Genomic DNA, 114,479 nt, shown 5'->3' on the forward strand with positions numbered 1-114,479 from the left:
TTAAAACGAATATGGGGCTACCTGGCTCGCCGCAAAGGGATGCTGAGCCTTGTGCTGTTCATGGTGCTGATCAGCTCAGGCTTGTCGCTGCTCGGCCCCTATATGATCGGCGTGGCCATCGACCGCTACTTGGAAGGAAGCGGCGGAACTCCGTGGCTGCTGTTCCTTGCGGCGCTTGCCGCGGTATATATCCTCGGCTCCGTCGCCGGGTGGCTTCAGAACGTGTGGATGATCGCGATCGCTCAGGAAACGGTGTATCGGATGCGGCTGGATCTGTTCAAGCATCTGCATCGGCTGCCGATTCCGTTCTTCGCCAAGCGGCAGCGCGGAGAGCTGATGAGCCGGATGACCAACGACATGGACAACGTCAGTTCGACGCTGAACAGCTCGGCGATCCAGATTTTTTCCAGCGCGCTCATTCTCGTCGGAACCGTCGTCGTGATGCTTATTCTGAGTCCTTTGCTTACGCTGCTTACCTTTCTCGTCGTGCCGTTGATGTCGGCAGGCATGAAATGGATCACGAACAGAACGGGTGTCCTGTTCAAAGAACGGCAGCGTAATCTGGGAGATCTGAACGGTTACATCGAAGAGACGCTGTCCGGTCAGCGCATCGTCAAAGCCTTTTCCCAGGAAGGGACGGTTATCGAGGAATTCGGGCGGCGGAACGACCGGATCAAGCAGTCCGGCTTCTGGGCGCAGACGATTTCCGGGTTCATTCCGAAGCTGATGAACGGCTTGAACAACTTGAGCTATGCCGTTATCGTCGGAGTGGGAGGATTGCTGGCGATCCGCGGAGCGATTACGATCGGCGTGATCGTCGTGTTCGTCGAGTACGCCCGGCAATTCACCCGTCCGCTTAACGATCTGGCCAACCAGTGGAATACGCTGCTCTCGGCGATCGCGGGAGCGGAGCGCGTATTCGAGGTTTTGGACGAGGAAGAGGAGGCGAAGGACGAGGGGGATGCCCGTCCGATTGAAGCGGTGCGCGGCGCGGTAGCGTTCGCCGACGTCTGTTTCTCTTACGATCCCGGGGAGCCGACGCTGAAGGGAATCAGCTTCGAGGCAAAGCCGGGAGAGACGATCGCGATCATCGGACCGACCGGCGCGGGCAAAACGTCGCTTATCCAACTGCTCTCTCGGTTCTACGAAGCCGATTCGGGAACGATAACGGTGGACGGCCGCGATATTCGATCGATTCGGCGGGAGAGCCTCCGGTCTCATATGGCCTTCGTGCTGCAGGATTCGTTTCTGTTCGAAGGAACGATCCGCGACAATATCCGCTACGGCAAGCCCGAAGCGACCGACGAGGAGGTGGAACGGGCTGCCAAGCTGGCGAACGCCCATTCCTTCATCGCGCGTCTGCCCGGCGGCTACGGGAAAGTGCTGCACGGCGACGGCGGCGGGATCAGCCAAGGCCAGAAGCAGCTGCTTGCGATCGCCAGGGCGATTCTGGCCGACCCCGCCATTCTCGTGCTGGACGAGGCGACGAGCAGCATCGACACGGTCACGGAGATTAAAATTCAGGAAGGCTTGCAGCGGTTGATGGAAGGCAGGACGAGCTTCGTCATCGCCCACCGGCTGAACACGATCCGCCGCGCGGATCAGATTCTCGTGCTGAAGGACGGCAGGCTGCTGGAGCGGGGCTCTCACGAAGAACTGCTGGCCCAGCCGGGACTGTACAGCGAAATGATTCGCGGGCACGTACAACTTGCGTAAGAGGAGGGGAAGACGATGGAATTTTCCGCGGAAGACGTCGCGGCCTGGATGTTCGGCGAGCTCCGAAATGCCGGAGTGCTGTACCAGGCCGCGGCGATCGAGCATATTAAAGCCCATTTCGGGGAGCGGTTCGTCTACGTCAACGAGAACGGAAACGCTTCGATCGACAAGGAGGTCAAGAAGGTGTTCAAGAAGCTTCACGGCGGCAAGGCCGCATGGGATAGGGATGCGTTCTACTGGGGCTGGACTTCGGCGATCAAAGCTTGAGTCAGGCGAGCTTCTTGACGATTAATACCGGCGTGGAAGTTTCGATCCGGTCGTACAGCCAGCGGACTTCCTTGTTATGCATGCGGATGCAGCCGGCGGATACGTATTTGCCGATCGATTTCTCGTCGTTGTTGCCGTGAATTCCGTAAGCGTACGAGGTTTTGCCGTTAATGGTGACCTTCAGGCCGAGCCATCGGTCTCCAAGCGGGTTTTTGGGATCGCCTCCTTTAATATTCTCTTTGTAATAGGGACGGTTTTTGATTTTCTCGCGAATCGTGAACAAGCCTTCCGGCGTATAGGAAGGCTTCTTTCCCGTTGCGACGGAAAACGACTTGACCAGCTTGCCCTTCTCGAAGAAATGCAGTTTGTTCGTCGATTTGTCGATGAGGATGAATTGTTCGTATTTCGCGTATTTCTTCGCCAGTTGTACTGATTGCGCCTGGGCCGAAGCGACGGCCGGAACGAGCAGCAGGACGGACAGGAACAGCAGGACGCGCCACCACAAAGCAGTCTTCATGCGTATCGGCCTCCCGAGATGATCTGTCTACTCTATATATGCGGCAGCTCGGGAAAAATGGTTTTTTTCTCGGTTTTTAGGGCGTGTGTGCAACCTCCGAGGACAGCAGATATTGCCGAATTTTCGTTCCATGCAAGGAACTTTTGTGAAGGCGTACCGGAGGTGCGTCAAGCAAAAGTGACGAAGCAGGGGAGGTGATAGATGCCTCTGGGCGGGTTTGCATACACGCCCTAGGCGGGAATAGGACAATTTGCGGGGGCATACACATGGACTGTCGAGAGGAGGACGGCAGATGGCGTGCACGAATTTTGGAACGGCTAACGCTTATAACGTATTTCTGCTGGGAGATCACACGCAGAGGAATTCGCAGGCGGGAGGGCTTGTCGCCGTTGGAGGCAACGCCACCTACACGGATTATTCGGTCAGCGCCGGGCTTCCGGTATCGCCGACGTTGTCGGGGCTTGTCGTGGCCGGCAATGTCAATATCGTAAGGGGAACGAACACGGGCAATACGGTCATCGGTTTCTCTTCGGTCGTAACGGCTTATTCCATGAACAATCTGAACGGTGTCGGTGGTCAGCCGCTGCGGGACAATCCGCTGGACTTTGCAGCGATCGGAACGACGCTGCAATGCTCGTCCCAGGCATGGGCGACGCTGCCCGCGAACGGCACGGTGACCAATGACTTCGGGACGCTCCAATTCAGGGGCAGCGATCCGACGCTGAACGTATTCACCTTCGACGGCAGCAACGTGGCCGGGAGCGGCGTATCGTTGGCCAGCGCCAACGGGATCAACTTTGCGATTCCCGCCGGATCGTTCGTTCTCGCCAACATTTTGGGGAACAACGTCGGGTTCGGAAGCTATAGCATTACGTTCAGCAGCGATCCGGGACCGTCTCCGGGAAGCCGGATTCTGTGGAACGTTCCGCAAGCGACTGCGTTTTTCCACCGCAGCCTGAATATCGTCGGGTCGGTGCTGGCTCCGTTCGCTGCGATTACGGCTAACGGGTCGGGCCAGATCAACGGCCAGTTGATCGCTTTCTCATATGACGGCAACACGAACAGCTTTCAGGAAGTATTCGTTCCGTACGGGGGCTGTCTGCCGGAAGTGTGCAATGCGGCCAATCTGACGATTACGAAGACGGTTAACGGCGCAAGCACCTTCACCGGAGTGCCGGGGACGCCGATTACGTTCATCGTGACGGTGACGAATTCCGGAGGAGCGGCGTTGACGAACGTCGTCATTAACGACGAGCAGCTCGGAATCATGCAGACGGTGCCGACGATCGAACCGGGGCAGCAATATTCCTTCACCGTCGATTCCGTCGTGCGGGACGGCAAAGCGGGCACGAGCTACTCCAACGCGTCGACGGCCTCCAGCGACCAGACCGCAGTCGAAGAAGCTTCGAGCACGGTCGTGATCGGAGCGCTGCCGTTTAATGTAAGCCTGGTCAAGACGCCGGACAAAATGTCCGCGACGACCGGCGAAGAAGTCACTTATACGTTCACGCTCATTAACAACGGCAACACCGATCTGCAGGACGCCGTTCTGACCGACCCGGTCCTGGGCATACAAGTGCCGCTCGGCACGGTGTTCGACGGCGAGCTGTATACGGCGACGTTCCGTATTCCGAGGGAAGCCGCTCCGGGAACGGAGTTTACCAATGTCGCCCGGCTGGAAGCGGCCAACATTCCCGCTCCGGGGTTCGTCACCGCCACGGCGGTCGTATCCGTAGAGGCCGCTCCGGGAGTCACGCTGACCAAATCCGCAGAACCTGAGGAAGTGTTTCCCGGCGATACGATTCGCTATTCGATCGGCGTGACGAACGATTCGGCGCTTAGCTCCCGGATCGACTTGAGGGTGAGCGACGAGGTTCTCGGTCTGGATAAGACGATCGCGGTGCTTCCGCCAAGCTCGTTCGTCTCCTACAATCCCGAAGTCACCGTTCCTGCGAACGCTGCCGCCGGCTCGAAGATCGTCAACACGGCCGTCCTGTTCGGGGGCAACGGCACGCAGGAGGCGACGGCCGAAGTTATCGTCGCCGCTCGGCCGGGACTGCTTCTGCTGAAGGATTCCGACCGCGATTTCGCCAATCCGGGCGATATCGTCCAATACATTTTGACGCTGATCAACACGGGGAACACGATTCTCTCCGGCTTGCAGCTTACCGATTCTTTAACGGGATTGAACGAGACGGTGCCTCCGATCGCCATCGGCGGCCGTACGCAGATTGCGACTTCGTACACGATACCCGCGAGCACGCCGGGAGGAACGCAGATCGTAAATACCGTCGTCGCCCAAGGCGGAGGAATCGGACCGCAGATGGCTTCCTCCGTATTGATCGTCAGCCAGGTCCCGCTGCCGCCCATTCCGCCGGAGCCGCCCATTCCGCCGGAGCCGCCCATTCCGCCAGAACCGCCCATTCCGCCGGCCGTTCAACCCCGGCTCGAAGTGACGGGAACCGCCGACCGGCCGATCGTGTTCCCTGAGGAGTCGGTTTTGTTTACCGGCTTTGTCACGAATCCGACGGGCATCACGGTGAGGAACATCGTTCTGGAATCGCCGCTGTTTCAGTATATCGGTCTGGGAGAGCAGCTGCTTCCGGGCCAGACGATGGAGCTGCAGGCATCGTTTCCGGTTGCTCCACAGACGCCGCCGGGTACGATTATTACCGCTTCGCTCAGCGCGACCAGCGCGCGCACGTTCCCGGCGGAAGCCAGCGTCTCCGTCGTCGTCGGCGCGCTGCCCCGGGCGGAGATCGATCTGACCGTGGATAAGCCGGAAGTGCTGCAGAATGAAGTCGTCACTTTCCAGGGAATTGCAGCCAATACGGGCAACGTCGTTCTGACGAACGTGCGGATTTTCGACGCTCTCAGACTGCGCGACGTGACGGTGCAGAGGTTTCTCGTCGGCGCCACATTGACCGGCAGGGCGAGGCTGACGGTGCACAACCCGCCTGGCAGCATCGTGGAAGACACGGTCATCTTGACCGCGAATGAGCTGGCTTCTCCGTTGTCCGACACGGTTGCGCTTACGGTGTACGGGCTGCTTCTCCACTTGTCGGCGGTTCCGCTTGTCGTAGCGGTAGGCGACGAAGTCGCCGTTGCCTTAACCGTGTCCAATCCTTCCCCGTCTCTCGCGACGGAGATTCGGGTCGGGCAACTGGTTCCCGCCGGCACTGCGTCCGTTGCCGACAGCTTGCGCGTGAACGGCGAGCCGCGGCAGGAGGACCCGGCAGCGGGCGTTGGGCTGGGAAGCCTGGCAACCGGGCAATCGGCCGTCATCACCTATAAACTCACGGTAACGACGGAGCCGCAGGGCGGATCGTTCGACATTCAGGCGGCGGCCGCCTTTTTCTTCCCGGCGACGGCACGCCGGCTTCGCGGAGAATCCCGCTCCAACGCGGTGAAGATTGTCGTGGAGGAAGGGGAGGAATAAGCCGCTTCGGATGTTCTTGACGCATTCTCCGGCATTCGGCTCAGCGGGTGCGAAGCTCGAATATTTCGCAAGCCGCGCGGTCGTGGTAGGCGAGATCGCCGACGCCGGTCTGAATGACGACGGTGCGGGAGTCGAACCGGACGATGACGCCGCCGGAGTCGATAATATGATCGTCCTTGAACACCCGGATGCGGGCCTGTCTCTCCAACGCCTCTTGATAATCTTGATCGGTAATCAAACGAATGTTTAAGGCCACGAGGGACACCTCCTTCCCGAACATCGCGAAGGGGTCGTCCCTATCGCGATGTTCGTGGAATCTATTATACCTCGTATAGGGACTTGGCTACAGGTATCGGGTCTTTGTGGCGGAGATAACGTCCGATATTCTCTTCTCCAGAGCGTAAATCTTGTTCTGCTGGGAGACGATCGTCTTGACGCCCGCGACGAGCGAGGCCAGCGCTTGGCGGGCGCTGCCGGCGTCGTTCTTCTTCAGGGCGTACTTGAAGTTGGCCCATACGGGAGACAGGCCGCTGCGAGTCGAACTTAGACCGCTGCGCAGCGCCTTGATCTGAACCTTAAGCGGATCGATGGCCGCGAGGGAGTCGCGCGCGGCTTTGATTTTGGCGGATGCGGCGGTCTTGGCCGCCTTGTGCGCGGCGTCCTTCTTCTTGATGTCCTCCCGGGCGAGCTGAACGGACAGCTTCATCGCCTGGGCCTGGATGCCGAGGACGCTGCTTAACGTTTTGTTCTTCAAGGATTTGGCCAGCGCAACCTGCTTGTTGAGCGCCGTATAGCCGTCGAATAGCGGCTTGTATCGGGTCTTTGCCTGCTGGACCTCGGCGGCCAGCCGGCCTACTCGGGCGGCGTCGATGTCGCGGATCTGCTTGCGGAGAAGAATGGCGGCCTCCTCGTTGCGGTACTGCAGCGCCTTGATATTGGCTGCCGCGTCTTTATCCGCTTGGAGCTGGGAGCCAAACTCCGCGTATAGCTCCCTCAGCGCGGCTCCGGTCTTGGTGTCCGCGGCGACCGCGGTCTTGTCGAGGGAGGCTTTAAGAGACGACGTCAGTTCGATGGCTGCGGCGGAGGCGCTGAAGGGCAGGGCGACGATCGAGAAAACCAGGAAAGCAATGCATGTGACGCGGCGAAGCGAGCTTGTTGACGGCATGAAAGGTTCCTCCTTGGAATTAAAAAATAGACGCAAAAAGCACCCGCAAGAAGGCTGAACTCAGCCTTGCTTACGGGTGCTTCCGTCGTAAGTGGGGAAAAATATCGTATTGTTCGTCCAATATACCGGACTCCGGCAGGAGTGTCAAGCGCTCCTAAGCGGCCTAATAACGGGCTTTTTCACTCGTTCCGCGCAGCGGTCACCAAGCGTCCGGATCAAAGCCGTCTTCCGGTTCCGCGTGCACCGCCAAGAGCACAACCGCCGTTTCGTCGCCGACATTCGTCACGCGATGGGGCGTGCAGGCCTGCCAACCGAAAGAGTCTCCTTCCTCCAGCATGGCGGAATCTTCTCCTTGTTCGACCAGCACGCGCCCTTTGACGACCAGATGAACCTCTTCTCCCTGATGGGCATGGGGGACTTCGCCGGTCGAAGCGCCTGGAGGAATTTCGACGAGTCTGAGCTTCAGACCTCTCGCAGCGCAGAGGTGCTCCACCTTCAAGTTGTGGCTGCCGCTTGTCGTCGTCTTGCGTTCGTCCTTGCGAACAACGCTCATGCGCTCCTCCTTCTTCATCAGCAGATAAGTCAGAGGAACGCCGAGCGCGTTCGCGATATGGTCGAGAGTGGCGATGGAAGGAGAGGTTTTGTTGGTCTCGACTTGGCTCATAAAGCCTTGGGACAGGCCGGTTTCGGCGCATAGTCGGGCGATCGTGATTTGCTTGCGCTTGCGGATCGTTCGGATCGTGGTGCCAATTGACATTCCAGCCGGATCGATTAAAAATGAACTATAAAAAGGGAGAGTGAACGCGATGATGCCTGCTTATTTTGTTGCCCACGGAGCTCCTTCTCTTGTTTTGGAGGAGCATGATTATACCGATTTTCTGAAAAGTTTCCCGCGAACCCAGCCTAAGCCGAAGGCGATCGTGCTCTTTTCCGCCCATTGGGAGAGCCGGACGCAGACGATCAGCGCGGTTCCGGACGTCTACGAGACGATCTACGATTTCGGAGGCTTTCAGGACGAGCTGTACCGAATCACCTATCCCGCCCGGGGAGATGCCGGATTAAGCGAAGAGATCGGCAAGCTGCTCAAGGAGCGCGGAATCGAAAGCGCCGTCGACGTGGAAAGGGGACTGGACCACGGGGCATGGGCGGTCCTGAAGCTGATGTACCCCGATGCGGACATTCCCGTCGTGGCGCTGTCGGTTAACCGGCTGCTGTCGAACGAGGAGCAGTACCGGATCGGCCAAGCGCTGGCGGAGCTGAGGGAGAAGGACGTGATGATCGTCGGCAGCGGAGGCACCGTCCACAATTTGCGCAGAATCGATTGGAGAGCCGGGGAGCCGGCAGGCTGGGCGACGGAATTCGACGGCTGGCTGGAGGAGAAGCTGCTCGCATGGGATACGGAGTCGCTCTTCCAGTATCGGGCCGTCGCACCCTATGCGGTCGAAGCGGTGCCGACGACCGAGCATTTCATCCCGCTCCTGCTCGCCATGGGCTCCGGAGACCGAACCCGGAACGCCAGCTTGTTGCATCGCAGTTACCAATATGGCACTCTTAGCTTAAGCTGTTGGAAGTTCGAATAAACGCGGCAAGCGAAAGAGGAAGAAAGGGTGTAACGGAGCATGGATTTGATGCTGTCGGGGAAGTCGGTGTTCGTGGCGGCGGCGAGCAAAGGTTTGGGCAAAGCCGTGGCGCTGCAATACGCGAAGGAAGGCGCCAAGGTGACGATCGCGAGCCGGAGCCTGGAACGATTGGTCGAAGCGCGCAACGATATCCGGGAACAGACCGGGGTGGAGGTATCCATGATCGAGATGGACGCGTCCAAGGGCGAGGATATTAGCCACGCGATTCGCACCGCGGCCGCTGCGGCGGACGGCCTGGACGTGCTCGTCACGAACGCGGGCGGTCCGCGAGGAGGCTTCTTCGCGGACATGGAGGACGCCGATTGGGCGCAGGGCTTCGAGCTGAGCCTGCTGAGCACGATCCGCATGATTCGTGAGGCGCTGCCGTTCATGAAGTCGGCGGGCGGGGGACGGATCGTCAATCTGACGTCCATCTCCATCAAGCAGCCTATCGACGGCTTGATTCTGTCGAACGTGTTCCGCGCGGGCGTCAACGCTCTGACGAAGAGCTTGGCGACGGAGCTGGCGAAGGACGGCATTCTGGTCAACACCGTCGCTCCTGGCCGGATCGGCACCGACCGGATCGCCGAGCTCGACGCCAAGAAGGCGGCAAGTCAGGGGCGGACGGTCGAGGAGATTGCGGCAGAGGCCGCCAAGTCGATTCCGCTCGGCCGAACCGGGACTCCGGAAGAGTTCGCGCGGCATGCCGTTTTTTACGGCTCGTTCGCCAACACCTACGTCACCGGACAAGCTTTGCTCGTCGACGGCGGCATGGTCAGGGGACTGTAAGTCTGAATCAGAACAAGGCGGGCTGCTCCGCGATACATTCCTCGGTGTCGTTCTTCACGTTGCCGACAATCGGTGAAACCGGGTAAGCGCGCATCTTGTCCGCCGGATACGGCCGCAGCAGAGACAGGAGCGCGTTCACGTTGCCGTTGCCGCGGTCCAGCCAGAACGCTTCGTCCTCGGGATTCAAGATGACCGGCATTCGATCGTGAATGTCGGCCATCAGGCTGTTCGGGGCGGTCGTAATGATCGTGCAAGTGCTGATCTTGCGCCCGTCCGGAGCCTGCCACGTATCGTACAATCCCGCCATCGAGAACAGAGCGCCGTCCTTCATCGTAATGCGCATCGGCTGCTTGCGGCTGCCGTCGTTTCTCCACTCGTAGAAGCCGTCTGCCGGAATGATCGCCCTTTTTCTCCCCACGAGCGTCTTGAACGAAGCCTTCTCCAGCAGCGTCTCCGCCCTCGCGTTAATCATCTTGCTGCCGATCTTGTCGTCCGAAGCCCACGAAGGGACGAGACCCCAACGAAGCTCCCCGAGCCTGTTCTTCATGCCGTCGTGAATGACCGCCCACACGTCCTGCGCAGGAGCTACGTTATAGCGGGGCATATGGTATCTGGCCATCGGCTGCTCGATCAAATACCGCCGGATCAACTCGTCCATCGTAACCAAGATCGTAAATCGTCCGCACATCTCCGATCCCTCCTTGCAGCTAATCCTACCATAGAACGAATGTTGTTCATAAGATGCGTTTTGGCGAGGTGCGGGCTTGGGAGCGACAGACGTTCGGGTCCGCTTGCAGGAGACGATTCTTCACGCTATAATACTGTTTGAATGTTCATTCAATGGAGGCGTGCGAAAATGACGGATGCGGACAAGAGAGACAGAATCATTGCGGCCGCTTACCAGGTATTGTCCGAGAAAGGCTACGATAAAGCTTCGACCAAGGAGATCGCGTCTACGGCAGGCGTGGCGCAAGGTCTCATCAACTACTATTTTCCGAGCAAGGACTTGCTCTTCTCCGAAGTGTTCCGCCGGGAGACGCGGAAGTATTGCGATGCGTTCCTGCCGTTGATGCCCGCCGATCCGCCGTCGCCGTTGACGCGCGAATCGATTGGAGAGCTGCTCGAAATTCCGAAGAGCCGGGCGACGATGGAACCGGATTGGTTTCGGCTTCGCTACGAGCTGTTCGCCATCGGCCTGCGCAACGAGAACGCCGCGGACACGCTCAAGGAGACGTTGGAAATCAAGCGCCAGAGCATCGCCGACACCATTGAAAAGCTCAGCGGGTTCCCACGGGAACAGTCGGTGACGGTCGCTTCCGTGCTGTATGCCATGATTGAGGGATTGGGGCTGCAGAAAGTCGCGGACCCCGATTTCAAGTACGACGAAGCTTACGGACTGATGGCCGACATGCTGAGCGCGTACTATAACTCTTTAGTTATGAAGGATAGGCCGTAAAGCGGCCTATTCTTTTGAACTAACTTGTTTGCTTATTCAAACAAAATAGATAAGAAAGCGGTGGAGAGAGATGCACGGTTGGCTGGGGAGCTGGGGAAAAGCGCTGCACAGTATGAGATGGTGGGTTGTGACGGCGTGGATCGTATGCGCGCTGCTCGGAGGCATCGCGTTCGGCAAGCTGATGCCTCTGCTGAGCGGCGGAGGATGGGAGGTTCCGGGTTCGCATTCGTACGAGGCCGGCAAGCTGCTCTCCTCGCAATTCGAGGGCCGCTCGGAGAGCGCGCTGACGCTGGTGCTGAAAGATCCGAATCACGCGGTCGGAACTGCGGAATACAACGACAAGCTGCAACGGATCGTCGACGGATTGCTGAAGGAAGAAGGCGTGTCCGGAGTATTCAGCATCCTGAATGCGTCCGAGGGGATCGGGGCAGGATTGACGGGCAAGGACCCGTATCTGAGCATCGCTTTCGTGAACATGGATTTGCCGCTCGATTTTGCCATCAACCGGATTCCTGAGTATCAGAGGCATGTCGGCGAGCAGGCGGAAGCTCTCGGAGCGGAGGCCTATTTGGTCGGTTCCTCCGCGTTCTGGGGAGAAAGCAGCGTAGAAAGCCAGAAAGGGCTCGTGCAGGCGGAGATGATCGTCTTCCCGCTCATCATCCTGATTTTGCTGCTCGTCTTCCGCTCTGTTATGGCGACGATCACTCCGCTGATTGTGACGATCGCCTCGGTGCTCTCGGCGATGGGGATCGTCTATCTGGTCGCACGCGAAACGGAGCTGTCGGTGTTCGTCACCAATTCCGCGATGATGCTCGGCCTTGGCGTCGGCATCGACTATTCGCTGTTCATCGTCAGCCGCTTCAAAGCCGAGCTGGCGGGCGGAAGCGACAGCCGAACCGCCTTGTCGACAACGCTGCGCACGGCCGGACATACGGTGTTCTTCTCGGCGATTACGGTCATCGCCGCGCTGTCGGCGCTGTTCACGGTGCCGCTGTCGGCCATCCGGTCGATCGCTTTCGGCGGCATCGTCGTCGTGTTCGTCGCCGGGCTGGCCAGCTTGACGCTGCTGCCCGCCGTGCTTGCCATTCTCGGGGCGAGAATCAACAAAGGCATCATTCCGTTCCTGCGGCCCAAGGCAAGCGCGCGCGAAAGCGTATGGCGCAGATGGACGAAAGGGATCATGCGGCGTCCGGCGCTGTTCCTCGTTCTGACGTTGGCCGGCCTCGGCGTCCTGGCTTCCCCGGCGCTCGATATGAAGCTCGGCTCGCCGGACGTCCGCATTTTATCGGCGGACACCGCCGTTCGCCAAGGCTTCGAGCTGCTGGAACAGTCGTTCGGGGAGGGGGCTTCCAATCAGATCGGCATCGTGCTGCGTTCCGATCGGGGCGATCTGAGTTCTCCGGAATCGCTCGCCAAGCTCGTCGATCTTCAGAGCGAATTGGCGGCGGAGAAATACGTTACCGGCGTCTCCGCCGTCACTTCTTTCTTTCCGGGCATCGAACCGGCCGTTATGTCCGGTTTGCTGAACGGGGGAGCGCTGCCCGACGACCTCGCCTTCATGGCGAACAGGTACATGAGCGCGGACCGTCATACCGCGGTGCTGGAAGTCGGAATCGAGGGGAGCGGTTCGAGCGACGAAAGCAAGGAGGTCGTCAGACGGCTCCGCGACGTCGTGCTTCCCGGCTTCGAATTGCCGGCCGGAGCGTCCTTCCACATCGGCGGAGAAACAATGAACGGCATGGATACGTCCAAGGCGATCAACGATAGCCTCGTTCCGGCTCTGGGAGTCATGCTCGTGCTGATCTTCCTGATCTTGATCGGAACTTTCCGCAGCTTGCTGCTGCCGCTCAAGGCGATCGTCCTCAATCTGTTCTCGGTTGCCGCGACCTACGGCGTTCTCGTGTTCGTGTTCGCGCTGGGCTACGGGGCGGAGCTGTTCAACGCGGAATCGAGCGGGTACATCGTTCACTTCGTACCGCTGCTGCTGCTCGCCTTGCTGTTCGGGCTGAGCACCGACTACGAGGTGTTCCTGGTCAGCCGGATCAAGGAGGAATACGATCGAACCGGCGCTCACGAAGAGAGCGTCGCCGAAGGGATGGAGAAGACCGGCCCGCTCATTACCGGGGCCGCCGTGCTGATGGTCGCCGTCTTCGCGGGCTTCGCGTTCTCGGGCGTGCTGCCGATCCAGATGCTCGGCTTCGGCATGGCTGTGGCCATCGTCCTCGACGCCACGGTCGTCCGCATGCTGCTCGTGCCCGTCTCGATGAAGCTGCTGGGCCGGGCAAGCTGGTGGCTTCCGGGCATTCGCCGCAAGCCGGGAGACATCGGAACGTCCGCCGGCGGAACGGATAAGCCGGTTCCCGCGACGAACGAATGATGCGGTTTTGCGGAGAAGCTTGCCCTCCCGGCTGGCGGGGCATGAACGCCGTAAAGGAAGGCCGTCTCCATGTGGCGGACAGTTCGTGGAACTACGACGACCCGATCACGCGCGACAGACTGCTGCCCGCGCTGCCGGGTATTATGCGAATCCATTCTTCACGCAGGGACGAACGTTCCGTAACTGCCTGACGGAATTGCAAAAGCGATCGCAAATAAGTCTATGGACCTAATTTCTGAGGAAATTTTTGTCCAATTATGTTACAATATCCGAAATTGCGTTTTCATTTGCGCGCGGGAAGCATCCCGGCGCGGATGAGTTGACCGCCGGGGGATCGTCATGCCAGAGAAAGCGTTGCCGTCCATTCAGACTTACGAGGCCAGGGACGGAAGATCGTTATGTTATCGCCATTACGAGGCGCAATCGGACAGAGTCGTCATCCTGCTTCACGGCATTTCGGAGGATGGGCAGTATTTGCACCCGTTGGCCGATTTTATATCGGGAAAAGGGTTGGCGCAAGTCGTCGTGCCGGATTTAAGAGGATACGGATACCATCCGGTACGCAGGGGAGACGTGGAGTACGTCGGGCAGCACGATCATGATCTGGAGGATCTGGTTCGTTGGCTGAGAAGCCGGTCGGCTTCGCCGCTCGAGATCATTATGGCGGGCCATTCGGGAGGAGGCGGCAACGTCATCCGTCTGGCCCGGCATCGGCTCTCCGGGGAGATCGGCGGTTATCTGCTGCTTGCTCCCGCCGTGCATCCCGATGCTCCGATTAACCACAAGAAGGAACCGTGGAGCGACACGCAGGTGAATAAATTCCGCCTGAAGGTTCTGTCCGTGCTTAACGCGATCGGGCTGCGCTTCTGGAATGGCTGCACAGTGCTTCGCAGCGACAAGCCGACCGAGCGTCGGCACGGCCGCGAGACGCTCGAGCTCAGTTACAGATTGCTAAGATCGAGAACGCCGAAGGCCAAGTATCGCCAATGCTTGCAGGCGATGACACAGCCGACGCTCGTGTTGGTCGGAGAGAAGGACGAGGTGTTCCTGCCGGGACAGTACGCTCCAATGTTCGCGGAATGCGGCAAAGCGAAAGTCTCGCTCATCCAGGACAGCGATCATGACGGCATTTTGTCGGACAAGGCAGCTCTGAGAGAAGTGGAAAGCTGGCTTAAAGCGCTAGGGCGTGTCTGAATACTCCGAGTATGCATGCACGCCCTAGTAGAGCGCCCCCGAAGTAACGTAACCAAGATGTTGAAGAATCTAGGCTGACTCAGTCTTGCTGAGTCGGGTTGGAGCGACGAAAGGGCCGGTAGAGTAGCTGCAACCGTGCTGAGTCGGGTTGGAGCGGCGAATGAACTGGTAGAGTAGCTGCAACCGCGCTGAGTCGGGTTGGAGCATCGAATGGGACGTCAGAGTAGCTGCAACCGCGCTGAGTCGGGTTGGAGCGACAAAAGGGCCGGTAGAGTAGCTGCAACCGTGCTGAGTCGGGTTGGAGCGGCGAATGAGCTGGTAGAGTAGCTGCAACCGTGCTGAGTCGGGTTGGAGCATCGAATGGGACGTCAGAGTAGCTGCAGCCGCGCTGAGTCGGGTTGGAGCGGCGAAGGGGACGTCAGCGTAGCTGCAACCGCGCTGAGTCGGGTTGGAGCATCGAATGGAACGTCTGAGTCGCTGCAACCGTGCTGAGTCGGGTTGGAGCGGCGAAAGGGCCGGTAGAGTAGCTGCAACCGTGCTGAGTCGGGTTGGAGCGGCGAAAGGGCCGGTAGAGTAGCTGCAACCGTGCTGAGTCGGGTTGGAGCATCGAATGGGACGTCAGAGTAGCTGCAACCGCGCTGAGTCGGGTTGGAGCGACGAAAGGGCCGGTAGAGTAGCTGCAACCGTGCTGAGTCGGGTTGGAGCATCGAATGGGACGTCAGAGTAGCTGTAACCGCGCTGAGTCGGGTTGGAGAGTAAGATTGCATCGGCTTCGAGCGCAATCGCATTTTACTTCTGGAATGCTCTACTAGGGGAATGAGAGGGAAACGGGATGCCAAGAAAGAACGAAGAGAAAACAACGAAGGCGCCGGCCAAAAAGCCGGCCTCTTCCGGTTCATCGTCCTCTGCCGTAAGCGACGCCCTTCTGGAAATGCAGCAGACAGGGGGCAACCAGCAAGCGCTGAGCATGCTTAGCACGGTGCCGGCCACGGCGACGCCTTCCGCGAATACGTTCAGCGTCAGCTCGGAAGGCTTTCAGTATCAGCTGCCTCAAGCGCCGCTGATTCAGGAGTTCAATCGCGACCTGCTGTCCGGTTACTCGCATGCGCCCAGCGCGAGCGATCGTGAGCGGTTTCCTCATCTGAACCAGGAGGAGTCGGGAAGGCGTTCGGCAGAGCTGCGCGATCCTTCCGATCGGGCCGCTCTGGTGAAGGAAGCGAGGAACCAGGGCCGCGCGCACAGTTACGTTCGGCTTGACGCCGCCTCTCCCACGGTACCGGGGAGGAAGCACAGACTGGGCAGAATGCAGGGCAAAAGCCAGCGCGGGCAAGAGAAGGAGCAGCATTTCTACGACAACGGGGGCAAGTTCACTCCCTATCCGCGAGAGGCCGATCATCTTCAGAGCATGACGTCCTCAAGCACAAGCAGACAGGACGTATGGAAAGCGCTCGATGCCGTTAATCGCGGTGAACAGGTGCCGGAAGGCTTCGAGGGCCATGAGCGGGAGCTGATGTCAGTTCCGACCATTACCAATCTCTCCGAAGTGCAGCGTTCTCCGCTTATGGGAGCGGCCAGCAATATGGAAATCGCCAATCAAGCCCATACGTCAGGAACGCCTAGGCCGTTCGAGGAAGCCTTCGGGAACTCGGAGGAGCGGGAGGTCAAGAAGAAACGCAAGAGGAAAACGGAGGACGACGGTTCGGATTCCGAGGATTCGAAGACGAAAGCGTTCAACTTCCCCGGATCGATCAGCTCGACGGGAGCGGGAGCCGTTCATCAGTTCCAGGCGGTGGAGGACTCCATCATGAGGGGGGAGATGTCCGACGAATCGGTCAGCAAACGGGTCAAGAGAGCTCCCGAGGCCGGTACGGTCAAGGAAGCGCGCGACTTCGCGGTCAAGAAGAAGAAGGCGCTGTTAAATACGTTTCAAGACCGTCTGCAGATGACGGACATCTCCTACGCTCAGAGCGAGCCGACCGGCGAGGATCGCGAGCAGGCAACGCTGATGCGGCTGAGATCCGGCTTGCGCCGCAATGCGCTGCCGCAGATGGGGCTGCTGCGAGGCGGGCTCCGCACGCTGGAGAAGTCGTCTGCAAGCTCGTGCTCCTCGTCTTCGGAGGAGAAGACGCCTCTCGAGGCGTTCGATCCCGGAGAAGAGGTCGAATTCGAGGACGAGGAGTTTCTGCCCCCGGAGAACGAGTTGGAGGAAGATTCCGAAGACGAGAGCGAGCCGGTGGACGAAGAGGAAGAAATGGACGAAGAGGAGATTGAAGAGAAGAAATAGCCCCAATAACGTTCCGCCCTCGTACGCTTGCCGTGCGGGGGCGTTTTTTTCGTGATCTATAAAGCAAGGGGGGGCTTGGCCATTGTATATATGGAGCAGGCGGGAAAGCTGCTGAAAAGCGGATCGGTGCGCGTTCAGGACGCGGCGGCATGCGGGAGGGCTAGGGCGTGTAAGCAAACCCGCTCAGGGGCATCTATCACCGCCTTTTCGCCCCCTGCTTCGTCACTTTTGCTTGACGTACCCCCGGTACGCCTTCACAAAAGTTCCTTGCATGGAACGAAAATTCGGTAATATCTGCTGTCCTCGGAGTATGCATACACGCCCTAGGCGGCGATCTTCTACTTTCGCGCTCCGGCCGAGCTCCGTGTTCGGGAAGCCGGTTCATCTGTGCTATACTGGAGCCAATATTCGGAGAACCTGCGGCTGCCCAGGACAGAGGAGAGAACCGGCATGAGAATCCGCGTTTTGGCGGCGGACGACGACCCGTCGATTCGGGAACTGCTGAGGCTGACGTTAAGCAAGGAAGGCTACGTCGTGCTGGAAGCGGAGGACGGAGAGAAGGCATCGCGGATCTGCGAGACGGAGCAGGTTCATCTGGCGATCGTCGACGTGATGATGCCGGGCAAGGACGGGCTGGAGCTGTGCCGCGAGATTCGGGAGCATTACGATATTCCCGTTATTCTCCTGACGGCCAAAGACCAGTTGGAGGACAAGGAACAGGGGTATCTGGCGGGAACGGACGATTATGTAGCAAAGCCGTTCGAGCCGAAGGAGCTGCTGTTCCGGATCAAGGCGCTGCTGCGCAGATACCGCCTCGTCTCGTCGGAGACGATCCGGCTCGGCAGCGTCGACATCGACCGGAAGGGCTACGAGATTCGGATCGAAGGCGAGCCCGTCACGATCCCGCTGCGGGAATTCGAGCTGCTGGCGCAGCTCGCCAGTCAGCCCGGCCGCATCTATACCCGGGAGCAGCTGATTCGCCTCATCTGGGGAGCGGACTACGAAGGGGATGCCAGGACGGTGGACGTCCATGTGAAAAGATTAAGGGAACGATTCTCGGACCGGCAAGAGGATTTCGTCATCTCGACGATCCGGGGACTCGGCTATAAGCTCGAGGTGAAGGACGAGTGAGAACGTTATATGTGCGGATCGTGGCAACGTTCGTCGGCATCGCCTTCGTCAGCGGCATCGTCGGGCTGGCGCTGACAGGAGTTTATTACCAGGAGCGGATGAAGTCGGAGAGCGAGACGAAAGCCTGGGAGATGGCGCAGAGCATCCGGGAGCTATACGAGCAAGGGATGCAGTCGAGCCTGGACCAATACTTGGCGGCGGTCGCGAAGCTCGGCTTCCAGATTTACGCCGTCGACGAGCGCTTGGAAGGAAAGACGTTCGGGCGGGCTTTCAAGCATGGCACGCTCGACGACTCCGCGATCCGTCTCGTTCTGGACGGCGGCGTCTTTCACGGGATGGAGGAAGAGAACGGGAGGGTAAGGCTGTTCGCCCTGTTCGAGAACAGCGTGCGCAATACGGTCGGCATTCCGGTCCGAACGCCGGAGGGCGGCTATGCCGTATTCGTCCGCCCCGATCTGGAGGCGCAGATCGGAGAAGTGCGGATCGTCTCGGCCGTTCTGATCGGGTTGACCTTCCTCGCGAGTCTTGTCCTGATCGCGGTCTTGAGCCGCTACATCGTCAAGCCGCTCAACGTGCTTAAAGAAGCGACCAGGCGTATCGCCAGAGGCGACTTCAACGTCGAACTGGAGAAGTCCCGCAGCCGCAAGGACGAAATCGGGGATCTGGCCGAGCACTTCGCCCTGATGGCCGATTCGATCGGTCGGCTCGACCGGATGCGCCGGGATTTCGTGGCGAACGTATCGCACGAATTCCAGACGCCGCTTACGTCGATGCAGGGATTGGCCAAGGCGATGCGCGACCAGCAGACGACGCCGGAACAGACCGAGCAATATTTGGGAATCATCGAGCGGGAGAGCCGGCGGCTGTCTTCCCTTAGCCGCCAATTGCTGAAGCTGGCCTCGCTTGACCGGGACGATGTGCGGCTCCAGAAGGAGAGCTTCCGCTTGGACGAGCAGATCCGCGAAGCGCTGATTACGCTTGAATGGCAGTGGTCGGAAAAGGAGTTGAATCTGGAGCTTGAGCTTCCGGAGACTTTCGTAACCGCGGACGCTCACCTGCTGCACGAGGTATGGATGAACCTGCTCTCCAACGGCATCCGCTTCTGCGAGCCGGGAGACACGATAGCGGTCTCCATCCGGGAGGAACGGGGCAATCAAGTCGCGGTGGAAATCCGCGACACCGGCTGCGGAATTCCCGAAGAGGATCTTCCCTTGATCTTCGACCGGTTCCATAAGGCGGACAAATCCCGCAGCCGTTCCTCGGAGAACGGCGGAAGCGGGCTGGGCTTGTCCATCGCGGGGAAGATCGTCGCGCTTCATGGCGGGACGATCGCCGTCGAGAGCGAGCTCGGGCGCGGAACGACGTTTACCGTGCGCCTGCCGCAATTGTAATGCCCCGTTCACCGTCCGTTCATCTTCCGATTCGATAATCGGGGAGAACAACGGATGGGAGGATGGAGAGATGAATGTGCACGGATGGAACAAATGGTTTGTCTTATTCGGCAGCCGCCGCGGAGCGATAACGACGCTCTCCGCGTGGCTGCTTTTACTTGTCGCGCTTGCCGTTGCCTCGCCCGGAGCGAAGCAATACGCCGTCAGCGCCGGGGAAGGCGGCGCTGACGGCGCCAATCCGGCCGCCGTCGCCCAGCGCGTGCTCGAAGAGCGCTTCCCGCAAAGCGAAGGCTTGGCGGCTCTGCTCGTGTTTCACGGCGACGGAGCTCTGGACGGGGAGAAGCTGGGAATAATCGCGGAGTTCAGCAGATGGCTCGAATCGGAGGGCAAATCTTTGAGGGTCAAGAGCTCGATTCCGTACTATGCGCTTCCAGAGCAGGAACGAAGTCGCTTGGTATCGCAAGACGGTACGACGCTGCTGCTGAGCGCCGAACTGCAACCGGATCTGGATTCCGACCGTACGCTGGAGGCGATGGAGGCAATCCGGGACTATTGGGAGCGGCACGGGGCGGAAGGAGTCCGGCTGGAGACGACCGGTCCCGCCGCAATCTCCGCGGACACGCTGACGCTGTTCCGCAATGCGGATTTCGTGCTCATGATCGCGACGGTCGCGCTCATTCTCGTCCTGCTCGTGACGATCTACCGGTCTCCGCTGCTGGCGGTCATTCCGCTCGCGATCGCGGGCATCGTCTACTCGGTCGTGGACAAGCTGCTCGGAGTGGCGGGCCGAGCCGGTTGGTTCGTCATCGACAAGCAGTCTCTGTCGATCATGATGATCTTGCTGTTCGCCGTCGTTACGGATTATTGCTTGTTTGTCTTCTCCCGCTATCGGGAACGGCTGGCCGCGGGCGGTTCGAAATACGAAGCGATGGGAGAAGCGATGGCGCGCGTCGCGGAACCGATCCTGTTCAGCGGCGGAACGATTCTCGCGTCCATGCTGGCGCTGTTCGCGGCGATCTTCCAGCCGTATCGCGGCTTCGCTCCGATATTCGCGATCGCCGTGGCGGTCATTCTGCTGGCGGGATTAACGCTGATACCGGCCGTCTTCGCGATCGCCGGCCGCAAAGCATTCTGGCCGTTCGTCCCGAAGACGGCTCCGGGCGGGAAAGGTGCGAGTATCGGCGCTGAGCGGGCGAACGCCAAGAGAAGAATACCGCTGTGGGAGCGGACGGGCCGCTTCGTGACGAGGAAGCCGAAGACGATCGCGGCGACGCTGTTCGCGCTGCTGGCCTTGGCCTCGTTGAACATCGGGTCGCTGCAATACTCTTTTAACCTGATGAAGTCGTTTCCCGCGGATACGCCTTCCCGCGTCGGCTTCGAACTGCTGGAGTCGCGGTTCCCGCCGGGAGAGCTTGCCCCGGTATCGCTCATACTGGAAGGCGGAGAGAGCTTGGCGGGAGATGCCGAGGTTGAATCCAAACTTGCGGCGTTCGCGGAAGAACTGCAAAAGGGAGGCGGAGCGGTCGGGATTTCGGCGGGCGAATGGTCGGAGGATAAAGGAGCGGTTCGGTTGCGGGCCGTTATGAACTCGAACCCGTACGAAGCGGAAGCGTTGAACCGGATAGATCGCTGGCGGGAGGAAGGCCCAAGGCTGCTCGAGCGGAGCGGATTCGATTCGAAGAGCGTCAAGCTCCATATTGCCGGACAGACGGCGGAGCAGGCGGACGTTCGGACCATGAACGAACGGGATACGATCGTGCTGTTCGCGTCCGTCTCCCTGTTGATCGGGCTCATGCTGACCGTGCAGACGCGTTCCTGGAAAATGTCGCTCCTCATGCTGACAACGATCGTGCTGTCATTCGCGGCGACGCTCGGCCTGACCTGGACCGTCTTCCACGGCTTGCTCGGCTACGAGACGTTCAGCTACCGCATGCCGGTATACACGTTCGTGTTCATGGTCGCGCTGGGCGTCGACTACAACATCATGCTCGTGTCCCGAATCCGGGAGGAGGCCGAGCATTACCCATGGAAAGAAGCGGTAAGCCGGGGCGTCGCCTTCACGGGAGGAGTCATCTCGTCCGCGGGTCTGATTCTGGCGGCCACGTTCGGCGTTCTGATCACCCAACCGATGCAGGAGCTGTACCTGTTCGGATTCGCGATGACCGTCGGCATTCTGATCGATACGTTCCTCGTGAGGGGAATGCTGCTTCCTTCGATATTGACGGTCGTTTTCAGGAATGGGAAGAAGTCGTCGGCTTCCTCGCCAAATCGAAGTGATAAGCCGATCCCCATGGCGAATAAATAATATAGTAGCATCACCGTAAGCGCTCTGGCTCCGGTTGGTTGTCTGCATCAAGAAGACGGAAGCACGCGGAAGGAAGTGGACATCGATGATCGTCGCAGCGGTATTGGTGGGGCTTGTCGCTTTGGCGCACGTGATTTTGCTGCTGACGGAAACGCTGCTGTGGACGTCTCCGGGCAATCGCCAATCCCGGGGAATGACGTCCGGCTTCGCGCGGGATTCCAAGCCGCTTGCCGCGAGCAGCGGCCTGCACAACGGGTTTCTCGCCGCGGGGCTCGTCTGGGGACTGGTTTATCCTTCGGCTTCGGTCGGCTACCAGATTCAAACCTTTTTTCTCGTATGCGCTTTAATCGCCGCGATCTACGGAATATGGAACGGAAGGAGATCGTTCGACTACATCCGGGGCGCCGCGGCCGCGGCCGCTTGGATCGCCGTGCTCTCGGTGTGGTGACGGTACGCGCCCGATAGGGATTTGCATGGGAAGCTTGCCTTCGGGCGGGCTCTTTTTTTCGTTTCGAAGATTGGATAAGGATTCGAATATTGTACAGTAGAAGCGCGCCGGGAAGTGTGGGATGCTTGAAATCAAGCGGAAAAAACGATCCTACTACGGGAGTGATTCGGGTGCGGGTGCTGCAAGCCTACAAGTCGAAAAAGTATTTGTTGCGCATTCTCGTTTCCGTTACCCTGCTCATTGTCGCCATTCTCGTCTTCGCCGCGTCCGCGCTGCAATTCAACGCGGAGCGAAGCGCGGTGCGCATGCAGCAGGAAGCCGACCGCAAGGTCATGAACCAAATTCAGTTCAACGTATCCTACATGACCGACGTGTTGAAAAATCTGGCTCTGTCGCTCTATCTCGATCCGAATATCGCGCCGCTGTTCACCTTGCGGGACCCCGGCGAGATGGCGACGATTCGCTCGATGAACACGTTGAAGCAAGCGTACTTGTCGTCGTCGTTCCTGCATTCCATCGCCGTATACAACGGGTTCGAGGATCTTCTGTACCCGGTGGGCGAGCTCGCTCTGAACAGGCCCGATTACGAGAACGCCGAACGGCTGGCGGAGCTGCTCAAGAAGCCGGAGAAGCTTCCCCGCATGCAGCTCGTTCCGATGAGGTTCGGCGACGGCGGGCAAACGGTCGACTTCTTCTCGCTCATCGTCTACCAGAACTTCAATCCGACCGCGGGGCGCGGCGAAAGCGCCCTGATCGTCAACATCAAGCCGGAGTGGCTGTACGACAACCTGCGGGCGATGAACGGCTTCACCGCGCCCGAACGATCGGGCATTTTCCTCCTCGACGAAGAGGGAAGCGTCATTGTCGCCGATAACGCGGCTCTCGTTCCCGACGGGGAGGAGCTAAGGAAGCAGCTCGCCGTCGAAGCGCGGGAGGCGGAGTCCTTCGGTTCCTTCTCCGGCAAGCTGGGAGGCAAGGAAAAGCTTCTTGTCACCTACTTGGGGATGAAGGATACGGGATGGACCATCGTCGGCGTCCAGCCGTACTCCGCGGTCGTAGGCGGAATAGGGGAGATGAGAAGCACGTCCATTGCCGTATCGTCGGCGTTCGTGCTTATCGGGGTCATGCTGGCCTTCCTGATGTCGCACAAGCTGTACAGGCCCGTCCAGAGGCTGCTTAACCAGCTCGGAATCGGGCCTGAGAGCGGCGCGGAAGCCGGGGGCAAAGGCCGCGACGAGCTGACGGCGGTAGCCGGCGTATACAGCGCGATGATGCAGAAGCTGCATCGCACCTCGAACGAGCGGGATCAGCAGAGGCTCGTCGTTCGCAATTACTATTTGCGTACGCTGATCGGCAACAGCAAGGCGCTCGGCTCGGCCGAGCTGGCCGAGAAAGTCGAACAGACCGGCCTGCGAATCGACGCGAACGGGCCGTACCGGCTCGTGATCGCCAAGGTGGACGATTGCTCTGGATTTTTGCGCTTAACGTCGGCCGAAGAACGGTCGCTGTACGGCTTCGCGGTGGAGAACATCGCGGAAGAGATCATCGGGCAGAGCCGGTTTCGCTGCGAGATCGCCGACATGCGCAGCGACCATTGGGCGATGCTGATCAGCCCGATCGGGGCGGCCGCTCCGGAAGAAGAGGAGCTGCTGCGGCTGCTGAGACTCGTTCAAGAGACCGTCTACGGATACTACAAGCTGTCTCTAACAATGACGGTCAGCGGCACCTGCATGAAGCACGATCGCATTTCCGAGCTGTACGCGGAGACGCTGCACGCTTCTTCGCATAAGCTGCTGTTCGGTCACCGCGCCATCATCACGCCGGAGATGATCGCCCGCCGCGTTCGCGACGACGAAGATTACGTCTTTCCCGAAGAAGCGGAGAAGAAGCTTGCGGAGAGCATTCGCGTCAATCACCTTGCCGGTATGGAGAACGCGGTGTCGGAGATTTTGCGGGAGCTGTCCGCGTATCATTACGATCGAATCGTCCACGGACTGCTCCATATCGTCGATCTGATCAAGTCGGTCGTCCGGGATCTGAACCGCAATCGCGTCGTTCCGCTTCGAATCGATCTCGGATCGCTCAGCCGCAAGGTGCTGGAGAAGGAGACGATGGCCGAGATCGAGGAACTGATCGTCGGCGTATGCCGGGACATCCACGGGCAGGCCGGCCGCCAGGACAACGAGAAGAACGCGGCGCTGGTCGACGCGATCAAGGAAATTATCGAGTTGAATTACAAGGACCGCAATTTGAACCTGCAAGGAATCGCCGCCATGCTCCACATGACGCCCGCCTACGTCGGAAGGATTTTCAAGACGAGCGAGCAGTCGTCGGTAGCGGAATATTTGAATGACGTGCGGCTGAAGCACGCGCAGCAGTATCTGGAGACGAGAAGCTTCAGCATCAAGGAGATCATGGAAGCGGTCGGCTACGTCAACGAGAGCACGTTCTTCAAGCTGTTCAAGAAGTCGTTCGGCGTGACGCCCAAGGAATACCGGCTGAAGCGGGCGCTGGGCTAGAAGAAAACCGACTTGCATGACCATAGTGCCGGCCTGAAAAGGAGCTTCGCCGCACGGACGCGATGTCCGCAGGCGAAGCTCCTCATTGTCTTATCGCTATCTTAACCCTTTCTCCTTCAGGAAGGCGTCCCATTGCGCGGCAACTTCCTGCTCGTATTTCTCGAGACCCGAAGCCTTCATCTTGTTGAGATACTCCGGAACGATCTTATCCGGATCGACGGCGCCGGTCTCGAGCGCGGTGGCGTATTCGTTGCGCACGGCGTTCAGGTTGGCCCCTTCGGCTTTGACGTTCTCCTCGCTGAAGCCGAAACCGTTGCTGACGGGAACGACTGCGTTGTCGTTCAATTGGATCGTCTTCTCCCATGTATCGGGAGCCATGCCCGGCTTCAGGTAGGCGTTGAACTGGTTGCCGAATACCCAGTCTCCGTTCGGAGCGTAGCCGGAATCCGCAATCGGTTCGATGAATTGGTCGTCGACCTTGTTGTAGTGCTTGCCCTCGATTCCGTTGCAGATCAGATTGTACAGATAACGATCCGTATTGAGCAGATTCAGGAACATGAGCGCTCTTTCCGGATTTTTGGAGCTCTTGTTAATGACGTGCATCGCGCTGGCGATGCCGGTAAAGTAGCTGTCGGAGATTGGCGCGTAGACGACATCGTTGCCGCCGTTGATCGCTTTCTCCCCGATCTCGCCGCCCGGCTTGGAGGTGAACTCCAGCGACACGGCCACTGTGCCCTTGCCCTTAAGGTCGTTAATGTTTTGCAGCACGGGAGCGTCTTTGTTGATGTAACCGGCTTTATACCAGGCGTGCATCGTCCGGTAAAAGTCCTGCTTCTTGTTCAGCGATTCTTCGGCCAAGATCAGCGAATAGGTCGGATCGTCCTTCTTGTAGCCGACAGCAGCTCCGTCCGGAGACACCGCGTCCGGATCGACGTACAGGCCGTTGGAGTTCTGGGCCAGGCCGAGCGGAACGATTCCTTTCTCATTTTCCTTCAGCGTTTTCAAGAATGGCTCGAGATCCTTGTAGCTCTGAATCGCGCTTAAGTCCAGGTTGTACTTGTCGACGAATCGCTTCTGAATGATCAGGCTCTTCTGCTTGGCCGCGATCTGATAGATCGGGAAGCCGTATACTTTGCCGTCGGCCGCCTTCATGTCCGGCCAGAATTTGTCCGGAATGTTGGCGCGGGCTTCAGGCGCGTATTGATTGATCATGTCGTCCGTCAATTCCAGGTAGGCGCCTTTGTCGATGTACGGCTGGTAGTTGCCCAGCCATCCTTTCGAACTCCAGCCGATGTCGAAGTCTTCCCCCGCCGCCAGCATCGCGTTCAGCTTCGGCTCGTATTCGTCGAAGGTAAGCGGCTTCAATTCGACGGTGGCGTTGATCTTTTCTTTAAGATATTTGTTGATCTCGTCGTTGACGAGCTTCTGATCGGGGCCCGGGTTGGCCGCGACCGGATAGATGAAGGTGAGCTTGACCTCGGGAAGTCCCGGATCCTCGGAGCTGGCGGACGGAGCCGGATCCGCGCTCGCCGGCGCGCTGGAGCCCGCCGCTTGCGAGGGACTGGAGACGGGGGCGTTATTGCCGTTGCTGCAGGCTGCGATAACGGCGAAGACGAGCAGAAGCATGCCAAGCTGAACGATCGTCTTATTCTTTGTTTTGTTCACTTCCGAACCCTCCATTTTAGGTGCGTATTGAAAAGAATACTGCATGCGACCGTACCGATCCTGCCGCGGAGACGGACTCACCTCCTTCAAGGCGCGATTGCGGGGCGATGCGGCGCGTTATCTCAGCCTTTCAAGGAGCCTACCGTGATGCCTTTGACGAAGTATTTCTGGAAGAACGGGAAGACGAGCAGCATCGGGCCGCTGGCCACGATGGCCATGGCCATGCGCACCGTGAGCGTCGGAAATTGCGCGAACCGCAGCTTGTCGGACACTTCCGCCATCGGCGAGTTGGCCAGAAATTCCGCTTGCGACAAAATGCGGACGAGCAGCAGTTGCAGCGGAATGTACTTGTCGTTGTCGATGAACAGCAGGGCGTTGAACCATTCGTTCCAGTAGCCGAAGGCGATGAACAGTCCCAGCGTCGCCAGCACGGGCGTCGACAGCGGCAGGATGATGCGGAAGAAGATACGGAATTCCCGCGCTCCGTCGATTTTGGCCGACTCGATGATCTCCATCGAGATTTTGTCCAGGAATCCTTTCATGATCATGATGTTGAACGGATTCATCACGGCCGGAATAATGAGCGCCGCCAGCGAGTTTTTCAGATGCAGGTACTGGGTCATCAGAATATAGAATGGGATAAGCCCTCCGTTGAACAGCATCGTGAAGAACACGTAGAACGTCACCGGACGGTTGTAGCGGAAGTCCCGGCGCGAGATCGGATAGGCCATCAGCGCGGTCATGAACAAGGAGACGGCCGTGCCTACTACCGTAATCAGAATCGTGACCCCGTATCCCTTGATCAGCGGGTCGGGCTTCTCGAATACGATGCGATAGGCTTCGAGACTCCATTCCTTCGGGATGAACTGGTAGCCGTATTCGTACAGACTTTCTTCCGAAGAGACGGAGATCGCGATGACCAGGAGAAAAGGAACGGCGATCAAAAAGCAGACGACGACGAAAAACGCGTTGATGAGTACTTGAACGTTTTTGGAACTCACAGTGGATTCGCCTCCGATTCAGAACAATGCGCTGTCCCGGTCGACCTTGCGCACGATATAGTTCGCGGTTACGACGGTGACAAGCCCGACGACCGATTGCAGGAAACCGACGGCGGCCCCGGAGTTGACGTCTCCCAGCTTGGTCAGCGCGCGGTACACGTAGGTATCGATAATGTCGGTCGTCGGAAAGTTGGGCCCTACGTTGTTCGGAATGAAGTAGTGCAGCCCGAAGTCCCCCCGGAAAATGTTGCCCAGCCCCAGAATGAACAGGATGATGATGAGCGGCTTCAGCAGCGGGAGCGTAATGCGCAGCATCATCTGCACGCGGTTCGCTCCGTCCAGCTTGGCGGCCTCGTAGTAGTCGGAGCTGATCCCCGTAATGCCGGCGTAGTAGACGAGCGTGGAGAAGCCGACGCCCTTCCACAGAGCCACGAGCGGCAAGATGAACAGCCACGGCTTCGTCTCCAAGTACCAGTTATGGGGCTCCAATCCGAAATAGCCGAGCACCTCGTTTAAATATCCGTTCTCGAAATCGAGGAAGGCGTTGCCGATATAGCCGACGAGCACCATCGACAGGAAGAAAGGAAGGAACATCGTCGTCTGGTAGATTTTCATCAGTTTGCCCGTCAGCTCGTTCAGCAGCAGGGCGAACAGGAGCGCCACGAGCGTGCCGGTAATAATGTAGGTGAAGTTGTACAAGAGCGTGTTGCGGATGATTCGGAAGGCGTCCTGAGCTTTGAACAGAAATTCGAAGTTGCGAAATCCGACCCATGCGCTGCCGAACAAGCCTTGATCGTATCGGAAGTTTTTGAAGGCGAGAATGAGTCCGACCATGGGCAAGTAGGCGATGACGAATTTGAACAATATTCCCGGCAGCGACAGAATGACCAGCTCTTTGTTTTTGCGGAACAGTCGGAATTCGTTGCGGATCCATTGGCTGACGCTTCTGCGGCCGCGGACGGGAGCGGCCTTCGGAACGGCGCGCGGGGCGGCGGGTTTGGCTTCGGCCATTGTGCGATTCCTCCTCTCTTCGGTATGCCCCCATCATGCCACGCTTCGGAAACGGAATATACGATTCAATCTTCGAAAAACTGTCCCGAACGACTGTAAAAAATGCGAATTCATGCGAATAACGAGACTGTGCAGGGTAGAGTGCGGTCAACAAAAAGAGGGGGCTGTCCCGTAAGCAAGGGCGTACAAGATTATCGATGCAAAAAAAGGCTGGGCATCTATCTCCCGGAGACTGCCTCATACGGTCCTGAAACCACCTTATCTCGGGTTTACCCAATCAGGTTTCAGGATCGTATAGCATCGGAGGGAGATAGATGCCCGTGGCCATCCATTCATCGATAATCGTTCGGTACGACTCTTTTACTTAGGGGACAGCCCCCGATAGCCGAAGCGCGCCGTCTAGGAAAGCGAGCGTTTCAGCCGATATTCTTTGGGCGTGCTGCCGAATTTTGCTTTGAACAAGCGGAAGAAGTGGCTCTGGTTGCCGTAGCCGCATTTGTCCATAATCTCGGCGATCGTATCGTCTGTCTGGAGCAGCAGCTTCCTGGCATGCTCCAGCCGGACTTCGTTGATGTATTCCGTGATCGTCACGCCCTCCCGCTCCTTGAACAGCTTGCCGGTATAGGCGGAGGTCAGCTTGACGTTCGCCGCGATCGACTGCTGGCTCAGGTTCGGATCGGCGAACTTGCGCTCGATCAGCTCCCGCACCGTCCCGACGATCAGCTCGGTACGCTCGACGCCGGACGCTTTGCTGCCTTCGCAGATCCGGGCGCATGAGGCGAGGAACGCCAGGTACATATCCTCCAGCGTCACATTGTCTTCGCCCGTCCGATGAATCCGGTCGGTATCCGCGGGAGCGGAGGCGATCCGGTTGCGCGCGATGTCCGCGGAGGTGTTCTCGATCGCCCAAGCCAGATCGGACACCGCCCTTCTCATATCCTCGTAAGTGAAGGTTTGCAGCAGGGAGAAGGCGCGTTCCAGCTCGTTGCCGGCTTCGTCGAGACGGCCTTTCTTCAGCGCCTCGGCCAATCTTCGTTCGATATCCGGCGGCAGCAGCTTCGGCGCTTCCGCCAGATGGCTGCGAATATCGTCCGGAGTGACGATCGACCGGTAGCCGAAGACGAACAGATATAAGCTCGCCTGGTAAGCTTGGCGATAGGCGGACGACAGTTGGGTGCAGCGGGCGACGGGACGGCTGATGCCGCAGGTCAGAGAGAGCCCGTAGAACCGCTCTATCGTATGCTGAAGGTCGCCGACGAGCCGTTTCGCGCGTGCAAGCCCTTCTTCTCCGTCCATTCCCGACACGACCAGAACGGCATGGTCGGCCTGCATCTCCGCGGCTTCGCAGGCGAAGGCGGAAGAGAGCAGTTCATGGGCGATGTTGACGATGGCGAAGCTGTGCAGCTTTTTCGCCGAACCCGGCGTCGACGAGTCGTAGGCCGTGTAACGGTCGATTCTCAGCACGATCGCCGTCAGCGATGCTTCGCTGGACAGGTTGAGGCCGTGCTTCCCGATCAATTGCTTCATATCGTGCTCGGCGAACATGCCGCTGTCGGTCAGAAACTTGCGAAGATAATATTTGCGCACGATCTGCTCGGAGCTGATCTCCTGCAGTCTCTCGGACATCCGCAGAACGTTGTCGCCCATCGCGTCCAGCTCGTTGCCGGCCGCGTCGTCGCGATCGCCGCGCCCCAGGTGGGGACGGATGCGCCGAAGCATCGTTTCGATCGGATGGTAGAGCCGGTAGGACAGCCAGACGGATACGCCGACGGAGAGGAGCAGGAATGCCCCCGCGACGAGCAGAGAGCTGGTCCGGGCCTTGTCGACGTCCTGCATCAGCGTCCGGTAGGACTGAACGTACAAAATTGTCCAATCCCCGATGCCTTCCATATAAGTGACGACGCTCTTGCCGTCTCCTGCGTCGCCGATGACGAATCCGGACGAGCCGTTCCCTTCGATCAGGGCCGCTATAGCCGCCTCGGAGGGAGCTTCCCGCAGCGCCCGCTCTCCTCCGGCGAGCAGCCGTCCGTCGGCGGTTCGGATGTAGACTTCCCCCTGAATCCCGCTGCCGGCGTCGTTCATGCGGCGAAGGCTGTCGAACACCCAGTCGGGTTTGATATACAAAATCAAGGCCGATTCCTCGCCGAGGAACGGCTTGTAGGCATCGGTCACGATGAAGGCGAACGCGTCGACGGGACCGCCCTCCTCCGTCAGGCCGATCGGAATCAGCCGGTAAGGAAGATGTGGGCGCCGCGCATCGATCAGCCACTCCATCATCCGTTGTTTGGTCTTGCCGTCGTCGAGCAGGAAGTTCGAGGAGGAGCCGTACAATTCGCCGGAGCGGGCATTGTATACGGCCATCGAATGGAGGAACGAAGCGCTCTCCATCAGCTTGTTCATCTCGTTGTAGCCGCGAATGTAGTCCATGGCCGGGATCGGATCGGAGAACAGAAGAGGCGTGAGGAAATTGTCCTTCAAGGCGAACGAAGCCAGATGGGTGATCATCTCGTTCATGTAGTTCAGATTATATTGAATTTGCGTCAGCACCTTCAGGTTGGAGTCCTCCTGCGCCTTCCGGACGGACCGCTCGAGCACGTACGTGTTGACGACCGATAGACAAGTCAGAATCAGCGCCATGGCGAGAGCGATCGAGAACATGACGCGTTGGAAATACTTCTTGGACTTGAAAAATTCGAAGGCTCTCACTCTATCGCTCCTTCCACATTCACGGGCCTGCAGCTAATTATAGTTGTAAACGGATTCACGGGCGCGCGCAAGGCTATTTCGGACAGAGGGGAGAGGAATCGCAGTTTTTCGCGTTTTTCATAGCCTTCGGCTTCAGCTTTTGATAGATTAAGCAGTTTATGTGCCGCTGAAGGCATGGCAGAATGGGCTTGTAGAGGAGGTGATCCGCAAAAGCGACTCCGCCGAAGAGGCGGCAAAAAGGAAGGAAAGTGGAGACGAGGTCAGACTGAATCCAATCTCCGACAAACGAAAGGATGGATGATGATGACAAAGCTGCGCGAGAAGCCGGCAAGCGCGAAGAGGCTGAGAAGGGCGGGCTTGTGGCTCGCCCTGTTGCTGCTGCTGCCGGCCTTTCCTGCTCCGACCGCCTTCGCGGCGACGATCGACGTCGTATCGTTCGGCGCGAACGGAAGCGATTCGAACGACGACGCGGCGGCGATCCAGAGCGCGATCGATGCCGCGTCGAGCGGGGATACGGTTTATTTTCCCCCGGGGACTTACTATCTCTCGGCCAATCTTCAAGCCAAATCCGGGATCAAGCTGATCGGCCAGAGCAGAGACGCTTCGATTTTGAAGTATACGGGCTCCTCGGGAGGAGCGATCCTCTCGTTGAACAACACGACGAACGTCGAGGTCGCGCACTTGACGATCGACGCGAACAACAGCGCGTCGCCGAGCGCGGGCATCTGGGGAGAGCCCGGAGGGGGACATTACATTCACCATAACCGGATCAAGGATCTCGCCAAGAGCGACGGGTTCGCTCCGTTCGGCATTCTGATGTCGGCTTCTTCCAACGTCGTTATTACCGACAACGAATTTTCCAACATCGGCGTCAACTCGATGTGGGGAGGAGCGATCCGCGTCGGCTGGGGCTCGGACGCTCCGGTCATCGAGCGGAACACGATCGCGGATACCGGGCGCGGCGGCATTTTCGTCAACGACGGAGTAGACGGGGCGATCGTTCGGAACAACGTGATCACGGGCTCCGGACATCACAGCGAAGGGCTCGGCATCGAGCTGCATACGGACGTGAATCACTCGCTCGTGGAAGACAACCAGGTCGACCATTGGCTGAGCGTCGTCCGTTCCGAATACAACGCGATTCGCCGCAATACGATCCATACGACGGCGAATACGGTCAAAGGAATCGGGCTCGAGATCATGTCCAACCATTCCGTCACTTCCGACAATCTGGTCGACGGCGGCCAGCAGGTCGGCATGCAGCAGTCGCCGGGAACCGGCTACCAGCTCTGGAACTACAATACGATCCGCAATATCGTCATGTGGGGCATGCAGCTTCAAGGCGAAGGAACGGGGGAAATCGAGCAGTTCCAGTATTTCTACAAAAATACGATAGAGGACGGCCCGATCGGCCATCCTGCCGCCGCCTATCCCGGTTATGACGGCAACGCGATCCGCATTCACGGCAATACGCGCAATATCGTGTTCGACGGCAACATCGTCCGCAATAACGGCCGCAAGGCGATTGAGATTACGGGCGCAGCCGGCACGGACCGAATCTCGTTCATCAACAATACGATCACGGGCAACGGCGGACCTTCGATCGATCAGTATCCGTCGTCGGCCGCCGATCTCGAATGGAGCAACAATACGGTGAGCGGCAACGGAACGGATACGCAGCTGACGAGCCGCGGATTCGCCGATCCGAAGCCGACGGCCAGCTTCTCGGCCCCGCTGAGCGTGCAGCTTGGCCAGCCCGTGACGTTCACGAACTCGTCTACCGATAACGGGACGATCGTCGAGAACTTGTGGGATTTCGGAGAAGGCGTTCCGGTGACAACTGTCAGTCCGACTTATACGTACGAGAAAGCGGGTACGTATCGGATAACGCTGGTCGTCTGGGACGATACGGGCCGTGCGAACATTCAGGAACGGTCGATTCTGGTGTACGAAGGGCCGCCCGATACGGAAGCGCCGACCGCGCCGACGAATCTGGCTTCTCCTTCCAAGTCGAACGTGACGGTCGATCTCTCCTGGACGGCCTCCACGGATAACGTAGGGGTAGCTGGTTACGACGTCTATCGCGGAGGAACGCTGATCGGATCGACGACGGGCGCCAATGCGACGACGTTCACGGCGACGGGACTGACTCCGAGCACGTCTTACAGCTTCACGGTCAAGGCGAAGGACGCGGCGGGCAACGAGTCGGCCGCCAGCAATACGCTGAACGTCACGACGGATGCCGGCGATACCCAGCCTCCGACCGCGCCGGCGAATCTGACGAATACGGCGAAGACCGATACGAGCGTCAGCCTGGCGTGGACGGCTTCGTCGGACAATGTCGGCGTGACGGGCTACGACGTCTATAACGGAGCTTCTATCGCGGGCTCTACTTCGGGCGCTGGCGCTACGACGATTACGCTGACGGGGCTGAGCCCGAATACGTCGTACACCTTCACGGTGAAAGCGAAGGATGCGGCGAACAACGTCTCGGCCGCGAGCGCTCCGCTGACGGTGACGACGAATCCGGCAGCCAACTGGGTGCACTGCGCCGGCGAGAACAATCCGTGCAACTTTACCGGCACGAAGGAAGTCCGGTACGGCGCTAACGGAATTTATGCCTACGGCACGTTCACGAACACGGTCATGTGCTCGAATCACGGCTTCGGCGGCGATCCGGTTCCGGGCTACTACAAAACGTGCGACGTGAATCTCGCCAGCGAAGGCGGGGGAGGCGGCGATACGCAAGCGCCAACCGCTCCGACGGGCTTGACGTCGACAGGAAAGACGTCGTCCAGCGCCAGCTTAAGCTGGACGGCCTCGACCGATAATGTCGGCGTAACGGGCTATGATGTCTATAACGGGGGCTCGTTGGCGGGTTCCACGGGAGGAGCGACCTCCATTACGATCGGAGGCCTGTCCGCGAACACCGCGTATACGTTCACGGTCAAGGCGAAGGACGCGGCGAACAACGTCTCGGCGGCCAGCAGCGCGGTCACGGTGACGACTGATCCTTCCGGAGGCGGCGGAGAGCCGTCCGAGACCGGCACGATCGTCCGCGAATACTGGACCGGCATCTCGGGACCGACGGTAGCGAGCATCCCGCTCGGCACGGCGCCGACAGGCACCTCCGTCCTGACGAGCTTCGAAGCGCCTTCGAATTGGGGCGACCATTATGGCACGCGCATTCGCGGCTACATCGTGCCGACGGTGACCGGGACGTACCAGTTCGCGATCGCGGGAGACAACAACACGCAATTATGGCTCAGCACGGACGACTCGCCCGCCAACAAGTCCAAAATCGGCGAGGTGGTCGATTGGACGAACGAACGGGAATGGAATCGCACCTCTTCCCAGCAGTCGGGCAGCATCGCATTAACGGCCAACCAGAGGTATTACGTCGAGATTCTGCACAAGGAAGAATCCGGCGGAGATCATCTGGCGGTCGGTTGGAAAGTGCCAGGCAGCTCATCGTTCAGCGTGATCGACGGCGCAAACTTGGCTCCTTATTGACGAAAAGGATGTAGAGTTTGACGAAGAGGCCGCCGGGCAAAGCAGGGAAGCCCGGCGGCCTCTTGCCGGGGAACGTGGTAAGTCGGATGCGAGGGCAGCAGCGCGATGAATGCGTGAAATCGGGAGAAAAATAACGCAAACGAGATAAGCGCGGGAGGACGAGACACGGACATGGAAGAGCTGAGACTGCATGTAAGCCCGAACGGTTCCGATGAGGGGGACGGCAGCGCGGAAAGGCCGTACTTAACGATCGCGGCGGCCCAGAATGCGGTGAGGGCCGCCATAACAAGCGGCTTCGAAGGGACAATCGAAGTGTGGATCGGAGGCGGAGTCTACGAGTTGGAAGAGCCGCTTCGGTTCGGCGCGGACGATGCGGCCGGCGAACGTTGCCGCGTCGCCTATCGCGGCGTGGAAGGAGATATGCCGGTGCTGCAAGGCGGCGTCGCCTTGAGCGGGTGGGAGCCGTGGCGCGACGGAATTTGGCGGACGGCCGTGCCTGGAGGGCGGCGGTTCGATACGCTGTACGCCGACGGACGGAGGGTGGCGAAGGCGAGATGGCCGGCGAGCGGCTATGCGGAGACGAGATCGGTCGACGGGAAGGAGCGCGACGGCATCGGCTGGCGGGACGGGGATCTGCCCGACGCCGCGAAGCTCGGAACGGGCGGGCTGCAGGTGTTCGTCTGGCCGGGCGAAGGAGAGTGGAACTGGTTCTCGGAGACGATTCCGGTTCGCGCGATCGATGCCGAGGCGAAGTTCCTCGAGTTCGCCAGGCCGAGCACCTGGGGAATCGGGAAAGGCTCGCGGTACTACGTGCAAGGTGCGCTTGCCCTGCTTCGCGAGCCGGGACAGTTTTACTTGGACGAAGAGGCGGGGATCGTCTATTATTGGCCCGAGCGGGGCAGCCCGCTCGAACAGCGCGTGGTCGCGCCGCTCGTACGGACGATTGTGCGCATCGAGGGCGAAGGCGCGGACGCTCCGGTATCGGGCTTGACGTTCGAGGGATTGGCGCTGACGTGCACCGATTTTACCGGCGATTACAAGATGATGTCCAGTCGGCCGGACATGGCCAATTCCGAGCCCGACGAGCATCGCAACGGTCTCGTCTATATCCGCAACGCCTCCGATGTGACGATCGCGTCCTGCCGTCTTGCGCTCTCCGGCTGCAACGGCATCTTCCTGGACCGCTGCGCGGAACGAATCAAGCTTTCCGGAAACCTGATCGAGCGCGTTGGACATACGGGAATATACGCTTCGGGGCATGCTCCGGGCGAGGGGGAATTCGCAGACGCTTCGTCCGCCGACCGCAATTGCGGCCATACGATCGAGGACAACGTTATCGTCGACGGGGGAGAACTGGTCGGGCACGGCTGCGGTATTATGCTGTATCAGTGCGGGGACTGCGACGTTGCCCACAACCGAATCGCAAATATGCCCCGCTACGGCATCTCGATGAAGGGGCTGCGCCAAGGAGCGATGCCGCCGTCGCTATGGGGCATCCCCGTTACGTGGGACAATCATTGGGACTTCCTCTTTTCACGCGGCAACCGGATCCGATATAACGACATTTCGAACGTCATGACCGACAGTCAGGACGGGGGAATGATCGAGTCGTGGGGTTGCGGCCGCGGGAACAGGATCGTCGGCAACCGGCTGCATCATAGCGGCATTCATTTCTCGTTCGGCTTCGGCATCTACCTCGATGACGCGACGGATGACACGGAGGTGTCGCACAATGTGCTCGACCACCTGTACAGCACGGGAACGGGCAAGCTGTGGATGGCGATTTTCGCCAAAGGGATCGGCAATCGGATCGTGAACAATCTGATCGCCGACAACCCGGACGCGATCAACGCGATCGGAACGCAAGAAATGGTCGGGGAAGCCAACCGCGAGCTGGTCGTGGAGCGGAATATCGTCTCGGATTCCGGGCACCTCTACTGCTTCGTGAATTGGAGTCCGGAGCGGCTGGAGCGGGCGGATCGCAACTTGTTCTGGAGGGGCGGTGTCCGGACCCGGGTTACGGGCGATCTGCCGCTGCCGGCGATCTGCGCCAGTCCGGCTTGGGGTTGGGAGTACGAATGGGAGGATTGGCAGGAGATGAGCGGCCGCGTTTACGACCAGAGCTCGGCGTTCGCCCCTCCCGAATTCGCGCATGATGCGGACCGGGAGGCGGGAGAATATCGGTTGCTGCCGTCCTCTCCCGCTTACGCGCTCGGTTGGGAAGAGATCGATTATGCGCAGTTCGGGCCGAGAAAGCGGGACTGGCGATAACATCCCGGAGAAGGGGGCATACGCGAGGCCGGCTCGGGGAGTCGGTCTTTTCGACTTGCGGATGAGCGTTCCAGCCAGACCTCGGCGTTGCAGACGAGAGATCGTCCGAGAGACAAGGCAACCATTGCCCGGAACGTCAGGATTCGTTACACTGATGAGGAGATGCGCGAGAGGGAGGTCGTTGTATAATGACCCGTAAAATGCCTGTAATCGCTCTGCTGCTATTTCCTATTATTCCAGTGCTGCTGTTTAAGTTCGAATTTATGCAGACCCTTCATCCCGAATTTCGATATTCGCTGATGGGGTTCGGCCTTCTTTTGTTTCTGTCCGGCATCGCGGCCATGTCGCTCAAGCGTTACGGATGGGCGCACGTGGTCAAGTGGGTATCCGTCTATTATCTGGTTTTCACCTGCGCGATATGGATTTTGTATCTGGTAAGCCGCATTATCGTGTTTACCGACGTGTACGGCATGGAAAAGCTGCTTCAAGAGCATCAGTCGGCGGCGCAGTGGATCTACATTGCGATTTGTTTCGCCCAGCCGATTCTGCTGCCGATTCCCGAGGCCGTTACGGTCGTGGCGGGAAGCACGATTCTCGGAGCCTCTCAGGCGTTCCTGCTCGGCTTCGCCGGAACGATGCTGGGCGTCGCGACGATGTTCTATCTGGCCCGGATCGGAGGAACGCGGCTCGTCAGCCGTCTCGTGAAAGCCGAGCAATTGGAGCGCTATCACCGTTTCGTCCGCAGAAACGAGAGCTTCATCATGGGGCTGCTGTTCGTCATTCCCGTGCTGCCCGATGAGATCGTGTGCGTCGGCGCCGGAGTCAGCGGAGTGACTCCGCGGAAGTTTCTGCTGATCGCCGGCATATCGAAGCTGGCGACTTCGTTCCTGCTCGCGTATTCCGTTCAGGTGGCGGAGTGGCTGTCGATGTCGCCGTCTCAGGTGACGATCGCCTTGTCGATCGCGATAGGCGTTATGCTGCTGGCCGTCTTCGTATTCAAGAAAAGAATGAACCGCCAACCCGCTCATAAGGATAGCAGCTTCTAGTCTTATACGAGCTCGTCGATGGCCGCGCATGCGGCTTCGTCGCTCCATACCGGATTGGCGTAGCCGGCCGGCGCATTAAGATAGGCGATCCACGACGCATCGTAGCCGCTTTTCTTTGCGGCGGCCGCGCATGCGCGTTCTTCAATCTCTCCCCGCGACAGAGCTTCGAGCCGTTCCTTCCGAAATCCCGCGAACCGCCGAACGACCTCCTCGAATTTCTTTTCCTCGTCCTCGAGCGTTCCTCCTTCGACCCATTCGCCGCCGAAGACGAAAGCATAATCCCGGTAGCTCTCGACTTTCAAGGAAGCTGCGGCTTTATAGTAGCCGATCGCCCTCTTCGCGTCGCCGTCCGCTTCCGCCCACAACCCGTCCAACAACAGATGATACGGAGTCTCAGCTTCGGCGAAAACGCGGCTTTCCCGGTTCAGAGCGCCGTCCGCGACCGTATATGTATCGGTATATTCTCTCTGCCAGGGTCCCGCACCGACGGAATTAATCAGCCCTCCGGAGATGCTTAATTTTCCGTTGCGAATAACGGCTTCGTTCACGCTCGGAACGATCGCGGCTCCTCGTAAATTGTCGAGGTTCCCGTTGTTCCAGCTCGATACCGTATAGGTGGAAGTGGAGGTGTGAGCCCCGATTCCCAGCGAGGCCCAGACGATCTCCTGCTTGCCGTCGCCGCTCAAATCGCCGATCCCCTCGATCTTCGCCCGGCCGTAGTCTTCCGCGGGGAAAACAAAGCTTTGCCATTCGTACTCGCCGTCGTTCAGGGCCGCGACGATTCCGTAGGCGTAGCGATACTCGACGTCTTCCGTGATCCGGCTCTCGTAGACGACGGCCGCCCATTCGCGTTCGAAGCCGTCCCGGTCGAGGTCGGTTCGGATGACGACAACCGGGTAATCGCCCGGATTGTCTTGTTCGGCGCGGGAGCGCAGCCATTCGGCGAACTGATCTTCTTCCGGATGCTCCAAGATCAGCTCCGACGGGAGCCGATCCAATAGAGGGAGCTTTACTTCTTCGGGTTTGGCCGGTTCGAAAGAAGCGGATTCCTGCAGCGCCGCATCGGGCGGGGCCGATTCCCGAACGTCTTCGGTTGGGGAGGCTGCGCTTCCCGTCTCCGCCGCCAAGACGGCTCGCGTGCTTCTCGAAGCGTCTTCCCGCGGGCTGCAAGCCGTCGTCATCATCAGAGCGGCGAGCAGAATCCCAGCTGCCACTCTGTTAAGTTTCAAGTCGACCATTGGAAAATCACGCCTTTTATATGGATACGTAACTGACGTCCGAGAAGGGCGGCAGGTTCATTTTCGCGAGGCGGTGCAAATCCTGTGATATAATCGAGCTATAATGATCGATTCGCGGAGCGGTTGCGCGGATTGTTAACGGAGAGGACGAAGCCGTGTTGAAGACGTTGGTCATCGCGGAGAAACCCGATATGGGCCGCAATATCGCGGCCGTGATCGAGCCGAAGGCGCAGAACAAACGCTCTTATCTGGAGGGCGAACATTATATTATTACCTGGGCGATCGGCCACCTGATCGGCTTGGCCGAACCCGATCTCTACGATGAAAAGTATAAAAAATGGCGATTCGGCGATCTCCCGATCATTCCGGACAATTTCAAGCTGCTGCCCAATCCTCGGACGAAGGACCAGCTCCAGGTGATCGCGGATTTGGCGGCGCGCAGCGGCGAACTCGTCAACGCGTGCGACGCCGGGCGCGAAGGTCAGCATATTTTCTCCCTCATCGTAAGACATCTGGGGTTGCAGCATCCGGTGAAAAGGCTGTGGATTTCCGATTTGACGGCGGAGACAATTCGCAAAGGGTTCGATCAGTTGAAGGACAATGCGGAATACGCGAACCTGACCCAGGCCGCCCGCGCGCGCAGCGAAGCGGACTGGCTGATCGGGATGAACGGCTCCCGCGCGTTCACGACCAAGCATAACGAGCTGCTGTCCGTCGGCCGGGTGCAGACGCCGGTTCTGGCGCTGATCTACGACAGGCAGAAGCAGATCGAAGCGTTCGATTCTCTGAAATTTTACGAGATTGCGGCGACGTTCGAGCAGAGCGGCAGCGCTCCGTATAGAGGGAATTGGCAGGGAGACAGGCTGACCGATCCCGAGAAGGCGAAGGCCATCGCCGACAAGGTGAGGGGCAAGACGGGAGCGATCGCGAGTTACGAGGTTAAGGATACGAAGGAGTATCCGTTCAAGCTGTACGACCTGACGCTGCTGCAGCGGGAGGCGAACGGCAAGTTCGGCTTCTCCGCCAAGAAGACGCTCGACGTTGCGCAGGCACTCTATGAGAAGCACAAGATCATCTCGTACCCGCGTACGAACTCGAACTACGTGAATGCGGAGAACATCCCGGAGATGCACAAGATTTTGGATGCGATGCGGAACTCTCCGGAATACGGGGATTTCGTGAACGGCGCGAACAAGCGGTTCGTCCACGCGAACAACAAGAACGTGTGCAATCCGGCCAAGGTCGAGGATCACCACGCGATTATGCCGACGATGAGAAAACCGCAGGGGCTGAGCCCGGACGAGCGCAAGCTGTACGATCTGGTCGTGAAAAGGTTTCTGTCCCACTTCTATCCGGCTGCGGAGTACAAAGTGCATACCGTGTTGACCGAGGTGGAGAAGGAGACGTTCAAGACGACGGTGAAGCAGCTGCTGTCTCTCGGTTGGAAGGTTATCTATGCGGGAGACGCTCCGGCGGCCAAAGGCGGCGGCAAGGAGAAAGGCAAGGAAAAGGACGACGGGGCGGCGGAGGAAGAGGAACAGGAGACGGACGCGCCGTTCGAGGTCGATCCGCAGAAGCCCGTCGTCTGCGCGGATGCCGAGGTCAAGGAGAAGGAGACTCAGCCTCCGAAGCCGTACACCGAAGGAACGCTGCTGAAGGCGATGGAAAGCGCGGGCAAGCAGATCGAGGACGAGGAGCTGCGCGACGCGATGAAGGATTCCGGTCTCGGCACTCCGGCGACGCGCGCGGCGACGATTGAACGGCTGAAGCAGGTCGGGTACATCGACATGCAGGGCAAGCGGATCGTCATTACGCCCAAAGGAAGAACAGCGGTCGAGCTCATCCGCGGAGCGGGCATCGAGCTGCTGACGTCGCCGGAGATGACCGGACACTGGGAGCGGCGGCTGACGGAGATTTCGCGCGGACAAGCTTCAGCCGAGGCGTTCATGGGCAACGTGAAAAAGTTTACGAGGTTGATTATCGACAAGGTTAACGTTCAGCGTCCTGCAGCCAGAAACGCGTTCGCCAGACCGGAGCCGGCGGCGAAAGGGGCGCGAGGCGGCAAGAAGGCGTCCGGCGGCGGAGAGACGGGCGGTTCGGTCGCCGTCGCCGCGAAGAAATCTCCGGCGAAGCGGGCATCGGCGCCCAAGACGTCGTCCGCGGAGCAGAGCGGGGAGCCGGTCGTGATCGGCGTCTGCCCGAGCCCCGGGTGCGGGGGCAACATTTTCATGGGGCGTAAAGGCTACGGGTGCAGTCACTACAAAACGGGCTGCAAGTTCGTCATCTGGAAAGAGAGCCTGGGTCGAACGTTAACGGACGCGATGGTCAAGGCGCTAATCGGCAAGGGCCGGACCGGCAAGCTCAAGTTCCCGGGCACGGGCGGCGGAGAAGCGTTCGAAGCCAGAATCGTGCTGAAGAACGACAAGACGGGGGAGCTGGCTTTGGAGCGGGAGTGAGCAGAGATGGCATGAGACGAACAACGCGGCGAGACGCCAGAGCGAACTCCGATATCGATCTGTCTTTAATAGGCGAGAATATCCCCCTATCCCTCCATACTAAGCTGCGAGAGAACGTAGGATTGTACTCGTTAGACATCGTGAGGATGAACGAACTGGACGATGAGCTTCTGCTCGAAAGCAAAAATATGGATGGCGTATTGCTATATAGCAGGGAAGAGTCGGCAGCGCTTTGCTCTTCTTAACAACTACAAGAGAAAGTAAAAACCCACTCCAAGGTTTCCGGCCAAAGGTGGGTTTCTGCGCTCTTCATTGCACTTGAAGGGACATCCCATCCAAGCCAATTGTATAGGCCGAGTGTTACTAGCACTCGGTCTTTCTGTATGTCATTTTAGCATAAGAAGTACGTTTTGAACAAGAGAGAGAAATGGGTGATTCCTCTTTACTATCGAAAATATACCTGGTATAATTTCGGTATTACAAGGAGGGTGATGAGATGTTCGTTCCGGGATTTACTGTATGGTATAACGTCAAAAGCATCGAACGTACGCTGGCATTCTATACCGAAAAGCTGGGCTTCGAGGTACTGTTCCACAATCCGGAGTGGGGGATGGCGATGGTGAAGACGAATACGGAGGGCTGCGTGATCGGCTTCTCCGAAGCGGAGACGGTCGAGCCCTCGACCTCTTCCACCGTGTTCGACGTGGAGAATATCGACGATGCCGTGAGTAAGCTCAAACGGCTTGACGTCAGCTTCTCCGGAGAGATCGAGGTCATCGACGATTTCGTCAAGCTGGCGACGTTCGCCGATCCGGACGGCCATTCGCTCATGCTTTCGGAGCAGTTGACGCAGCTTTGAGCAAAGAGCAGTTCGTGCTGCAGCTTGCGCAGCAGCTGTCCGGCCGCTGGACGATTCCGATCCTGCTCTCGCTCGAGAGCAGCGGCGGGCGATTCACACCGCTGCAGAGGCAGCTGGACATTGCGCCGGCCCGGCTCAGCGACAACCTTAAGCAGTTGAGCGACGCGGAACTCATCCATCACCTGACTCCTCTGGAGCGTCGCCATCCTCTGCTGCCGGAGTACAAGCTCACCGAGAAAGGCAAGCTCTACCGGGAGGCGGCCCAGGCGATCCGCAGCTCCGAGGCGCAGATCGGTCACGGGACGTTGTCCGCCAAAGCCTGGAATATGCCGGTGCTCGTCGCGCTGAACTACCAGCATGGCAGATTTCAGGAGATCCGGCGCGTATTGCAGCCCGTCACACCCCGCATTCTGTCCGCGCGTCTCGACGAGCTGCACGTCGAGGAACTGATCGTCAAGCAGATCGCCGACCAGCCGAGGCCGTCTTTCCTGTACGAGCTGTCCTCGCTCAGCGAGAGGCCGATCACGGTTCTGACGGCCGATTTGTCCTCTCTGGCCTAGACGGACGAAGCACAAAAGGCACATGCGTTTCCCGAATAAGGGGGCGTATGTGCCTTTTCAAATCCGAAATAAAGTCAACTTTTCCCGTAAAGAAGATAAGCATCGGACGCCCCAATTTTTTTATGATGGAGTCGTAACCGAAATCGTGTACGATAAGGGGAGGAAACGAATATGGCGGCAAATGGAAGGTTGACGGAGGAGCAGCAGCAAGAATACAAGGATCAGGGGTACACGTTGTATCGTAAGCCGTTGTTCGGACCGGAAAAAATGCAAAAGCTCACCGATATTTTCGAAGAGCAGTGGGCGGCGGTCGGACGCAAGCTGAACAGTGAGCTGGATACGCCGCATTTTCGCGACGAGAGATTGCTGGAATTTCTGCTGGCCGACGAGGTGCTCGATCTGGTAGAGCCGATCATCGGTCCGAATATCGGGCTGTGGTCCAGCCATTTCATTTGCAAGGAGCCGGTGACCGGGAAGCAGACGCCGTGGCACGAGGATTCGGCTTATTGGAAAGGACGGCTGACCCGCTTCGACAAGATCGTGACGGTCTGGCTGGCGATCGACAGAAGCAGCAAGGAAAACGGCTGCATGAGGGTTATTCCGGGCACTCACCGGAACGGCTTCTCGAAGTACGAGAACGTCGACGAGGGGCAAAATATTTTTTCGACAGAGATCAAAAGAAGCGAGATCGACGAATCGAAAGCGGTGTACTTCGAGCTTGAGCCGGGACAATGCTCGCTGCACGACTCGCGAATTATCCACGGAGCACCGCCGAACACGAGCCCGCATCGCCGGTGCGGCTACACGATGAGGTATTTCTCCACGGAGGCTGCGGTCATCCCGGAGGCCAATCCGGGCTTCAAGATTTGGCTGGCGCGCGGCCGGGATCTGGGAGGCAATACGTTTGTGAACGTTTAGCGGTTGCAGAGTCTGAAGAAGGCTGGCCGGAAGAAGGAGGGGGAGAGGGTTATGAAAATCCAACAGTTGCCCGAGAGGCTGCTGAACGATCAGTATATGGACTCGTTATCTTCCTTTCGGATGTATCGGCATACGCTGGAGCAGGAGATCGGCACGCATTGGCATCAATTTTACGAGTTGGGAGTCGTCGTCTCGGGAACGGGCGCCCATCACATCAACGGCGTTCCGTTTCGCATGGAGAGGGGTCATGCGTTTCTGATGACTCCTGCCGATTTTCACCGAATCGTTCCCGATCCCGGCCAGACGCTTCGGCTGTACAATCTGATTTTCACGGAACGAATGATCTCGGATGAGCTTGCGGAACAACTCTTCGAGCGCGGCAATGCGTATCATTGCGAGTATGGAGAAAAGGAATACGCGGATGCGGAGCATGAATTCGAACGGATTGTCCGCGAGTCGGGCGATTGGCGGGAGCTTAGCGGCGTTGTTGTGAAGGGGTGCATCGAGCGCTTGCTCGTAGATCTGTGCCGCGGCTGTCCGCCATCGAATACGGAAGCTTCCAAGGAGCCGAACCTGTCGATGCATCCGTCCATCCGCAAGGCGCTCGTCTACGTGCAGCATCATTTTCGCGAGCCGCTGCTGCTGGAGGAGGTCGCTAGATTCTCCGGACTGTCGGTCAATTATTTCAGCGAAAGCTTCCGCAAGCAGACCGGTCAAACCTTTCAGACGCATGTGCGCGATAGGAGGCTTGGTTTCGCCAAGTCGCTGATCGAAGCGACGGATCTTCCGATTACGGAAATCTGTCATGCGGCGGGCTTTAACACCTTGACGTATTTTGTGAGGGCGTTCAAAGCGAAGTATCGGATGTCTCCCCGCAAGCTTCGAGGCTCGGGGATGGCCGCGCCGGGCGGGGATGAGGGATGGGAAGCGAACGGTTGAACGGACCGGGAAAAGAGAGCGCAAGTCGAGGCGGATTCCGCCTGCGAACTTGCGCTTTTTCTTCGGAGTTTGCATACACGCCCTAGGAGAGAGCCTTCTCGAACTCTTCCGTCAGCAGCGGCACGACTTCGAACAGATCGCCGACGATGCCGTAATCGGCAATCTTGAAGATCGGCGCTTCCGGATCTTTGTTGATGGCGATGATGACGCGGGACTGGCTCATGCCGGCCAGATGCTGGATCGCGCCGCTGATGCCGCAGGCGATGTAGATTTCGGGGGTGACGACTTTGCCGGTCTGCCCGATCTGCAGCGCGTAGTCGCAGTAGCCGGCGTCGCATGCGCCGCGGGAAGCGCCGACGGCGGCGTTCAGCGCTTCGGCGAGCCGCTCCAGCGGCTTGAAGCCTTCGGCGCTCTTCACGCCGCGTCCGCCGGAGACGACGATCTTCGCTTCGGCCAAGTCGACTTTGCCGGATGTTTTGCGGACGACTTCCTTTACGGCCGAGCGAAGGCTCGGGAGCGGAGACGCGCTGGAGACGACGACCGGGCCAGAGGAGGGAAGCGGCTCTGCTGCCGGGAAGTTGTTGGGGCGGACGGTGACGATCTGAGCGCCGGCGTTCTCGACGAACCGTTTACGTTCGAAGGCTTTGCCGGCATACAGCGGTCTGACGTAGAGAGGACTGCCATCTTCGGCGCTTTCGATCGCGGTGACGTCGGAAATTTGTCCCGCTTCCAGGCGGGCAGCGATCATCGGCGCCAGATCGCGGCCGATCGCCGTGTGGCCGAGGAAGACGGCGCTGGGACTCAGCTCGTTCAGCGCTGCGCTCGCCGCCGCGAATGTCGCCTCGGCGTGATAGACCGCCAAGTCGGGGCGGTCGACGACATGCACCGGGCCGTCCACATAGCGCGCCAGTTCCTCCGCCAGCTCCGACACCTGATGCCCGATCAGCACGGCGGCGATCCGGTCGTTCTCCCCCTTGGCCTGCCTGGCCGCTTCGATCGCCTCGAACGTCACCTGCCTCAGCTTGCCTTCACGCGTCTCCGCGATAATCGCATAAGTCTGGCTCATCGTTCGTTCCTCCTTCTCTATTGGACTTGAATTGGTTACAGGACTTTCGCTTCCGTGCGCAGAAGCTTGACCAGCTCTGCCGCCTGCTGTGCCGGATCGCCCTTCAGCAGTTTTCCGGCTTGGCGGGCCGGAGGCAGGGCCAGCGACTCCCGCTTCGTCTTCGGCGCGATGTCCGCTTCCCTCAGGCCGATGTCTTCCAGGCTTAGCGTCTGCAGCGGCTTCTTCTTCGCTTTCATGATGCCGGGAAGCGAAGGGTAGCGGGGCTCGTTCAGCCCTTGCTGCGCCGTGATCAGCGCCGGCAGCGTCAGCTCGATCGTCTCGGCGTCCCCTTCGGCGTCGCGCAGAACCGTGGCTTGGCTGCCGTTAACGGTCAGCCTTGTAACTGACGCGGCATGCGGAATGTCCAGCAGCGCCGCAAGCCGGACGGCCACCTGCCCGCTTCCGTTGTCGATCGAGAAGTTGCCGCCCAGGATGAGGTCGTACGGCTGCGATGACTGAGTTTTCAAATAGGCGGCAAGCGCCCTGGAGACGGAGTATTCATCTTGGCCGATGCGTTCGTCGGAGATCAGCGCCGCTTCGTCGGCCCCCATCGCGAGCGCAGTCCGCAGCGCCTCCGCCGTGCGATCCGTGCCGACGGATACGGCCACGATCGTGCCGCCGTGCCGTTCCTTCAGTCGGATCGCCTCCTCCACGGCATACTCGTCGTATGGGTTAATCACAAACTTGACGCCGTCCTCCTCAATCTCTCCGTCCCGCAGCACGATTTTCTCCTCGGTGTCGAACGTTTGCTTCAAAATGACGTAAATGTTCATTCGCAATCTCTCCTTTCTTTTGTGGACGCCGAGTCCGCATCCCTGAACAGCTTCGTGATCAAAATCGGTTTTTTGAATTACCGCATTCCAATAAGATTCAAAAAGTCGGTTTTCAGCACCGAGAAGGTTGGATGAAGCTTAGGGAGTGAGGAGCGGAGCGTAGGAAGAGCCTACGTGAGCACCGGAAGGCCCGGCTGAATGCAAGATTCGACGCCGAGTCCGCATCCCTGAATAGCTTCGTGATCAAAATCGGCTTTTTGAATTACCGCTCCAACCCTCTTAGGAAGAAATCTACCGTTTTGTCCACCTGCCCCGCCAGCGAATATTTCCGTCCCGAGATCAACCACGAGGTGACGACCTGGTCCATCGCCCCGAACAGGAGCAGCCGGGTCAGCTTCGTGTCCAGATCGGCGCGGAACGTGTTCTCTTCGATCCCCTTTCTTACGATATTCTCGATCAGCACGATATAGGGCTTAACCGTAAGTCCGATGGCGCTTCGCAGCCGAGGGGAACTCTGCCGCAGCTCGATCTGGGTGACGTGGGCGAGATCCGGGTGCTTCTCCAGCATCGTGAAGTGGATGCCGCATACGATGCGCAGCGCTTCGCCGGCGGTGTGCGTCTCCCGTATGCTGTCGTGAAAACGCTGAACGAGTGAGCCGAGACGTTCCCGGAACAGGGACACGAGAAGGTCCTCCTTGTTTTTGAAATACAAGTAGACCGTGCCGTCCGCGACCCCGGCTTCCCTCGCAATGCGCGACACTTGAGCGCCGTGATAGCCGCTGCTGGCCATCACCTTCTCGGCGGCATCGAGAATGAGGCCGTACTTCTCCCTTTTTCTTCCCATCATCGCGAAACACCCCAGTGGAAAAAATCGACCGCTGAATGAAGCCTCATTCATTTTATTCGCCTTCCGGCCATATCATGAGAAAAAGCGGGAGGGGAGGGCGAGCGACGGTGTGGCTGACGATAAACGCGGCTTTGTTTCTGGCGGTAACCGGGTACGGCTGCTATTTGTTCGGAAAAGCCGTGTACCATCGGTATTTGTACGTAAGGCTGGGGCAGGCGGGGGAACTTCATCTCAGGGGAAAAGAAGGAGCGGGGACGTTCCTCTCGCAGGTGTTCGGCCAGAAAAAGCTGTTTAAGGACTTGCGCAGCGGCCTCATGCACTTCGTCGTGTTTTACGGGTTCATTATTTTGCAATTCGGGGCGATCGATCTGATCGTAAAAGGGTTAACCGCGGGCGGCCATCTGCCGCTTCCGGCTTACGAGCTGTTCGGTCTGCTGCAGGAAGTGACGGTGCTGCTCATTCTCGTCGCGATGGGATACGCCGCTTACCGGCGCTACGGGGAGAAGCTGAGCAGGCTGAAGCGCGGCTGGAAGCCAAGCATCGTGCTCTATTTTATTTTCTCGCTCATGCTGTCCGTGCTGCTGTCGCTTGGCTTCGAGCGCCTGTGGCTGGGCCTCGAGTATTCGGGCTACGCGCCGGTATCCTCCGCTATCGCGCTATTGTTCCAACACCTGTCCCCCGTCGCGGCGCAAGCGCTCTTCTACATCTTCTGGTGGCTGCATCTGCTCATTCTGCTCGCTTTTCTCGTCTATGTTCCGCAATCCAAGCATTTTCACCTGATTTCCGCTCCGATCAACCTCTGGCTCGGTCGCGCCGAGACGCCCGGCAAGCTGAAGAAGCTCGACCTGGAGGACGAAGAGGCGGAATCGTTCGGCGTCGGCCGGATCGAGGACTTCACGCGGAAGCAGATGATCGACTTCTACGCCTGCGTGGAATGCGGTCGCTGCACGAACGTATGCCCGGCCTCGAACACCGGCAAAACACTGTCGCCGATGCACCTCATCACGAAGCTAAGGGACCACCTGACGGAAAAAGGAGCCGCAGTGACGGGCAAGTCGCCCTGGGTGCCGGAGTTTGCGTTTGGAGGCGGCGCAGCGAAGGCGCATTCGCTGTCAGAGGCGGCGGACAACAAGGTTGCATGGGACGGAATGGGAGGCGCGATCACGGACATTCGCCCGACGCTCGCCTGGCAGCAAGCCTTTTGGACCGCGGAGCTCTCCGCGATCCCCCAGCAGACGGAACTGATCGGAGGTGTCATGACCGAAGACGAAATCTGGTCCTGCACGACATGCCGCAACTGCGAGGACCAATGTCCGGTCGGCAATAGCCACGTCGACAAGATTGTCGATCTCCGCCGCCACCTCGTGCTGATGCAGGGCAGCATTCCGCACGAAGGCCAGCGCGCGCTGCAGAACATCGAGCGCCAGGGCAATCCCTGGGGGCTGAGCCGCAGCGACCGCGACAAATGGACCGGAGAGATCGAAGGCGTACGCGTCCCTACGGTAAAAGACAATCCGGATTTCGACTATCTGTTTTTCGTCGGCTCGATGGGGGCTTACGACTTGCGGGCGCGCAAAGTATCGCGGGCGCTCGCCCGGCTGCTGAACGAGGCCGGAGTCCGCTTCGCCATTCTCGGCAACGAGGAGCGCAACTCGGGCGACACGCCGCGCCGGATGGGCAACGAAATGCTGTTCCAGCAGCTCGCGTCGGACAACATCGAGACGTTCCGCAAATACAGCGTGCGAAGGATCGTTACCGCCTGCCCTCATACTTTTAACACGTTCAAAAACGAATACCCCGACTTCGGCCTCGACGGCGTCGAGGTGCTGCACCATACGCAGCTGCTCGACAGGCTTATCCGGGAAGGCAAGCTCCATCCCCGTCACGAGGTCAGGGAACGCATCGCGTACCACGACTCCTGCTATCTCGGGCGTTACAACAACGTGTACGACGAGCCCCGCAACGTGCTGAAAGCGATTCCGGGAGTGGAACTGGCCGAGATGGCCAGAAACCGCGAGAACGGAATGTGCTGCGGCGCGGGAGGCGGCATGATGTGGATGGAGGAAACGGCGGGCAAGCGCGTCAACTTGGCCCGCACCGAGCAAGCGCTGGAAGTGAAGCCGACCGTCATCGGCAGCGCCTGCCCTTACTGCCTCACGATGATGGAGGACGGGACGAAAATGAAGGAAGCGGACGACGTTCGGGCCAAGGACATTGCGGAAATTTTGGAGCAGGCCGTGTTCGGCGATTCGCCGCTTCGCCAGAACCATTCGATCGGAGGTTAGACGAGATGAACAAACCGATTCGCAAAGCCGCCGTCATCGGCTCGGGCATTATGGGCTCCGGCATCGCCGCCCACCTGGCCAACGTCGGCATCCCGTGCATGCTGCTGGACGTGACGCCCGCCAAGCTCACTGAGGAAGAAGCCGCCAAAGGGCTGACGCTGGAGAACCTCTCCGTGCGCAACCGGCTGGCCGCGGCCGCCGTCGCCAAGCTGAAGAAGACGAACCCGCCCCCGCTCTACGACGAGGCGTTCGCGGAGCGCATTACGCCGGGCAATCTGGACGATCATCTGGCGTCGATCGGCGAGGCCGATTGGGTGATCGAGGTCGTCGTCGAAAACTTAGGGGTGAAAAGGGAGCTGCTGTCCCGGATCGAGCGTTACTGGAAGCCCGGCACGATCGTCTCGTCCAACACGTCGGGCATCTCCATCGACGCGATGTCGGCGCAATGCGGTGAGGATTTCCGACGGCACTTTATGGGTACGCACTTTTTTAACCCGCCCCGCTACATGAAGCTGCTGGAGATCGTGCCGGGTCGTGATACGAGTCCGGAACTGATTGCCCGCATGAAGTCGTTCTGCGAGAATACGCTCGGCAAAGGCGTCGTGCTGGCCAAGGATACGCCGAACTTCGTCGCCAACCGCATCGGCACTTACGGGATGCTGGCGACGCTTCGGGAGATGGAGACGGGCGGGTTTACGGTGGAGGAGATCGACGCGGTGACCGGTCCCGCCCTGGGTCGGCCGAAAAGCGCGACGTTCCGCACGCTGGACCTCGTCGGCATCGACACGTTCGTGCATGTGGCGGACAACGTATACGACAATGTTCCGGACGAAGCGGAGAAGGAGGCTTTCATCGCTCCGGAGGCATTAAAGCGTTTGGTAGAGAGAGGCTGGCTCGGCGAGAAGTCCGGGCAAGGCTTCTATCGCAAGACGAAAGGGCCGGACGGTCGAAGCGAGATCGCCTCGCTCGATCTGGCCGCGATGACCTATTCGCCTCAGAAGAAGGTGACTTCAGGTTCGCTGGAGGCCGCCAAGCTGGCCAAAGGCGCGAGGGAGAAGGTCAAGGCGCTGCTGGCCGGAGGCGACCGCTACTCCGAGTTGGCCTGGAGCCTGCTCAAGCAGGTGCTCGTCTATTCCGCGGAGAAAGTCGGCGAAATCGCGGACACGATCGAAGAAATCGACAATGCGATGAAATGGGGCTTTAACTGGGAGCTCGGACCGTTCGAGACTTGGGACGCGATCGGGCTCGCCAGTTCGGCGGAGCGGATGGAACGGGAAGGGACGTCGGTTCCGCAATGGGTGAAAGCTTGGATTTCTCAGGGGAACGAGACGTTTTATCGCAAGGAGAATAGCTCGCTGTTCTACGTTCATGAAGGGAAGTATCGGATGGCGGCAGAGCGGCCGGAAGTCGTGTCTCTGCGCAGGCTGAAGGAGCGCGGGCATACGATCCGGGGCAACGGTGGAGCCAGCCTGATCGACCTGGGCGACGGCGTGGCGTGCCTGGAGTTCCATTCCCCGAACAACGCGATCGGCGGCGACATTCTGGGTATGATCGCGCAGAGCGTCGAAGAGGTGCGGCGTAATTACGAGGGACTGGTCATCGCGAACCAGGGCCGCAACTTCTGCGTCGGGGCCAATCTGATGCTGCTGCTCATGGAAGCGCAGGAAGAGGAATGGGACGAAGTGGACAATATCATCCGCTTGTTCCAGAACGCCATGTACGCGGTGAAAAAACTGGAGAAACCGGTCGTGGCCGCGCCCCACCGGATGACGCTGGGCGGCGGCGTCGAGGCGTGTATGCCCGCGGATCAGGTCATTGCCTCCGCTGAGACGTATTACGGGCTTGTCGAGACCGGAGTGGGGTTGATTCCGGCGGGCGGCGGCTGCAAGGAGTTCGCGCTGCGGATCAGCAAGAGCGCCGGACTTCCGGAAGTTGACTTGCAGCCTTATCTGAACCGGGCGTTCGAGACGATCGGTATGGCCAAAGTATCTTCGAGCGGGCACGATGCCAAGCGTCTTGGCTACTTGCGCGAGACGGACCGCGTGCTGGCGAATCAGGACCATCTCATCTATGAAGCGAAGCAAGCCGTGCTGCGGATGGCGCGGGCGGGCTACGAGCCGATCGCGCCGGAACGGATTCGCGTCGCCGGCTCGGAAGGCAAGGCGGTGCTGCAGCTCGGAGCGATCGGCATGAGGGAGAGCGGGTATATCAGCGACCACGATTTGAAGATCGCCAAGAAGCTGGCGCATGTGCTGGCCGGCGGCGACGTTCCGGCGGGTACGCTCGTGACGGAACAGTACCTGCTGGATCTGGAGCGGGAGGCGTTCCTCAGCCTATGCGGCGAGCCGAAAACGCAGCAGCGGATGCAGTACATGCTGACCAAGGGCAAGCCGCTTCGCAACTAACTTTGCAGGGGAGTGAATTGGGCGATGAGAGAGGCTGTAATCGTGTCCGTCGCGCGCACCGCGGTGGGCAAGGCGAAGAAGGGCAGTCTGGCGCAGACGCGCGCCGACGACTTGGGCAAGGCGGTGCTGGAGGCGGTCGTGGACCGGGTTCCCGGCTTGCGGAAGGCAGACATCGAGGACGTCATCATCGGCTGCGCGATGCCGGAGGGCGAGCAGGGGCTGAACTTCGCGCGCATCATGTCGCTGTACGCGGGTTTTCCGAGCGAGGTACCCGCGCTGACGATCAACCGCTTCTGCTCCTCCGGCCTGCAGGCAATCGCGTTCGCCGCCGAACGGATCATGCTCAGCCACGCCGACGCGATCGTCGCCGGAGGAGTCGAAAGCATGAGCCATGTGCCGATGACCGGCTTCAAAATCTCTCCGAATCCTCGCATCGTCGAGGAAATGCCGCAGGTGTACATCGGCATGGGGCATACGGCGGAGAACGTCGCCGCGCGGTTCAGTGTGTCGCGGGAGGACCAGGACGCGTTCGCAGCGAGGTCGCATGCGAAGGCGGCGAAGGCGATCGCGGAGGGCAGGTTCAAGGATGAAATCGTGCCGGTGACGGTCGAGCGGAGAAGCTTGGACGACAAGGGTAAGCTGCGGACGGAGCGGCTGATATTCGATACGGACGAAGGAGTTCGCGCCGATACGAACGTGGAGACGCTGGGCAAGCTGAAGCCGTCGTTTAAGCTTGGCGGCACGGTGACGGCGGGCAATGCTTCGCAGATGAGCGACGGGGCGGCGGCAGCCGTCGTGATGAGCCGGGAGCGGGCGGATGCGCTCGGCTTGAAGCCGCTTGCGACGTTTCGCTCGTTCGCGCTGGCCGGCGTAGATCCCGACATTATGGGCGTCGGCCCGGTCAGGGCGATCCCGAAGGCGCTAAAGATGGCCGGCATCTCGCTGGACGACGTCAAGCTGTTCGAAATCAACGAAGCGTTCGCCTCCCAATGCGTGCACATTATTCGCGAACTGGGCATCGACGAGGAGAAGGTGAACGTGAACGGCGGCGCAATCGCGCTCGGTCATCCTCTAGGCTGCACGGGCACGAAGCTGACGGCGACGCTGCTCCATGAGCTGCGCCGACGGGGCGGCGGCTACGGCGTCGTCTCGATGTGCATCGGCGGAGGCATGGGCGCGGCGGGCGTGTTCGAGGTGTGTACCGATTAGGCGGTAGTTGGGCTGACGAGCGATAGCGGAAGGACTGCCCTCCTCTCGCGGACTCGGGCTCCTGACTTTGCGAAGGCCAAAAAAGTGCCTCCGCGCTATGGTCTCGGCATTGCGAAGGCCAAAAAGGTGCCTTGAAGGTGGGGAGACGGGAGCGAGAGTAGAGTGCGAAGGCCAAAAAGGTGCCTCGGAGCACCTTGGAGCAGCGGCCCCGACTACGCGAAGGCCAAAAAAGTGCCTCCGAGCTACCGAGCTCGCTGAACGAGGGAGCCCAGCCACGAGATACGCACGTTCAGAACATCTTCAAAAGGAGCGATAAAGCGATGGGCAAAGTGATAGGCGGGAGCTTCATCATCGAGGATATCGAAGCGGACCGCATTGTGACGCCGGAGGACTTCACCGAGGAGCATCGGATGATCGCGCAGACGACAGAGGATTTCGTCACGGCGGAGATTGCGCCCCATGATGAAGCGATCGAGAAGCTGAACTATGAGCTGACCGTCGCGAAGCTGCGGCAGGCGGGAGAGACCGGCCTGCTCGGCGCGGACGTGCCCGAAGCCTATGGCGGACTGGGCCTGGACAAAGTCGGCACGACGCTGATCGGCGAGCGCTTCGCCAAGGCCGCCTCCTTCGCGCTGTCCGCCGGAGCGCATGTCGGCATCGGTACGCTGCCGATCGTCTACTTCGGCACCGAGGCGCAGAAGCGCAAGTATTTGCCGGAGCTGGCCTCGGGCGAGAAGCTGGCCGCTTACTGCCTGACGGAGCCGTCCTCCGGCTCGGACGCGCAAGGCGCGAAGACGACGGCGACGCCGACGGAGGACGGCCAATTTTACGTGCTGAACGGCACGAAGCAGTTCATTACGAACGCGGGCTTCGCCGACATTTTCATCGTGTACGCCAAGGTGAACGGCACTGACTTCAGCACGTTTATCGTCGAGCGGACGATGCCGGGCGTCAGCATCGGTCCGGAGGAGAAGAAGATGGGCATCAAGGGTTCTTCCACCTGTCCGCTCATCCTGGAGGACGTCAAGGTGCCGGTCGAAAATCTGCTGTGGGAAGCCGGCAAAGGCCATCTGATCGCCTTCAACATTTTGAATATCGGCCGTTTCAAGCTGGCCGCGGGCGCGCTCGGCACCGCCAAGGAAGCGATTGGGCTGTCCGCCAAGTACGCCAACGAGCGCGTGCAGTTCGGCCGCCCGATCTCCTCATTCCCGCTGATCGGCAAGAAGCTGGCGGAGATGAACATTCGCTCTTATGCGCTGGAGAGCATGGTGTATCGCACGGCCGGGCTGTTCGACGAGGGGCTGGCCGAGGTCGATCACGGCGCGGACAATGTCGGGTTCCAGGCGGCCAAGGCGATCGCGGAATACCAGCTCGAATGCTCGATCAACAAAGTGTTCGGCTCGGAAGCGCTCGATTTCGTCGCCGACGAGGGCGTGCAGATTCATGGGGGCTACGGCTACATCCAGGAGTATCGCATTGAGCGAATTTACCGGGATTCGCGCATTAACCGCATTTTCGAAGGGACGAACGAGATCAATCGGCTGCTTATTCCCGGAGCGCTGATCAAACGAGCTATGAAAGGCGAGCTGCCGCTGATGCAGAAGGCGATGGCGCTCCAGGCCGAGCTGATGGCGCCGATGCCGAGTCGGGAATTCGAGGGAACGCTGGAGCAGGAGACGCATTTGCTGGCCATGGCCAAAAAGATATTTCTGATGGTCGGAGCTCAGGCGGTGCAGAAGTATCAGACGAAGCTGGACCGGGAGCAGGAGGTGCTCAGCCATCTGGGCGATATGCTGATCTCCGTGTTCGCGATGGAGAGCGCGCTGCTGCGCACCCGCAAGCTGCTCGGCCGAAGCGGCGAGGCGAAAGCGGCGAATGCGATCGACATGACGACCGTCTTCGTCCATGAGGAGTTCGGCAAAGTCGAGGAACGAGCGCGGGAGGCGCTGGCTGCGATGGAGTCGGGAGACATGCTGCGAACGCAGCTGTCCATTCTGAAGAAACTCGGACGCCGAGCCGCGGTCGATACGATCGGGCTGAAGCGGAGGATCGCGGCCAAAGTGATCGAAGCGGAAAAGTACGTCGTGTGAAAAAGAGAGATTTCCTGCAAAGCAGCGCTGCAACCAGAGCAACTCACAAAAGTGAGAGCGAGGTGTCGGTTGTGTCCAATGCACCCTGGTTAAAGGAATATCCTGCCGAAGTTCCGCATTCGCACGAGTATCCGAAAAAGAATTTGGCCTGCTTTCTGATCGATTCCGCTTCGGCCTATCCCGACAATGTCGCCCTGGAGTTTCTGGGGAAAAAGGTGACGTACGGCTCGCTTCTGGAGCAGTCCCGCCGCTTCGCGAACGCCTTGCTTCGTCAGGGCGTCCGCAAGGGCGACCGCGTCGCCGTCATGCTGCCGAACTGCCCGCAGGCCGTCATCGCTTACTTCGGCATTCTGATGATCGGCGGAGTCGTCGTCATGACCAATCCGCTCTATATGCCCCGCGAGCTAGAGCATCAGCTTGCCGATTCGGGCGCTCGTATCATCGTTACGCTCGACCTGCTCTTGAATCGCGTTCAGCAATCGACGGTTAAGCGTCCGCTGGAACGGATCGTCGTCACGTCGATCCAGGATTACTTGCCTTTTCCGAAGAACGCGCTGTACGTGCTGAAACAGAAAAAAGAAGGCAAGTTCGTCAAGGTGACGTACACCGAGCAGGTGCTGTCGTTCCGTGAGCTGATCAAGAGTTCCCCCGCCTATCCCGTCCTGGCGGACGTCGACGCGGAGGAGGATCTGGCGCTCGTCCAGTATACGGGAGGAACGACCGGACTGGCCAAGGGCGTCATGCTGACGCACTACAACCTGGTGGCGAACACGGTGCAGACCCGGCTGTGGTGTTACAAAACGGAGAACGCGAAGGAGCGGCTGCTCGCCGCGCTGCCTTTTTTCCACGTGTTCGGGCTGACCGTCCTGCTCAATCTGGGGGTGTATGCGGCGAATACGCTCGTGCTGCTGCCGCGCTTCGAGATCGATCAGGTGCTGAAGACGATTCACAAGAGGAAGCCGACGCAGTTTCCGGGCGCTCCGACGATGTACATCGCGATCGTTAACCATCCCAACGTGCGGAAGTACGACTTCTCCTCGATCAATTTCTGCATCAGCGGCGCCGCTTCTTTGCCCCTGCACGTGCAGGAACGTTTCGAGGAGATGACCGGCGGCAAGCTGATCGAAGGCTACGGGCTGACCGAGGCATCTCCGGTCACGCATGCGAACAACATTTGGGCGCGGCGGAAGAACGGCTCTATCGGTCTCCCTTTTCCGGATACCGAAGCTCGTTACGTCGATCCGGACACGTTCGAAGAGGTGCCGGTCGGGCAGATCGGGGAGCTGGCGATCCGCGGGCCGCAGGTAATGAAGGGGTACTGGAACCGGCCCGACGAGACGGCGAAGGTGCTGCAGGACGGCTGGCTGCTGACCGGAGATCTGGGCAGACAAGACGAGGAAGGCTACTGCTATATCGTCGACCGGCGCAAGGACGTCATTCTCGCGGGAGGCTACAACGTCTACCCTCGGGAAGTAGAGGAGGTTCTCTACGAGCACCCGGACGTGGAAGAGGCGAGCGTTGCGGGGGTGCCGGATCCCTACCGCGGAGAAACGGTGAAAGCTTTCGTCGTGCTTCGGCAGGGAGCGATGAGCGACAAGGAAGCGCTGGAACGGTGGTGCAGAGAGAAGCTGGCGGCATACAAAGCGCCGAAAATCATCGAGTTCCGCGAGACGCTGCCGAAGACGATGTCGGGCAAAGTGCTGCGGCGCAAGCTGCTTGAGGAGGAGCCGGACGACTCGGTCCGCAAGTAGCTTAGACAAGACGAAGAGACTAGGCGGGCCCGAACTGCTCGCATCCTGGTGCAGACTGGGGCCGGGAAGTTGGAAGAAAGGGAGGAGGAGACGAACGGATGGAGACGAACAAGGGAGTTGAGCTTCCTCCGCAGATGGAACAGTGGAAGGAGAAGGCGGAATCGACGTTCTGGGGCTGGGTCGGCTGCTCGTTCGAGCGGGTGGACGAACGGCGGATCGTAGTGTCGCTGGACGTGAAGCCGCATCATCTGAATTTGATCGGCATTCTGCACGGCGGGGTGCATGCGACGATGATCGATTCCGCGATGGGGCTTGCGGCGATGATTGCCCGCCCGAACGCCGGCGTCGTGACGACGCATCTGAACCTGAACTACGTCGCGCCCGTCGGAGCGGGCCGCGTCTACGTCGAAGCGGAGATCGCGCACATGACCCGCAAGACGGTGACGACGCAGGCGCGCGTCAGAACGGAGGACGGCGAGCTGCTGGCGTTCGGGACGGGAACGTTTCGCGTGCTCGATTAACGGACAACGGCCGCAGTCGAAGGGACTGCGGCCGTTGTCTGCGATCGGCAGCGATTATTGAAAGAGGCTCTTCAGAAACTTCAATCCGTTCACCGCCAGAGCGTCCTGGGATTCGGCGAGCGGGCGCCACAGGGAGACGGCTCGCGCGATCTCCGTAATGTCGGTCGTGAACGATTCGATTACGACCGCGCCGTCGTAACCGATGTCCTTGAGCGCCAGGGAGATGCCGGGCCAGTCGAGATGGTCTTCTCCGGGAGTGCCGCGGTCGTTGGCGCAGGCATGGAAGGAGAAGAGCTTGTCACCGGCGCTTCGGATCGCGGCGGGGATGTCCTTCTCCTCGATGTTCATATGGAACGTATCCAGCAGCAGACCGACATTGTCCGCCCCGACCTGGGAGAGGAAGAGCAGGGCTTGTTCCGTCGTATTCAGGAAGTCCGTCTCGAACCGGTTAAGCGGTTCGATGGCCAGACGTATTCCTTTGCCGGCGGCATACTCCGAGAGAGCTTGCATGTTGCGGACCGCCCAATCGGTTTGACGCCGCTTTTCTGCGGGAGTCGCGAGCCTGGTTTTGCCCACCGCAGAATACATTGGCCCTGATACGTAAGGGGAACCGATCGCTTCGGCCATATCGATCAGCGTTCGGACGTAGCTTATCCCGTTCTCCCGCACCTCTTCCTGTTCGGAGCTGATATCCCTGTCCGGTCCGAAAGCGCCGCAAATGGTGCATTGAATACCCGCCCGCGAAGCCGCTTGTTCGACGGCGCGGATGTCGACGAGACCGGGCTGCTCCACCGCCAATTCGTAGAGGTCGAAGCCGATGTCTTTGGCTTTCTGGAACTGGTCGAGCGTGTCGTTGCCGAATGGCGAAACCCAAATATAAGAGCTGGCTCCGAACTTCATGCGAATTGCTCCCCTCTATCTCGCAGCTTGTTTCTTCTGAAGCAGTACGGCAAGAATGACCAGAGTGCCCTTGATCGCGTTCACGAGGAATACGTCGACTCCGGCGATATTCAGAATATTGCTGATGATGCCCAGCAGCAGCACGCCAAGAACGGCTCCGACGATCGATCCTCTTCCCCCGGTCATCGCCACTCCGCCTATGACAACCGCCGCGATGGCATTCAGTTCGTACCCTTGCCCCGAAGAAGTCGCGTTGATGCTGTTCAGCCGGGAAGTTTCGATAATGACGGCGATCGCGACCATGATGCCCATCAGCATGAAGACAAGAATTTTAACCTTGTCGGTATTGATGCCGCTAAGGCGAGCGGCTTTCTCGTTGCTGCCTACGGCATAGACGTGGCGTCCGAAACGGGTATGCTTCGCAATATAGTAACATACCGCGGCAACCGCCGCAAAATAAACGATAGGGAGAGGAATGACGCCGAACAGCTCGGAATTCGAGATTTTCTGGAAGGCCGGGATGTCGCAGAAAAATCCGCCTCCCTTCATATAATACATGCTTACGGATCGATAGATGCTCATGAAGCCCAGCGTGACGATAAAGGAAGGCACTCTGCCTTTCGTCGTGATCCATCCGCACAAAACGCCGAAGAACGCGCTGCAAATCAAGGCGGTCAATATGCCGAGCGAGATGGCCAGCCAGCCCAGTTCCGGACCGAGCTGGACTCCGAAGAAATTGGTGACGGCAATGGCGATGGCGCCAACCGCCACCAGAGCGGAGCCGATGCTGAGATCGATATTCCCGGAAATGATCACGAAGGCCATTCCCAGCGCCAATATGCCCAGAATGGCATTGTTGCGAAGGATGTTGACGAAGTTCTGAGCGTCCAGAAACGTATCTCCCAGAAATAAAGAAGCGACGGCGATAATCCCGAGCATGACCCATATGATGCTGTATTGCCCCCATAGATCCCGTGCCTGAAGCTTCCGCCATACGCTCGCCGCATGGCTCTCGCCGACTTTAGGATTGACTTCCATTAAGCGCATCCACCTTTAGCTGAATTTAACGAACCGCCGGTCGACAGAATCATCAGAGACTCCTCGGAGCATTCGCCTCGCGTCAACTCTCCCTTGATCTCTCCGTGATACATGACGCATACTCTGTCGCATATATTTTGCACCTCGTGTGCTTCTCCCGACATGACGATCACGCCGACGCCGTTCTTGGCCAGCTCCATGATCTGGGCGTAGATTTCGTTTTTGGCCCCGACATCGACCCCTTGGGTAGGGTTGGCGAAAATCATAATTTCGGGCCGGGTATGGAGCCACTTGGCCAGCACCGCTTTCTGCTGGTTTCCTCCTGAAAGGCTGGTGATCGGAGAGTGGAGCGCGGGCGCCTTGATTTTCAAAGCGTCGACATATTCGGCCGCGACGGCCAGTTCCTTTTTCTTATCAAGTCCTGCAAGCTTCCGGAAGCTTCCCAGAGTGGAGAGCGTGATGTTTTCCGTAACGGTAAGATCTTGGACAATGCCGTTTTCCTTGCGATTGTCCGGCACGTAGCCGAACCTTCTCGTCTTGGCTTGCTCGGGACTTTTGTTGACGATCTTGTTCCCCTTTACCTTGATCGTGCCGGAATCGATGCCAAGATCGCCGAAGAGCGCTCTCGCCAGCTCCGTGCGCCCGTCTCCCAGAAGTCCGGTAAACCCCAGAATTTCTCCTCTGTTCAATTGGAACGATATATTTTTCAAGCTGCCGCGTACGGACAAATTGTCGACTTCCAGCAAGACGCCTCCGATCGGATGCGGCTCGTATACCTCCACGCTTAGCACATCCCGGCCGACCATATGCCGGGCGAGCATCTCCGGAGTGGCCGAGCCTTCGGGCTTGCGAATGTCGTCTTCCACGATCTTTTCGCCGTTTCTAAGCACCGTATACCGGTCGCAAATCTCGACCACCTCTCCCAGCTTGTGCGAGATGAAGATAATGGAGGCTCCCTTTTCCTTCAAGGTGCGCATGATGGCGAAGACATGCCCGATTTCCGCGCTGGTCAGCGATGTGGTCGGTTCGTCCATAATGATGAGGTTGGCATTCCGAAGCAGCGCTTTGGCGATCTCGATAATTTGCTTATAGGAAGCGTCCAATTCGCCGACCATCGCTTTCGGATCCAGATGAATGCCCATATAATCGAAGATTTCCCGGCACTTGCGGATCATTTCCTTGGCTTGGATACGACCGTATCCGTTCGTCAATTCGTATCCGAGAAACAGATTTTCGTAGACGCACAGATCGTTAACGACGTTTAATTCCTGGTGAATAAAAGCAATGCCCAGGCGCTGGGATTCGCCGGGAGAGTGGAGCGCGACTTCCTTGCCGCTTATTTCCACTTGGCCGCTGCTGGCAGGAAATACGCCGCCAAGAATGTTCATAAGGGTGGACTTCCCCGCGCCGTTCTCGCCCAGCAAAGCATGGATCTCCCCCCGGCGCACGTTCAAGCCTACATTCTTCAGCACGGGAACGGTATCGAAGGTTTTGTTGATCTCGATCATTCGCAGCGCATACTCGGACATTCTTGCACCTCCTGGAGGAAGATAAGCCGGAATCCGGATCGTTCCCGAACTCCGGCGCGATATTTTAGTAAGGAGAGCTTTCGTCCAGGTAATCCTTTACGTTGTCTCTGTCCACGATCTGGGAAGGCACGATCGTCTCAGCCGCCGGCGATTCTCCTTTGAGCACGGCGTCCGCGATTTTGACGCAGTCGACGATCATGTTCGGCGAGTACAGAGCGCTGGCCAGCCACAGGTCGTCCGGCACGATGGACATCAGCTTGAAGTACGACTGGGCGCCGCCGCCTCCGGTCATCACTTTAATGTCCGTTCTGTTCTGCTCTTTGATAGCTTGGTAGAGACCGACCGAGAGCTCGTCGTCGATCGAGAAGACGCCGTCGATCTTTTTGTTGGCCTGGAGCGCATCCGTCATCGTTTTTAATCCGGATTCCGGCGAGCCGTTCGGGCTGTCGTATTCTCCGATGATCTTAATGTCCGGCGCGATTTGAGCGATTGTGTCCTTGAAGCCCTTGATGCGCGATCCGTTGACCGCTTCCCCGTAGGCGGCGATGCCGGCGATAATGACGTCGCCTTTCTTGCCGAGCTTCTCGGCGATGTAGTTCGCCCCCGCGACGCCCATTCCGTAGTTGTCGCCTGCGAGGTAGTGGTCCGGCGAGGTCGGGTTGATGCTTCTGTCGAAGGTGATCAGCTTGATTCCCGCATCCTTGATTCTCTGGGCGGCAACCGCGACCTGGTCGTTATGCGGGAACAATACGATCGCTTGCGGCTTCAGGTTGATCAGATCGTCGATCTGGCTGGATTGCTCGTTGGGATCGGCCGAAGCGACCACCTTGTAGTTCAGGCCAAGCTCTTGAGCCGATTTGTTGGCGTAATACTGGACGGCGGCAACCCATCCGGTCGGAGCCAGGGGGACGCTGATGCCGACGAGCGGTTTGTCGGAACCTCCGGAATTCGACTTCCCCGACGAACAGGCCGCCAGTACGGCGACGAGCGTCACGGCCATAAGGAAAGCTAACGTTTTTTTCATGAGAACCCTTCCTTTTCGTTTTGTAGGATGACTCGGTAACATGACCCCATTATAAGGAACGCGATCGCCTCGGAATTCTCCCTTTCTTAACCCGTTTGGTGGATTTTTTCAACTTTGGAACGAGAGCCGCGGGGGAGCGTGCTATAATAATCGCAATAAGATGAAAGCGCATTATAAGGGAGTTCATAGACGAATCGATCCGAATGAAAAGTGGGGCCGGGGGAATCCATGAAGCCGAATTCTATTCAACGTTTCTTCCGCTCGGCGGCAGCTTATTTGCAGTTGATCAAATGGAAGCTGTTTATTTCGTATGTGATTTTGTCCGTTCTGCCGATCTCCGTCATCTCGGTCGTTCTCTATTCCCAAGCCACCAAAACGATCGAAAATAAAATCGCCGTCTATTCGCGGCAAATCATCTACCAAACGGTAGGCAAGCTGGACGGCAAGCTGGAAAGCGTCCAGGATTTAAGCTTGCAGATCGTAGCCGACGCCGGCTTCCAGGAGCGGCTGGAACGCGTGCGGAAGCAGACGGACTCGGAGCTGGCGACTCGGGAAATGAAAGATGTGGAGCGGGAGCTGGACCGAATTATCGGCTCGCGAAGCGACGTGGTCGGCGCGGAAATCGTCCTGAGCGGCTCGGACCGGGTCATGTCGTCCGGAGAATACTTGGTCAGCCCTCGGGAGCTCGGGAACGACCCGGCGTATTCGGAGCTGATGAGCCAGTCGGGCGCTTACGCTTGGAAGGGGGCCGTCAATTACGCGAGCTCTCAGGTGCTGTATCCGAACATCTCGATTCTGATGCGCAAAATCAAGTCGCTGCACAGCGGGGAAGACATCGGCGTGCTCGTCATGGGCATCAAGGAATTCGCGCTTGCCGATACGTACTCCTACATCGATCTGGGACCGACCGGATTCGTATTCGTCGTCGACTCCGACCGCCGGCTGGTATCGCACCTCGACAAGAGCGAGCTGAACCGGGTGTCCGATTACCCGTTCATCTCCCGGATCGTTCGGTCGTCGGTGGACGAGAGCCGGACGTTCCCCTCCTATCTCGACGATAGGAAGGTGCTCGTCTCTTACGGCGTCTCGGAGCTTGCCGATTGGTACATGGTCAGCGTCGTTCCGTACGACTACTTGACCGAGGACATCGGCCAGATCAGGACCGTCTCCGTCAGGCTCGGGCTCATCCTGCTGCTGATCTCCGTCTTCGTCTCGTTCTATATTTCCTCTACGATATCCCGGCCGGCGGAGGTTCTCGTCCGCGCCATGAGAAGGGTGGAGAGCGGGGACCTGAGCGTGAACGTGTCGCTGAGAACGGGCAACGAGATCGGCATGCTCGGCGGGCATTTCAATCATATGGTCAGGCGGATGAACGAATTGATCAAGCGCGTGTACGAGTCGGAGCTGGTCAAGAAGGAGGCGGAGGTGAAGGCGCTGCAATCGCAGATCAATCCGCATTTTCTCTACAACACGCTATCGATCATCGACAGCATGGCTTCCATTAAGAAGGAGAAGGAAATCAGCGAGCTCGCGCAGCGGCTCAGCGATATTTTCCGATACAGCATCAGCGGCAACGACGTATCGACGATTCGGGAAGAAATCAATCAAGTGGAGCGCTACCTGTATATTCAAAAAATCCGTTACAAGGACAAAATCTCGGAAACGATCGAGGTCGATCCGGAAACGGAAAAAGGTCTGATTACGAAGCTGCTGCTGCAGCCGATTGTCGAGAATGCCATCGTTCATGGCATCTGCAAGTCGCGGACGCCGGGCCATCTGACGATCAAGGTGTACTTGTCGAGCGAGGAGACGCTGAAGATCGAAGTCGCCGACGACGGAGCCGGGATGTCCCGGGAGCGGCTGAAGGAAGTTCAGAATCGTCTTCGCGAGGCGGACCGGCACTCGTTGTCTGTGGAGCCGCGGGACGGCAACATCGGCATTGCCAACGTCCACAGGCGGATTCGTCATACATTCGGCGAGGAGTACGGTTTGGAAATCGACAGCGAGCCCGGCAAGGGCACTCGGGTCGTCATGAAAATCCCGATGCTGACTTAACGGCGCAGGAACGGAGGCGAGCGGAACCGGTGACGGACAAAATGAAGGTGATGATCGTCGAGGACGAGGAGATTACCCGCAAAGGAATCCTGGCGAAAATCGACTGGGAAGCGTTGGAGCTGGATTTGGCGGACGAGGCGGAAGACGCGGAATCGGCGCTGGACATTCTGGAGAGCCGCAAGGTGGATCTCATTATTACGGATATTTGCTTGCCCCGGATGGACGGCTTCGAGTTGATTCGCGACGTGGTCGGGCAGGGCAAGCAGGCGAAGTTCATCGTCATCAGCGGGCACGACAAGTTCGAATATGCCCGCACTGCGATGAAGTACAAGGTGACCGAATATTTGCTTAAGCCGATCAAGGAAGCCGATCTGAACGAATCCCTGCGCAAAATGAAGCAAGAGCTGCTGGACCAGCGTTCGCTCGACAGCCGGATGAGAGACGCGGCCCATCTGACCGATCAACAAAGGCAGCAATGGAGAGACGAATGGCTGGGCAGGCTCCTCGGGGCTCATTCTCCTGGGCCAGGAGATCTCGAGCATTTTCGCGAGCATATCGGATGGCGGGGCTCGGACCATGCCGTCGTCTCGGTCATGTCCTTGGCCCCTTTGGCCGAGGGGAGACCGGGGCTGCCGGAAGATCTTCTATATTTCGGCTTGCGGAATATTTACCGCGAGGTCGCGGCGGAGGAGAAGACGGAGACGCTGTTGTTCCGCCATCCGCAAGTTCCCGGCGAGTACGTGTTCCTGAGCGGAGGTTCGGAAGCGCATCTGAAGACGAGGCTGTATTCGCTGTTCTATGCTTATATCGAGGCGATAAAACAGTATTTGCGAATGCAGGCGACGATAGGCGTCGGCACCGCTTGCCAGGGTCTCGGGCAGATCGGGCGTTCCTACGCGGACGCTTCGTTCGCCGTCAGGGAACGCATATTGCGGGGAGCCGGCTCGGTGATCGATTACGGCTCGCTGTCCCGGCCGCAGCAGCCGGCACGATTGCCGCAGATCGATCGCGAGCTGCTGCTGTGTCTGGAGGAACGCAAGAAGACGCAAGCCCTTGCCTGCGTTCGCGCGATGTTCGAACGAATGGAGGCGGAGCGCCATCGTCTTAATCATCTCGACGTTCAGGAGATGATTATCCGCGCGTACATGCTGGTCAAGAAGCATGCCGAAGACAACTGGCCTGGACAGGAGGGCGAGCGGACGCTGACGGACGACGTGCCCCGGCTGCTCACCAGCTGGCAGAGTCTCGACGAAGCGGAGCGCTGGTTCTCGAGGCTGATCGAACGCTATTTCGATAGGACCGCCCATGCGGCCGACCGAACGGGCAAAGATATCGTGGACATCGTTCGCAAGTATATCGATACCCATTTTCACCAAGACATCGGCCTTCAGTTCATCTCCGAGACGTATCATATTCACCCGATCTACTTCAGCCGGATCTTCAAGGAGCATGTCGGCCGGAGCTTCAACGGGTACTTGACCGGCAAACGGATGGAGAGAGCCAGGGAGCTGCTGCGCGATACGTCGCTGCGGCTGCAGGAAATCGCCGAGATCGTCGGGTACGAAGATCCGAAGTATTTCAGCAAAGTGTACAAGAAGTACTATGGAGCGAGTCCGAGTCTGCGAGGAGAAACCCTAGAACGGGAGAGGGACCGATGAGAATACGCGGCAACCGCAGACATTGGCTGTCGATGCTGCTTGCGCTGGCGGTGCTGGGAGGAATGGCGGCCGTCGGATTGCGGACCTGGAACGGGGCGGGAGAAACGGCCAGGCCGCTGATCGTAGGCGTCAGCAACGGCTTTATCGGCAGCAGCTGGAGAACGCAGATGATCGAGAACATCGAGAAGAAGGCGGAAGAATACAAGCGCAAAGGCTGGATTTCCGAGCTGTACGTGCAGAACGCGGGTCAGGACGTCAACAATCAGATTGCCCAAATCCGCAATATGATCGACAAGAAGGTCGATTTGCTGCTGATCGATCCGAATTCGGAAAGCGCCTTGAATCCGGTCATTGAGGAAGCCCATCGCAAAGGAATCCGCGTCATTACGTTCGACCAGTCGGTGACGAGCCCCTACGCGCTGAACGTCGTCATCGACCAGAAGGCTTGGGGAGCCCGGCAGGCGCAATGGCTGACCGAGCAATTGGGGGGAACCGGCCGCATCGTCATCATCGGAGGAGTGGCGACGAATCCGGCGAATGTCGACCGGCTGGAAGGGATGAAGGAAGTGCTTGCCGGGTTCCCCGGTATCGAGGTGCTGGCGGAAGAGAACGGAAGCTGGGATTATTTGATCGCGCGCCGGGTCATGGCGGATATGCTGGCCTCTTACGCGGAGATAGACGGCGTGCTCACGCAGGATTCCATGCCCCTTGGCGTACTTAACGCCTATCAGGTGGCGGGCAAGAAGCTGCCGGTCGTAACCGGGGAGACGTGGGCCGTGTTTCTGCGCAAGTGGAAGCAGCTGAAGGATGCGGAAGGCTTCGAAAGCTTCGGACAGAACAACCCGCCGGGCATCGGCGTCACCGCGCTGGGTATCGGCGTCCGGCTGGAACAAGGCAAGATTTGGCGTGAACCTCCGTCCGGAGGCGCGTTCCATTACGAAGTGAGAAGGTTCGTCACCAACGATAATCTGGAAGCCGAGCTGGACAAGATCAAGCATTTGCCGGACACGTACATTAGCGACGAATGGCTTTCGGAGCAGGAGTTGGACGAGTTGTTTCAGTAAGTTGCGGCCATGATCGGCTATAATGATCGTAAAACCGATAATCGCCTGGAGGATGAAGCAATGTCGAAAACGATCGTGGATAAGCTGGGCCTGCGTAAATACGAGAGAGCCGCGATTTTGAACCAGCCGGAAGATGCGGATTATTTCGCGGAATTAACCGGGTACGATACGTCGCTCAAGGACGGCGGGTATGATCTTGTGTTCGCCTTCGTGCTGGATATGGAATCGTTGAAGAACCTTGTCGGCCGCGTTATCGCCGAGGGGGCGCTGCGTCCGAGCGGCTATCTGTTCGTCGCCTATCCGAAGCTGGGCAATAAAAAGTACGCAACGTCCATTCACCGCGACGATCTGTTCCCTGGTCTCGGAGCGGACGAGGAAGGGTACATCTCGGGAAGCGCAGTTAAGTTCGCGAGGATGGTCGGACTGGACGACGTGTTTACCGTCGTCGGATTCAAGGAGGACTCCGCGGGCAAAGGGAAGATTTCGTCACGGGCGGCTCAGCCAAGCCAGCGGGTGGACGACTACGTCGAGCTGATCCCGAGCGTGGAGCAGGATTTGGCCGATTCCCCCGAGCTTCTGGCTTTCTACCGGTCGCTTACCCCGGGCTATCGCAAGGACTGGGCGCGATACGTCTACAGCGCCAAGCAAGAGGAGACGCGGGCGAATCGGCGGGAGGAGATGAAAGCGATCCTTAAGGCCGGCTACAAGAGCCGCGAGCTCTATCGGCAAGCCGAAAAATAGGAGGGTGAGTCTGTGGCGGACGGTAACGAGCGGTATCAATAGAGGATTATCGGGCAATATCGTATTGCCAAAACCGTGAGCATAAGATAAGTTATAGATAATTGAATCGCAAAGAAACGGGTGCTTGATGAAGTCAGGCTGAGATTGCGGCCGTATGCCGCTGACCGTCGATCTGATCTGGGTAATGCCAGCGTAGAGACAACTTTGGTCGCGTATCTTCGGATGCCGTGCGCTAGCCTGCCCTGCTCGTAAGGGGCGGGCTTTTTCGTTTGCGGTCAAGCCGCTTCGGGGCGTGCGGAGTACAAGGGCAGCCCGGAAGACTTCGTTGCTCGATTGCCCGTCTAAGCGTTCAAGAGGGAACACAATACGGGAGAGGAAGTGTTGAAGTTATGGCGCAAGCCGGACAAGGGACGAAGTCCCGGGGATTGAAATTGACCGATATTCTGGTCACGGTCGTGATCGCGGTCGTATTCGGCATCATCTACAAAATATGGGGCCCGATGTACGACGTCTTTAAGCCGCTCGGGCTGCATGCGGAGCAGTTGTCGTACGGTATGTGGTTCCTGGCGGGGACGTTCGCGTTCCTCGTCATCCGCAAGCCGGGCGTGGCGGTGCTGGCCGAGGTCGCGGCGGCCAGCGTAAGCGCGCTGCTCGGCAGCGAATGGGGCATCTCGACGCTGTGGTACGGGCTGCTGCAGGGGCTCGGAGCTGAGATCGTGTTCGCGATCTTCCTGTACCGCAACTTCTCGGTGTGGGTCGCATCTCTGGCGGCGATCGGTGCGGCGGCGGGGTCGCTGGTGCTGGATTTTGGCTACGGCTACATTGAGCAGCTCACGGCGTGGAACTACACGCTGTTCATCGGGCTGCGCCTGATCGGCAGCATCGTCATCGCGGGCATCTTCGCTTATTCGTTGGCCAAGGCGCTGGAGCTGACGGGCGTGACCAAGGTGCTGCGTCCCGCTTCGAAGCAGGACTTCGACGCGCTTCACCGGGCATGACGGGGGACGCGACAGCGACAGGCAGCGCTGCAGCGGCGCTTGCGGCGGATACTTCAACGCCGACTGCGTACGGAGCATCCGCGGCGGCAGCATCTCCGGCGGCGACTATGCCCCGGGCATCCGTGCCGACGCCGGGTGAGCTGCCCGATGCCGTCGCGGCGGCAGTATCCAATCTGAAGCTGAAGTTCGCGGGAGAGGACGCCTTGTTGTTTCAAGGCGTTTCTCTTTCTTTTCGCAAAGGGGAGCATACGCTGCTGCTCGGGCCGAGCGGCTGCGGCAAGTCGACGCTGCTTCAGGTGATGAGCGGACTGATCCCCGGCTCGATCGAGGTGCCGATGATCGCCGACGAGACGGTCGTGCCTGATCGGTGGGGATACGTGTTCCAGGACCCGGACACGCAGTTCTGTATGCCCTACGTAGGCGAGGAACTCGCCTTCGTGCTGGAAAACCTGCTGGTGCCGCGAGAGGAGATGCCCGCCCGCATCTCCCGGCATCTGCGGCAGGTGGGACTCGACCTGCCAGACCCCCACGTGCCGATTCAGACGCTCTCGCAAGGGATGAAGCAGCGGCTGGCGATCGCCGCAGCGCTGGCGACGGAGCCGGAGGTGCTGTTCCTGGACGAACCGACGGCGCTGCTCGACGAAGAGGGCACGGAGCAGGTGTGGCGGACGATCCGTTCGGTCGCAAGCGGCATGACGCTGATTGCCGTCGAGCACAAAATCGAGGGAGTGGCCGATCTGTTCGACCGGGTCGTCGTTCTCGGACCTGGCGGAGAGATCGTGGCGGACGGCGCGGCTGCCGATGTATTCACGCAATATCGATCCGAGCTGAACCGCTACGGAATCTGGTATCCGGGCATTTGGGAGGAGCGGGACCGGAAGCTGGGCAAGCGGCCGGGGAAAGCTAAACCGGAAGCTTCGGATCGACCGATCGCCGAGCTCCAAAACTATCGCGGACTAAGAGGAACGAAGCCGGTCATCGAAGTGGAGAGCGCGGAGATCAAGCCGGGGGACTGGATCGCCGTCATGGGCGACAATGGAGCGGGCAAAAGCTCTCTCCTGCTCGCGATGATGCGCCTGATCAAGACGGAAGGGCTATGCAGGGTAGCTGGAGGGGAGTTTAGCAAGACGGAGCAACTGGCCGAACATGCGGCTTTCGTGTTCCAGAACCCGGAATTTCAATTCGTGACCCATACGGTTCGGGACGAGATCGAGTATTCGCTGCTGGTCGACGGAGTGGAAGCGGGAGAGCGGCGCGAGAGAAGCGAGCGGCTGATGGAGGAGCTGCAGCTAACCGATTGCGCGAGCCGCCATCCCTATCAATTGTCGATGGGACAGAAGAGGCGGCTCAGCGTCGCTTCGGCAATCGTCCGCGGCCAGCGGCTGCTGCTGCTCGACGAGCCGACGTTCGGGCTGGATGCGCGCAACACGTTCGCCATGCTGGAACTGCTGGAGCGCCTGCGCTCGGAAGGCATGGCGATTCTGATGGTGACGCACGATCCCCGGATTGCGGAACGCTATTGCACGGCCGTCTGGCGCGTTCGGGAGGGGAGGCTGGCGAATGCAATTGACCTTTCCGCATCGGCGGACATGGCTGCATCGCGTTAATCCCGTCGTGAAGCTGGCGCTGTTTTCCCTCTGGTTTTTCGCGGTCATTCTCATTCACGACTTCAGCGTCATGGCGAACGTGGCGGCCGGTTCCGTGCTTCTGCTGCTCTGGTCGGGCCACCCGTGGCGCAGGCTGCTGCTGTACGCTTCTCCTTTCCTTCTCGTATTCGTCTCCTCGACGACGGGCATGATGTTTTTCGGCAAAGGGGAGACGCCGTGGTTTTCTTGGGGCATCGTGAACATTACCGAAGAAAGCTATTACCGCGGGCTTCATCTCGGCTTCAGGGCGCTGAGCATGGCCGCGGTAGGCCTGCTGTTCGGATTGACGACGCGGCCGGTCGACCTGTTCTACGCGCTGATGCAGAAGGCGAAGCTGCCGCCGAAATACGCGTACAGCTTTCTCGCAGCGATGCGGATGATCCCGATTCTCGTCGAGGAGTTCCAGACGCTGCGCCACGCGCTGAAGATCCGGGGGATGAAGAAGCAGGGCAGACTGAAGACGTTCTATCAGACATGGCACCGCTATGCGATTCCGCTGCTGGCGCAGAGTATTCGCAGGGCGCACCGGATCGCGGTCGCGATGGAGGCGAAGCGGTTTGCCGGCCAGGGGCGAAGAACCTATTATTATATTATCGGGTTCAGCTGCCGGGACATCGTCTTCGGAGCCGTGACGGCCGCCTTGTTCGGACTGTCGTTCGCGCTGGGAACCCAGTGGCCGTACGTCGGCATTACCGACGTGCGATGAGAAAAGAGGATGAAAGCCATGCTGATCATGAATGAGAAAATAAAAGCTTCCGAGGTGAGGCTGACGGGAGCGGACGGAGAGGAACTGGGCATTGTCTCCAGAGACGAAGCTCTGGCTCTGGCGCGCGAGCTGAAGGCGGATCTGGTGTGCACTTCGCTGTTGAGCAGCCCGCCGCCGTGCAAGCTGACGCCGCGGGGAACAGCCAAGCAGGCAGCCGCCAAGGAGAAGCAGCAGGAGCGCAAAGCCGCGCAACCCCCGAAGGTGAAGGAGATTCGCCTGACGCCCCACATTGAGGATCACGACTACGAGACGAAGCGCCGTCAGGCGGAGAAGCTGCTCGCCTCCGGCGACGCGGTGCAGTTCGTCGTGAAGATTCAAGGCAAGGAAGGGCAGAAGGCGAAGGAACTGCTGGAGCAATTGCTGAAGGATCTTGCGGAGGTCGGGCGCAAAGCGACCGGCATCCAGCTCAGCGGCAAACAAGCGGCCGTCCAGGTCAACCCCGTTCGATAGGGGCTGCCCGGCGGCCGCTTGGCATGCGGTGCGGATAGAGGAGAGCGGCTGCTTAGGCTTTCAAAGCAACGGCGATCTGAGCCGCGACTTTGGCGTTATGGTAGACGAGCGCGATGTTCGTCTCCAGGCTGCGTCCTTCGGTCAGTTCCTTGATGCGGGCGAGCAGGAACGGAGTGACCTTCTTGCCGGTAATGTTCTGTTCCTTGGCTTCGCTCAGCGCCTGTTGAATGACGCCTTCGATCTCGGCTTGCGGAAGGGCGGATTCGGCCGGCACCGGATTGGCGACGATGGCGCCGCCGTTCAGGCCAAGCTGCCATTTCTTCTTCAGCACGTCGGCGACTTGAGCAGGCTCGTCGAGGCGGAAGTCGACGCCGTAGCCGCTCTCCCGGGCGTAGAAGGACGGGAATTCGTCGGTCTTGTAGCCGATGACGGGCACGCCGTGCGTCTCCAAGTATTCGAGCGTGCGGCCGATGTCGAGAATCGACTTGGCCCCTGCGCATACGACGGCAACGTTCGTCTGCGCCAGCTCGGTCAGGTCGGCGGAGACGTCCATTGTCGTCTCGCCTTCGCGGTGCACGCCGCCGATGCCGCCGGTCGCGAACACCTCGATGCCGGCCAGCGCGGCGCCGATCATCGTGGCGGATACTGTCGTCGCGCCGATTTTGCCGGAGGACAGCAGGTAAGGGAAGTCGCGGCGGCTGACTTTCTCGACGGGATTGGAGGTCGCGAAGGCTTCCAGCTCTTGCTCGTTCAGGCCGATCTTAACGCGGCCTTCCATAATGCCGATCGTCGCCGGGACAGCTCCCTGCTCGCGAATGATCCGTTCGACGGTGCGGGCCATTTCGATGTTTTGCGGATAAGGCATGCCGTGGGAGATGATCGTCGTCTCGAGAGCGACGATCGGCTTGCCGGCGGAGAGCGCCTCGCGAACTTCGTCCGTATAGGTCAGGTACTGGCTGATTGCGTTGTTCATTTAGAATCTCTCCTCTAGAGTTTGTTGGAGCGTATGCTCGCTAAGCTGGGCCGAGACGGACTCGGCGGTCTGCAAGGTCAGATGAGAGGCGGCCAGTCCGAGCCGGCAAGCCTCGCGATAAGAGCGGTCGTGCAGTATGCCGTACGCGACTCCGGCGACGAAGGCGTCCCCGGCTCCCGTCACTTCGACGACTTCCGTCGGAATCGGGGGAATAAGCGCCCGATCGCCGTCCGCCGACGAGTGGAAGACGCCTTGCTCCCCGGAGGTAATGAAGACGTGGGCGACTCCGCGTTCATGAATGGCCCGGGCCAGCTCCGCATAGTCAGGCACGTCTGAGGGGATCGCTCCGGCCAGCTCGACCGCTTCCTCCAGATTGGGGAAGATCGCGGTTACGCCGGTCAGGTCGGCGGGCAGCTTCTTCGCCTTGCCGGAGGAGACCGGGTCGATCAGCAGCGGCAGCGAGCCGTCGCGGCACCGGCCGACCAGCTCGGCCAGCGTCTCGGCCGGCAAGTTCGCGTCGGCGACAACGAGCTTCGACGCGGCGATGTGCGGCCAGCGCTCCTGCACAATTTGCGGAGAGAAGCGGTCGTAAATGTCCATGTCGGCATAAGCGACGAACATCTCTCCGTCCGGATCGAGCAGAGCGGTGTACGTGCCTGTCTTCTCGCCGGGCAGCACCTGGGCAAGCGAAGTGTTCACGCCGGCTGCGGCGGTTTCCTTCAGCACCCATTGTCCGGCCTGGTCGTCTCCGACAACGGTGAGCAGGGAGACGGTGCAGCTCAGACGGGCCAGATTTTCAGCGATGTTGCGTGCAACGCCTCCGCAGGCTGTCGCTACGCTGGCCGGGTTGGAAGAGCCCGCCCGGATGAGCTGCTTGGCGGTGGCCTTGCTGTCCAGGTTGGCCCCGCCGATGCACAGCACGGTATTCTCCTCCGCGGTGATGTATGCCCGACCGCGGATGACGCCCCGCTTGGTCAGCGCGGCGATGTAGCCCGCGACCGCGGATCTGGAAATGCCGATGCTGGCGGCGATGTCGTTCTGCGATATAAAAGGATTGTGGCGGATCAGGTCCATAATTTGCCGCTCGCGGTCCATTGTCCGATCCTCCTTCGTTCATATTGAAACTGAAGCAAGTTCATCATACACCTTGTCTAAACATTTGTCTATAAAATAAACTTTTGTCCGGTTGAGGGCGAGAAGGAGAAAAGAGGAAACTACGGTGACGAGATCGGCAACAGGAACAGGAAATGTAGCAGGAACAGGCGCAGGCTCTGTAGCGGCAACAAGAACGACCACGGGGAGAATCCCTGAAGCTCTTGCGCAAGCAGCGCGGTATGCGGGCTTATCCGAAGGGACGACGCTGCCTGCGGACGTGCTGGCGGACATTTACGACGCCAAGCTGTTTAAACAGTTCGTGCCGGAGGAGCTGAACGGCCTGATGCTGCCGCTGCCCGAGGCGCTGCGCGTCTTCGCTGAGGCATCCGAGATCGACGGAAGCTTCGGCTGGCTCGTCACGATCGGGTCGGGCGGCGGCTTTTTCTCGGCGGCGCTGCCTCCCGAGCAGGCGCGGGAGCTGTTCGGTCCGGCGAACGCAGTCGTAGCCGGCAGCGGACACCCGAACGGAGTCGCCGTTCCGGTCGAGGGAGGCTACCGGGTCAGCGGCCAGTGGAAATATTGCAGCGGCTCGACGTTCGCCAGCCTGTATACGGCCAACTGCCGTATCGACAGAGGAGACGGAGCTGAGCCGGAAATTCGCTCGTTCGCGTTTCTGCCCGAGCAGGTTCGCGTCATCCGCGATTGGAACTCGTTCGGCCTGAAAGGCACGGACAGTCATTCGATGGCGGTGGACGAAGCGTTCGTGCCCTCGGAGCGTACATTCAGTATTATGAGCCCGCCCAACTATGACGATCCCATTTTCCGCTATCCGTTTCTGCCGTTCGCGCAGACGTCGTTCGCCGCCGTATGTCTGGGCATTTGCCGCCATTTTCTCGCGGAGGCCCGTTCGTTCGTCGCTTCCAAACGCGCCGAGTGGGATACGGCCAAACCGGGACGGGCTGAAGGAACGGAGCGCGCCATCTCCGAGCAGGAAGCGAAGCTGGAGACGGACGCAGTCCATTTCTACGAGACGGTCGAGCGGACATGGGACGCTTTCGTCGCGGCCGGGGAAATGTCGGAGGTCGATCAAGCCGAGGTCGGACAGGTTTGCCAGGCGCTGTCCAGAAGCGCATTAGCGCATGCGCATACGATTTTCCCGCTGCTCGGCATGGCCGTGCTGATGGAGGATCATCCGATCAACCGGATCTGGCGCGATCTTCATACGGTGACGCAGCACGCGGTTCTGGTGGCGAAACCCGAGCCAGCCTGACCGGCAAGAACACCGAACGCCGAACACCGAACGCCGGAAGAAGCCAATCGGTTCATCGTAAGGAAGGACGCAAAACCGGCAGGGAACGCTAATCTCGGGAGGGTAACCGCATGGAGGGTTTCAAAGCGCTGATCGTGGATCGTACGCAAGACGGGAATCACAGATGCGAGGTCGGAATGCTGAAGAAGGAGCAGCTGCCGCAAGGGGAGCTGCTCGTCAAGGTAACCTATTCCAGTCTGAACTACAAGGACGCGCTGGCCGCTGCGCCGGACGGCAACATCGTGACAACCTATCCGTTCGTCCCCGGCATCGATCTGGCAGGCACCGTCGTCTCCAGCGAGGACGCGCGCTTCCGGGAGGGGGACGCCATCGTGGCGACAGGCTACGGGCTCGGCGTCACCCATTTCGGCGGGTACGGCGAATACGCGAGCATCCCGGCCGACTGGGCAGTCCCGCTTCCGGACGGCTTAACGCTGAAGGAAGCGATGATCTGCGGGACGGCGGGCTTCACCGCCGCGCTGTCGGTTCAGGCTCTGCGGGACAACGGAGTCGTCCCGGAAGGCGGGCCGGTGCTGGTAACCGGAGCGACCGGAGGCGTAGGCAGCGTCGCGACGGCGATTCTGGCGAAGCTCGGCTACGAGGTGACGGCCAGCACGGGCAAGCCGGAGGCGAAGGAGGAACTGCTCGGACTCGGAGCCGCCAGCGTCATCGACCGCAGCGAACTCGCACCGGCGGCTCCCCGCGCTCTGGACAAACAGCGCTGGGCCGGCGTCGTCGATTGCGTCGGCGGCAAGACGCTCGCCGCCGTACTGGCCGGCGTGAAATACGGCGGAACCGTCGCCGCCAGCGGACTGACGGGAGGAACCGACCTGCCGGCGACGGTGTTCCCGTTCATACTTCGCGGCGTCCGTCTGATCGGCATCGATTCGGTGTTCGTCCCGATGCCAATCAGACGGAAGACATGGGAGCTGCTGGCGTCCGAATTCCGGCCGGACAAGCTGCACGAGCTGTCGTCGGAAATCCCGCTCGAAGACGTTCCGGCCGCGCTGGCCGCCATGCTCGCCGGCAAGTCCAGGGGACGAGTCGTCGTGAAGCTATAGCTTCACGACTTCGACCCGCGTGGAGAAGAACGTCGCCCCGCCGCCCATGTCGGCCAGCCGCTGCGAGGTCAACGAATTGACGGCCTGAACGCCGTCGTTGCCGTGCTCCCACCACAGGCCTTGCGTGACGAGCACGCCCGGCAGCACGTTGTCCGCTACTTTCGCTGTCAGACGAACTTCGCCGCGCCCGTTCCACATCCGCACCGAATCTCCGTGCGCGATGCCCCGGGCGGCGGCGTCTTCGGCGTTCATGTCGACGACGGGCCCCTTCTCCAGCTTCTTCAGCCGCTCTTGATTGCCGAACGTGGAGTTGATGAAGCTGTGGTTCGGCCCGGTGACGAGCAGGAACGGATATTCCTCCGGCTCCCGCAGCGGCGAATATTCCGGCACGGGCGGCAATCCCGCGCGCAGCATCCGCTCGGAGTAGAACTCGATTTTCCCTGAAGGGGTCGGAATCCGCTGCGGAACGAGCGACGGCCGATCCAGCTTCATTCTCACGGAACCTTCCCGCCGCAGCTCCTCGTAGGTCAGACCGTCCAGGAACGGGCTCTTGTAATCCAAAGCCTCGCGAATCATCTGCTCCTCGGTCACGTCGAATACTTCCGGCTCGAATCCCATGCGCAGCCCAAGCTCCTTGAACAGCGTGAAGTTGGACTTGCATTCGCCCATCGGCTCGAGAATCGGCTCGTGAAGCTGCAAGTACAGGTGCCAATAGGATGCGAACAAGTCGAGGTTTTCAAAATGGCTTGTCGCGGGCAGTACGATATCGGCGTACTTGCATGTGTCGGTCAGGAACAGGTCGTGCGTCACGGTGAACAGATCGTCCCGCATCAGCCCTTGGCGCACCCGATTCTGATCGGGCGCGACGACCGCGGGATTGCTGTTGTAGACGAACAGCACGTCGACGGACGGCTCCGACGCCAGCAGCGCTTCGCCGAGCCGGTTCATGCTGATCGAGCGGACGTTGCGGTCGGGCAGCAGGTCCGGCCGTTCCAACTGCAAAGCATTCACCGAAGAATAATGGCTGTTGCCCTTGATCGCGCCGCCGCCGGGAATGCCCCATTGGCCGACCAGGGCGGGCAGGCACGCGATCGTGCGGATCGCCATGCCTCCGTTATCGTGGTGCTGAAGGCCGTTGCCGATGCGGATGAACGACGGCGTCGTTCCCGCGTATTCGCGGGCCAGCCTGACGATCGTATCCGCCGGAACGCCGGTAATTTCCGCGACCCGCTCCGGCGGGTATTTCTCCGCTTGGACGGCAAGCTCCTCGAATCCCTTCGTATACTCCGCGATAAAACGCTCATCCGTCAGCTTTTCTTTGATCAGCACATGCATCATGCCGAGCGCCAGCGCCGTGTCGGTTCCCGGGAGAATGCCCACGAACTCGTCGGCCCAAGCCGAGGTGCGGTTGCGGTGCACGTCGATGTGGACGATTTTCGCTCCGCGCTTGCGGGCTTCGGTCAGATACATCACTTGATGCATGTTGGTCGATACGAGATTGCAGCCCCAGATCAGGGCATACTTCGTATGAACCGTCGTTTCGGGATCGGTGCCCGCCGAAGCGCCCATCGTATAGCCGTAGCCCGCCGATCCGGCCGCGTTGCAGATCGTCCTCTCCAGCTGGCTGGCGCCGATCCGGTGGAAGAAACGCCGGTCCATCCCTTCGGCGTTCAGAATGCCCATATTGCCATAGAAGCTGTAGGGAAGAATCGATTCCGCTCCTTTGGCGGCAATGGCGCTCTTCAGTCTGGAGACGATCTCGTCGTAGGCTTCGTCCCAGGCGATGCGTTCGAATTCCAGCGTTCCCTTGGGACCGATTCTGCGCAGCGGGTGCAGCACGCGGTCGGGGTGGTACACGCGCTCGCGCAGATGGCGGACTTTGTTGCAGATCGCGCCCTGAGTGACCGGGTGGTCGGGATTGCCGTCTATGGATACAATGGCGTTGTTCTCCAGGGTGACGTGCAAGCTGCACGTGTCGGGACAATCGAAAGGACAAACCGAGCGAACGACTTTGCTCTCTGTTACGGTCATGATTGTGCTCAACTCCGTTTCTATTGCCAGTATAGCTCAAACAAACGTTTGGCGGGAATGGGGCGGCGGAAGCGAACCTCTGTTTTTCGTTGACGATTCAGAAAGTATAAAATCCGCTATCCTTATCTGAATCGTCTCCGACAAAACGAATTCATCGTCCAGAGGACGCCGAAGGCGTTTTTGCTTAGGAAAAGCGGGGTAATTCAGGTTGAGGCTGGCAACAATACGAGCAAAGGAGGTGTAAAAAATGGCGGAGCTCGAGGGGAAGGTCGCAATCGTAACCGGCGGTGGCTCGGGCATCGGCAAGGGGGCGGCGTTGAAAATGGCGGCCCACGGGGCCAAAGTCGGCGTCGTCGACCGGGATTCGGAGCGGGCGGAACGAGTGCGCGAAGAAATCGAACGGGCTGGAGGAGAGGCGTTGGATTTGGAAGCGGACGTCGCGTCGGCGGATTCGATCCGCTCCGCGATTGAACGAGCGGCCTCGCGCTGGGGGCGATTGGACATTGTTTTCGCGAATGCCGGCATTAACGGAACGTGGACGCCGATCGAGCATCTGACCGAAGAGGATTGGGATCGGACGATGGACATCAATCTGAAGGGGACGTTCTTGACGCTGAAGCATGCCATTCCGCATCTGAAACGGCAAGGAGGCAGCGTGATTATCACCAGCTCGGTCAACGGCAACCGGATCTTCTCCAATATCGGGGCGAGCGCCTACAGCACGAGCAAGGCGGGACAGGTCGCGCTGATGCAGATGGCTGCGCTGGAGCTGGCGGAGCATCGTATCCGGGTCAATGCGATCTGTCCGGGAGCTATCCGCACGAATATCGGGGAGAATACGAACAAGACGCCCGAAGCCGAGGCGGCGCAAATCCCGGTGGAGTATCCGGAAGGCTCGAATCCGCTGGCGCATCGCCCGGGCACGCCGGAGCAGGTGGCCGAGCTGGTGCTGTTCCTGGCTTCCCCGCGCTCATCGCTGATCACGGGAACGAAAGTGTACATCGACGGGGCAGAATCTTTGCTCATCGGATGAATGAACGCATGAAGGTTGGACATACTAAGCTTTGACAGAAGAATAAGTTGCTTTTTGCATGGGAACCTGTTATAGTAAGGACTATCGAAATCGTGACCTGAATTCACAAAATGGAAAGGGTTATCATTTTGAAGTTAACCCTGCCGTTTTGTGGATTTTTTATTCGTATGAATAAAAAAGTTCATGAGGCAATTGTAATTTGGAGGTGAAATACATGCAAGAGGGTACAGTTAAATGGTTCAACGCTGACAAAGGCTTCGGATTCATCGAAGTTGAAGGCGGAAACGACGTATTCGTGCACTTCAGCGCGATCACGGGCGAAGGCTTCAAGACTTTGGATGAAGGCCAACGCGTTCAATTCAACGTGGTTCAAGGCAACCGCGGACCGCAAGCGGAAAACGTAGTTAAGCTGTAAGCTTAACGCGCCGCAAGAGAGATTCTCGACGATTTTCGTCGGGAGTCTCTCTTTTTTTGCGCCCGAAGGCACCCTGTTGCTCATGACCGACTTAGTGACCGCGGTAACTGGTCATATGACAGAGACCGGGGATACGATGGGGGGAGATCATTTCGGCCCTGATGGGGCGGAAGGACAGGGGAGATGACGATGAGTTTCGATGTGATCGTGGTGGGCGCCCGCGTGGCTGGGGCTTCTCTCGCGTATTATTTGGCCAAGGCAGGATACCAGGTACTGCTGCTGGATCGGGCGACCTTTCCGAGCGACACGTTGTCCACGCACAATATGTTCAGCAACTCGCTTGGAATACTGCAGGAGATGGGAGTGCTGGAGGCCGTGATGGCGACGGACACTCCGCTCTACCGCAGAGGGCGGATTCAATTCGACGGAGCGGTCATCGACGGACTGTTCCCCGAGACGAACGGGATTCAGGGCTGTCTGTGCGTGCGGCGGAAGTATTTGGACCGGATTTTGTTCGAGCATGCCAAGCAGCAACCGGGAGTAACGGCCGTTGAAGGCTTCAAGGTAACGTCGCTGATTCGGGTTGACGGGGTCGTCGCGGGAGTGGAAGGCAGGCGCAGGGACGGTCAGGGAGAGACGGAAAGATTCGAGGCCAAGCTTGTCGTAGGGGCGGACGGAAGATTGTCCAGAGTCAGGGAGTGGGTGGGAAGCGAACGCAAAATTTCCCTTCCGACGGATTTCGCTTCTTACGTAGCCTACTTGTCGGACTTCCGGCAAGAGGGGGAGACGCATGTGGAGTTCCACAAAAACGGGGATAAGCTGGCGATCGTTTTCCCGACGAGCGATGGCCAGTTTGTCGTCGGAGGGATGTTCCCGCTTAACGACATTGCCCGCTTGGAGCGCTTCAAAGCGAACCCGGAAGCGAGCTTCCGCGAGCTGATCGACGAGGGCTTCGGGCATACGACGCTTGCCGAGCGCTTCCGCGGCGCCCGGTTTGTCGAGCCGATCCGCGGCTTGCACGGCTATGACAACGATTGGTACGTCGGCATGGGAGAAGGCTGGGCCTTGCTCGGGGACGCGCTTACCTTCAAGGACCCTTGCGTCGGCCAAGGGATGCACGACGCGCTGTTCGGCGCGCGGCTGCTGGCGGACATTTTGTCGCGGCGCCCTTCGGACGAGTGGCAGGGGAACTGGGCGTCGATGGGAGAGGCGTATCAGTCGGCCATGGAGGAGAAGCTGATGTCCCGCTTCTGGCTCGGCTGTCAGTTCACGAAGAACGTGCCGGTCTCCGAAGAAATGACGGCGGCTTACAATTTGGTCGGCTCGGACCGGAGCGCGACCGGGACGTTCCTCGGCATGTACAACTACGCGAGCGAGCCGGAGGATTTGCAGGCCGAGATCGGACGGTTGCTTGCAAGCGTGCAAGGGGGAGCTCCGACGCAGGTCTGAAGGAGATAAGAGGCGTCAGGTTCTTAGGCGACGGAGAAGGGTATGCTTTTCGTCTGTCATCGTCTGTCGATGGGGACGGTATGCCCGGAATCGAGGAAAGCCAAGCCACCCCTGTCCGGGGCGGCTTGGCTTTCCTTATTGCGCGCTTTTCTTCGTGATGGAGAAGATGACCGTTTTGCCGGTCAGATCGACCAGTACGTCCACTTTATCGTCTCCGATTTCGAGCTGTTGGGAAGCGACCTTGGCGCCGGATTCGACTTTGACGCAAATGTCGTTGAATCGCTCGCGGAACGTCGCCGAGTTGTAGCCGAACAAATAGTTGGAGAACGACTCGACCGCCTCCTGATTGCGCGCCAGCGTCCCTTCGCGCAGCCGGATCGTTATGCCGTAGGTATTGTACTGGGGATCGAGCCACAGCGCCGTCTCCTCGAGCGTCTTGCCCGAATTCGCGGCGGACAGGACGGCGTCCTTCTCCTTCTGGTCCTTGAACAGTCTCAGCTTCGTATCCAGCAGATCGTGGTTGGAGCCCCGCAGCGCCCCCGCCTGTTTGAGAACTTCGTAAGCGTCGCGCATTCTCCTGTCGGGGAATACGACGATCCGCGTGCCTCCGCCGACGGTCGGAACGGCGAGCTGGAGGTCGTTCTTCTCCCCGGAAGTGACGGAGATGCGGTTTTTCTTCTCCGTTAAGCGATTCAGAAGAACGAGGGACTGCGCTCGCGTAACTTTGTCTCCGACGCCGAAATAGCCGTTCGGGTACCCCTGCATAATGCCTTTGACCAGCGCTTCCGCGATGAACTTCTGCTCCCGCTCCGAGGCGCTCATCAAGTCTCCGTAAGCCTGCGCCAGCTGGCGGCTGAACTGCGAATCCTCCAGAAACTCCGTCTCCTGAAGCGTATAGTAGATCACTTCCGCGACGTTCTCGCGCGTCATATCGTTCTGAAAATCGCTGTAGCGGCTTCGGTTCAGGAAGTGCAGATCGCTGGCGACGTCGATGTAGGGCTTGGCCCAATACCCGGTAGTCGCCGGCTTGAAGTCGAAATAGCGGTAATCCTGCTTCAGAATCGTCTGGTTCTCCGCGCTCAGGCTTTGCAGGAACGAGGAATTCCAGCTTCGCTCTCCGTTCTGGTGCAGGTCGGTATAGGACAATACGAGCATCTTGATGAATTGATCGACTTTCACGGGCGCGTCGGGCCGGAACGTTCCGTCCGGATAGCCGTCCAGTATGCCCTTGGACACCATGTCCACGATCGTTTGCTCGGCCCAATGTCCCCGAATGTCGGTAAAAGGGGTTTTGCTTGTTCCTTGCGCATAGGCCGAACTTCCCGTGCTTATAAGCGCGATAAGGATAGCGAAAAACGTAAAACGACGCATGAAAATCCTCCCGTTTCTGATTTGCCTGTCAGGCACCCTAATAAGCTAACCATAATCGGGATCGGGTTGGAAACCGCCGAGGAGACTAATGTGGCGGAGGGCGGTTGCGGTCTTAAGTTGCGTTTTTGCGTAGGTCTTGAGGTGCGCAATCCCGGTCGGAGCGATCGGCGCGGATAAAGCCGAAATTGCGTATGAGCTGATAGAACCAGTAAGGGGTCGTTCGAACCGCGTCTGCAGAACGAGTCGATCATGGGCCAAGCCATGCGGGAGTCAGGGGGACCCGGCCCGGACCTTCCTTCCGCGGCGGAAGAGAGAAACGAGATAGACGACGAGGAAAGGAAGCACGGAGCCGAGAATTCCCCACAGCGGATGAATGCCGGAGACGATGAAGTTCCAGTTGGCCTCCCCGCGCATGCCGACCGTGATGGAGATGACCGCGCAGAGCAGCGTAAGCGGGAAGATCAGCTGCCGGTTGTCCACGGGCAGTCCGAGCAGCCCGTTCAGCGTAGCGTTCGAGATGAACAGGACGATCGAAGCCTTCATGAACGAAGCGACGATCATGGAGTATCCCATCAGCGCTTCGATCCGCTGGAACAATTCCGTCATTTCGATCGTGCGCGACACTTCGAACATGGAATATTTGCGTTCTCCCGCGAGCGGCCCGAAAGTCAGTATGGTCGCCAGCGTCACCATAATCAGGGAGGCCATATTAAGCAGTACCGCCAGAGCCAGCTTGCGTCCGATCCGGTCGGACGGACGAAGGTGAACGAAAGGGAGGATCATCGTAAACAGAACGACTTCCCCGAACGGAAATCCGAATACGAAGTACGTGCCGTGCAGCAGAGGCTTAATGCCGTCTTCGGCGACCGGCAGGAGGAAATGCCAATCGTAGCGCACGGACGACAGGATCGTAATAAATACGATGAAAATCATGACGCTCAGCATCAGGAGTCCGAACATGCCGACGAACTTGCCTAACCCGATCCGGACCGTGCAGGCAGAGGCGAGGAAGGTGAACACGATGAAGACCGTATAGTAGGTCGCCCGCATCATGGAGCTCTTCAGGAACATGGCGATATCCATTACGATGGCGGCGACCATATGAATCTGATAGAGCAGGAAGACGAACAGAATCGCGAAGGCCAGAGGTTTGCCCAGCAGCTTGGAGACGTATTGAACGTAGCTCGTCTCGGGGTAGCGCCGGGCCAAGGAGACGAGGGGGATGAGAAGCAGAAGGCCGGCCGCTCCCGCGGCAAGGAGGCAGATCCATGAGCCGGTCCCGCTGGTCGCGATGAGCGGCGCGGGAATATTGATGATCGACGAGCCCGTCAGGAAGACGAAAAGCAGAATGGCAGCCTGGGTGGGGGTGATCGCGTTCTTCAAGCAGTTCACCCTTTCGAGTTGAAATATGCGAACAAGGAGTCGACCGCCGGGCCGAATACGAGAGTGACCGTATCGTAGAAGGAGTAGCTGCGCAGCCATCCTTTCACGATCAACATGTGGTAAGCGGCCAGCAGCAGGAGCGCGACGTACGTCGCCTTGACCTTGGCCGGGCTCGAAGCGAGGCGGCCCGGCCTGAGATCGTACATAAGCATGGCGGCAACGGCGGAGCCTATCAGCGCGTAGACCACGGATCTCACATCTCCGATCGAATGGGTTTGCCGGCATTGGTGCCTGTCGTTATGATCGCGATATCGGCATGAACCTCGTAGCTTGAACGGGCAAACCTGTTCGGCCAGTCTTCCTTCCAGCTTTTCCACAACCGCGGATTCGTTTCGTGAAGGCGATTCCCGGCGCCTACGAGATCAAGGCGCTTCTCCAGCATCCAATCCGCGCTTTCGCTCATCGCCTGTTCCAAAGAACGCTGCACTCTGTCCCGAAGCTTGACCTCGTCGTCCGGCGTCAGCGTTTTTCCACAGACCATCTCGGAAATGGCCACGTACCCTTTCGCCCGGAAGATAAGATGAAGACGATTGTCCTGCACCTTAACGGTCGTACGGCTATGAAGCTGCAGAACTTCGGCTGCGTCCTCCTGCAGCAGGCGAGGGGCGGAGGCTTTCCCTTCGCAAGGAACTTCGAGGATTCCGCTGCGATAGTCGTTCCTCAGCGTCAGCAGACCTTCGAGCAGCTGCGAGGGAACGATCGTGCGCACGCGTCCCTGTGCGAGCACGGCAGCTCCCGCGATGTTCGGATTCGTAAGGCGATCCTCGTTCTGGAGGTACAGGTAAGGAAGCAGCGCCGTTCCGGATTCGCTTCTGGCCTGCAAGGCCAGGTCAAGCAGATCGATTCGCGAAGTTTTCCCGGAGAGCTGGTGGGCAGCCTGTTCGCTCTGAAAATACTGCTGGCTGATCGTGTTCTCGATATAGGGAGGAACGTTCAGATAGTCGGCCGCCCGCCCTTTCGTAATCAGGATGTGGGAGGTGAGCCGCGGCTCATGGTCCCGGTAGAAAAACTCGAGCACGTCCAGCAGCGGCATCTGTCTCGCTAATTCTTCGCCGACGAGGATGACGCGCATATGGCTCCATTGGGCTTTGCGCCCCAGATGGATCGTAATGTCCCGAACCGCTTCGATGACCGATTGATCTTCGGTTCGAACGTTGATGTACGCTCTGCCCGATTTTCCTTTGCCCGTTACGCTCTGCGAAGGTTTGAAGAATTGGACGCTTAATTGGATGCTTCCCCGGTCCGTCGCATCCAAGGCGACTCCCATCACGAAGCCCTTGCGGGGAAGCTCCGCCCGATCGCCGCAAGCCGACAGGCCCAGAACGGAGATCAGGAACGGAAGGCAGGCGGCCAGGCCGTATACGATCCGGCGCAACGATCCGGTTGTCATGGGCGGAACTCTCCTTCTCGTCTAGTTCGCGCGCGGAGGTTTCGTCCGCCGGATCAGCACGGGCAGCCTCTCGCGTATGAGCGTGTCGCGGAACTGACGCGCATTCCACGGAGCAAGGGGCTTAAGATAGGGGACGTTCAAGGAGGTCAGAGTCGAGAGATGGATCCAGATGAACAAGTACCCCAGCAGGATGCCGAATCCGCCCAGTACCGCGGCCATGGCCATCAGCGGGAATTGGAGCAGCCGCATGGCGATGGACATGTTGTATTGGGGCAGGCTGAACGAAGCTATCCCCGTCAGCGAGACAACGACGACCATAATCGGGGAAGCGATGCCGGCGCTGATTGCCGCTTCCCCGATAACGAGCGCTCCGACGATGCTGACCGCCGCCCCTACCGTTCTCGGCAGCCGTATTCCGGCTTCCTTAAGCAGTTCGAAGAAGAATACCATGATGGCCGCTTCGATGAAGGCGCCGAACGGAATGCCTTCGCGCGAATCGATAATCGCCAGCAGAAGGACGGTGGGGATGAGCTCCGTATGGAAGGTCGACACCGCGATATACAGGCTGGGGAGGGAGATCGTGAGGATCAGGGCGATCATCCGAATCCATCGAATGAAGTTCGATACCAGCACCCTCTGGTAATAGTCTTCGCTCGACTGGAGAAGGTCGAAGAACAGCCCGGGACAGATAAGCACCGAGCCGCTTCCCTCCGTCAGCACGATGATCTTCCCGTTCAGCAAGGCGGCTGCGGCTGCATCGGTTCGCTCCGTATACCGGAACTGCGGAAACGGGGAGTAGGGAGCGTCCTCGATCAATTCCTCGACATAGGAGGTGTCCAGAATTTCCCCTTCGCCGATGCGGCCGATTCTTCGACGGAACTCCTCGAGCACGTCGGAGTTCACCACGCCTTCAAGATAACCGTAAGCAATCCGAGTGTTCGAATATCCGCCCGTATCGAGCAACTCGAATTTCAGCGCGGGGCTCTTGATGCGCATCCGGATCATCCCCAGGTTCCGGTGAAGATTCTCTACGGTGCCCTCCCGCGGGCCTTGAACGACCGGCTCGGTTTCCGGCTCCGTCACCTGGCGGGTTTCCAGTCCGATGGCCTCGTAACAGATCGCCTTGTCCCAGCCTTCGAGGAACAGCACGACGTAACCGCGAAGCAGGCGGGAATCGACCGTCGCCCAATCCGCGGCAAGAGTCGCCGTCTCCGCCGAAGCTCCGTGAGAATCGTAAAACCGGATCAGCATCTCAGGCGTAATCTCCTCGCCTGCGCCGACGGGATGCTCGGTCAAATCCTGAAGCGATCTTTTCATATAATTGACTTTCTTATCAGGAATCAAGGTGACGAAATAAGCCGATACCGCGGTGTGCTTCAACTCGGGACCGTACTGCCAACGGAAGATTTCCAGATCGCCGCAATTGTCGAAAGTCTGCTTCAATCGAAGCAGGTTCGCTTTTAACCGCGGGGATAATCGATTGTCGCTCATGACGGACACCTCCGGGTATGCAGGTTATGATGGCGTATGTAAAGTTTCCCAATTATGCCCCCCTTTTATGCGGCGCAACCGCAACAAAAGGAGGCTGTCCCATAAGCAAATAGAGCCGTACCAAATGATTATCGATGGATGCATGGTAATGGGCATCTATCTCCTTCCGATGCTATACGATCCTGAAATTTTGAATGGATAGACCCGTAACAGGGTCATTTCAGGACCGTATGAGGCAGTCTCCAGGAGATAGATGCCCTTCTCTTTTCATCGATAATCTTGTACGTCCCTACCTATGGGACAGCCTCGAACGCTTGTTATGACCAATCCGTCGCGTTTACGCGGATTGCTCCTTGGTTCGGGCTTCGATCAGCAGCTTCATTTCCGCCCTGTCCTGTTCCTTGAGAATCGGGCAAGTGTAACATTTCGTTCCGTTTTCTCGTTTATAGTACATACAGCAAGCGGAGCGGAGCATAATTTGGCCGCCCGGCTCGTACGGACTGTCGATATAGACCGGGGTATGGACGTACGGATTTTTGCGGCGATTAAACGTCTCGCCCGGCATGCCGGCCAGCAGGAGGCAGTCGTCCTCCATCGTTCGTCTCAGCGCCCCTTCCGGGATGAGCCCCCGGAGATACTCCATAACGTAAGCGATCCGCGCTCCATACTGGTTCCAGATAAGCGCGGGCTTTAACCCCGCCGCGCGCGCCGCCGCCTCGATCAGCGGATTCATCGTTTCCGCGAAGTAGCGGGTCCATTCGGCGCGAATGGCCTCGTCCCGTCCTTCGGCGGGCAGATCCGTCCATTTCAATTCGTTGTACTTGAAAATAACGTGCGCATGATCGTCGTGCGCTTCGAGCTGCACGGTCAAGTTGTCGAGCGAGAGATCGAGAATTTTGCCGTACTGGGACATGACGATCTGCTTGGTGGCCGCGAGGCCGAAGAAGGAGATGCCGATGAACGACACGGCCAGCTCCAGGCCGACGCCCTTAATTAAGGAGGAGCCCAGCTCCAACGCTTCGCGCATCCGCTTCTCGTCCAGCAATTCCGCGGCCGGAACGGACAGCAGCGGATGCTCGCAGCCGCTCGCGGAAATATGGAAGTGTTCCTCGAACAGCGAAAGATCCATTGTCATCCCATCCCGTCACGTATCTGATTCTGATTCTCATTTCAATTCATGATAGCTTTCGCTTCTTGTTGTTGTCAATCAAGGGGGAAGGAGTATAATAAGGGGGCTGATATGAAAGGGTGGAAAATTTTGTTTGCTTCCTTCAGAAAAATAAAACCGCTTAACGCGGTCGTATGGACTCAATTTCTAAGCGCATTCGCGGACAATTTGAATTTCTTCCTGATCGTAGGCCTCGTAAAGCGGGAAGGCGCCGCGGACCCGGATGGCATGGTCACTTACATACAAATGGCGTTTCTCGTCGCTTACGTCGTGCTCGCGCCGATCGTCGGAGCGTTCGCGGACAAGAAGGCGAAGTCTCACGTGCTGCTGCTCGGCAACGCGATGAAGGCGACCGGCATTACGTTGCTGCTCCTCGGAGTGCCTCCGGCGCTCTGCTACTTCTTCGTGGGCGTGGGAGCCGTCGTGTACTCGCCGGGCAAATACGGAATATTGTCGGAGCTGACGAAGTCGGAGGGAGAGCTGCTGAAGGCCAACGCCCAGGTGGAAGGCTCGACGATTCTCGCCATTCTGCTCGGAACGGTCGCAGGAGGTTTCCTGGCCGCCCGCTCCGATCTGCCGGCCATTCTCGTTTGTCTGTTCATTTATCTGCTGTCGCTGGCCATGACCTTTCTCGTTCCGGTCAAACCCGGCAATCCCGACATTCGATACCGGGCGGCTTCCGGACAGTTTTTCCGCGACGCGGTGAAGCTGTTCCGCAACCGCCGGAGCCGCTTCTCGCTGATCGGCACGGGAGCGTTCTGGCTGACGGCGTCCGTGCTGCGGATCGCTCTGATCGCCTGGCTGCCGCTTAACCTCGGCATCGTGGACACCGACCAGCAATCGATGATCATCGGCGTGACGGCGCTCGGAGTCGTAGCCAGCGCCTGGCTGACGCCGAGGCTGGTGCCCGAAGGAAGGCTGTACCGCGGATTCTTCTACGGCATCGCGATGGTCGGCGCGGTCATGGCCGCGAACTTCACGAACGAGCTGTGGCTGACGGTGTCGCTTCTGTTCGTGACCGGCGTCATGGGCGGCATTTTCCTCATCCCGTTGAACACGATGCTGCAGGAGGAGGGCAAAGCCCTCGTCGGCCCCGGAAGAACGATCGCGGTTCAGAACTTCGTGGAGAACGCGCTGACGGTCGTGGGCCTGTTCCTGTACTTGACGCTCAGGAAGATGGAAGTGCCCGTCAACTATTCGGTCGTCGGCATCGGCGCGGTATTGACGCTGTTCTTCATCTACCTGGCGTTCCAGTTCGGCAAGATCAGGGAAAGCTACGCCCTTATTCGCGCAAAGAGATGACGTGCACGAGCTGGGCGTCTGCCGTGATCTTGATGATCGCGTGGCCGGAGTCGTATTCCGCCGTACCGAGCCCGACTTCCGCCGAAGGCTCAGATCCGAGCAGATAGAACAGATCGTCGGCGAGCGTGCGGACGCACACTTCGCGCTCGTCCTTGCTCAGGTCTTGCCAATCGTTTTCTTCCATTTCGAACGCTTCGTAAAATTGCGGCACGGTCGTTAGCGCCCGGGACAAGTCGTCCAAAATATGATCATAGGATCTGGTATAGGAAATGGCCATGGGGAGTACCCCTTTCGAAGTTTATGCTTGCATTATACGCGAAGCGAATTTCTTTAGCCAACCTTTAGGTAATCTTCCTGCATGTAAGGCTTTAACGCTCAGTTAACATTTTGTATAATAAGTAGGGTTCGGGGGTGAACGGAAATGGAAGCTTCAAAATGGAGAGAGTGGCTGTCCAAGCCATTCGTGTTCTTCTCTCTCATTATGGTGCTCAAAATCCTTCTGGCTCGGCTCGTCGTATTCGACGGGGCTTCGATCTGGCTTCAACTGGCGACAGGCATTCCTTCCATTTGGATCCTGTTCTGTCTGATCGAGTGGTTCGCGCCGAAGCGAAAATTGGGCGTCTACTTGACGGTGAACATTGTTGTTACGTCGATCTACTTCGCCGTGATTATGTACTACAAATATTTCGGCGTTATCGTGACCTATCATGCGCTTAAACAAGTGAACCAGGTAACGGAAGTGAAGGGGAGCGTCTTCTCCCTGCTGCATCCTTATTTTCTGTTCATCTATACCGATATTGTCGTGCTTCTGCTGCTGTACGTCAGCCGCAGGTTCAGAGGCTGGGCGAAGTCGCTTGCCAAAAGGGAGTCCGGAGCGCTGGTCTCGGCGGTATTCGCCGTCTCGCTCGTCGGCAGCGTCGCTACGGTATGGACTCACAGCGACAGCATCAACGAGTTGAAGCAAGCCGAGAACATGGGAATTCTGAACTACGAAGCTTATGCGGTCATCGCCAGCGCCACGCAGGAGATCGAGGACCCGAGCAAGGTGACCGAAGAGGCGATCGCCGCCCTGAAAGGCACCGAAGAGCCCGCTGTCCCGCTCTACTGGGGAGCGGCGGAAGGGAAGAACGTGATCGTGCTCCAGCTCGAGGCGTTCCAGAACTTCCTGATCGACCGTCAAATCGACGGCAAGGAAGTGACGCCGGTCTTGAACGGACTGGCAAAGGATAACCTCTATTTCCCGCGCTTCTACCAGCAGGTCGGTCAAGGAAATACGTCGGATGCGGAATTCGTCGTCAACACCTCCTTCTATATTCCCCAGCATGGGGCGGCGGCGCAGGAATACGGCGGCTTGGATCTGCCGAGCATGCCGAAGAAATTAGCGGAGCGCGGCTACCAGACGGCAACGTTCCATACGAACGACGTCCAATTCTGGAACCGCAAGGAGCTGTACAAAGGACTCGGATTCGACCGCTATTACGACGCCGAATTTTTCGGAGACGACGATATGGTGTTCTTCGGTCCTTCGGATGAAATTTTGTACGAGAAGACGGCCGACGAGCTGCTGAAGATGAGCCAATCCGGCAAGCCGTTTTACGCGCAAGTCATCTCGATGTCTTCCCATCATCCGTTCAACATGCCGGAGCGCAAAATCCGCTTCGAGCTGCCCGACCGCTATAAGGACACGCTCGTCGGCGACTACATCCAGGCTCAGAACTATACGGATTACGCCGTCGGCCTGTTCATCGAGAAGTTGAAGCAGATCGGCCTGTGGGACAATACGGTTCTGGTCGTCTACGGGGATCATCTGGGGTTGCCGATTTACTCGCTTACCGATCACGAGAAAAAGCTGATGAAAGAAATATACGGACGCGAGTACGGTTTCTCCGAAATGCTGAACATCCCGCTTATTATTGCCGCTCCGGGAGCTGCGCAACCGCAAGTGTTCCCTCAAACCGGGGGCCAGGTGGACGTCTTCCCGACGCTGGCGAATCTTCTCGGGATCTCGCTGAAAGGGCATATTCACTTCGGACAGGATTTGCTCAATCATACCGACAATGTGCTGCCGCAAAGATACTATCTGCCTTCGGGCTCCTTCGTGAACGGCAAAGGCATCTTCGTTCCGGGACTGGGCTATGAGGACGGGGTCAGCTATCCGTTCGACGGGGAACAGCCGTCGGAGACCGATTCGACGGAAGACGAATATAATCGAGCGTTGGAGCTTTTGCGGCTTTCGAACAGCTACGTGAGCCACTTGCCTGAGCATGAATAGACGGTTGACGCAATAAATATAGATCAGGGGGTAAGTGCGTGAACCTTATAAAAAGAATCGATTGGAAAAAGTACTCTCCGTTGCTGCTGATGCTGATGTTTCCCGTGCTGGGATGGATGTACGCGTTAACCAACAACATTGAAAACCAAGAAGTATACAGCTTGGCGACTGCCGTGGACGAGACGATCCCGTTCGTCAAATGGTTCGCTCTGCCGTATTCGATCTGGATTTTCTACATCTACGTCTGCTTGTTCTACTTCTTCAAGAAGGACGTTAACGTGTATTACCGCAATCTGATGACTTACGCGCTCAGCGCGCTGCTCTGCTACTTGATCTACTCGGTATTCCAGACGACGGTCGCACGTCCTCCGGTCATCGGGGACGATCCGTTCTCGCTGTTGATGAAGTACATTTACAATCGGGATCAGCCCTACAACTGCTTTCCGAGCATTCACTGCTTCTCCAGCTACATGGTGATGAGGGCAATCTGGACGAGTTCGTTCCGCAACAAATGGAACGTAACGCTCATTACCGGAATGTCCAGCCTTATCATTATGTCCACCTTGTTCGTGAAACAACACGTCATCATGGACGTGCTGGGCGCCGTATTCCTCGTCGAAGTCGTGACGGCCGCGATCATCGTGGTCGAACGGAGAGCGAAGCTGGCGCGCGAGCGCCAGAAGAGCACCTTCGGGGCATAAAATGAAAAAGGCCGAACCCGGGCAGAGAGATCAGCCTCTGCCGGAGTTCGGCCTTTCGCGTGGGTGCGGCTTGCTAGGGCGTGTAAGCAAACCCGCTCAGGGGCATCTATCATCCCCTGCTGCGTCACTTTTGCTTGACGTACCCCCGGTACGCCTTCACAAAAGTTCCTTGCATGGAACGAAAATTCGGCAACATCTGCTATCTTCGGAGGTTGCATACACACCCTAAGCCTGGCGGCGTACGGACGACGCTCTCGCCGTCAGGACGAACATCCGGCGATAATGTTCTTTAATTTGCTCGCGGGTATAGCCCCGCTCCTTCTTGATCTGAAAGTAGCCTACCGGGGACATCGAGCAAATGATCGCATGGGCCGCAAAGTCGGGATCGAAATCGGGCGCCGGATCGTCCGCCGCGATCTCGGACAGCAGCCCCGCGATTTTGTCCCGGGAGAAACGGTACATCGGAGAATGAAAGAAGTTGCCCCGGTCGTCGGCGCAGTTCATCTTCGCTTCGGTCTCGAGAAGCAGCTCCGCTTTGTCTTCGATCGCGTCGATCCAATAATCCAGAACGCCCGACAGCCGTTCCCAGGCCGGCGCGCTGGTGTTGCTTGCCAAATATCGATCGATCTCGTTGATCAGCCTGTCGCCGTATTCGTGCAGCATATCCAGGCAGAGATCGCCTTTGTGGGCGTATTTGCGGTAAAGCGTCGCTTGTCCGATCCCGGCCGTCTTGGCGATCTGGTGCATGCTGACCGGCTGTACGCCATATTCGCTGAACAGTTCGTGAGCGGTCTGGAGAATAAGCTGACGATTCTCGACCGCGTCTCTGCGTTCCCGTCTGACGGACACGATGCGCCACCTCGCAATCGATAGAAGTTCGCTTTCCACATGTTGACAACCGGACAAATGTCCGGTAACATCGAAGTAAAGCGGACAATTGTCCGCTTTGAACGCGGGTTTTCGTTGCAGCGTCCGGATAACTCTATTGTACCGTCGCGTTCTCCGACGGTCAATGGAAGAGAGAGAACGCGCAAAGGAAGCCTCTCCCATTCGGATAGGAGGTTTTATATGTCATCCCCAAATGCGCAGGCATCGGAGGATAGCGCGGTCTCGATACGCGGCATTCTCGGACCGCTGGTCGCCATCATCATCGGCATTTTCATGGTTATTTTGGACGGAACGGCCGTTAACGTCGCGCTGCCCAAGCTTCAAGAAGAGTTTAATTTGCCTAACCTCACGCTCGTGCAGTGGACGGTCATCGGCTACGCGCTCGCACAGGCGGCTGTTATTCCGCTGGCGGGCTGGTTGTCGGACCGCTTCGGCGCGAAGCGGGTATTCCTGATCTCGATCGGACTGTTCACGATCGGCTCGCTGCTGTGCGCGCTGGCGACGAGCGTCGAGCAACTGATTGCGTTCCGGATCGTGCAAGGAATCGGCGGCGGCGTAGTCGTGCCGATCTCGATGGCGTTCATATACCGTCTCGCTCCTCCGAGCAAGGTCGGAGCGGTCATGGGGATGATGGGCGTTCCCATTCTGCTGGCTCCCGCGCTCGGCCCCGTGCTGGCGGGCTGGTTCGTCGAATACTACAGCTGGGATTGGATCTTCCTGATCAACCTTCCGATCGGCGTGATCGGAATTCTGCTCGGCATCCGCACGCTGCCGAATATCGGCCGCCAAGCGGTCGCTTCGCTCGACCGGCTCGGCATGATTCTCGGACCGCTCGCGTTCGCCGCGCTTGTCTACGGCGTATCCGAAGGCGGCATCGACCCGATGACCGGGAAGTCGACCTGGACCGAGCTTCCAACCGTTATCGGAGTCAGTATCGGGGTTGTCGCCCTCGTTCTGTTCATCATCGTCGAGCTGCGCAAGCAGAATCCGCTGCTCGAGCTGCGCGTCTTCCGTTCGGGCAACTTCACCAAGGGAATTATCGTGCAATGGGTGTCGCAGATCGCGCTGTTCGGAACGCTGTTCCTCGTGCCGCTGTTCCTGCAGCAGGCCAAGGGATATTCGCCGATGGAAGCCGGCTTGATGATGCTGCCGCAGGCGCTCGCCTCGGGTCTGTTCATGCCGATCGGCGGCAAGCTGTCCGACCGCTTCGGAGCGCGTCCGCTCGTCATCGTCGGGATGGCCATTACGACGGTCGCGGCCTTGCTGCTGTCCAACATCTCGGCGGATGACGGCAAGCTGGCGATCATGCTTCCGCTCGGATTGCTCGGAGCCGGGATGGGTCTGTTCATGATGCCGCTTAATACGCACCTGATTCAATCGGCTCCGCTGAACCTTGTCGGCCGGGTAACGTCCCTGACGAACGCGGCGCAGCAGGTCATGATGTCGTTCGCGGTCGCCGTGCTGACGACGATCTCGACGACGAGAATGCAGGATCTGATGACGAAGCAGCAGAAGCCGGCGCCGGATCTGCCGATCTTCGCCGAGGCTTTCGGGCATACGTTCTTTATCCTTATCTTCATTGCCGTGGCGGGGGCCGCTCTGGGCTTGCTGCTGCGCAAGCCGCAGAGACAGGAAGGCGAGTCCGCGCCTGGCGCCGAAGCTCCGATGATCGTAGGGCACTGATTTAAAATTGGACGGGGCCGTTCGCCAAGCCAGCGCTTGGGGAACGGCCCCTTTGTGTATTGAAGCGCAACCGCGCGATTCTTCCTGAATTCACTATCACGAAAACAACGATAGCCCTACCTCTCTATCATTCTTGCGGCTCCGTGGCCGCGCCAGTGAGAATTCGTGTTTCCTTCCAGCAGCCGATCGTTAGATGAAAATAAGGAATGTGTGGGGAAACGGAGGAATATTACCCGTACGAAGAAAAATCAGAGGGTTACATCTTCACATAAGAGTTAATTATACTCCGCATGTGTGGCGATGTCAATAATCGAGAAGCTGAGCAAACCTGATAGCCGCGACGCAAACAAGCGAATCCGAAGAATATCCGGACGAATATGTGGTAGAACGACAAAATTCCCCGTTTTTTCGGAGTTAACCTAGACCCCCTCCCCCCTAATTTAGTATAATTTTTAGGGAAGACGGTTTACATCATACTAAAATCTGTTCGACGGAGTGGATATTGACGAATTGGACAACACGGATTGTCGATAGCTGATTGCGTCAGACAGGCTCATGGGGAAGTGGGGAACTTATGGAGGAAGAAGTGTATCTAACGGAAATATTGATTGCGGTTTCAATCTTCCTGTCTACATACGCCATTATCATTTCCGAGAAAATCAACCGGGCGGTTATTGCGCTGACAGGCGCGTTGCTGATGGTGCTGCTGGGATTGGTTGATTTTCATGCCGCGTATACGCATCATATCGAATGGAAGACGCTGTTCCTTCTGATCGGCATGATGATTCTGGTAGGGATAACGAATCGCAGCGGAATTTTCCAGTACATCGCGATCAAGGCGGCGCAGCGGGCCAAGGGAGAGCCCGTCAAGATTTTGGTCACTTTGGCGCTGCTGACCGCGGTCGGCTCCGCGTTCATCGATAACGTAACGACCGTATTGCTCATCGTTCCGATTACCTTTTCCATCACACGGCTGCTCAAGCTGAACCCGATCCCGTTCCTTATAACGGAGATTATGATCTGCAACATCGGCGGGGCGGCGACGCTGGTGGGCGATCCGCCGAACATTATGATCGGCACGGCTGCGAATCTTTCCTTTAATCAATTCCTCGTGAATATGACTCCCGTGATTATCGTAATCATGATCGTTATTATGTTCTACTTAAAGCGGCTGTACGGAAAACAGATGAAAGTAAGCGACGAGGACAAGGAAAAGCTGATGAACATCGATGCCGCGAGTTATATTAAGGATGCGGCGTTGATGAAGAAATCCTTGTTCGTATTCGCCCTTACGATCATCGGGTTTCTGACGCATCGTTTCTTCCACATCGAACCGGCTGTCGTCGCTTTCGCCGGAGCTACGCTGCTCATGCTGATCGGCACCAAGGAGAAGGATCTGGAGGAAGTGTTCCACACGGTGGAATGGGTGACGATCTTCTTCTTCGCCGGGCTCTTCGTGCTCGTAGGCGGCTTGATCGAGGTTGGCGTCATCAAGCAGATGGCCACGGCTCTGCTGAACTTCACCGAGGGCGATCTGACGTCCACATCCATGATTATTCTGTGGGGGGCGGGCATCGCTTCCGCGTTGATCGACAACATTCCGCTCGTCGCGACGCTTATTCCTATGGTTATGGATATGGGCGCCCAGTTGGGATTGTCCGAAGAAGCGCTCCTCCCGATATGGTGGTCGCTTGCGCTCGGCGCGTGCTTGGGCGGGAACGGCACGTTGATCGCTTCGTCCGCCAATCTGATCGTGGCCGGCATTGCCGCCCGCGAAGGGAAGCGGATTTCCTTCATCGAGTTTATGAAGGTCGGCATTCCCGTGACGCTCATCTCCATGTCGATCGCGACGGTCTACGTCTACTTCGTGCTGCTGTAGCTTAAATAATGAACTAACGACAGGAGAATGGATCATCAATGATCGCTTACGCGCATGTTAAATGGTTCACCGACGTCACCCCGGTCAAGGAAACGTTGGACAATGTGCTGTCTCCCGTGTTCGCGGGCACGGCGCTGGCGGTCGCCCTGCTGCTCGCCGCGCTGACGCAGCTGCTGCCCTCGATTATGAAAATAAGCGCGCTCGGCAAGCTGGACGAAGGGGTCGAGAAGCTGAGGCCGTGGTCGTTCCTGATTTTGCAGTACGGCACGGCGGCCGCGTTGCTGTGGGCGCTTCTGGAGGGCGGGCTGTTCGCTCCCGAATTCGCTTCCCCGGAAGGGGCGCTGGAGCTGACCATCTGGGCGACGATTGTGCTCTTGCTCATCCCGCACCATCTCTCCGTCAAGCTCGCTTCCGTCGCGCTGTTCGGACTGTACGTCTATTATGTCGGCGAGTACGGCCTGTTCCACATGTTGGATTACGGCTTCTACCTGGCGATCGCAGCCGCGCTGGGATTCTACCGCACGCCGCTGCAGAAGTGGTCTTTTCCGCTGCTGTACCTGGGAACGGGCTTGTCCCTGTGCTGGGTGGCCGTCGAGAAATGGATTTACCCGGCGATGAGCCTGGATATCATCAAGCACCACAACGTGCCGACGTTTGGTTTCGATCCGGCGGTGTTCGTCGTGCTCGCCGCATTCATCGAATTCGTCGTCGGCTACTTGCTCGTCGTCGGCATTTTGAACCGGCTGCTGTCCATCGTGCTCACGCTGATCTTCATTATGACGACGATGCTGTTCGGCTACGTCGAGATCGTCGGCCATTTTATGATCCATATCGTGCTTGTGTTGTTTATTATCGAAGGGGTGAGCTTCTACAAACCTCCGGTGGAGATGCATAAGACGAAGCTCGAGCGTATCGTGTTCGTGGCGTTGAATTTCCTGCTTGTGCTGGCGACTTTCCTGCTGTTGTACTACAGGTTTGCATGAAGTGACGGGTTCGGAATAGCGGATAATACAGGAAGAGGTCGATCGGATTTTCCGATCGGCCTCTTTTTTTATCAAAATCGTGGCTAAGTATAAACAATCGGGGTTTTGTTATATCGTTTTAACTTTTGCCCGACGGTAGAATGTAAACGTAGCTGGCGACCGGAAGGAACTTGAACGATACAGGTTCGAAACAAGGTTGGAAGCAAGAGACAAACTGATCGAACTAGGAGGATATGCATGACGCAAGCCATGACGAAACAGCCTTACTCGGCAACGCCGCCGGACCCGGGCCTAGTCGGAAAGAAGAGCTGGTTATCCAGGCTCTTCAAGCAGTTGGACGTCCAGTTGATGGTCTGGCCCGCACTGCTGCTCATCTTCGTGTTTTCCTACATCCCGATGTACGGCGTAATTACCGCGTTCATGGACTACAACGTTTTCACGGGAGCGAGAGTTTTCGACAATCCGTGGGTCGGATTCAAACATTTCGAAGCTTTCTTTAATGCTCCCGATTTCGATACGCTTCTGCGCAATACGCTGATCGTCAGCGTCCTGAAATTCGCGATCGGGTTCCCGGCGCCCATCATACTGGCGCTGTTGCTGAACGAAGTGCGCCATATGGCGTTCAAGCGCGTCGTTCAGACGATTACGTACTTGCCTCACTTCATGTCGTGGGTTATCGTGGGCGGCTTGGTCATGTCGTTGCTTTCTACGGAAAATGGAAGCATTAATATCCTGCTCCAGAAGCTGAGGCTGATCGACGAACCGGTTCACTTCCTCTCGATGCACGAGTATTTCTGGAGCATTCTGATCACGACGAACGTGTGGAAGGAAATCGGCTTCAACTCCATCGTGTACCTTGCGGCGATCGCGGCGATCGACCCGCATCTATACGAGGCCGCGGACATCGACGGAGCAAGCAAGTTCAAGCAGATCTACCTGATTACGATTCCGACGATCATGCCGGTCATCATCATCTTCATGATTCTCGCGATGGGCAACTTCCTGAACGCCGGTTTCGAAGATATCCTGATTCTCGCTCAGGATCCGGGGCTCAGGCCCGTATCGGATGTAATAGATACCTATGTGTATAGGGTCGGTTTACAGAATCAGAAATACTCGTATGCGGTCGCGGTCGGTTTGTTCAAAGCTGTAGTCAGCATCGCTCTCCTGACGACGGCGAACTATTTGGCTCGCAGATCCGGAAACAGTCTGTGGTAAGAGACACAACATACGAGGAGGAGAACGAAGTTGAGAATGAAACGGCTCGGGTATAGCGATCGCATTATGCTCATCTGCATCTATACCTTTCTCGCATTATTATCGTTAACTTGCATCTACCCGTTCTGGAACGGTCTGGTCGTATCCTTCAACGAAGGATTGGATACGGCCAAAGGCGGAGTCACGATCTGGCCGAGAGCTTTCACGTTGGCCAACTACGAAGTCGTGTTCAGCGACAAGAACTTGCTCAACGCGTTCTTCATCTCCATCAGCCGTACGATCGTCGGTACGATATCCGCCGTGTTCGCGACCGCGCTGCTCGCTTACGGACTGACGAAGCCATATCTGATAGGGCGCAAGTTCTACATGCTGTTCTTCATCTTCACGATGTATTTCGGAGGCGGACTTGTTCCGACATTCCTCCTGATCAAATCGCTCGGATTGATGAACAACTTCCTGGTCTTCATCATTCCTGCCTTGATCAGCGTGTGGAACATGATCATCTTCCGCACCTTCTTCAAGAGCTTGCCGGCAGGGCTGGAGGAATCGGCGCAGATCGACGGCTGCGGCAACTGGGGAACGTTCTTCAAGATCGTGCTCCCGCTCTCCGGACCGATCATCGCGACGCTGGGCTTGTTCACGGCGGTCGCCCACTGGAACGACTGGTTCATGCCGACGATCTACATTTTCAGAGAAGATTTGATGCCGGTGCAAACCGTGCTCAGACGGCTCCTGAACGCCAATCTCGTCGCCGATCAGATGGCGGGGTTCGACGGCAAGACGGCGGAGCTGATGGCGAAGAAGGCGCTGACCTCGAAGGCGCTGATCAACGCGACGATCATGGTCGTTACGCTGCCGATCGTCCTGGTGTATCCCTTCGTTCAAAAATACTTCGTTAAAGGCGTTATGGTAGGTTCCTTGAAAGAGTAGTCCAAAGAACGGTTTCGGAGCGTCCTTGGCGCTTTGAACATAAATGATTTCCAAATGAGAGGGGTAAAATCAGTATGAAGAAGTTGAAAAAACCGGCGTTATTGATCCTCTCGTCGGTGCTGCTTCTTTCGGTGATTCTTGCCGGCTGCAGCAAGAAGGAAAACTCCAACAGCGGAGCAAGCTCGTCGCCCAGCAGCAGCGCCAGCACGCCTGCGGAGAGCAGCCCGAGCGCCAGCGAAGAGGCGCCTGCAGGATGGGTATTCGGCTCCGAACCACTCGCGTTTTCCGCATATGCGCACTATGGCTGGCTGGATTTCCCGGCGGACATGGAGCAAGTGCATTTCTGGAAATATCTTAAAGAACACAAGCAAACCAATATTACGGCGATCCAAGCCAAAGGCAACCACGCTCAGTTGATGACGACGATGATGGCTTCCGGCGATCTTCCCGACCTCATCTATACGGACCGGTACCACCCGGATCTTAACCGTCTGTACGAAGCAGGTCAGTTGGTCGCGTTCGACGACTACCTGGATAAGTATCCGAACCTGAAGAAGTACTTCGACAAGAAGTATCTGGACATTCTTCGCGCTCCGGACGGCAAGCTGTACAAGTTCCCGAACTGGTACACGGATCACCCGACGAGCACGGCGGGTTACGTCGTCAACAAGAAGATCTACGAGGAACTCGGTTCCCCGCCGCTTGTGACGATGGACGATCTGTACAACTACCTGGTAGCGGTTAAAGCCAAATACGGCGAAGACATCATTCCGTTCGAGCCGGACCGCACGCAAGACGCGCAAGGCATCGGTTTGATCTACGCAGGCTTTAAGGAAGGCGGGCTGTATCAATCCTTGGGAGCGAGTCTGCTGGCCGTTCCGGAAGGCGACAAGCTGACTTCCATCTTTACGGATCCGGCTTTCCGCGAATCGCAAAAGTTCGTATCCAAGCTGTACCGCGAAAAACTGATTTCCCAAGACATGTTCACGCAAGACAGAGGTAAAGTTCAAGAGAAAATTTTGACGGGTCGCGTTGCCATCTATGCGGGTTCCGGTGTTACGACTTGGGGCATGCAAGGCGACATGGAGCTCAAGAAAAAAGATCCGAACGCAGGCTACTTCATGGTCTGGCCGCTTGCCAAAGCGGGACTTGATCCGAAGAAAATCTATGCAGGCGGCTACGACGCTCTGGGCTGGAACGTCAGCGTTATTACGAAATCGGCTAAAGATCCGGAGAAAATCTTCGCATTCCTCGACTGGATCACCGGTCCGGAAGGCATGTCGGTTCAATTCTTCGGCGCTCCGGGGCCGGACGGCAACTGGGACGGATTGGACGAGAACGGATACCCGAACTTCACGGCGAACTACGATCCTGTCGAAGTTGCGGACATCCAAGCGAAGAACGATCCTGTCATGATCGCGGGCAACAGCTCGTACATCGACAAAGCGAAAGCGAAATACGAAGATACGCAACCGCTTGAGAACCAGAACTGGGCAGCTCGTTGGCAGCGCGATATTACGTGGCCTTCGTCCAACGACATTACCGGGTTCCGGAACAATCTGGAGCCGCCTGCGGACGGCGAGCTTGGAGATATCAGACAAAACACGCTCGACCTGTTCCTGCAAATTCTCTCCGAGACGGCTACGGCCAAGAGCGACGCGGATGTCGACAGAATTCTCGACGCTGCGGAAGAGAAAGCTCAAAAACTCAACTATCAGAAGTTGCTCGACTGGAGAACGGAAAGATGGCTTGAGAACAAGAAGATTCTTGGAGAATAATGCATAAGGATCAGAGTTAAACCATTGCAGTAGAGAAGAGGTACCCCCGAGGATAGAAATTCCCCCCTCGGGGATATCTCTGTTTCTGTTATTCTATATCATAGCAGGATATTTAGGGGGAAGAGACCTTCCCCGCACATGCGCCGCAATGGGGGGAAACGAGATGTGGAATGTCGGAAGGCAAATCGTTCGGAGAACCGGGGCGCTGCTCATTGCGCTATCGTTGGCGGCATGCGATACGCAGCTTGTATCCGATCCGCCGGATTCATTCCAACCTTCGGCAGAGAGAGTCGATCCGCCGGCGGCCGAAGGGCCATGGAGCGACGTATACGAGCTGGGGAAGGAACCGCTTAACGTATCCTTTTACGCGCATTACAGCTATTACAACATGCCGAAGTGGGGAGGAGATCCCTCTTCGAAATGGATTCAAGAAAACAAGAAAATTCATGTGCAGGGAATCAGCCCGGAAGGAAACGGCACTCAGAAGCTGCAGAAGATGATCGCGAGCAGGAAGCTGCCGGATCTGATCTGGGGACAGAGAGACGCCGACCTGGAGCGTCTTCGCCAAGCCGGGCTGCTCGTTCCTCTGGACGATTACATCGAGAAGTATCCGAATCTAAGAACGTGGGCGGGGACGAAAATATTGAACCTGCTGCGTTCGCCGGACGAGAAAATTTATTACTTTCCCAATTATTATACGGATCGTCCTTACGGCAACGCGGGGTACGTGGTCAATAAGAGAATCTACAGGGAGCTCGGCTCGCCGAAGCTGGAGACGACGGACGACCTGTATCTGTACTTGAGACGGGTGAAGGAGAATTACCCGAACGTCGTGCCGTTCGAGACGGGGCTTGCCAAAGAAGGGCAAGGCATCGATCAATTGTTTTCGGCGTTCAAGGAGGACAATTTCAGCTTCACTCGCTACTATGCGGTCGTGACCGGAGACAGAATGACTTCGATTTACAAGGACCAAGGGTTCCGCGATTCGGCCAAGTACGTCGCGAAGCTGATGCGGGAAGGCTTGATGACGCAGGACGCATTCACCCAGACGGAAGAACAGATCGCCGAGAAGCTGATGAGCGGGCATGTGGCCGTATATGCTGGAGCCGACCCGGTCAAGCTGGCTATGCCGGCCAACGCGGAGCTTTCCAGCAAAGATCCCGGCGACGGTTATTTTTTCATCGAACCGATCTATAAGAGCGGCTTGGACAAGAGCAAGATCTATCCGGGAACGTACAACTTGCTCGGCTGGAACGTCTCTGCGATTACGACGAGCGCAGCCAATCCGGAAGCGATCTTCGCGATGCTCGACTGGATGACGGGGCCCGAAGGATCTTCCGTGCAGATGTGGGGACCGCCGGGACCGGACGGCTACTGGAACGGCTTCAAGGAGGACGGCATCACGCCCGCTTTTACGGCCAAATACAGTGAGGACCCGGAAGGGCTCGCCAAAATCCAATCCGTATCCGGGGATATGATCTGGGCGGGCAACACGACTTTCCTCGATAAGACGAAGGGCGAGTTCGAAGAGACGCTGCCGGAGGAGAAGCAGAACTGGGCCACCTATTGGCAGAAAAAGATTACATGGAATTCCCAAGGGGACGCAACGCCGTTTATCAACCTTCATCCGATGCCCGATACGGACGTGGGTTCGATTCACCGCAGGGTCAAAGAGATCTGGCTGAAAGCCCGGGCGGACGCCGTATTCGGCACGTCGGACGGGGAGGTCGACAAGATTCTCGACAATGCGCACGAACAGTCGATGGAGATCGGGTTCCAGATCTATCTGGATTACATTACGGACAGATGGCACTGGAATTTGCAGAAGCTTGAAGAGGAGTAAGTCTGCGTAACCAGGCATAACCGGAGGATGGAAAAATAGGGGGGACGCGCATGTATCAGGTTCTGCTGGTGGACGACGAGGAGTTGGATCTCGAAGGGATGCAGAGGTTTATTCCTTGGGAGGAACTGGGCATGGAGGTGGCGGGAGCCGCCAACAACGCCCTGTCCGCCAAAGACATCATCGAGAGCCGTCCGATCGACATTCTCGTAAGCGATGTCAATATGCCGTATATGTCGGGACTGGAGTTGGCCAGATCGGCGTTGGAGCGGTCGCCGAATCTTCGCGTGATTTTCGTCAGCGGTTACCAGGAGTTCAGCTATGTGCAGCAGGCTCTATCGTTGAAGGCGTACAATTACGTGCTGAAGCCGATGGAAGACGCCGAGCTGGTCGCGACGCTGAAGAAGGTGAAGCACGATCTCGAAGAAGCCGGCAAGCAGCGAGAGGTCGAGGAGTCCTACCAGAGGATGATTCCAATCGCCAAGAGCAACCTGCTCGTGCGTCTGTTCGAAGGGGACACCGGAGAGGGCGGCGCGGATTGGCCGAAGCAATTGGCCGCATACGGACTTAATAAGCTGGCTTGGCCCGTTCGCGTGGCCGTGATGGAGATGGATAAGCTGGCCTGGGAGTATGCGGAGACTCCGAATGCGCAGCTGGAGATGTCGCGAATTTTCCTGGAGCAGGTCAACGCCGCGCTCGAAGGCGCGGGGAACGTGCCGTATTGCAAGCTGAGCACGACGAGAATCGCGCTCGTGCTGGAGGAGAACGGCTTCGACAAGGCGCTTCAGTCGGTGTACGATTCGATCAGAAGGCGGCTGCCGATCTCCGTCACGACCGGAGCGGGCGAGCCGGTACATGCGCTGGCCAGGCTCCATTCCTCGTACCAGCAAGCGATCGAAGCGGTGGAAGGGAAAATGTTTCTGGGCAAGGGGACGGTCATCAAGTACGAGGAGGTGCGGCGGGAGCCCGAGATGCTGGACGCGCGGACGCTGGACGCCCGCATGGAAGCGCTGTTCAAGGCGATGCAGGAGTATAATCTCGTGCGCATCTACGACGAATTCGAGAACCTGTTCCAATCGTTGTCAAGCCTGCGCTCCAAGTTCACGGTGCTGAATCTGTCCAATTATATCATTTGGAACCTGGAGCAGCGGCTGAGCCTTGCCAACGAGAATTTGTTCGAGCTGCTCGATATCGAGCTGCAAAATCTGGACGTGCTGCTGCAATTCGAAACCGTTAACGATATTCGCTCGTGGCTTGTTCACCGGATCTACGAAATATCGGAGAAGCTGCACGATAAGAACAACTCCGCCAACGGCAAGTTCATTCGCAGCGTTATTAATATGATTAAAGAGCGGATGAGCGAGAATATTACGCTGAAGGATTTCGCGAAGCATTTTCCGTTCTCGCCGAGCTATTTCGGATACCTGATCAAGGAGAAGTCCGGGCATACGTTCAACGAACTGCTCGTTCAATTGAGGATGGAGCGTGCGTGCGAGCTGCTCAAGGAACCGGGCATCAAAATCTACGAAGTGGCCGACCAGGTGGGCTATCGCTATCTGCCGTACTTCAGCAGGCAGTTCAAGGATAAGTTCGGCATGACGCCGCTCGAGTACCGCAAGCGGGAGCAATGATGGAGGTCGCCGGCGATGCGTATTCCGAAGAAAAGAAAGAGGCTCGGCTATATTCCGATCGGATACAAGCTGATGATCTCCTATATGATATTTATCGTGATTCTCGTATCGGTCAACGGATACGTCTCGCATTCCATGTACGATTCGTCGATGCGCAAGCAGACTCGGACGAACATTCAGGGAACGGTGCTGCAAATTCGGGACAACGTCGCGTACAGAACGGACGATATGACCCGTATTTCGTCCATGCTGTACGACGATTACAATCTCGTGCAAAATTTGCGCGCGATAGAGACCGGACGGGCGAACGATTACCGAATGAGGCAGATCATTATTCCGAAGCTGGAGAGCGCCTCCCGGTCGATCGGGTTCAATCAGCGGTTGAGCGTATACGTGCACAATCAGACCGTGAACGAGGTATATCCCGAGCAGACGTACAACATCTATCATATGAAACGGATCAAGGACAAACCCTGGTACGTGAACTTTCCTGAAGAGCTGTACGGCATGACGATGGTGTGGATGCAGGCGGAGGAAGACGCGGAAGAGAAGCGAATCTCGCTCATTCGGCGGCTGGTCGACACTTCGAATCCGCTTGAGCTCGAGGAGCTCGGCATGATGCGGTTCAGCGTAGACTTGAAGGAGCTGTTCGAGAGCGTCGACTTCGAGAAGCTCGGGGAAGGCAGCATGCTGCTCGTGAAAAACTCGTCCGGCAATGTGATGTATTCTTCGGGAGTTCCCGAGTCGATGGTCGACCAGCCCGAGGCGGAGGACAATCGCTATATTACGATCGAGGAGAAAATGCAGCGGCAAGGGTGGACGATCGTCGCGCGCGTTCCGGTGACGATTATCGCGCAGGAAGCGAAGAAGGTGACGACGTTCATCATCGGCATCTGCGTGCTCTGCTTCTTCCTGTTTACGTTCGCGGGCGTGTTCATCTCCCGGTACTTCTCCAAGCGGATCACGAAGTTCGTGTCGGTGCTTAACGCGTTCCGCGAAGGCGACCTGCACAAGCGCATCGCCTATAAAGGCAAGGACGAGTTTTCCCAGATCGCCACCGCCCTGAACGGAATGGGCGAGGACGTCGGGGCGTTGATCAACAAGGTGTATTTGACGCAGCTGCAGAAGAAGGAAGCGGAGCTGGAGATGCTGCAGCTGCAGATCAATCCCCATTTTCTGTACAATACGCTGTCCTCGATCAACCGTCTGGCCAAGTTCGGGGAGAACGAGAAGCTGCAGAAGATGGTCGTGCAGCTCGGGAAGTTTTACCGGCTGACGCTGAATTCGGGTCGCACACTCATTCCGATCTCGTCTGAGATCGAGCAGTCGAACGCGTATTTGGACATCCAGAAAGTCAAATATGGAAATCGGCTGGAAGTGCTGTTCGACGTCGACGTAGCCGTATGGCCCTACGAGACGATCAAGATCATTCTGCAGCCGTTCATCGAGAACGTGCTTAAGCATGCTTGGTCAGGGGATCGCATTCATATCCGCGTGGCCGTGCGCAAGGAGGGGGAGGAAATCCATTACCGGATTATCGACGACGGCCTGGGAATGCCGCCGTGGAAAATCAGGGACATTCTGAATCCCCCGAGCGAGACCGAGAGCGAGACCGGCTACGGAATCCGGAATATCGATCAGCGCATCAAGCTGCAATACGGGCCCGAGTACGGCGTCTCCATCTTCAGCAGGCGGGGCGTCGGCACGACCGTGCTGCTGCGGATTCCTGCCAAGAAGCGCAAAGTCCATACGGCGGGAAAAGAAGGTCTGAACGCGTCTTAGTTAACCGAATAATCGACGGAATCGAAAGGGCATGCTCCTTCTAAATTAGGGCGTGTATGCATACTCCGAGGAAAGCAGATATTGCCGAATTTTCGTTCCATGCAAGGAACTTTTGTGAAGGCGTACCGGGGGTACGTCAAGCAAAAGTGACGCAGCAGGGGGCGAAAAGGCGGTGATAGATGCCCCTGAGCGGGTTTGCATACACGCCCTAGGGGGGACATGCTCTTTTTTTATTTTTCAGCCACAATACCTTGTCCTCCCCACCTGAAAAAATGCAACCTTCAGCGAAATTTGAAGCCTTATGCTTTCGGCTGGAACTGTTTATACTCGGGAAAGAAAGTGTTTACAGGTACGAGTTCACAAAGGATGTGGCCGGTTATGGAAGCTAACGCGGAAGTTCAAGTCCCTGCGCGGAAGCCTGACAACAGAAGAAGGACGAGTCTGCTGCGGAAATTTTACGGCCAGCGGTATTTGCAGGTCATGGCGCTGCTCGGCGTCGCTTGGATGCTCCTGTTCCATTATGCGCCGATGTACGGCATCGTGATCGCCTTTAAGCAGTATATCGGCATCGGGGAAATCAAGAACGCGCCATGGGTCGGCTGGGAGCATTTCAAGGCGATTTTCGAGGACGATATGATGTTCCAGGTCATTCGGAATACGCTCGGAATCAGCTTGCTGAAGCTGCTCATCGGTTTCCCGATTCCGATCGTTTTCGCCCTATTTTTGAATGAGCTTCGCTCCTTGAGGTTTAACCGGATTGTGCAGACGATTACGTACTTGCCGCACTTCCTGTCGTGGGTTATTCTCGGAGGCATTCTGATCTCGTGGCTGGCGGATGTCGGCGTCGTCAACGATGTGTTGATGGGGCTTGGGCTGATTAAGGAGCCGATCTTCTATCTGAGCGAGCCGCAATATTTCTGGGCAATCGTGATCGCGTCGGATATATGGAAGGAGTTCGGCTGGTCGGCCATCATCTATATCGCCGCCATCGCGAGCATCTCGCCGGAGCTGTATGAAGCGGCTACGATCGACGGAGCCGGCAGGTTCCAAAGAATGCGGTACGTCACGCTTCCAAGCATTAAAGGTACGATTTCGATTTTGTTCATTTTGGCGGTCGGCAGCATCCTGAATTCGAACTTCGATCAAATTCTCGTGCTGAAAAACCAGGTGAACGAAAGCATGAGCAGCGTTATCGACATCTACGTCTATGAAATCGGTATCAAGCAAGGGCGGTTCTCGTATTCTGCCGCGGTAGGGTTGGTCAAAGGCCTCATTGCTCTCTTCCTGCTGCTTCTTGCGAATTCCTTCTCGAAGAGAATGAACCAATCTTCCTTATTCTAGCCAAGGCGGTGAGAAACATGTTTACGAGTGACCGTAGAACAAGCGGAGAATTGTGGTTCGACCGTCTTAACGTCGTCGGGATGCTGATCATCTGCTTCGTGACGCTGTACCCGATCTGGTACGTGCTCGTCAATTCGTTTAACGACGGCACGGATGCGATGACGGGGGGGCTGATCTACTGGATTCCGCGCCAGTTCAGTCTGGAAAATTACGAGATCGTCTTCTCCAACGCGGGCATAATGACCGCAATGGGCATTACCGTATCCAAGACGCTGATCGGAACGGTAATTCACGTTTTCTTTACCGCGATGGTCGCCTACGCTCTTTCCCGCAAGGAGCTAATGTTCCGCAAGCTTTACATGGTGATGGGGACGGTCACGCTGTTCTTCAGCGCCCCGCTCATTCCCAACTACTTGTGGCTGCGGGACCTTGGGCTTCTCGATACATTTGGGGTGTACATCTACCCGGCGATGTTCAGTTTCTTTGATCTCATTATTTTCCTGACGTTCTTCCGGGAAATTCCGGACGGGTTGGAGGAGGCGGCCAAGATCGACGGGGCCAACGACTTCTCGATCTTCGTGCGCATTGTGCTTCCGGTGTCGCTGCCCGTCGTTGCTACGATCGCCTTATTCCACGGCGTCTGGCAGTGGAACGACTACTTTGTCGGAGTTCTCTATACGAACAGCGATTATTTGCAGCCGATTCAGACGTTCCTGTACCGGGTCATCGCCCAGTCCAGCTCCAATCAGATTGTCGGAGCGACCGGGGGCGCGATCAACCGAACCGTCACCTCGCAGTCGATCAAGCTGGCGACCATGGTCATTACGACCGTTCCGATCATCGTCGCGTATCCGTTCCTGCAGCGCTATTTCGTCAAGGGACTGATGATTGGTTCCCTTAAAGGCTAAGTTTATGTTCGATCGCGAGTTAACAACCGGTTTTACTTTCCCGCAAGGGAATGCTCATACAACATTCACTCAAAATATGAATCAAAGGGGTATGACGATGAAAAAGTGGCTAAGTTTAACGATGGTCGCAGCGCTGATGAGTACGGTCGTCGCCTGTTCGGGCGGCAACAACAAACCGGAGGCGAGCAGCAGTCCAAGCGCTTCCGCCAGCCAACCCTCCGCTTCCAACGCGGAAAGCCCAAGCGCCAGCGCAGAGCAGCCGGCTGCAGATGAGGCGGGCTGGAAGTCCGATACGTCGCCGATTACGTTCGACTGGTATTTGAACTTTGCCTGGTTCCCGAACAAATGGGGCGTAGACCCGACGTCGCAGTACATTACGAAGAAAACGGGCGTCAGCCTGAACCTGGTCGTTCCGGCCGGTAACGAGAACGAGAAGCTGAACGCGATGATCGCGGCGAACCAACTGCCTGACTTCATTACGCTCGGCTGGTGGGAAGAAGGCGTGAAGAAGATGATCGAGGGCGGCCTTGTCGAATCGCTCACCGATCTCGCCGATCAATACGATCCGTACTTCTTCAAAGTCGCCGACGGCGCCAAACTGAGCTGGTACGCACAGCCAGACGGCAAAACGTATGTGTATCCGAACGCGTCCTCGTCCCCGGCGGATTTCAAAAATTTCGGCACGCAGTTTACGTCGAACCAAACGTTCGTCGTTCGCAAAGATATGTATGAAGCAATCGGCAGCCCGGACATGCGGACGCCGGAAGGCTTCCTTAACGCTCTTAAGATGGCCAAGGAGAAGTTCCCGGAAGTGAACGGCCAACCGCTCATTCCGATCGGCTTCCACGAATTCGGCGAAGACGGCAACTACTCGTTCTTCGACGTTGGGCAAGATTCGTCCTACCTGTCTCATTACCTGGCGTTGCCAAGGGAAAAAGAAGGCAAGCTGTACGACCGTCTGACCGATCCGGAATACGTTCGCTGGTTAAAGACGTTCCGTCAGGCCAACCAAGACGGTTTGATCTCCAAAGACGTATTTGTCGACAAACGCGCACAGATGGAAGAGAAAATCGCGCAAGGACGCTACTTCGCGATGCTGTACCAACGCACAGACTTCGCCGCGCAGCAGAACGTGCTGTACGCCAAAGACCCGAACTCCGTCTACATCGCGGTTGACGGTCCGGCGAATACGAATCTGGACGCGCCGACGCTGGCCGGTCCTGCGATCTCCGGCTGGACGGTAACGCTGATTTCCAAGAACGTTAAGGACAAGGAGCGCGCTATCAAGTTCCTGAGCTATCTGATCAGCGAGGAAGGCCAGAAGGATATGTATCTCGGCGAGAAAGGCGTATCCTACGACACAATCGACGGCAAAGACCAGTTCAAGCCGGAAGCGCTGAACCTGATGAACACGGACCGTTCCGCATTCGATAAGCAATACGGCGCTTCGCACACATTCTGGATGCTGATGGATACGAATATGCAGTTGCAATGGCAGCCGCCTGCGGTTGAGCCGTTTAAGCAACTGGAAGACTGGACGAAGGGCAAGACGGAAAGCTATTCGCAGTACGACCTGATCAACCCGCCTGCCACTTCCAAGGAAGGCATTAATGCCAAGAAAATTGCTACGGAGTGGGGCAAGGCGCTGCCGAAGCTGTTGCTGGCCAAGTCGGAAGCGGACTTCGACCAGACGTTTAACGACTTTATCGCCAAGCGCGACAAGACGGGCTTCGCCGAACTGATGGCTTACCGTCAGACGAAATACGAGGAAAACGTGAAGAAGCTTGCAGAATTTCTGAAATAAGCGATAGCGGCTCCGAAAAACCCAGTTGCGCTGGGTTTTTCGGACATTTCCGGATGCAAAAACGGCCGCTCGTGATAGAATAAGTGCACGATGCCGTGAAAGTGATGTGACGAAGATGCTGCGCTATTGGAAGCGAAAATGGGAAAGAATGACGTTTCGTCTGGAACAGCTAACTTTGCAGAAAAGGCTTCTTGTTGCCTACATTTTGATTATGCTGCTGCCGAGCTTGCTGATTTCGATGTATATTTTCAAAGGGCAGACGGGCAATGCGGTGGAGGAGCTTAAGAAAAATCACGAATATTCGCTGGAGATCGAGCAGATCAACCTGAAAAATAATATGGAGACGATGAAGCGGGCGGCGGAGAGGGCTTTGGTGGATCGGGAGATCAAAGACTACTTGCTGGACCCCAATGTGCTCAGCGCGTGGGAGCTTCTCGAACTGAATCGACAGAGCTTGCAAAATATTGTCGGGCTTCAATATAACAACCCGAGCATCGAACGCATTCGCATTTATGCAAGCAATCCGGCGACAAACGAGATGCTGCCCGTTCTGTATCACGAAAGTCGAATTCATCAGGATACATGGTACGAGACAGTAATGGAAGCGAACGAGCAGAATGTATGGATATTCAGCCACTCCACCCGGGAATTGATTCGCAGCCGGCCCGGGCTGGAGGAGGATTTTAACCCGAAATTGTCACTCTATCGGGAGATTCAGTATCCGCAGGGCACGCATGTCGGCATACTGCAGATCGATATGCTGCTTACGAACGCTTTTCCAAATACATTCAGCCCGCTTCAGGACGAACAATCCCAGATGATTATGGTCGATCGGAATTGGGACATTATTCGCAATCCGGCGAATCCGTTTTTGGAACGGAACGGGGTGGACGATGAAGCCTTGAGAAAGCAGTTTGCATTGCTAAAGTCGAGCGGGGAGGGGAAGGGCAGCTTTACGTTCACTGTGCGCGGAGTGCCGTACTTGGGCGTCTATTCTTATATTCAACCCTTGGAAGCCTATATGCTGAAGGTAGCGTCGCTCAAGCCCGTCTACGACGGCATTAACGACGCCCGCAACCGGATAATTTGGGCCAACGTCGTGCTGCTCGCCATCCTTGCGATTGCGACGTACTACTTGAATGCGATCATTCTCAAAAAGCTGCACGTGCTTACCGACTCGATGAAAAGAGTGCGTCAAGGCGACTTCGGCATCGACTTGGACATCCGGGGCGGAGGTGAAGTTGGCGATCTGGCCCACCACTTCCGCAAAATGCTGCGCAAGATCAACGAGCTGATCGCCGAAGCGGTCAACAAGCAGGCAGCCGCCAAGGAAGCGGAACTGGCTACGCTGAAAAACCAGATCGATTCGCATTTTTTGTACAACACGCTGGAGAACATCAAGATGATGGCGGAAATCAACGACCAAAGGGAGATTTCCAACGCGCTTACTTCTTTGGGCGGCATGATGCGCTACAATATGCGCTGGACGAGCGAATACGTCCGGCTCAGAGATGAACTCACGCATATCGGCAATTACGTGAGCATCGCGAACATTCGTTTCGACGATCGGATTCGTCTGGTGACGGATATTCCCGAGGCGTACTTGAACCTGGAACTTCTGAAAATGTCGCTGCAGCCCGTCGTTGAGAATTCGATCAAGCACGGACTTGGGGATACCGAGATGACGATCGAGATCCGCGCGAAGAAAGAGGAGGACGCGGTGCTGATCTCGATCGTTGACGACGGCGCGGGCATTTCCCCGGAACAGGTGAGGGAGCTGAACGCGCGCATCGAACGAGGAGTCGAGGGAGAGTCTCGGGACGCCTCGGGCAAGGGCAACGGCATCGGGCTGGCGAACGTGCACAGCCGGATTCAGATGCATTTCGGCAAGGAATACGGATTGCGGGTCGACAGCGAGTCAGGGAGCTGTACCAGGGTGACGCTTCGCATCCCATGCTTGATTTTGAACGGAGGATTGACGGCTAATGCGGAAGCTGCTGATCGCGGATGACGAGAAAAATATCAGGCTCGGGCTGAAGGCGATGATCGAACGGGAGTATCCGGGAGCGTATTCGATCCGCCTGGCGGCCGACGGACGGCAAGCGTTGGAGGAGCACGGGCGGGAGCCGGCGGAAATCTTGCTGACCGATATTCGAATGCCGCACATGGACGGAATTGAGTTGATCCGGAAGCTGGCGGAGTTTGGCAATCCGCCGGTGCTGCTGATCTTGAGCGGATACGACGATTTTCAGTACGCCAAGGAAGCGATTAAGCATAAAGTCAAAGAATATTTGCTGAAGCCGATCGTGCGCGACGACCTGTTCGCGGCGCTGGGCAAAGCCGATTCCGAGCTGCGGGAGCGGGATGCGCTTCGCGACCGACTCGGCGAGACGGACAAATATCGCAACGGGATGAGAATCAGTTCGCTGCGGCACATCTGGTCGGCGCCGGAGCTTGGTTCAGAAGAGGTTGAGAGGTTGGCGCGCGAGGCCGGTCTTCTGGACTTCGAGTTCGACTATTGGGTGGGCATTCTGGATACGGCAGGTCATGAACGAATCGTGATCAAGGGAACGGAGTATTTGGCCGCGGCCGGCAAAGACGAGGCGTATCTTTGCTTGGAGGACAAGGAAGGTCGGCTCGTTGTTCTCTCCGCCCGGGAGAAACTGTTGACGGGCATGGTCGAGGAGCTTTCCGCGGCATCGAGCGGATCAGGCACCTTTTCAGCCGGGCTCAGCGCGAAAGGCGAAGGGCTCGGCGAGCTGAAAATCAAATACGAGGAAGCGAGGCATGCGCTCAAATATCGGCTGCTGCTCGGCCGATCCGGCGACGCCCTGATCCGTTACGAGCAATTGGCGCGGCGGGAGCGGGAGTACCCGGTTCCGGTCGGAACGATCGGAAGGCTCGCGAACATGATGGGGACGGACCGCGTCAACGAAATGAAGGCGCTGCTTCAGGAGCTGTTCGCGGCGGACGCGCTTGCCCGGGCGGATATCGGCTATTTCGAAGAGGTAGGACGCCTGTTGAACGAGTCGATCTTCGATCAAGTGTTCCACACCTACGGAGAAGCGTCGGTGGAAATCATCAAAATGTATAAGCTGGCCGGCAGCTTGTACAATTTCGAGCACATTCAGGACTACATTCATTGCGTGCAAAATTTGCTGCTGGGGCTGAACGATTTTATTCGTCATCTCAGATCGATTCACGTGGATCGCAAAGATATGGATCGAGCGCTGGAATACATCCACGCCAATTATGCCAAAGATCTGAACATGACGATGGTGTCCAACTACGTATCGCTAAACTACACGTACTTCAGCCAGGCGTTTAAGGAATTCGTCGGCGTCAGTTTCGTGCAATACTTGAAAAACGTGCGCATCGAGAAAGCGAAGGAACTGCTGGCGACGACCGATCTGAAGGTGATGGACATCGGCGAACGGGCCGGGTTCGACAATACGAAACACTTCAACCGGGTATTCCGGGAGACGGTCGGCGTCACTCCGCTGGAATATCGCCAAAGCGTCTCCGGCTCGGCAGGAATAAGCACATAAGCTCGCTTGGCGCACTAGCGTTGCATAAATGCTCACATAGTGAACTGGATTGTATTCCTATTACTTTGATTTCATATATTTACAGTTCCATTCTAGCCACTCAAGCT

At 58.1% G+C, this 114,479-nt stretch carries 87 protein-coding genes (1 of these 87 cut by a window edge); 59 read left to right on the forward strand and 28 right to left on the reverse strand.

Features of this window, described 5'->3' with window-relative positions; all coding sequences use genetic code 11:
- Together B0G52_RS08540 and B0G52_RS08545 are read left to right on the forward strand one after the other, a co-directional pair.
- Positions 1-1,716: the 3' portion of an ABC transporter ATP-binding protein gene (locus tag B0G52_RS08540; protein ID WP_094043331.1), read on the forward strand. It extends 117 nt beyond the left edge of the window; the window shows 1,716 of its 1,833 coding nt (coding positions 118-1,833); its start codon lies beyond the left edge, outside the window; it ends in the stop codon at positions 1,714-1,716.
- A gap of 15 nt (positions 1,717-1,731) precedes the next feature.
- Positions 1,732-1,983, forward strand: a complete 252-nt coding sequence (locus B0G52_RS08545; protein WP_094043128.1) for a DUF6953 family protein — start codon at positions 1,732-1,734, stop codon at positions 1,981-1,983.
- Position 1,984: 1 nt separating this feature from the next.
- Here B0G52_RS08545 and B0G52_RS08550 read toward each other — a convergent pair whose 3' ends face one another.
- Positions 1,985-2,500, reverse strand: coding sequence for a L,D-transpeptidase (locus B0G52_RS08550; protein WP_094043130.1), 516 nt, complete (start codon positions 2,498-2,500; stop codon positions 1,985-1,987).
- A gap of 292 nt (positions 2,501-2,792) precedes the next feature.
- Here B0G52_RS08550 and B0G52_RS08555 point away from each other — a divergent pair, with 292 nt between their 5' ends.
- Positions 2,793-5,939 carry a choice-of-anchor A family protein gene (locus B0G52_RS08555; protein WP_094043132.1) on the forward strand — a complete coding sequence of 1,049 codons (3,147 nt, stop codon included), beginning with the start codon at positions 2,793-2,795 and terminating at the stop codon, positions 5,937-5,939.
- 40 nt (positions 5,940-5,979) lie between these two features.
- On the opposite strand, the gene B0G52_RS08560 is transcribed toward B0G52_RS08555, so the two are convergent.
- From B0G52_RS08560 to B0G52_RS08570, 3 genes are all read right to left on the reverse strand, one after another.
- The gene (locus B0G52_RS08560) at positions 5,980-6,195 is read right to left on the reverse strand and encodes a hypothetical protein (protein ID WP_094043134.1); all 216 of its coding nucleotides are present in this window, start codon (positions 6,193-6,195) and stop codon (positions 5,980-5,982) included.
- Between the two features lie 87 nt (positions 6,196-6,282).
- Positions 6,283-7,104, reverse strand: coding sequence for a hypothetical protein (locus B0G52_RS08565; RefSeq protein WP_094043136.1), 822 nt, complete (start codon positions 7,102-7,104; stop codon positions 6,283-6,285).
- Between the two features lie 199 nt (positions 7,105-7,303).
- Positions 7,304-7,861: a helix-turn-helix domain-containing protein gene (locus B0G52_RS08570; RefSeq protein WP_094043137.1), complete on the reverse strand. Its 558-nt coding sequence runs from the start codon at positions 7,859-7,861 to the stop codon at positions 7,304-7,306.
- A gap of 49 nt (positions 7,862-7,910) precedes the next feature.
- Here B0G52_RS08570 and B0G52_RS08575 point away from each other — a divergent pair, with 49 nt between their 5' ends.
- Positions 7,911-8,684, forward strand: coding sequence for a DODA-type extradiol aromatic ring-opening family dioxygenase (locus B0G52_RS08575; protein ID WP_094043139.1), 774 nt, complete (start codon positions 7,911-7,913; stop codon positions 8,682-8,684).
- A 39-nt stretch (positions 8,685-8,723) separates the two neighbouring features.
- Positions 8,724-9,512: an SDR family oxidoreductase gene (locus tag B0G52_RS08580; protein ID WP_094043141.1), complete on the forward strand. Its 789-nt coding sequence runs from the start codon at positions 8,724-8,726 to the stop codon at positions 9,510-9,512.
- Between the two features lie 7 nt (positions 9,513-9,519).
- Here B0G52_RS08580 and B0G52_RS08585 read toward each other — a convergent pair whose 3' ends face one another.
- Entirely contained in the window at positions 9,520-10,200 is a 681-nt protein-coding gene (locus B0G52_RS08585) for an SOS response-associated peptidase (RefSeq protein ID WP_094043143.1), read from the reverse strand.
- A 168-nt stretch (positions 10,201-10,368) separates the two neighbouring features.
- Here B0G52_RS08585 and B0G52_RS08590 point away from each other — a divergent pair, with 168 nt between their 5' ends.
- From B0G52_RS08590 to B0G52_RS08630, 10 genes are all read left to right on the forward strand, one after another.
- Positions 10,369-10,968: a TetR/AcrR family transcriptional regulator gene (locus B0G52_RS08590; RefSeq protein WP_158223635.1), complete on the forward strand. Its 600-nt coding sequence runs from the start codon at positions 10,369-10,371 to the stop codon at positions 10,966-10,968.
- 70 nt (positions 10,969-11,038) lie between these two features.
- Entirely contained in the window at positions 11,039-13,345 is a 2,307-nt protein-coding gene (locus B0G52_RS08595) for an MMPL family transporter (protein WP_094043147.1), read from the forward strand.
- A 41-nt stretch (positions 13,346-13,386) separates the two neighbouring features.
- Entirely contained in the window at positions 13,387-13,536 is a 150-nt protein-coding gene (locus B0G52_RS35545; protein WP_158223636.1) for a hypothetical protein, read from the forward strand.
- Positions 13,537-13,684: 148 nt separating this feature from the next.
- The gene (locus B0G52_RS08600; protein WP_094043149.1) at positions 13,685-14,539 is read left to right on the forward strand and encodes an alpha/beta hydrolase; all 855 of its coding nucleotides are present in this window, start codon (positions 13,685-13,687) and stop codon (positions 14,537-14,539) included.
- An 832-nt stretch (positions 14,540-15,371) separates the two neighbouring features.
- Positions 15,372-16,823 (forward strand): hypothetical protein, encoded by a 1,452-nt coding sequence (locus B0G52_RS08605; protein ID WP_094043151.1) that lies wholly within the window; start codon positions 15,372-15,374, stop codon positions 16,821-16,823.
- A 450-nt stretch (positions 16,824-17,273) separates the two neighbouring features.
- Entirely contained in the window at positions 17,274-17,954 is a 681-nt protein-coding gene (locus B0G52_RS08610; protein WP_094043153.1) for a response regulator transcription factor, read from the forward strand.
- Complete coding sequence (locus B0G52_RS08615) at positions 17,951-19,345, forward strand: sensor histidine kinase (protein ID WP_094043155.1); 1,395 nt, start codon at positions 17,951-17,953, stop codon at positions 19,343-19,345. Before B0G52_RS08610 ends, B0G52_RS08615 begins: the two co-directional genes overlap by 4 nt.
- A gap of 70 nt (positions 19,346-19,415) precedes the next feature.
- Positions 19,416-21,650, forward strand: coding sequence for an MMPL family transporter (locus B0G52_RS08620; RefSeq protein ID WP_094043157.1), 2,235 nt, complete (start codon positions 19,416-19,418; stop codon positions 21,648-21,650).
- Positions 21,651-21,735: 85 nt separating this feature from the next.
- Positions 21,736-22,098, forward strand: a complete 363-nt coding sequence (locus tag B0G52_RS08625) for a DUF1304 domain-containing protein (protein WP_094043159.1) — start codon at positions 21,736-21,738, stop codon at positions 22,096-22,098.
- 125 nt (positions 22,099-22,223) lie between these two features.
- On the forward strand, positions 22,224-24,617 hold the full coding sequence (locus B0G52_RS08630) for a helix-turn-helix domain-containing protein (RefSeq protein WP_143762540.1): 2,394 nt from the start codon (positions 22,224-22,226) through the stop codon (positions 24,615-24,617).
- A gap of 96 nt (positions 24,618-24,713) precedes the next feature.
- Here the strand turns inward: B0G52_RS08630 and B0G52_RS08635 are convergent, their stop codons facing one another.
- The 4 genes from B0G52_RS08635 to B0G52_RS08650 all read right to left on the reverse strand — a co-directional run bounded on the left by B0G52_RS08635 (position 24,714) and on the right by B0G52_RS08650 (position 31,000).
- Positions 24,714-26,282: an ABC transporter substrate-binding protein gene (locus tag B0G52_RS08635; RefSeq protein WP_158223637.1), complete on the reverse strand. Its 1,569-nt coding sequence runs from the start codon at positions 26,280-26,282 to the stop codon at positions 24,714-24,716.
- A gap of 122 nt (positions 26,283-26,404) precedes the next feature.
- Positions 26,405-27,283 carry a carbohydrate ABC transporter permease gene (locus tag B0G52_RS08640; protein WP_094043165.1) on the reverse strand — a complete coding sequence of 293 codons (879 nt, stop codon included), beginning with the start codon at positions 27,281-27,283 and terminating at the stop codon, positions 26,405-26,407.
- Between the two features lie 18 nt (positions 27,284-27,301).
- Positions 27,302-28,294: an ABC transporter permease subunit gene (locus B0G52_RS08645; RefSeq protein ID WP_094043167.1), complete on the reverse strand. Its 993-nt coding sequence runs from the start codon at positions 28,292-28,294 to the stop codon at positions 27,302-27,304.
- Positions 28,295-28,693: 399 nt separating this feature from the next.
- Positions 28,694-31,000, reverse strand: a complete 2,307-nt coding sequence (locus B0G52_RS08650) for a helix-turn-helix domain-containing protein (RefSeq protein ID WP_094043169.1) — start codon at positions 30,998-31,000, stop codon at positions 28,694-28,696.
- A 303-nt stretch (positions 31,001-31,303) separates the two neighbouring features.
- Here B0G52_RS08650 and B0G52_RS08655 point away from each other — a divergent pair, with 303 nt between their 5' ends.
- The 3 genes from B0G52_RS08655 to B0G52_RS08665 all read left to right on the forward strand — a co-directional run bounded on the left by B0G52_RS08655 (position 31,304) and on the right by B0G52_RS08665 (position 37,830).
- The gene (locus B0G52_RS08655) at positions 31,304-34,513 is read left to right on the forward strand and encodes a fibronectin type III domain-containing protein (RefSeq protein ID WP_158223638.1); all 3,210 of its coding nucleotides are present in this window, start codon (positions 31,304-31,306) and stop codon (positions 34,511-34,513) included.
- A 171-nt stretch (positions 34,514-34,684) separates the two neighbouring features.
- Positions 34,685-36,784, forward strand: coding sequence for a right-handed parallel beta-helix repeat-containing protein (locus B0G52_RS08660; RefSeq protein ID WP_094043173.1), 2,100 nt, complete (start codon positions 34,685-34,687; stop codon positions 36,782-36,784).
- A 188-nt stretch (positions 36,785-36,972) separates the two neighbouring features.
- On the forward strand, positions 36,973-37,830 hold the full coding sequence (locus tag B0G52_RS08665) for a TVP38/TMEM64 family protein (RefSeq protein ID WP_094043175.1): 858 nt from the start codon (positions 36,973-36,975) through the stop codon (positions 37,828-37,830).
- A gap of 2 nt (positions 37,831-37,832) precedes the next feature.
- Here B0G52_RS08665 and B0G52_RS08670 read toward each other — a convergent pair whose 3' ends face one another.
- Positions 37,833-39,068 carry a hypothetical protein gene (locus B0G52_RS08670; protein WP_094043177.1) on the reverse strand — a complete coding sequence of 412 codons (1,236 nt, stop codon included), beginning with the start codon at positions 39,066-39,068 and terminating at the stop codon, positions 37,833-37,835.
- 158 nt (positions 39,069-39,226) lie between these two features.
- Between B0G52_RS08670 and B0G52_RS08675 the strand changes: the two genes are divergently transcribed.
- From B0G52_RS08675 to B0G52_RS08700, 5 genes are all read left to right on the forward strand, one after another.
- A complete protein-coding gene (locus B0G52_RS08675; protein WP_094043333.1) occupies positions 39,227-41,524 on the forward strand; it encodes a type IA DNA topoisomerase in 2,298 nt (765 codons plus the stop codon).
- A gap of 496 nt (positions 41,525-42,020) precedes the next feature.
- Positions 42,021-42,383 carry a VOC family protein gene (locus B0G52_RS08685; RefSeq protein ID WP_094043181.1) on the forward strand — a complete coding sequence of 121 codons (363 nt, stop codon included), beginning with the start codon at positions 42,021-42,023 and terminating at the stop codon, positions 42,381-42,383.
- Entirely contained in the window at positions 42,380-42,943 is a 564-nt protein-coding gene (locus tag B0G52_RS08690; RefSeq protein ID WP_094043183.1) for a winged helix-turn-helix transcriptional regulator, read from the forward strand. Before B0G52_RS08685 ends, B0G52_RS08690 begins: the two co-directional genes overlap by 4 nt.
- A gap of 171 nt (positions 42,944-43,114) precedes the next feature.
- On the forward strand, positions 43,115-43,861 hold the full coding sequence (locus tag B0G52_RS08695; protein ID WP_094043185.1) for a phytanoyl-CoA dioxygenase family protein: 747 nt from the start codon (positions 43,115-43,117) through the stop codon (positions 43,859-43,861).
- A gap of 51 nt (positions 43,862-43,912) precedes the next feature.
- Complete coding sequence (locus tag B0G52_RS08700) at positions 43,913-44,800, forward strand: AraC family transcriptional regulator (protein ID WP_094043187.1); 888 nt, start codon at positions 43,913-43,915, stop codon at positions 44,798-44,800.
- A gap of 82 nt (positions 44,801-44,882) precedes the next feature.
- On the opposite strand, the gene B0G52_RS08705 is transcribed toward B0G52_RS08700, so the two are convergent.
- The 3 genes from B0G52_RS08705 to B0G52_RS08715 form a co-directional block, all read right to left on the reverse strand.
- Entirely contained in the window at positions 44,883-45,866 is a 984-nt protein-coding gene (locus tag B0G52_RS08705; RefSeq protein ID WP_094043189.1) for an electron transfer flavoprotein subunit alpha/FixB family protein, read from the reverse strand.
- Positions 45,867-45,901: 35 nt separating this feature from the next.
- Positions 45,902-46,678: an electron transfer flavoprotein subunit beta/FixA family protein gene (locus B0G52_RS08710; protein WP_094043191.1), complete on the reverse strand. Its 777-nt coding sequence runs from the start codon at positions 46,676-46,678 to the stop codon at positions 45,902-45,904.
- A gap of 262 nt (positions 46,679-46,940) precedes the next feature.
- Positions 46,941-47,525 (reverse strand): fatty acid metabolism transcriptional regulator FadR, encoded by a 585-nt coding sequence (locus B0G52_RS08715; RefSeq protein WP_094043193.1) that lies wholly within the window; start codon positions 47,523-47,525, stop codon positions 46,941-46,943.
- A gap of 74 nt (positions 47,526-47,599) precedes the next feature.
- On the opposite strand from B0G52_RS08715, the gene B0G52_RS08720 reads away from it, so the two are divergent.
- From B0G52_RS08720 to B0G52_RS08745, 6 genes are all read left to right on the forward strand, one after another.
- Complete coding sequence (locus tag B0G52_RS08720) at positions 47,600-49,810, forward strand: (Fe-S)-binding protein (RefSeq protein ID WP_094043335.1); 2,211 nt, start codon at positions 47,600-47,602, stop codon at positions 49,808-49,810.
- 5 nt (positions 49,811-49,815) lie between these two features.
- Entirely contained in the window at positions 49,816-52,215 is a 2,400-nt protein-coding gene (locus B0G52_RS08725) for a 3-hydroxyacyl-CoA dehydrogenase/enoyl-CoA hydratase family protein (protein ID WP_094043196.1), read from the forward strand.
- Between the two features lie 24 nt (positions 52,216-52,239).
- Positions 52,240-53,424, forward strand: a complete 1,185-nt coding sequence (locus B0G52_RS08730) for an acetyl-CoA C-acetyltransferase (protein WP_094043198.1) — start codon at positions 52,240-52,242, stop codon at positions 53,422-53,424.
- A 320-nt stretch (positions 53,425-53,744) separates the two neighbouring features.
- Positions 53,745-55,514, forward strand: a complete 1,770-nt coding sequence (locus B0G52_RS08735) for an acyl-CoA dehydrogenase family protein (protein ID WP_094043200.1) — start codon at positions 53,745-53,747, stop codon at positions 55,512-55,514.
- Positions 55,515-55,585: 71 nt separating this feature from the next.
- Positions 55,586-57,265, forward strand: coding sequence for a long-chain-fatty-acid--CoA ligase (locus B0G52_RS08740; RefSeq protein WP_198960609.1), 1,680 nt, complete (start codon positions 55,586-55,588; stop codon positions 57,263-57,265).
- Between the two features lie 98 nt (positions 57,266-57,363).
- The gene (locus B0G52_RS08745) at positions 57,364-57,786 is read left to right on the forward strand and encodes a PaaI family thioesterase (RefSeq protein WP_198960610.1); all 423 of its coding nucleotides are present in this window, start codon (positions 57,364-57,366) and stop codon (positions 57,784-57,786) included.
- Positions 57,787-57,840: 54 nt separating this feature from the next.
- Here B0G52_RS08745 and B0G52_RS08750 read toward each other — a convergent pair whose 3' ends face one another.
- From B0G52_RS08750 to B0G52_RS08765, 4 genes are all read right to left on the reverse strand, one after another.
- On the reverse strand, positions 57,841-58,686 hold the full coding sequence (locus tag B0G52_RS08750; RefSeq protein WP_094043204.1) for a sugar phosphate isomerase/epimerase family protein: 846 nt from the start codon (positions 58,684-58,686) through the stop codon (positions 57,841-57,843).
- 15 nt (positions 58,687-58,701) lie between these two features.
- Positions 58,702-59,724, reverse strand: a complete 1,023-nt coding sequence (locus B0G52_RS08755) for an ABC transporter permease (protein WP_158223639.1) — start codon at positions 59,722-59,724, stop codon at positions 58,702-58,704.
- Positions 59,724-61,253, reverse strand: a complete 1,530-nt coding sequence (locus B0G52_RS08760) for a sugar ABC transporter ATP-binding protein (protein WP_094043208.1) — start codon at positions 61,251-61,253, stop codon at positions 59,724-59,726. The genes B0G52_RS08755 and B0G52_RS08760 overlap by 1 nt, the downstream gene beginning before the upstream one ends.
- Positions 61,254-61,317: 64 nt before the next feature.
- On the reverse strand, positions 61,318-62,277 hold the full coding sequence (locus tag B0G52_RS08765) for a substrate-binding domain-containing protein (protein ID WP_158223640.1): 960 nt from the start codon (positions 62,275-62,277) through the stop codon (positions 61,318-61,320).
- A 228-nt stretch (positions 62,278-62,505) separates the two neighbouring features.
- Between B0G52_RS08765 and B0G52_RS08770 the strand changes: the two genes are divergently transcribed.
- The 8 genes from B0G52_RS08770 to infC all read left to right on the forward strand — a co-directional run bounded on the left by B0G52_RS08770 (position 62,506) and on the right by infC (position 71,655).
- On the forward strand, positions 62,506-64,332 hold the full coding sequence (locus B0G52_RS08770; RefSeq protein WP_094043212.1) for a cache domain-containing sensor histidine kinase: 1,827 nt from the start codon (positions 62,506-62,508) through the stop codon (positions 64,330-64,332).
- Between the two features lie 29 nt (positions 64,333-64,361).
- Complete coding sequence (locus B0G52_RS08775; RefSeq protein WP_094043214.1) at positions 64,362-65,990, forward strand: response regulator; 1,629 nt, start codon at positions 64,362-64,364, stop codon at positions 65,988-65,990.
- A complete protein-coding gene (locus B0G52_RS08780) occupies positions 65,987-67,054 on the forward strand; it encodes an ABC transporter substrate-binding protein (RefSeq protein ID WP_094043216.1) in 1,068 nt (355 codons plus the stop codon). Before B0G52_RS08775 ends, B0G52_RS08780 begins: the two co-directional genes overlap by 4 nt.
- 60 nt (positions 67,055-67,114) lie before the next feature.
- Positions 67,115-67,795 (forward strand): YdeI/OmpD-associated family protein, encoded by a 681-nt coding sequence (locus tag B0G52_RS08785; RefSeq protein WP_094043218.1) that lies wholly within the window; start codon positions 67,115-67,117, stop codon positions 67,793-67,795.
- A 389-nt stretch (positions 67,796-68,184) separates the two neighbouring features.
- Positions 68,185-68,793, forward strand: coding sequence for an ECF transporter S component (locus B0G52_RS08790; RefSeq protein WP_094043220.1), 609 nt, complete (start codon positions 68,185-68,187; stop codon positions 68,791-68,793).
- The gene (locus B0G52_RS08795) at positions 68,790-70,400 is read left to right on the forward strand and encodes an ABC transporter ATP-binding protein (protein WP_369827027.1); all 1,611 of its coding nucleotides are present in this window, start codon (positions 68,790-68,792) and stop codon (positions 70,398-70,400) included. The genes B0G52_RS08790 and B0G52_RS08795 overlap by 4 nt, the downstream gene beginning before the upstream one ends.
- On the forward strand, positions 70,354-71,145 hold the full coding sequence (locus B0G52_RS08800) for an energy-coupling factor transporter transmembrane component T family protein (protein ID WP_094043339.1): 792 nt from the start codon (positions 70,354-70,356) through the stop codon (positions 71,143-71,145). The genes B0G52_RS08795 and B0G52_RS08800 overlap by 47 nt, the downstream gene beginning before the upstream one ends.
- An 18-nt stretch (positions 71,146-71,163) precedes the next feature.
- Complete coding sequence (infC, locus tag B0G52_RS08805) at positions 71,164-71,655, forward strand: translation initiation factor IF-3 (RefSeq protein ID WP_094043222.1); 492 nt, start codon at positions 71,164-71,166, stop codon at positions 71,653-71,655.
- A gap of 52 nt (positions 71,656-71,707) precedes the next feature.
- On the opposite strand, the gene B0G52_RS08810 is transcribed toward infC, so the two are convergent.
- The gene (locus B0G52_RS08810; protein WP_094043343.1) at positions 71,708-72,616 is read right to left on the reverse strand and encodes a pseudouridine-5'-phosphate glycosidase; all 909 of its coding nucleotides are present in this window, start codon (positions 72,614-72,616) and stop codon (positions 71,708-71,710) included.
- A gap of 12 nt (positions 72,617-72,628) precedes the next feature.
- Entirely contained in the window at positions 72,629-73,723 is a 1,095-nt protein-coding gene (locus tag B0G52_RS08815; protein ID WP_094043224.1) for a carbohydrate kinase, read from the reverse strand.
- 124 nt (positions 73,724-73,847) lie between these two features.
- Between B0G52_RS08815 and B0G52_RS08820 the strand changes: the two genes are divergently transcribed.
- Both B0G52_RS08820 and B0G52_RS08825 read left to right on the forward strand, forming a co-directional pair.
- Positions 73,848-74,993 carry an acyl-CoA dehydrogenase family protein gene (locus B0G52_RS08820; RefSeq protein ID WP_143762541.1) on the forward strand — a complete coding sequence of 382 codons (1,146 nt, stop codon included), beginning with the start codon at positions 73,848-73,850 and terminating at the stop codon, positions 74,991-74,993.
- Between the two features lie 110 nt (positions 74,994-75,103).
- Positions 75,104-76,093, forward strand: a complete 990-nt coding sequence (locus B0G52_RS08825) for an oxidoreductase (RefSeq protein WP_094043228.1) — start codon at positions 75,104-75,106, stop codon at positions 76,091-76,093.
- Here the strand turns inward: B0G52_RS08825 and B0G52_RS08830 are convergent.
- Positions 76,088-78,124, reverse strand: a complete 2,037-nt coding sequence (locus tag B0G52_RS08830; RefSeq protein WP_094043230.1) for a molybdopterin-containing oxidoreductase family protein — start codon at positions 78,122-78,124, stop codon at positions 76,088-76,090. The genes B0G52_RS08825 and B0G52_RS08830 overlap by 6 nt on opposite strands.
- A 247-nt stretch (positions 78,125-78,371) precedes the next feature.
- Here B0G52_RS08830 and B0G52_RS08835 point away from each other — a divergent pair, with 247 nt between their 5' ends.
- The 3 genes from B0G52_RS08835 to B0G52_RS08845 all read left to right on the forward strand — a co-directional run bounded on the left by B0G52_RS08835 (position 78,372) and on the right by B0G52_RS08845 (position 81,021).
- Positions 78,372-79,157 carry an SDR family oxidoreductase gene (locus tag B0G52_RS08835; protein WP_094043232.1) on the forward strand — a complete coding sequence of 262 codons (786 nt, stop codon included), beginning with the start codon at positions 78,372-78,374 and terminating at the stop codon, positions 79,155-79,157.
- 214 nt (positions 79,158-79,371) lie between these two features.
- Positions 79,372-79,572 (forward strand): cold-shock protein, encoded by a 201-nt coding sequence (locus B0G52_RS08840; RefSeq protein ID WP_094043234.1) that lies wholly within the window; start codon positions 79,372-79,374, stop codon positions 79,570-79,572.
- Between the two features lie 189 nt (positions 79,573-79,761).
- A complete protein-coding gene (locus B0G52_RS08845; RefSeq protein WP_233162494.1) occupies positions 79,762-81,021 on the forward strand; it encodes an NAD(P)/FAD-dependent oxidoreductase in 1,260 nt (419 codons plus the stop codon).
- 135 nt (positions 81,022-81,156) lie between these two features.
- On the opposite strand, the gene B0G52_RS08850 is transcribed toward B0G52_RS08845, so the two are convergent.
- The 6 genes from B0G52_RS08850 to B0G52_RS08870 all read right to left on the reverse strand — a co-directional run bounded on the left by B0G52_RS08850 (position 81,157) and on the right by B0G52_RS08870 (position 87,845).
- Positions 81,157-82,392: an S-layer homology domain-containing protein gene (locus B0G52_RS08850; RefSeq protein WP_094043238.1), complete on the reverse strand. Its 1,236-nt coding sequence runs from the start codon at positions 82,390-82,392 to the stop codon at positions 81,157-81,159.
- Positions 82,393-82,662: 270 nt separating this feature from the next.
- Positions 82,663-83,775, reverse strand: a complete 1,113-nt coding sequence (locus B0G52_RS08855) for a GerAB/ArcD/ProY family transporter (RefSeq protein ID WP_158223641.1) — start codon at positions 83,773-83,775, stop codon at positions 82,663-82,665.
- A gap of 5 nt (positions 83,776-83,780) precedes the next feature.
- Positions 83,781-84,023 (reverse strand): hypothetical protein, encoded by a 243-nt coding sequence (locus B0G52_RS35550; protein ID WP_158223642.1) that lies wholly within the window; start codon positions 84,021-84,023, stop codon positions 83,781-83,783.
- Positions 84,024-84,028: 5 nt separating this feature from the next.
- Positions 84,029-85,225: a Ger(x)C family spore germination protein gene (locus B0G52_RS08860; protein ID WP_094043242.1), complete on the reverse strand. Its 1,197-nt coding sequence runs from the start codon at positions 85,223-85,225 to the stop codon at positions 84,029-84,031.
- 21 nt (positions 85,226-85,246) lie between these two features.
- Positions 85,247-86,716, reverse strand: a complete 1,470-nt coding sequence (locus B0G52_RS08865) for a spore germination protein (RefSeq protein WP_094043244.1) — start codon at positions 86,714-86,716, stop codon at positions 85,247-85,249.
- Positions 86,717-87,053: 337 nt separating this feature from the next.
- The gene (locus tag B0G52_RS08870) at positions 87,054-87,845 is read right to left on the reverse strand and encodes an IucA/IucC family C-terminal-domain containing protein (RefSeq protein WP_158223643.1); all 792 of its coding nucleotides are present in this window, start codon (positions 87,843-87,845) and stop codon (positions 87,054-87,056) included.
- Positions 87,846-87,956: 111 nt separating this feature from the next.
- On the opposite strand from B0G52_RS08870, the gene lplT reads away from it, so the two are divergent.
- Entirely contained in the window at positions 87,957-89,186 is a 1,230-nt protein-coding gene (lplT, locus tag B0G52_RS08875; RefSeq protein ID WP_158223644.1) for a lysophospholipid transporter LplT, read from the forward strand.
- Here lplT and B0G52_RS08880 read toward each other — a convergent pair.
- Complete coding sequence (locus B0G52_RS08880) at positions 89,167-89,463, reverse strand: hypothetical protein (RefSeq protein ID WP_094043250.1); 297 nt, start codon at positions 89,461-89,463, stop codon at positions 89,167-89,169. The two genes, lplT and B0G52_RS08880, sit on opposite strands and share 20 nt — an antisense overlap.
- Before the next feature lie 144 nt (positions 89,464-89,607).
- On the opposite strand from B0G52_RS08880, the gene B0G52_RS08885 reads away from it, so the two are divergent.
- Both B0G52_RS08885 and B0G52_RS08890 read left to right on the forward strand, forming a co-directional pair.
- Positions 89,608-91,458: an LTA synthase family protein gene (locus B0G52_RS08885; RefSeq protein WP_094043252.1), complete on the forward strand. Its 1,851-nt coding sequence runs from the start codon at positions 89,608-89,610 to the stop codon at positions 91,456-91,458.
- A gap of 38 nt (positions 91,459-91,496) precedes the next feature.
- Complete coding sequence (locus tag B0G52_RS08890; protein ID WP_094043254.1) at positions 91,497-92,159, forward strand: phosphatase PAP2 family protein; 663 nt, start codon at positions 91,497-91,499, stop codon at positions 92,157-92,159.
- A gap of 225 nt (positions 92,160-92,384) precedes the next feature.
- Here the strand turns inward: B0G52_RS08890 and B0G52_RS08895 are convergent, their stop codons facing one another.
- Entirely contained in the window at positions 92,385-93,008 is a 624-nt protein-coding gene (locus tag B0G52_RS08895; RefSeq protein ID WP_158223645.1) for a TetR/AcrR family transcriptional regulator, read from the reverse strand.
- Positions 93,009-93,227: 219 nt separating this feature from the next.
- Here B0G52_RS08895 and B0G52_RS08900 point away from each other — a divergent pair, with 219 nt between their 5' ends.
- The 14 genes from B0G52_RS08900 to B0G52_RS08965 all read left to right on the forward strand — a co-directional run bounded on the left by B0G52_RS08900 (position 93,228) and on the right by B0G52_RS08965 (position 114,372).
- The gene (locus tag B0G52_RS08900; protein WP_094043258.1) at positions 93,228-94,730 is read left to right on the forward strand and encodes a DHA2 family efflux MFS transporter permease subunit; all 1,503 of its coding nucleotides are present in this window, start codon (positions 93,228-93,230) and stop codon (positions 94,728-94,730) included.
- A gap of 574 nt (positions 94,731-95,304) precedes the next feature.
- On the forward strand, positions 95,305-96,609 hold the full coding sequence (locus B0G52_RS08905) for an ArsB/NhaD family transporter (RefSeq protein WP_094043260.1): 1,305 nt from the start codon (positions 95,305-95,307) through the stop codon (positions 96,607-96,609).
- A 38-nt stretch (positions 96,610-96,647) separates the two neighbouring features.
- Positions 96,648-97,592, forward strand: coding sequence for a DoxX family membrane protein (locus B0G52_RS08910; protein WP_094043262.1), 945 nt, complete (start codon positions 96,648-96,650; stop codon positions 97,590-97,592).
- A 237-nt stretch (positions 97,593-97,829) separates the two neighbouring features.
- Positions 97,830-98,810, forward strand: coding sequence for an ABC transporter permease (locus B0G52_RS08915; protein WP_094043264.1), 981 nt, complete (start codon positions 97,830-97,832; stop codon positions 98,808-98,810).
- Positions 98,811-98,846: 36 nt separating this feature from the next.
- Positions 98,847-99,740, forward strand: coding sequence for a carbohydrate ABC transporter permease (locus B0G52_RS08920; protein ID WP_094043266.1), 894 nt, complete (start codon positions 98,847-98,849; stop codon positions 99,738-99,740).
- Positions 99,741-99,814: 74 nt separating this feature from the next.
- Positions 99,815-101,518 (forward strand): extracellular solute-binding protein, encoded by a 1,704-nt coding sequence (locus B0G52_RS08925; RefSeq protein WP_094043268.1) that lies wholly within the window; start codon positions 99,815-99,817, stop codon positions 101,516-101,518.
- A gap of 163 nt (positions 101,519-101,681) precedes the next feature.
- Positions 101,682-103,361, forward strand: coding sequence for an extracellular solute-binding protein (locus B0G52_RS08930; RefSeq protein WP_094043270.1), 1,680 nt, complete (start codon positions 101,682-101,684; stop codon positions 103,359-103,361).
- A 50-nt stretch (positions 103,362-103,411) separates the two neighbouring features.
- Complete coding sequence (locus B0G52_RS08935; protein WP_094043272.1) at positions 103,412-104,989, forward strand: response regulator; 1,578 nt, start codon at positions 103,412-103,414, stop codon at positions 104,987-104,989.
- A gap of 15 nt (positions 104,990-105,004) precedes the next feature.
- Positions 105,005-106,771, forward strand: a complete 1,767-nt coding sequence (locus B0G52_RS08940; RefSeq protein WP_233162496.1) for a sensor histidine kinase — start codon at positions 105,005-105,007, stop codon at positions 106,769-106,771.
- Between the two features lie 378 nt (positions 106,772-107,149).
- Positions 107,150-108,112, forward strand: coding sequence for an ABC transporter permease (locus B0G52_RS08945; protein ID WP_233162498.1), 963 nt, complete (start codon positions 107,150-107,152; stop codon positions 108,110-108,112).
- Positions 108,113-108,129: 17 nt separating this feature from the next.
- Entirely contained in the window at positions 108,130-109,020 is an 891-nt protein-coding gene (locus B0G52_RS08950) for a carbohydrate ABC transporter permease (RefSeq protein ID WP_094043276.1), read from the forward strand.
- Between the two features lie 97 nt (positions 109,021-109,117).
- On the forward strand, positions 109,118-110,824 hold the full coding sequence (locus tag B0G52_RS08955; protein WP_369827029.1) for a type 2 periplasmic-binding domain-containing protein: 1,707 nt from the start codon (positions 109,118-109,120) through the stop codon (positions 110,822-110,824).
- Positions 110,825-110,939: 115 nt separating this feature from the next.
- Positions 110,940-112,835, forward strand: coding sequence for a sensor histidine kinase (locus B0G52_RS08960; protein ID WP_143762542.1), 1,896 nt, complete (start codon positions 110,940-110,942; stop codon positions 112,833-112,835).
- On the forward strand, positions 112,810-114,372 hold the full coding sequence (locus B0G52_RS08965; RefSeq protein WP_094043282.1) for a response regulator: 1,563 nt from the start codon (positions 112,810-112,812) through the stop codon (positions 114,370-114,372). The genes B0G52_RS08960 and B0G52_RS08965 overlap by 26 nt, the downstream gene beginning before the upstream one ends.
- Positions 114,373-114,479: the final 107 nt, after the last annotated feature.

Origin of the sequence: Cohnella sp. SGD-V74 (genome assembly GCF_003001675.1) — a bacterium.
In the GTDB taxonomy this organism is placed as follows: Bacteria; Bacillota; Bacilli; order Paenibacillales; family Paenibacillaceae; genus Cohnella.

Coding starts and splice junctions, on each gene's coding strand:
- B0G52_RS08880 (WP_094043250.1), bottom strand. CDS start 89,463: ATGGCCATTTCCTATACCAGATCCTATGATCATATTTTGGACGACTTG.
- B0G52_RS08750 (WP_094043204.1), bottom strand. CDS start 58,686: ATGAAGTTCGGAGCCAGCTCTTATATTTGGGTTTCGCCATTCGGCAAC.
- B0G52_RS08580 (WP_094043141.1), top strand. CDS start 8,724: ATGGATTTGATGCTGTCGGGGAAGTCGGTGTTCGTGGCGGCGGCGAGC.
- B0G52_RS08735 (WP_094043200.1), top strand. CDS start 53,745: ATGGGCAAAGTGATAGGCGGGAGCTTCATCATCGAGGATATCGAAGCG.
- B0G52_RS08955 (WP_369827029.1), top strand. CDS start 109,118: ATGAAAAAGTGGCTAAGTTTAACGATGGTCGCAGCGCTGATGAGTACG.
- B0G52_RS08965 (WP_094043282.1), top strand. CDS start 112,810: ATGCGGAAGCTGCTGATCGCGGATGACGAGAAAAATATCAGGCTCGGG.
- B0G52_RS08870 (WP_158223643.1), bottom strand. CDS start 87,845: ATGGATCTTTCGCTGTTCGAGGAACACTTCCATATTTCCGCGAGCGGC.
- B0G52_RS08725 (WP_094043196.1), top strand. CDS start 49,816: ATGAACAAACCGATTCGCAAAGCCGCCGTCATCGGCTCGGGCATTATG.
- B0G52_RS08815 (WP_094043224.1), bottom strand. CDS start 73,723: ATGGACCGCGAGCGGCAAATTATGGACCTGATCCGCCACAATCCTTTT.
- B0G52_RS08670 (WP_094043177.1), bottom strand. CDS start 39,068: ATGGTCGACTTGAAACTTAACAGAGTGGCAGCTGGGATTCTGCTCGCC.
- B0G52_RS08830 (WP_094043230.1), bottom strand. CDS start 78,124: ATGACCGTAACAGAGAGCAAAGTCGTTCGCTCGGTTTGTCCTTTCGAT.
- B0G52_RS08910 (WP_094043262.1), top strand. CDS start 96,648: ATGATCGCTTACGCGCATGTTAAATGGTTCACCGACGTCACCCCGGTC.
- B0G52_RS08565 (WP_094043136.1), bottom strand. CDS start 7,104: ATGCCGTCAACAAGCTCGCTTCGCCGCGTCACATGCATTGCTTTCCTG.
- B0G52_RS08645 (WP_094043167.1), bottom strand. CDS start 28,294: ATGGCCGAAGCCAAACCCGCCGCCCCGCGCGCCGTTCCGAAGGCCGCT.
- B0G52_RS08555 (WP_094043132.1), top strand. CDS start 2,793: ATGGCGTGCACGAATTTTGGAACGGCTAACGCTTATAACGTATTTCTG.
- B0G52_RS08845 (WP_233162494.1), top strand. CDS start 79,762: ATGAGTTTCGATGTGATCGTGGTGGGCGCCCGCGTGGCTGGGGCTTCT.
- B0G52_RS08795 (WP_369827027.1), top strand. CDS start 68,790: ATGACGGGGGACGCGACAGCGACAGGCAGCGCTGCAGCGGCGCTTGCG.
- B0G52_RS08920 (WP_094043266.1), top strand. CDS start 98,847: ATGAAACGGCTCGGGTATAGCGATCGCATTATGCTCATCTGCATCTAT.
- infC (WP_094043222.1), top strand. CDS start 71,164: ATGCTGATCATGAATGAGAAAATAAAAGCTTCCGAGGTGAGGCTGACG.
- B0G52_RS08905 (WP_094043260.1), top strand. CDS start 95,305: ATGGAGGAAGAAGTGTATCTAACGGAAATATTGATTGCGGTTTCAATC.
- B0G52_RS08705 (WP_094043189.1), bottom strand. CDS start 45,866: ATGAGCCAGACTTATGCGATTATCGCGGAGACGCGTGAAGGCAAGCTG.
- B0G52_RS08825 (WP_094043228.1), top strand. CDS start 75,104: ATGGAGGGTTTCAAAGCGCTGATCGTGGATCGTACGCAAGACGGGAAT.
- B0G52_RS08960 (WP_143762542.1), top strand. CDS start 110,940: ATGCTGCGCTATTGGAAGCGAAAATGGGAAAGAATGACGTTTCGTCTG.
- B0G52_RS08790 (WP_094043220.1), top strand. CDS start 68,185: ATGGCGCAAGCCGGACAAGGGACGAAGTCCCGGGGATTGAAATTGACC.
- B0G52_RS08655 (WP_158223638.1), top strand. CDS start 31,304: ATGACAAAGCTGCGCGAGAAGCCGGCAAGCGCGAAGAGGCTGAGAAGG.
- B0G52_RS08755 (WP_158223639.1), bottom strand. CDS start 59,724: ATGGAAGTCAATCCTAAAGTCGGCGAGAGCCATGCGGCGAGCGTATGG.
- B0G52_RS08665 (WP_094043175.1), top strand. CDS start 36,973: ATGACCCGTAAAATGCCTGTAATCGCTCTGCTGCTATTTCCTATTATT.
- B0G52_RS08605 (WP_094043151.1), top strand. CDS start 15,372: ATGCCAAGAAAGAACGAAGAGAAAACAACGAAGGCGCCGGCCAAAAAG.
- B0G52_RS08700 (WP_094043187.1), top strand. CDS start 43,913: ATGAAAATCCAACAGTTGCCCGAGAGGCTGCTGAACGATCAGTATATG.
- B0G52_RS08935 (WP_094043272.1), top strand. CDS start 103,412: ATGTATCAGGTTCTGCTGGTGGACGACGAGGAGTTGGATCTCGAAGGG.
- B0G52_RS08620 (WP_094043157.1), top strand. CDS start 19,416: ATGAATGTGCACGGATGGAACAAATGGTTTGTCTTATTCGGCAGCCGC.
- B0G52_RS08570 (WP_094043137.1), bottom strand. CDS start 7,861: ATGTCAATTGGCACCACGATCCGAACGATCCGCAAGCGCAAGCAAATC.
- B0G52_RS08865 (WP_094043244.1), bottom strand. CDS start 86,716: ATGAGCGACAATCGATTATCCCCGCGGTTAAAAGCGAACCTGCTTCGA.
- B0G52_RS08760 (WP_094043208.1), bottom strand. CDS start 61,253: ATGTCCGAGTATGCGCTGCGAATGATCGAGATCAACAAAACCTTCGAT.
- B0G52_RS08660 (WP_094043173.1), top strand. CDS start 34,685: ATGGAAGAGCTGAGACTGCATGTAAGCCCGAACGGTTCCGATGAGGGG.
- B0G52_RS08850 (WP_094043238.1), bottom strand. CDS start 82,392: ATGCGTCGTTTTACGTTTTTCGCTATCCTTATCGCGCTTATAAGCACG.
- B0G52_RS08545 (WP_094043128.1), top strand. CDS start 1,732: ATGGAATTTTCCGCGGAAGACGTCGCGGCCTGGATGTTCGGCGAGCTC.
- B0G52_RS08885 (WP_094043252.1), top strand. CDS start 89,608: ATGGAAGCTTCAAAATGGAGAGAGTGGCTGTCCAAGCCATTCGTGTTC.
- B0G52_RS08925 (WP_094043268.1), top strand. CDS start 99,815: ATGAAGAAGTTGAAAAAACCGGCGTTATTGATCCTCTCGTCGGTGCTG.
- B0G52_RS08745 (WP_198960610.1), top strand. CDS start 57,364: ATGGAGACGAACAAGGGAGTTGAGCTTCCTCCGCAGATGGAACAGTGG.
- B0G52_RS08930 (WP_094043270.1), top strand. CDS start 101,682: ATGTGGAATGTCGGAAGGCAAATCGTTCGGAGAACCGGGGCGCTGCTC.
- B0G52_RS08860 (WP_094043242.1), bottom strand. CDS start 85,225: ATGACAACCGGATCGTTGCGCCGGATCGTATACGGCCTGGCCGCCTGC.
- B0G52_RS08835 (WP_094043232.1), top strand. CDS start 78,372: ATGGCGGAGCTCGAGGGGAAGGTCGCAATCGTAACCGGCGGTGGCTCG.
- B0G52_RS08770 (WP_094043212.1), top strand. CDS start 62,506: ATGAAGCCGAATTCTATTCAACGTTTCTTCCGCTCGGCGGCAGCTTAT.
- B0G52_RS08945 (WP_233162498.1), top strand. CDS start 107,150: ATGGAAGCTAACGCGGAAGTTCAAGTCCCTGCGCGGAAGCCTGACAAC.
- B0G52_RS08800 (WP_094043339.1), top strand. CDS start 70,354: ATGCAATTGACCTTTCCGCATCGGCGGACATGGCTGCATCGCGTTAAT.
- B0G52_RS08785 (WP_094043218.1), top strand. CDS start 67,115: ATGTCGAAAACGATCGTGGATAAGCTGGGCCTGCGTAAATACGAGAGA.
- B0G52_RS08720 (WP_094043335.1), top strand. CDS start 47,600: ATGAGAAAAAGCGGGAGGGGAGGGCGAGCGACGGTGTGGCTGACGATA.
- B0G52_RS08585 (WP_094043143.1), bottom strand. CDS start 10,200: ATGTGCGGACGATTTACGATCTTGGTTACGATGGACGAGTTGATCCGG.
- B0G52_RS08575 (WP_094043139.1), top strand. CDS start 7,911: ATGATGCCTGCTTATTTTGTTGCCCACGGAGCTCCTTCTCTTGTTTTG.
- B0G52_RS08625 (WP_094043159.1), top strand. CDS start 21,736: ATGATCGTCGCAGCGGTATTGGTGGGGCTTGTCGCTTTGGCGCACGTG.
- B0G52_RS08595 (WP_094043147.1), top strand. CDS start 11,039: ATGCACGGTTGGCTGGGGAGCTGGGGAAAAGCGCTGCACAGTATGAGA.
- B0G52_RS08710 (WP_094043191.1), bottom strand. CDS start 46,678: ATGAACATTTACGTCATTTTGAAGCAAACGTTCGACACCGAGGAGAAA.
- B0G52_RS08550 (WP_094043130.1), bottom strand. CDS start 2,500: ATGAAGACTGCTTTGTGGTGGCGCGTCCTGCTGTTCCTGTCCGTCCTG.
- B0G52_RS35545 (WP_158223636.1), top strand. CDS start 13,387: ATGAACGCCGTAAAGGAAGGCCGTCTCCATGTGGCGGACAGTTCGTGG.
- B0G52_RS08840 (WP_094043234.1), top strand. CDS start 79,372: ATGCAAGAGGGTACAGTTAAATGGTTCAACGCTGACAAAGGCTTCGGA.
- B0G52_RS08940 (WP_233162496.1), top strand. CDS start 105,005: ATGCGTATTCCGAAGAAAAGAAAGAGGCTCGGCTATATTCCGATCGGA.
- B0G52_RS08610 (WP_094043153.1), top strand. CDS start 17,274: ATGAGAATCCGCGTTTTGGCGGCGGACGACGACCCGTCGATTCGGGAA.
- lplT (WP_158223644.1), top strand. CDS start 87,957: ATGAAAGGGTGGAAAATTTTGTTTGCTTCCTTCAGAAAAATAAAACCG.
- B0G52_RS08915 (WP_094043264.1), top strand. CDS start 97,830: ATGACGCAAGCCATGACGAAACAGCCTTACTCGGCAACGCCGCCGGAC.
- B0G52_RS08900 (WP_094043258.1), top strand. CDS start 93,228: ATGTCATCCCCAAATGCGCAGGCATCGGAGGATAGCGCGGTCTCGATA.
- B0G52_RS08695 (WP_094043185.1), top strand. CDS start 43,115: ATGGCGGCAAATGGAAGGTTGACGGAGGAGCAGCAGCAAGAATACAAG.
- B0G52_RS08715 (WP_094043193.1), bottom strand. CDS start 47,525: ATGATGGGAAGAAAAAGGGAGAAGTACGGCCTCATTCTCGATGCCGCC.
- B0G52_RS08685 (WP_094043181.1), top strand. CDS start 42,021: ATGTTCGTTCCGGGATTTACTGTATGGTATAACGTCAAAAGCATCGAA.
- B0G52_RS08950 (WP_094043276.1), top strand. CDS start 108,130: ATGTTTACGAGTGACCGTAGAACAAGCGGAGAATTGTGGTTCGACCGT.
- B0G52_RS08590 (WP_158223635.1), top strand. CDS start 10,369: ATGACGGATGCGGACAAGAGAGACAGAATCATTGCGGCCGCTTACCAG.
- B0G52_RS08765 (WP_158223640.1), bottom strand. CDS start 62,277: ATGAAAAAAACGTTAGCTTTCCTTATGGCCGTGACGCTCGTCGCCGTA.
- B0G52_RS08600 (WP_094043149.1), top strand. CDS start 13,685: ATGCCAGAGAAAGCGTTGCCGTCCATTCAGACTTACGAGGCCAGGGAC.
- B0G52_RS08780 (WP_094043216.1), top strand. CDS start 65,987: ATGAGAATACGCGGCAACCGCAGACATTGGCTGTCGATGCTGCTTGCG.
- B0G52_RS08730 (WP_094043198.1), top strand. CDS start 52,240: ATGAGAGAGGCTGTAATCGTGTCCGTCGCGCGCACCGCGGTGGGCAAG.